This is a genomic window from Corynebacterium sp. MC3, from assembly GCF_900099485.1.
Lineage (GTDB): Bacteria > Actinomycetota > Actinomycetes > Mycobacteriales > Mycobacteriaceae > Corynebacterium > Corynebacterium pseudogenitalium.
In genome coordinates this window covers 246,520-338,627 of record NZ_LT622813.1, presented here as the reverse complement: position 1 = coordinate 338,627, position 92,108 = coordinate 246,520, and the positions used below count along the sequence as shown (strand labels likewise).

80 protein-coding genes, 3 rRNA genes and 4 pseudogenes are annotated in these 92,108 nt (G+C 61.9%); 48 read left to right on the top strand and 39 right to left on the bottom strand.

What is annotated here, in order from left to right; all coding sequences use genetic code 11:
* From BQ4436_RS04710 to rrf, 3 genes are all read left to right on the top strand, one after another.
* Window positions 1-1,307, top strand: a 16S ribosomal RNA gene (locus tag BQ4436_RS04710); the annotation flags it as partial.
* 437 nt (window positions 1,308-1,744) lie between these two features.
* Window positions 1,745-4,825 (top strand): 23S ribosomal RNA (locus BQ4436_RS04705).
* Between the two features lie 166 nt (window positions 4,826-4,991).
* Window positions 4,992-5,110 (top strand): 5S ribosomal RNA (rrf, locus tag BQ4436_RS04700).
* A 256-nt stretch (window positions 5,111-5,366) separates the two neighbouring features.
* Here rrf and BQ4436_RS04695 read toward each other — a convergent pair.
* On the bottom strand, window positions 5,367-6,344 hold the full coding sequence (locus BQ4436_RS04695) for a pseudouridine synthase (protein WP_070975663.1): 978 nt from the start codon (window positions 6,342-6,344) through the stop codon (window positions 5,367-5,369).
* 22 nt (window positions 6,345-6,366) lie between these two features.
* On the opposite strand from BQ4436_RS04695, the gene BQ4436_RS12220 reads away from it, so the two are divergent.
* The 4 genes from BQ4436_RS12220 to BQ4436_RS04680 all read left to right on the top strand — a co-directional run bounded on the left by BQ4436_RS12220 (window position 6,367) and on the right by BQ4436_RS04680 (window position 8,668).
* The gene (locus BQ4436_RS12220; RefSeq protein ID WP_176754811.1) at window positions 6,367-6,513 is read left to right on the top strand and encodes a hypothetical protein; all 147 of its coding nucleotides are present in this window, start codon (window positions 6,367-6,369) and stop codon (window positions 6,511-6,513) included.
* Window positions 6,514-6,589: 76 nt separating this feature from the next.
* Entirely contained in the window at window positions 6,590-7,483 is an 894-nt protein-coding gene (locus BQ4436_RS04690; protein ID WP_070361739.1) for a universal stress protein, read from the top strand.
* 142 nt (window positions 7,484-7,625) lie between these two features.
* Window positions 7,626-7,895 (top strand): GlsB/YeaQ/YmgE family stress response membrane protein, encoded by a 270-nt coding sequence (locus BQ4436_RS04685; RefSeq protein ID WP_070361740.1) that lies wholly within the window; start codon window positions 7,626-7,628, stop codon window positions 7,893-7,895.
* A 140-nt stretch (window positions 7,896-8,035) separates the two neighbouring features.
* Window positions 8,036-8,668, top strand: coding sequence for a TetR/AcrR family transcriptional regulator (locus BQ4436_RS04680; RefSeq protein ID WP_070975662.1), 633 nt, complete (start codon window positions 8,036-8,038; stop codon window positions 8,666-8,668).
* On the opposite strand, the gene yidC is transcribed toward BQ4436_RS04680, so the two are convergent.
* The gene (gene yidC / locus BQ4436_RS04675) at window positions 8,631-9,737 is read right to left on the bottom strand and encodes a membrane protein insertase YidC (RefSeq protein ID WP_070975661.1); all 1,107 of its coding nucleotides are present in this window, start codon (window positions 9,735-9,737) and stop codon (window positions 8,631-8,633) included. The genes BQ4436_RS04680 and yidC overlap by 38 nt on opposite strands.
* Before the next feature lie 16 nt (window positions 9,738-9,753).
* Between yidC and BQ4436_RS04670 the strand changes: the two genes are divergently transcribed.
* Together BQ4436_RS04670 and BQ4436_RS12215 are read left to right on the top strand one after the other, a co-directional pair.
* Window positions 9,754-10,545, top strand: a complete 792-nt coding sequence (locus BQ4436_RS04670; RefSeq protein ID WP_070975660.1) for a class E sortase — start codon at window positions 9,754-9,756, stop codon at window positions 10,543-10,545.
* A 3-nt stretch (window positions 10,546-10,548) separates the two neighbouring features.
* Window positions 10,549-10,701, top strand: coding sequence for a hypothetical protein (locus BQ4436_RS12215; RefSeq protein ID WP_168156155.1), 153 nt, complete (start codon window positions 10,549-10,551; stop codon window positions 10,699-10,701).
* Window positions 10,702-10,705: 4 nt separating this feature from the next.
* Here the strand turns inward: BQ4436_RS12215 and BQ4436_RS04665 are convergent, their stop codons facing one another.
* Entirely contained in the window at window positions 10,706-11,266 is a 561-nt protein-coding gene (locus BQ4436_RS04665; RefSeq protein ID WP_083329434.1) for a DUF2020 domain-containing protein, read from the bottom strand.
* On the opposite strand from BQ4436_RS04665, the gene BQ4436_RS04660 reads away from it, so the two are divergent.
* Both BQ4436_RS04660 and BQ4436_RS04655 read left to right on the top strand, forming a co-directional pair.
* Window positions 11,265-12,527, top strand: a complete 1,263-nt coding sequence (locus tag BQ4436_RS04660) for a sensor histidine kinase (protein WP_070975659.1) — start codon at window positions 11,265-11,267, stop codon at window positions 12,525-12,527. The genes BQ4436_RS04665 and BQ4436_RS04660 overlap by 2 nt on opposite strands.
* Window positions 12,524-13,162, top strand: coding sequence for a LuxR C-terminal-related transcriptional regulator (locus tag BQ4436_RS04655; protein WP_070361745.1), 639 nt, complete (start codon window positions 12,524-12,526; stop codon window positions 13,160-13,162). Before BQ4436_RS04660 ends, BQ4436_RS04655 begins: the two co-directional genes overlap by 4 nt.
* Here BQ4436_RS04655 and BQ4436_RS04650 read toward each other — a convergent pair.
* Together BQ4436_RS04650 and BQ4436_RS04645 are read right to left on the bottom strand one after the other, a co-directional pair.
* On the bottom strand, window positions 13,159-13,479 hold the full coding sequence (locus BQ4436_RS04650) for a histone-like nucleoid-structuring protein Lsr2 (RefSeq protein WP_070361746.1): 321 nt from the start codon (window positions 13,477-13,479) through the stop codon (window positions 13,159-13,161). The two genes, BQ4436_RS04655 and BQ4436_RS04650, sit on opposite strands and share 4 nt — an antisense overlap.
* Window positions 13,480-13,572: 93 nt before the next feature.
* Window positions 13,573-14,202, bottom strand: a complete 630-nt coding sequence (locus BQ4436_RS04645; protein ID WP_070975658.1) for a DUF6474 family protein — start codon at window positions 14,200-14,202, stop codon at window positions 13,573-13,575.
* An 86-nt stretch (window positions 14,203-14,288) separates the two neighbouring features.
* Here BQ4436_RS04645 and BQ4436_RS04640 point away from each other — a divergent pair, with 86 nt between their 5' ends.
* Window positions 14,289-15,767, top strand: coding sequence for a TM0106 family RecB-like putative nuclease (locus BQ4436_RS04640; protein ID WP_255366127.1), 1,479 nt, complete (start codon window positions 14,289-14,291; stop codon window positions 15,765-15,767).
* 24 nt (window positions 15,768-15,791) lie between these two features.
* Here the strand turns inward: BQ4436_RS04640 and BQ4436_RS04635 are convergent, their stop codons facing one another.
* Together BQ4436_RS04635 and BQ4436_RS04630 are read right to left on the bottom strand one after the other, a co-directional pair.
* Entirely contained in the window at window positions 15,792-16,967 is a 1,176-nt protein-coding gene (locus tag BQ4436_RS04635; protein ID WP_070975656.1) for an MFS transporter, read from the bottom strand.
* A gap of 520 nt (window positions 16,968-17,487) precedes the next feature.
* Window positions 17,488-18,090, bottom strand: coding sequence for a superoxide dismutase (locus BQ4436_RS04630; RefSeq protein WP_070975655.1), 603 nt, complete (start codon window positions 18,088-18,090; stop codon window positions 17,488-17,490).
* A gap of 83 nt (window positions 18,091-18,173) precedes the next feature.
* On the opposite strand from BQ4436_RS04630, the gene msrA reads away from it, so the two are divergent.
* Genes msrA through BQ4436_RS04615 form a run of 3 tightly spaced genes read left to right on the top strand, consistent with a single transcriptional unit; the run spans window position 18,174 to window position 20,469 of the window.
* Window positions 18,174-18,815, top strand: a complete 642-nt coding sequence (gene msrA, locus BQ4436_RS04625; RefSeq protein ID WP_070975654.1) for a peptide-methionine (S)-S-oxide reductase MsrA — start codon at window positions 18,174-18,176, stop codon at window positions 18,813-18,815.
* Window positions 18,815-19,543 (top strand): glycerophosphodiester phosphodiesterase family protein, encoded by a 729-nt coding sequence (locus BQ4436_RS04620; protein ID WP_070479694.1) that lies wholly within the window; start codon window positions 18,815-18,817, stop codon window positions 19,541-19,543. The genes msrA and BQ4436_RS04620 overlap by 1 nt, the downstream gene beginning before the upstream one ends.
* Window positions 19,544-19,563: 20 nt before the next feature.
* Window positions 19,564-20,469 carry a DUF5926 family protein gene (locus BQ4436_RS04615; protein ID WP_070975653.1) on the top strand — a complete coding sequence of 302 codons (906 nt, stop codon included), beginning with the start codon at window positions 19,564-19,566 and terminating at the stop codon, window positions 20,467-20,469.
* Between the two features lie 39 nt (window positions 20,470-20,508).
* Here the strand turns inward: BQ4436_RS04615 and BQ4436_RS12485 are convergent, their stop codons facing one another.
* Window positions 20,509-21,120 (bottom strand): LCP family protein, encoded by a 612-nt coding sequence (locus BQ4436_RS12485; protein ID WP_255366126.1) that lies wholly within the window; start codon window positions 21,118-21,120, stop codon window positions 20,509-20,511.
* Between the two features lie 27 nt (window positions 21,121-21,147).
* On the opposite strand from BQ4436_RS12485, the gene BQ4436_RS12480 reads away from it, so the two are divergent.
* Window positions 21,148-21,609, top strand: a complete 462-nt coding sequence (locus BQ4436_RS12480) for a hypothetical protein (protein WP_255366125.1) — start codon at window positions 21,148-21,150, stop codon at window positions 21,607-21,609.
* 208 nt (window positions 21,610-21,817) lie between these two features.
* Here BQ4436_RS12480 and BQ4436_RS04605 read toward each other — a convergent pair whose 3' ends face one another.
* Complete coding sequence (locus tag BQ4436_RS04605) at window positions 21,818-22,513, bottom strand: CPBP family intramembrane glutamic endopeptidase (RefSeq protein ID WP_070361754.1); 696 nt, start codon at window positions 22,511-22,513, stop codon at window positions 21,818-21,820.
* A gap of 18 nt (window positions 22,514-22,531) precedes the next feature.
* Here BQ4436_RS04605 and BQ4436_RS04600 point away from each other — a divergent pair.
* Window positions 22,532-23,496: pseudogene (locus BQ4436_RS04600) on the top strand (prephenate dehydratase domain-containing protein).
* A gap of 16 nt (window positions 23,497-23,512) precedes the next feature.
* On the opposite strand, the gene BQ4436_RS04595 reads toward BQ4436_RS04600, so the two are convergent.
* Genes BQ4436_RS04595 through BQ4436_RS04585 form a run of 3 tightly spaced genes read right to left on the bottom strand, consistent with a single transcriptional unit; the run spans window position 23,513 to window position 25,620 of the window.
* On the bottom strand, window positions 23,513-23,860 hold the full coding sequence (locus tag BQ4436_RS04595) for a metallopeptidase family protein (RefSeq protein ID WP_070363411.1): 348 nt from the start codon (window positions 23,858-23,860) through the stop codon (window positions 23,513-23,515).
* Window positions 23,860-24,867: a septum formation family protein gene (locus BQ4436_RS04590; RefSeq protein WP_070975652.1), complete on the bottom strand. Its 1,008-nt coding sequence runs from the start codon at window positions 24,865-24,867 to the stop codon at window positions 23,860-23,862. The genes BQ4436_RS04595 and BQ4436_RS04590 overlap by 1 nt, the downstream gene beginning before the upstream one ends.
* 3 nt (window positions 24,868-24,870) lie before the next feature.
* On the bottom strand, window positions 24,871-25,620 hold the full coding sequence (locus BQ4436_RS04585) for a GntR family transcriptional regulator (protein WP_070975651.1): 750 nt from the start codon (window positions 25,618-25,620) through the stop codon (window positions 24,871-24,873).
* Window positions 25,621-25,708: 88 nt separating this feature from the next.
* On the opposite strand from BQ4436_RS04585, the gene serS reads away from it, so the two are divergent.
* From serS to BQ4436_RS11620, 5 genes and pseudogenes are all read left to right on the top strand, one after another.
* On the top strand, window positions 25,709-26,962 hold the full coding sequence (gene serS, locus BQ4436_RS04580; RefSeq protein WP_070361757.1) for a serine--tRNA ligase: 1,254 nt from the start codon (window positions 25,709-25,711) through the stop codon (window positions 26,960-26,962).
* Window positions 26,962-27,783, top strand: coding sequence for a lysophospholipid acyltransferase family protein (locus BQ4436_RS04575; RefSeq protein WP_070361758.1), 822 nt, complete (start codon window positions 26,962-26,964; stop codon window positions 27,781-27,783). Before serS ends, BQ4436_RS04575 begins: the two co-directional genes overlap by 1 nt.
* 1 nt (window position 27,784) lies before the next feature.
* Window positions 27,785-28,612, top strand: a complete 828-nt coding sequence (locus BQ4436_RS04570) for an HAD family hydrolase (RefSeq protein WP_070361759.1) — start codon at window positions 27,785-27,787, stop codon at window positions 28,610-28,612.
* A gap of 3 nt (window positions 28,613-28,615) precedes the next feature.
* Window positions 28,616-29,698: pseudogene (locus tag BQ4436_RS04565) on the top strand (FGGY family carbohydrate kinase); the annotation flags it as partial.
* Window positions 29,699-29,924: 226 nt separating this feature from the next.
* Window positions 29,925-30,191 (top strand): annotated as a pseudogene (locus BQ4436_RS11620) (FGGY-family carbohydrate kinase); the annotation flags it as partial.
* Between the two features lie 139 nt (window positions 30,192-30,330).
* Here the strand turns inward: BQ4436_RS11620 and BQ4436_RS04560 are convergent.
* Complete coding sequence (locus BQ4436_RS04560; protein WP_070975650.1) at window positions 30,331-32,217, bottom strand: N-acetylmuramoyl-L-alanine amidase; 1,887 nt, start codon at window positions 32,215-32,217, stop codon at window positions 30,331-30,333.
* 133 nt (window positions 32,218-32,350) lie between these two features.
* Between BQ4436_RS04560 and glf the strand changes: the two genes are divergently transcribed.
* A complete protein-coding gene (gene glf / locus BQ4436_RS04555; RefSeq protein ID WP_070975649.1) occupies window positions 32,351-33,529 on the top strand; it encodes a UDP-galactopyranose mutase in 1,179 nt (392 codons plus the stop codon).
* Between the two features lie 242 nt (window positions 33,530-33,771).
* Here glf and BQ4436_RS12210 read toward each other — a convergent pair whose 3' ends face one another.
* The 4 genes from BQ4436_RS12210 to BQ4436_RS11615 all read right to left on the bottom strand — a co-directional run bounded on the left by BQ4436_RS12210 (window position 33,772) and on the right by BQ4436_RS11615 (window position 36,577).
* A complete protein-coding gene (locus BQ4436_RS12210) occupies window positions 33,772-33,909 on the bottom strand; it encodes a hypothetical protein (protein ID WP_176754810.1) in 138 nt (45 codons plus the stop codon).
* Between the two features lie 45 nt (window positions 33,910-33,954).
* A complete protein-coding gene (locus BQ4436_RS04550) occupies window positions 33,955-35,109 on the bottom strand; it encodes a Fic family protein (RefSeq protein WP_255366124.1) in 1,155 nt (384 codons plus the stop codon).
* Window positions 35,110-35,504: 395 nt separating this feature from the next.
* Window positions 35,505-36,221 carry a hypothetical protein gene (locus BQ4436_RS04545; protein ID WP_070975647.1) on the bottom strand — a complete coding sequence of 239 codons (717 nt, stop codon included), beginning with the start codon at window positions 36,219-36,221 and terminating at the stop codon, window positions 35,505-35,507.
* A 134-nt stretch (window positions 36,222-36,355) separates the two neighbouring features.
* Complete coding sequence (locus BQ4436_RS11615; protein ID WP_083329431.1) at window positions 36,356-36,577, bottom strand: PspC domain-containing protein; 222 nt, start codon at window positions 36,575-36,577, stop codon at window positions 36,356-36,358.
* Between the two features lie 356 nt (window positions 36,578-36,933).
* Between BQ4436_RS11615 and BQ4436_RS04540 the strand changes: the two genes are divergently transcribed.
* Genes BQ4436_RS04540 through BQ4436_RS04525 form a run of 4 tightly spaced genes read left to right on the top strand, consistent with a single transcriptional unit; the run spans window position 36,934 to window position 40,633 of the window.
* Window positions 36,934-37,836 carry a siderophore-interacting protein gene (locus tag BQ4436_RS04540; protein WP_070361765.1) on the top strand — a complete coding sequence of 301 codons (903 nt, stop codon included), beginning with the start codon at window positions 36,934-36,936 and terminating at the stop codon, window positions 37,834-37,836.
* A 12-nt stretch (window positions 37,837-37,848) separates the two neighbouring features.
* Window positions 37,849-38,871: a FecCD family ABC transporter permease gene (locus BQ4436_RS04535; RefSeq protein WP_070975646.1), complete on the top strand. Its 1,023-nt coding sequence runs from the start codon at window positions 37,849-37,851 to the stop codon at window positions 38,869-38,871.
* Window positions 38,871-39,866 carry a FecCD family ABC transporter permease gene (locus BQ4436_RS04530; protein WP_083329430.1) on the top strand — a complete coding sequence of 332 codons (996 nt, stop codon included), beginning with the start codon at window positions 38,871-38,873 and terminating at the stop codon, window positions 39,864-39,866. Before BQ4436_RS04535 ends, BQ4436_RS04530 begins: the two co-directional genes overlap by 1 nt.
* Complete coding sequence (locus BQ4436_RS04525) at window positions 39,863-40,633, top strand: ABC transporter ATP-binding protein (protein ID WP_070975645.1); 771 nt, start codon at window positions 39,863-39,865, stop codon at window positions 40,631-40,633. Before BQ4436_RS04530 ends, BQ4436_RS04525 begins: the two co-directional genes overlap by 4 nt.
* A gap of 21 nt (window positions 40,634-40,654) precedes the next feature.
* Here BQ4436_RS04525 and BQ4436_RS04520 read toward each other — a convergent pair whose 3' ends face one another.
* Together BQ4436_RS04520 and BQ4436_RS12205 are read right to left on the bottom strand one after the other, a co-directional pair.
* Entirely contained in the window at window positions 40,655-41,608 is a 954-nt protein-coding gene (locus BQ4436_RS04520; RefSeq protein ID WP_255366123.1) for an iron-siderophore ABC transporter substrate-binding protein, read from the bottom strand.
* Between the two features lie 99 nt (window positions 41,609-41,707).
* Complete coding sequence (locus BQ4436_RS12205; RefSeq protein ID WP_176754809.1) at window positions 41,708-42,262, bottom strand: CBS domain-containing protein; 555 nt, start codon at window positions 42,260-42,262, stop codon at window positions 41,708-41,710.
* Window positions 42,263-42,525: 263 nt separating this feature from the next.
* Here BQ4436_RS12205 and BQ4436_RS04510 point away from each other — a divergent pair, with 263 nt between their 5' ends.
* Both BQ4436_RS04510 and BQ4436_RS11980 read left to right on the top strand, forming a co-directional pair.
* Complete coding sequence (locus BQ4436_RS04510) at window positions 42,526-43,746, top strand: ATP-binding protein (protein ID WP_070975643.1); 1,221 nt, start codon at window positions 42,526-42,528, stop codon at window positions 43,744-43,746.
* Between the two features lie 198 nt (window positions 43,747-43,944).
* On the top strand, window positions 43,945-44,355 hold the full coding sequence (locus BQ4436_RS11980) for a hypothetical protein (protein ID WP_143000813.1): 411 nt from the start codon (window positions 43,945-43,947) through the stop codon (window positions 44,353-44,355).
* Window positions 44,356-44,436: 81 nt separating this feature from the next.
* On the opposite strand, the gene BQ4436_RS04505 is transcribed toward BQ4436_RS11980, so the two are convergent.
* Window positions 44,437-44,952 carry a VanZ family protein gene (locus tag BQ4436_RS04505; RefSeq protein ID WP_070479666.1) on the bottom strand — a complete coding sequence of 172 codons (516 nt, stop codon included), beginning with the start codon at window positions 44,950-44,952 and terminating at the stop codon, window positions 44,437-44,439.
* 435 nt (window positions 44,953-45,387) lie between these two features.
* Here BQ4436_RS04505 and BQ4436_RS04500 point away from each other — a divergent pair, with 435 nt between their 5' ends.
* From BQ4436_RS04500 to BQ4436_RS04450, 11 genes are all read left to right on the top strand, one after another.
* Window positions 45,388-47,337: a glycosyltransferase gene (locus tag BQ4436_RS04500; RefSeq protein WP_255366122.1), complete on the top strand. Its 1,950-nt coding sequence runs from the start codon at window positions 45,388-45,390 to the stop codon at window positions 47,335-47,337.
* Window positions 47,324-47,827: a phosphatase PAP2 family protein gene (locus BQ4436_RS04495; protein WP_070975642.1), complete on the top strand. Its 504-nt coding sequence runs from the start codon at window positions 47,324-47,326 to the stop codon at window positions 47,825-47,827. Before BQ4436_RS04500 ends, BQ4436_RS04495 begins: the two co-directional genes overlap by 14 nt.
* Window positions 47,824-48,810, top strand: coding sequence for a decaprenyl-phosphate phosphoribosyltransferase (locus BQ4436_RS04490; protein ID WP_070361773.1), 987 nt, complete (start codon window positions 47,824-47,826; stop codon window positions 48,808-48,810). The genes BQ4436_RS04495 and BQ4436_RS04490 overlap by 4 nt, the downstream gene beginning before the upstream one ends.
* A 13-nt stretch (window positions 48,811-48,823) precedes the next feature.
* A complete protein-coding gene (locus tag BQ4436_RS04485; protein WP_070975641.1) occupies window positions 48,824-50,632 on the top strand; it encodes an arabinofuranosyltransferase AftB family protein in 1,809 nt (602 codons plus the stop codon).
* Between the two features lie 27 nt (window positions 50,633-50,659).
* A complete protein-coding gene (locus tag BQ4436_RS04480) occupies window positions 50,660-51,661 on the top strand; it encodes an alpha/beta hydrolase (protein ID WP_070975640.1) in 1,002 nt (333 codons plus the stop codon).
* Window positions 51,662-52,278: 617 nt separating this feature from the next.
* Window positions 52,279-54,222 carry an alpha/beta hydrolase-fold protein gene (locus BQ4436_RS04475; protein WP_070975639.1) on the top strand — a complete coding sequence of 648 codons (1,944 nt, stop codon included), beginning with the start codon at window positions 52,279-52,281 and terminating at the stop codon, window positions 54,220-54,222.
* Window positions 54,223-54,231: 9 nt separating this feature from the next.
* Window positions 54,232-54,699, top strand: coding sequence for a DUF732 domain-containing protein (locus tag BQ4436_RS04470; RefSeq protein WP_070975638.1), 468 nt, complete (start codon window positions 54,232-54,234; stop codon window positions 54,697-54,699).
* Window positions 54,700-54,708: 9 nt separating this feature from the next.
* The gene (locus BQ4436_RS04465) at window positions 54,709-55,638 is read left to right on the top strand and encodes a cutinase family protein (RefSeq protein ID WP_070975637.1); all 930 of its coding nucleotides are present in this window, start codon (window positions 54,709-54,711) and stop codon (window positions 55,636-55,638) included.
* 40 nt (window positions 55,639-55,678) lie between these two features.
* Window positions 55,679-57,472 (top strand): FadD32-like long-chain-fatty-acid--AMP ligase, encoded by a 1,794-nt coding sequence (locus BQ4436_RS04460; protein WP_070975636.1) that lies wholly within the window; start codon window positions 55,679-55,681, stop codon window positions 57,470-57,472.
* 38 nt (window positions 57,473-57,510) lie between these two features.
* A complete protein-coding gene (locus BQ4436_RS04455; RefSeq protein WP_070479651.1) occupies window positions 57,511-62,208 on the top strand; it encodes a type I polyketide synthase in 4,698 nt (1,565 codons plus the stop codon).
* Window positions 62,198-63,742, top strand: a complete 1,545-nt coding sequence (locus tag BQ4436_RS04450) for an acyl-CoA carboxylase subunit beta (protein ID WP_070975635.1) — start codon at window positions 62,198-62,200, stop codon at window positions 63,740-63,742. Before BQ4436_RS04455 ends, BQ4436_RS04450 begins: the two co-directional genes overlap by 11 nt.
* Before the next feature lie 132 nt (window positions 63,743-63,874).
* Here the strand turns inward: BQ4436_RS04450 and BQ4436_RS04445 are convergent, their stop codons facing one another.
* From BQ4436_RS04445 to trmB, 7 genes are all read right to left on the bottom strand, one after another.
* Window positions 63,875-64,219, bottom strand: a complete 345-nt coding sequence (locus BQ4436_RS04445) for a DUF3054 domain-containing protein (RefSeq protein WP_070975634.1) — start codon at window positions 64,217-64,219, stop codon at window positions 63,875-63,877.
* An 807-nt stretch (window positions 64,220-65,026) separates the two neighbouring features.
* The gene (locus BQ4436_RS12645) at window positions 65,027-65,212 is read right to left on the bottom strand and encodes a PLDc N-terminal domain-containing protein (RefSeq protein ID WP_369822027.1); all 186 of its coding nucleotides are present in this window, start codon (window positions 65,210-65,212) and stop codon (window positions 65,027-65,029) included.
* A 68-nt stretch (window positions 65,213-65,280) separates the two neighbouring features.
* The gene (locus BQ4436_RS04435; RefSeq protein WP_070975632.1) at window positions 65,281-66,072 is read right to left on the bottom strand and encodes a hypothetical protein; all 792 of its coding nucleotides are present in this window, start codon (window positions 66,070-66,072) and stop codon (window positions 65,281-65,283) included.
* A 398-nt stretch (window positions 66,073-66,470) separates the two neighbouring features.
* A complete protein-coding gene (locus BQ4436_RS04430) occupies window positions 66,471-67,469 on the bottom strand; it encodes a lysylphosphatidylglycerol synthase transmembrane domain-containing protein (protein WP_246814976.1) in 999 nt (332 codons plus the stop codon).
* A complete protein-coding gene (locus tag BQ4436_RS04425; RefSeq protein ID WP_070975631.1) occupies window positions 67,453-69,771 on the bottom strand; it encodes an MMPL family transporter in 2,319 nt (772 codons plus the stop codon). Before BQ4436_RS04425 ends, BQ4436_RS04430 begins: the two co-directional genes overlap by 17 nt.
* Before the next feature lie 9 nt (window positions 69,772-69,780).
* Entirely contained in the window at window positions 69,781-70,461 is a 681-nt protein-coding gene (locus tag BQ4436_RS04420) for an NYN domain-containing protein (RefSeq protein WP_070975630.1), read from the bottom strand.
* Window positions 70,462-70,464: 3 nt separating this feature from the next.
* A complete protein-coding gene (gene trmB / locus BQ4436_RS04415) occupies window positions 70,465-71,226 on the bottom strand; it encodes a tRNA (guanosine(46)-N7)-methyltransferase TrmB (protein WP_070975629.1) in 762 nt (253 codons plus the stop codon).
* A 329-nt stretch (window positions 71,227-71,555) separates the two neighbouring features.
* Here trmB and BQ4436_RS04410 point away from each other — a divergent pair, with 329 nt between their 5' ends.
* Window positions 71,556-73,379: a phosphoenolpyruvate carboxykinase (GTP) gene (locus BQ4436_RS04410; RefSeq protein ID WP_083290995.1), complete on the top strand. Its 1,824-nt coding sequence runs from the start codon at window positions 71,556-71,558 to the stop codon at window positions 73,377-73,379.
* Window positions 73,380-73,628: 249 nt separating this feature from the next.
* Here BQ4436_RS04410 and BQ4436_RS04405 read toward each other — a convergent pair whose 3' ends face one another.
* From BQ4436_RS04405 to BQ4436_RS04385, 5 genes are all read right to left on the bottom strand, one after another.
* Entirely contained in the window at window positions 73,629-74,855 is a 1,227-nt protein-coding gene (locus BQ4436_RS04405) for a hypothetical protein (RefSeq protein WP_143000812.1), read from the bottom strand.
* Entirely contained in the window at window positions 74,839-75,648 is an 810-nt protein-coding gene (locus BQ4436_RS04400) for a hypothetical protein (RefSeq protein WP_070975627.1), read from the bottom strand. Before BQ4436_RS04400 ends, BQ4436_RS04405 begins: the two co-directional genes overlap by 17 nt.
* Before the next feature lie 34 nt (window positions 75,649-75,682).
* The gene (locus BQ4436_RS04395; protein ID WP_070975626.1) at window positions 75,683-76,336 is read right to left on the bottom strand and encodes an ABC transporter ATP-binding protein; all 654 of its coding nucleotides are present in this window, start codon (window positions 76,334-76,336) and stop codon (window positions 75,683-75,685) included.
* A 494-nt stretch (window positions 76,337-76,830) separates the two neighbouring features.
* Window positions 76,831-77,214 (bottom strand): hypothetical protein, encoded by a 384-nt coding sequence (locus BQ4436_RS04390; protein WP_070975625.1) that lies wholly within the window; start codon window positions 77,212-77,214, stop codon window positions 76,831-76,833.
* Window positions 77,215-77,225: 11 nt separating this feature from the next.
* Window positions 77,226-77,966, bottom strand: coding sequence for a class I SAM-dependent methyltransferase (locus BQ4436_RS04385; RefSeq protein WP_070975624.1), 741 nt, complete (start codon window positions 77,964-77,966; stop codon window positions 77,226-77,228).
* 4 nt (window positions 77,967-77,970) lie between these two features.
* Between BQ4436_RS04385 and BQ4436_RS04380 the strand changes: the two genes are divergently transcribed.
* Window positions 77,971-79,047: a glycosyltransferase family 4 protein gene (locus BQ4436_RS04380; RefSeq protein ID WP_070975679.1), complete on the top strand. Its 1,077-nt coding sequence runs from the start codon at window positions 77,971-77,973 to the stop codon at window positions 79,045-79,047.
* Here the strand turns inward: BQ4436_RS04380 and BQ4436_RS04375 are convergent.
* The 5 genes from BQ4436_RS04375 to BQ4436_RS04355 all read right to left on the bottom strand — a co-directional run bounded on the left by BQ4436_RS04375 (window position 79,044) and on the right by BQ4436_RS04355 (window position 84,032).
* Window positions 79,044-79,499: a DIP1984 family protein gene (locus BQ4436_RS04375; RefSeq protein WP_070975623.1), complete on the bottom strand. Its 456-nt coding sequence runs from the start codon at window positions 79,497-79,499 to the stop codon at window positions 79,044-79,046. The genes BQ4436_RS04380 and BQ4436_RS04375 overlap by 4 nt on opposite strands.
* A 284-nt stretch (window positions 79,500-79,783) precedes the next feature.
* Entirely contained in the window at window positions 79,784-80,431 is a 648-nt protein-coding gene (locus BQ4436_RS12200; protein WP_176754808.1) for a DNA methyltransferase, read from the bottom strand.
* A 1,083-nt stretch (window positions 80,432-81,514) separates the two neighbouring features.
* Window positions 81,515-81,742, bottom strand: coding sequence for a three-helix bundle dimerization domain-containing protein (locus BQ4436_RS04365; protein ID WP_070975621.1), 228 nt, complete (start codon window positions 81,740-81,742; stop codon window positions 81,515-81,517).
* A 94-nt stretch (window positions 81,743-81,836) separates the two neighbouring features.
* A complete protein-coding gene (locus BQ4436_RS11975) occupies window positions 81,837-82,901 on the bottom strand; it encodes an MmpA family trehalose lipid delivery protein (RefSeq protein ID WP_143000811.1) in 1,065 nt (354 codons plus the stop codon).
* 336 nt (window positions 82,902-83,237) lie between these two features.
* Complete coding sequence (locus BQ4436_RS04355; RefSeq protein ID WP_255366121.1) at window positions 83,238-84,032, bottom strand: porin PorA family protein; 795 nt, start codon at window positions 84,030-84,032, stop codon at window positions 83,238-83,240.
* On the opposite strand from BQ4436_RS04355, the gene BQ4436_RS04350 reads away from it, so the two are divergent.
* The 6 genes and pseudogenes from BQ4436_RS04350 to BQ4436_RS11965 all read left to right on the top strand — a co-directional run bounded on the left by BQ4436_RS04350 (window position 84,033) and on the right by BQ4436_RS11965 (window position 89,944).
* The gene (locus BQ4436_RS04350; protein WP_255366120.1) at window positions 84,033-85,034 is read left to right on the top strand and encodes an acyltransferase family protein; all 1,002 of its coding nucleotides are present in this window, start codon (window positions 84,033-84,035) and stop codon (window positions 85,032-85,034) included.
* 64 nt (window positions 85,035-85,098) lie between these two features.
* Entirely contained in the window at window positions 85,099-86,283 is a 1,185-nt protein-coding gene (locus BQ4436_RS04345; protein ID WP_070975619.1) for an ABC transporter substrate-binding protein, read from the top strand.
* Between the two features lie 7 nt (window positions 86,284-86,290).
* Window positions 86,291-87,428, top strand: a pseudogene (locus BQ4436_RS04340) (FecCD family ABC transporter permease).
* A gap of 2 nt (window positions 87,429-87,430) precedes the next feature.
* On the top strand, window positions 87,431-88,156 hold the full coding sequence (locus BQ4436_RS04335) for an ABC transporter ATP-binding protein (protein ID WP_070975618.1): 726 nt from the start codon (window positions 87,431-87,433) through the stop codon (window positions 88,154-88,156).
* Window positions 88,157-88,378: 222 nt separating this feature from the next.
* Window positions 88,379-89,464: a trypsin-like serine peptidase gene (locus tag BQ4436_RS11970; RefSeq protein WP_143000809.1), complete on the top strand. Its 1,086-nt coding sequence runs from the start codon at window positions 88,379-88,381 to the stop codon at window positions 89,462-89,464.
* A 9-nt stretch (window positions 89,465-89,473) separates the two neighbouring features.
* On the top strand, window positions 89,474-89,944 hold the full coding sequence (locus BQ4436_RS11965; protein ID WP_083433200.1) for a hypothetical protein: 471 nt from the start codon (window positions 89,474-89,476) through the stop codon (window positions 89,942-89,944).
* A 209-nt stretch (window positions 89,945-90,153) separates the two neighbouring features.
* Here the strand turns inward: BQ4436_RS11965 and BQ4436_RS04330 are convergent, their stop codons facing one another.
* Window positions 90,154-90,426, bottom strand: a complete 273-nt coding sequence (locus BQ4436_RS04330) for a hypothetical protein (protein WP_070975617.1) — start codon at window positions 90,424-90,426, stop codon at window positions 90,154-90,156.
* A gap of 500 nt (window positions 90,427-90,926) precedes the next feature.
* Window positions 90,927-91,985 carry a hypothetical protein gene (locus BQ4436_RS04325; RefSeq protein ID WP_070975616.1) on the bottom strand — a complete coding sequence of 353 codons (1,059 nt, stop codon included), beginning with the start codon at window positions 91,983-91,985 and terminating at the stop codon, window positions 90,927-90,929.
* Between the last annotated feature and the right edge of the window lie 123 nt (window positions 91,986-92,108).

Sequence of the window (92,108 nt, the reverse complement as noted above, 5' to 3'; positions counted from 1 at the left end):
TTTGCGGTATGGGATGAGCTCGCGGCCTATCAGCTTGTTGGTGGGGTAATGGCCTACCAAGGCGTCGACGGGTAGCCGGCCTGAGAGGGTGTACGGCCACATTGGGACTGAGATACGGCCCAGACTCCTACGGGAGGCAGCAGTGGGGAATATTGCACAATGGGCGCAAGCCTGATGCAGCGACGCCGCGTGGGGGATGAAGGCCTTCGGGTTGTAAACTCCTTTCGCTAGGGACGAAGCATTTTTGTGACGGTACCTGGAGAAGAAGCACCGGCTAACTACGTGCCAGCAGCCGCGGTAATACGTAGGGTGCGAGCGTTGTCCGGAATTACTGGGCGTAAAGAGCTCGTAGGTGGTTTGTCGCGTCGTTTGTGTAAGTCCACAGCTTAACTGTGGGACTGCAGGCGATACGGGCATAACTTGAGTGCTGTAGGGGAGACTGGAATTCCTGGTGTAGCGGTGAAATGCGCAGATATCAGGAGGAACACCGATGGCGAAGGCAGGTCTCTGGGCAGTAACTGACGCTGAGGAGCGAAAGCATGGGTAGCGAACAGGATTAGATACCCTGGTAGTCCATGCCGTAAACGGTGGGCGCTAGGTGTGAGTCCCTTCCACGGGATTTGTGCCGTAGCTAACGCATTAAGCGCCCCGCCTGGGGAGTACGGCCGCAAGGCTAAAACTCAAAGGAATTGACGGGGGCCCGCACAAGCGGCGGAGCATGTGGATTAATTCGATGCAACGCGAAGAACCTTACCTGGGCTTGACATGTAGCGGATCGCCGCAGAGATGTGGTTTCCCTTGTGGTCGCTATACAGGTGGTGCATGGTTGTCGTCAGCTCGTGTCGTGAGATGTTGGGTTAAGTCCCGCAACGAGCGCAACCCTTGTCTTATGTTGCCAGCACGTAATGGTGGGGACTCATGAGAGACTGCCGGGGTTAACTCGGAGGAAGGTGGGGATGACGTCAAATCATCATGCCCCTTATGTCCAGGGCTTCACACATGCTACAATGGTCGGTACAGCGCGTTTGCTACCTTGTGAGGGGATGCTAATCGCACAAAGCCGGCCTTAGTTCGGATTGGGGTCTGCAACTCGACCCCATGAAGTCGGAGTCGCTAGTAATCGCAGATCAGCAACGCTGCGGTGAATACGTTCCCGGGCCTTGTACACACCGCCCGTCACGTCATGAAAGTTGGTAACACCCGAAGCCAGTGGCCTGTCATGGGAGCTGTCGAAGGTGGGATCGGCGATTGGGACGAAGTCGTAACAAGGTAGCCGTACCGGAAGGTGCGGCTGGATCACCTCCTTTCTAAGGAGTTTTATTTTGTTGGCCCACAGTTGTGGGCTTGGTTGTTGGTTGAGTCACCGTGGGTGTGGCTGCCAATTGTTGTTTCCGGGTGGAGACACACCAGCTCCAGACTGTCATGCATTCGTGTGGTGGTTGTGGTTGTGGTTGCAGTGTGGCCGGGTTTTTGTAGTCAAAAATGAAGTAATAGTTATTGTGTGTTGGTGCACTGTTGGGTGTCTGAGACAGCAGTTGTGTTGTCTTGAATGATTCCGCGTGTTGATCACTGACTTGTTTGGTTGGTGGTTGGTGTGTGGGGTGTGTTGTGTGAGAACTGTATAGTGGACGCGAGCATCTTTATTCTTGTGGAAGAATTTTTTGATTGTAAGTTTGCCTAACAACAAGTGATTGTCATGCTGTTTGTGTGTGGTGGTTGTTTGTTGTTTGTTTGTTGTGTGTTTTTGTTTTGTTACAAGGGCGTACGGTGGATGCCTTGGCATGCTTAGCCGATGAAGGACGTGTGAGGCTGCGTTATGCCTCGGGGAGTTGCCAACAAAGCGTTGATCCGAGGATGTCCGAATGGGGAAACCTGGCACTTGTTATGGAGTGTTACCTGCAGATGAATGTATAGTCTGTGTGGGGGTTACGCGGGGAAGTGAAACATCTCAGTACCCGTAGGAGAAGAAAACAATTGTGATTCTGCTAGTAGTGGCGAGCGAACGTGGATGAGGCTAAACCATGCGTGTGTGATACCTGGCAGGGGTTGCGCGTGTGGTGTTGTGGGCGATGATTGTGGGTATGCTGCCATGTACCCCTATGATGCGGCGTGTTAGCGGAAGTCACCTGGGATGGTGTGCCGGAGAGGGTGAGAGCCCCTGTACGTGAAGGCGTGTCGTGTTGTGGTGATTGTTTGCCCGAGTAGCAGTGGGCTCGTGGAATCTGCTGTGAATCTGCCGGGACCACCCGGTAAGCCTAAATACTAAGTGTGACCGATAGTGAATAAGTACCGTGAGGGAATGGTGAAAAGTACCCCGGGAGGGGAGTGAAAGAGTTCCTGAAACCGTGCGCTTACAATCCGTCAGAGCACCGCGTGTGTGTGATGGCGTGCCTTTTGAAGAATGAGCCTGCGAGTCAGCGGCATGTCGCGAGGTTAACCCGTGTGGGGTAGTCGTAGCGAAAGCGAATCCTAATTGGGTGTTGTTTAGTGGCATGTCCTGGACCCGAAGCGGGGTGATCTACCCATGGCCAGTGTGAAGCAGCTGTAAGAGGTTGTGGAGGCGCGAACCCACTTAGGTTGAAAACTGAGGGGATGAGTTGTGGGTAGGGGTGAAAGGCCAATCAAACTCCGTGATAGCTGGTTCTCCCCGAAATGCATTTAGGTGCAGCGTTATAGTAGTTTGCCGGAGGTAGAGCTACTGGTTGGTTGAGCGGGACTATCATCTTAGCAACATCAGCCAAACTCCGAATGCCGGTTAAGTGTTCTATAGCAGTGAGACTGTGGGGGATAAGCTTCATAGTCGAGAGGGAAACAGCCCAGATCGCCGGTTAAGGCCCCTAAGGGTGTACTAAGTGGAAAAGGATGTGGGATCGCGAAGACAGCCAGGAGGTTGGCTTAGAAGCAGCCATCCTTGAAAGAGTGCGTAATAGCTCACTGGTCGAGTGGTTCTGCGCCGACAATGTAGTGGGGCTCAAGTACACCGCCGAAGCCGCGGCATAGTTTTTACTATGGGTAGGGGAGCGTCGTGCATGGGGTGAAGCCATACTGTAAGGGGTGGTGGACTGTGTGCGAGTGAGAATGCAGGCATGAGTAACGAGAGATACGTGAGAATCGTATCCGCTGGATGACTAAGGGTTCCTGGGTCAAGTTCGTCTTCCCAGGGTGAGTCGGGTCCTAAGGCGAGGCCGACAGGCGTAGTCGATGGTCAACGGGTTGATATTCCCGTACCCGTATGCATGCGACAAAGAGTGAAGCGGTGATACTAACCACCCTGAACTGGCAACATGCGCATCCTTTTGGGTGTGTGGTTGTTGGTGATGCGTGGGGCCTGATCCGTGGTAGTTCAGTGATGGGGTGACGCAGTCAGGTAGCCGCGCCAAGTGTTGGATATCTTGGTGTAAGCGTGTGGCACGTCGACTTGTGAAATGCGGTCGATATTTTGTGTGAGGCGTGATGCGTAGCCCAATTGTTGGGTGATGGTGGTGATCCTTTGCTGTCGAGAAAAGCCTCTAGCGATGTGTGTGTATGGCCCGTACCCGAAACCGACACAGGTGGTCAGGTAGAGAATACTAAAGCGGTCGGGTGAACTGTGGTTAAGGAATTCGGCAAATTGCCCCCGTAACTTCGGGAGAAGGGGGGCCCTTGCTGGTTGCATGCTGTTTCGGTGTGTTGCTGGTGGGGGTCGCAGAGAATAGAGGGGAGCGACTGTTTATCAAAAACACAGGTCCGTGCGAAGACGGTTAAGTTGATGTATACGGACTGACGCCTGCCCGGTGCTGGAAGGTTAAGAGGACCTGTTAGGACGCATGTCCGAAGCGGAGAATTTAAGCCCCAGTAAACGGCGGTGGTAACTATAACCATCCTAAGGTAGCGAAATTCCTTGTCGGGTAAGTTCCGACCTGCACGAATGGCGTAACGACTCCCCTGCTGTCTCAACCACAGGCCCGGTGAAATTGCAGTACGAGTAAAGATGCTCGTTTCGCGCGGCAGGACGAAAAGACCCCGGGACCTTCACTATAGCTTGGTATTGGTATTCGGTGCGGTTTGTGTAGGATAGGTGGGAGACTGTGAAGTGGTCACGCTAGTGATTGTGGAGTCGTTGTTGAAATACCACTCTGACCGTAGTGGATGTCTAACCTTGGCCCATGATCTGGGTTGGGGACAGTGCCTGGTGGGTAGTTTAACTGGGGCGGTTGCCTCCCAAAATGTAACGGAGGCGCCCAAAGGTTCCCTCAGCCTGGTTGGCAATCAGGTGGTGAGTGTAAGTGCACAAGGGAGCTTGACTGTGAGACTTACAAGTCGAGCAGGGACGAAAGTCGGGACTAGTGATCCGGCACCTACTTGTGGATGTGGTGTCGCTCAACGGATAAAAGGTACCCCGGGGATAACAGGCTGATCTTCCCCAAGAGTCCATATCGACGGGATGGTTTGGCACCTCGATGTCGGCTCGTCGCATCCTGGGGCTGGAGTAGGTCCCAAGGGTTGGGCTGTTCGCCCATTAAAGCGGCACGCGAGCTGGGTTCAGAACGTCGTGAGACAGTTCGGTCTCTATCCGCCGCGCGCGTTGAAACTTGAAGAAGGCTGTCCCTAGTACGAGAGGACCGGGACGGACGTACCTCTGGTGTGCCAGTTGTTCCGCCAGGAGCAGGGCTGGTTGGCTACGTACGGGAGGGATAACCGCTGAAAGCATCTAAGCGGGAAGCCTGTTTTGAGATGAGGTTTCGTTTGAGGTTCCCTAGAGATGATGGGGTTGATAGGCCGGATCTGGTAGCACTGTGAGGTGTGTAAGGTGACTGGTACTAATTACACCGAGACTAAAACAAAGCACACACATGTTGGTGTTGTTTATGGTCAAATTATTGAGTGTTCTTCCGCGAGAAGAAAAAGAGTGTTTGCGTCCACTGTGCAGTGTCTGGCATGACATGCCTGTGCTGATTATTTGAATATTGTCGTTGTTATCAACAGTATTGTGTTGGCACGATTTTGGTCGTGTCGGTGGTTGATGGCGGCGGGGAAACGCCCGGTCCCTTTCCGAACCCGGTTAGCTAAGCCCGCCCGCGCTGATGGTACTGCACCTGGGAGGGTGTGGGAGAGTAGGTTACCGCCGGCCTATAACTTCATTTTCTTGTGTGTGGTGAGTGTGTGTTGTTGTGGCACATACTCACCACACTTTTTTGTTTTGGTGGGGGTGTGCACCACGTGCGTGGGGGTGTGGTGTGGCTCGGGTGTGGGGTGTGTGCACCAGATTCCTTTACGTAGGGGGCGTGAGCTGGGGAAACGCCACCGCACAGTCTCGAAGACCCGGAATGTGGTGCACAGCTGCCTCGGCTACCGTTGGAGACACACTATTGGTACTCCGAGAGGGTTTATGGCCAGGGCACCGATGGGTCGGTCGTGAAGTGGACGGCCTTGCTGGAGAGCGGGTCGGTGAAGGCAACGGAAATGCATTCCAACAGCATTGGTTTGGTGAAGTCGTCCTCCCCAAAAGGATGTGGGACGGGGTAGATAGAGTCGCCGATGATGGGCACCCCGGCGTCCAACATCTGGATTCTCAGTTGGTGCGTGCGTCCACTGATCGGTTCGAGGAGATAGCGCCCGAGCGGTCCTTCCACTCCGTAGCGTTCTTGTAGCACTGTTTCCTCTTCTGACGGCAAACGGGACGCGCCAAGGAACAGCGTTTCTGAATTGGGTTCCGCGCCGCGGACAATCTTGGAAGCAACTTCGCCGTGTTCTTTGACGATGTGATGCCGCCAAGGTCCGGCAGGTAGCGAAGGATCATAAGGCGCAACCGCCGAGTACAAGCGTCGTACCTCTCTGCGGGCGAACATGTCTTGGTACGCCCCGCGGACTTCACGGCGCTTCGTCAGCAGCAACAGTCCACTCGTCATGCGGTCGAGGCGATGCGCCGGTGTGAGCTCCTCGTTGCCGGTCTCGCGGCGAAGGCGGACGGTGAGGGTCTCCGTGATGTGGGCGGCGCGTGGCATCGTCGCCAAGAACGGCGGTTTGTTGACGACGAGGACGTTATCGTCTTCGAACACCACGGTGTGAGTAAACGGTACGGGAGTTTCGGGGGCGGGGCGTCGATAAAAGAAGACGTCTGTGCCTGGCTGCAAAATATCGTTGGGGGAGAGCGGGGTGCCGTCGCGCAGGACGACTTCGCCGACGGCGAAGCGCTGGAGGACGGCTGCGGCGTCGTCATCGGGGTGGCGGTGGCGCTGCCCCTTGATGACTTCGGTGAGGAAGTCGCCGGCGGTAATGGGGGCGTCGGGGACGCGGACTCGTGACGCGCCGAGGCCATCGCGCGGAGGCAGTGGCGGGGGCGACTTCCTTCGTTTTCTACTCATATCCTTTGCTAGATTAGTCGCTATGGATATTGGAGCGATGTTGCAACCAGTACTGGCGTTCTTCAATGAAGGTATCGGGAAGGTGATCGCGGACGTGCTGCGAGCACTCTATGAGACGTTCTTCCCTGCGAACTCTGAGGGCGCGAAGCCCGTGGAAATTCCCAAATAAGGGCCACGATATCGATGTGGGTTTTGTCTACAATGGGGGTAGAAACTGCCTACCTTCTTGAGAAAGGGCGAAACACATGTCGAATGAAGAAATGGTCGTCGTAGCTGTGGACGGAAGCCCGGCTTCCCACAACGCGGTCCGCTGGGCGGCGAACACCGCCGCGAAGCGCGGCATCGCGCTGCAGCTGGCTGCAAGCTACACCATGCCGCAGTTCCTGTACGCGGAGGGGATGGTTCCGCCGAAGGAACTGTTCGACGATCTGCAGAAGGAAACCATCCAGAAGGTCGAGGAGGCGCGTGACATCGCGCTTGAGGTCGCCCCAGATATCAAGATTGGGCACGCAATCGCGGAGGGATCCCCGATTGACATGCTGCTTGAGATGTCGCGTACCGCGACCATGATCGTGATGGGGTCGCGTGGCCTTGGCGGGCTTTCCGGGATGGTCCTCGGCTCTGTGTCTGGTGCGGTTGTCTCCCACGCAAGCTGCCCGGTTGTGGTGGTCCGCGAGGACAACAACGTGACGGAAGAGAATAAGTACGGCCCGGTCGTAGTCGGCGTTGATGGCTCTGAGGTTTCCCGCCACGCAACGGAGGTCGCCTTTGAGGAGGCGCACGCTCGCGGTGCGGAGTTGATTGCGGTGCACACCTGGATCGATACGCAGGTGCAGGGGCCGGGCGCTGGGTTCTCTGTCACGGACGAGCACTGGAAGGCTGTGCAGGAGGAGAAGGACGAGATCCTCAATGGCTACCTGGAGGACTCCGCCGCGAAGTACCCAGATGTGCAGATCCGCAAGGTGATTACGCGTGACCGTCCAGTCCGCGCGCTTACCGAGGCCGCTGAAGGCGCACAGCTCCTGGTCACCGGTTCCCACGGTCGTGGCGGGTTCAAGGGCATGCTGCTCGGCTCGACGTCGCGTGCGCTGCTGCAGTCCGCGCCGTGCCCGATGATGGTTGTTCGTCCGAACGACTAATCTCGCGGAACGCAACCAAGTCCCAGCGGTGCCGTTTCCAGATCGTTACCCGTTGGTGTCCGAATCGTAGTGGCATTATGCCCGAATGGGAGGCACCATGGTCAGTAGACATTAAACGATCGTTATAGAAGGAGACGTGCACATGCTGGGACTTGGCTTTTTCGGCTGGATTATCATTGGCGGACTTGCGGGCTGGATCGCTTCGAAGATTAAGGGCAAGGACGCCGACATGGGCATCGGCCTGAATATTATTGTCGGCATTATTGGTGGTCTGATTGGCGGCTGGTTGCTGGCGAAGTTCGGAGTGGACGTCGACAATGGCGGACTTTGGTTTAGCTTCTTCACCTGCATCCTTGGTGCGGTGATCCTGCTGACCATTGTCAACTTTGTGAAAGGCAAACAACGCCAATAGCCAGTAGCGCGAAAAGCGCGTGATGTATGTACCGGCCGGAGGGACACACCCCCGGCCGGTATTTTTCTTTTCAGAAACTACGGTACGCGGTATGGTGAACGTACTGGTTTGTCTACTAGAGATTTTGGAGGAGCAGTCGCGTGAGCAGCGGTACAACCAGCAAGGCAAAGAGTGCTTCCAGGAGGCGGAATCGTCCCAGCCCCCGGCAGCGGCTGCTGGACGCCGCCACGAAACTCTTCCAAGAAGAAGGCATCCGCGTCATCGGTATTGACCGTATTTTGAGGGAGGCGGACGTCGCGAAGGCGTCGTTGTACTCCCTGCTTGGGTCGAAAGACAACCTGGTCATCGCGTACATTGAGCGGCTGGACGAGGAGTACCGGCAGCGTTGGGCGGAGCGCACCGAGCATGTCTACGACGCGGACGGCAAGGTGCTGGCGTTCTTCGACATGGCGATTGAGGAGGAGCCAGACCGGGAATTCCGTGGCTCGCCGTTCCTGAACGCGGCGAACGAGTATCCGCGCCCGGACACGGAGTCGGAGGAACGCATCGTTGCGGCGTGTAAGAAGCACCGCCAGTGGATGTACGACACGATTACGCACCTGCTCAGCGTGAAGAACGGCTACAACTCGGCCTCGCAGACGAATGAGCTTTTGATCTTCCTCGACGGCGGCCTGGCGGGAGCCCGCTTTGTGCGCGATACCGCGCCGCTGGAAACTGCCCGTACGCTGGCGAAAGCTACGCTTGGGACTCCTCCTGCTGACTATTCGATTTAGCCTCCCGCTGCACTTTCGACCGCTCTTTCTCGATTGCCTTTTTGGCGCGCTTCTCGTCGCGCTTGGCCTCGGCTAGGGCGGATTTTTCTGCGCGGATGTCGCGGCGAACCGCTGGGATGGTCGTCGGTCGCACGAGCGCGCCAGCCTTCTTGCGGCGCCAGGTCCGCTTGCGCTCGCGCTTCTCCCGCTTCTTTTCGACGTACGCTTCGCGCGCCTCGCGTACATGGTTGCGGTGAATCTCTTCGGAGGGGAAACGCTTTACAAGCAACGCCCAGAGCAGAACGGTCTGTGAGGCGGTCCAGAAGTTGTTGACTACCCAGTACAGCAGTAGCGCGATCGGCACGAGGCCGAGCAGTCCCGCCGTGGTCAGGGACAGTGCGATGAAGGGGATCATCCAGTACAGAAACCGGTAGCTGCCGCGGGTGAACGCGTTTTCCCACTCGAGGGTGGTGCGGTTGCGGATCTGGGAGAGCAGCAGGTTGATGCTGGTGAAACAGATGGCGGCGATGAGCATCGGTATGGCCAGGCCGCGAACGGCGTCGACCGTAGTGCCGAGGGAGGCAAACTGCTCTGGTGTCATGGAGACGTAGGCGGGGAGGGGGACGTCGAAAAGCGTGGTGTTGCGGAAGCTTTCGATCTCGTCTGGGGTGAGCAGGCCGATCCGGTGGGCGTCGCCGACGTCGGGGACGGCGAGCCAGTACAGCAGGCGGTACAGGCCGAAGAAAAACGGCAGCTGGATCATGGCGGGAACGCAGCCGGCGAGCGGGTTGTAGCCGTGCTCGCTGCGGAGTTTCTTGATGGCTTCGCGCTCCGCCTCGATGTCCTCGAGTGCGGTGGAGCTGCCGTAGCGGTCCGCGATGGCTTTCATGTGTGGCCGCATCATGTAGCTGGTGCGGCCTACCTTGTACGTCTTCCAGGAAAACGGTGCGATGGCGCCGCGCACTGTGATGACCAGCAGGATGATGGATGCGATCCAGGCGCCAGAGACGGGGGCGCCGAGGACGTCGGCGAGGAGCCAGTGCCAGAACTGCAGCACGGCGGACACGGGATAGACGAGGATTTCCATCATTCGCTAATGTTAGGCCATGGTTTACCAACAACCCAGACGCAAGGTGCGCGCCTCCCAGGTGTTCGGCGAGGTGCTGCTGACCATCGGGGCGTTGTTGTTGCTGTTCGCCTTTTACGAGTCCTATTGGACGAATATCGCTTCCGGCAAGATGCAGAACGAAGCGCAGGACACGTTGTCGGAGCAGTGGAAGAACCCGCGCCAGCTGCGCACGCCACAGCTTGGCGACGCATTCGCGCGCATGTACATCCCTGCGTTCGGGTCGGACTACCAGTTCGCCATCATCGAGGGCACCGACGAGAACGAGTTGTTGGTGGGTCCGGGCCGCTACCCGGACACGCAGATGCCGGGCGAGCCGGGCAACTTCGCGGTGGCGGGGCACCGCGTGGGCAAGGGCGCGCCGTTCAATGACCTTGGGGCGCTGAACAGCTGCGACGCCATCGTGGTGGAGACGCAGGATTCCTGGGTGACGTACCGCGTGCTGCCGATGGGCCTGGATCCGCAGGAACGCCGGGACGTGGCGGCGGGCTGCGTGCCAGCCGAGATCAACGAGCCGATCGCGACGGGCGAGTACCGCAACGTGGTGGGCAGGCACATTACGCTGCCGGGAGACGTGAACGTGATCAACCCGATCCCGGAGCAGCCCTCCATTGAGGTGCGCCCGGACATGCTGGGCATGATCACGCTGACCACGTGCCACCCGCAGTTTTCGAACGCGGAGCGCATGATCATCCACGCCGTGCAGACTGAGGTGCTGGCGAAAACACCGGGCGAGCAAACGCTGCCGCAGGCGATGTCGGAGGTGAGATAGACAATGTATGGAGCACTTTGGCGGATGCTGCCGGGGCCTACGCCGGTGAAGTGGCTGCTCGCGATCGTGATCGCGGTGGCCGTGTTCTTCCTGCTGATGGAAGTGGTGTTTCCGTGGGTGTCGGCGCAGATGCCCTACAACGACGTTGCAGTGTAACGCCCTAGAGCTGCAGGTTCTTGATGGTCTCCTCGGCGACGAGCTGCGCCTTGATGGACTCGTCCTGGTTGGTGAACACGGTCACGGCCGTGTTGCTCTTGGCCACGGAGTAGGCGGCGCCGATCCTGTTGGGTACGGCCCCGCCGCCGTGGCGTCCGCCGTTCCACCCGGCTGGCTGGTTGGCGGGTTCGGTGTAGTCGATGGGTGTTGCCCAGTCGACAACGGCCATGGCGTCCTCGGGGCTGTCCATGTGCCGCACGATGACGGTCAGCTGAGGCTCGGGCGGGTAGGACCAGAACTGGCAGGCTGGGGGGTCGAAGCGGGCGTCGATACCTACGCCGGTGACGCGCTGGCCGTTGGCGTCGGCGACCCAGTCGGTGTCGAGGTATGGGCAGGGCTGCCACGCGTTGCGGTCGGTGGCGGGCAGGGCGTCGAGAGGCAGGGCGGCTTGTTGCTTCTCGACGCCCCCTTCGCCCGCGGGCGCCGGATCCGGGTCGGGGGCGGCGCACCCGGCGAGGACGCCGAATGCCATGACTGCTGCGAGGGTGGGTAGTGTCAAACGCATGGGTTCCAGATTAGCTGTGTTGTCGCCGGGCCCCGGCGAAACCACTGAGGTGCCGGTAAACCGCTCCTTGGATATCGGTATCACGGTGTTGTCGGTGTCGTTAGTGTTGGTGTCGCTGGCGGCGCTGGCGCGGATGTCGCTGGATGAGGCGCTGCTGCACATCACTCTGGTGACGACGTTTTCCTTCCTCCTGTTCTACGGGATGACAGAGATGCACTACTGGGCAACCCCGGGCCGCGTGCTGTGGCTCGTGGGGCTCACCGGCGTGTGGATGCTGGACACGACGATCTCCGTGGTGGCGATGTACTGGGTGTTCACCCTGTTCTTCGTCTACATGCGCGCGTTCAACGACTGGCGAGGTATTGCCGGGGTGGCTGCTGGGCTTGTGATCACGGTGCTGGTACAGCTGCCGGATCATCTCACGCTGGGCAGCGTGTTGGGGCCGGCGCTGTCGGCGGTGGTGGTCCTGGCGATCAACTATGCCTTCACCACGATTACGAAGGTGAGCGACGAGCGCGCCGAGCTCATCAACGAGTTACTGGAGACACGCGAACAGCTAGCAACTACGGAGCGCGCAGCCGGTGTGGCGCAGGAGCGGGAACGGCTCGCGCACGAGATTCACGACACGGTGGCGCAGAACCTGTCCTCGATCCAGATGCTGCTGCACGCCGCGGAGCGCGACCTGTTGGCCACGGACCTTTCGGAGGAAGAGCTGGCGGCGCCGTTGAAGAGGATGGAGACGGCACGTAGGGCGGCGTCGAGAAACTTGGCGGAGACCCGTGCGATTATTGCGGCGCTGACGCCGGCGCCGCTGAGCACGACGTCGCTGGAGGAGGCGCTGCGCCGCATCGCGGCGGACTTCGGTACGACGGGCGACATGGACATCGAGGTGGAGGTCGACGGTGAGCCGCAGCAGCTGCCGATGCGCATCGAGGCCGGCCTGCTGCGTATTACGCAGGGCGCGGTGTCGAACGCGGTGAAGCACTCCGAGGCGAGCCGCATGCGCATCACGCTGACGTTTGGGGATGACGAGGTCCGCCTTGATGCGGTGGACAACGGCAAGGGCTTCGACGTAGCGAGCCAGGCCAAAAAGCCCTCAGGGTTAGGCCATTTGGGTCTCGATGCGATGCGTTCTCGGGCCGAGGAATTGGGCGGTGAGCTGGCAATTGAGTCCCAGCCCGGCGGGCCGACAGCACTTTCTGTGGCGGTACCGAGTAGTATCAAACAAAAGACTGACCAGGTGGAGAGGAAAACTTCATGATTCGTGTGTTGCTGGCTGATGACCATGAGATCGTCCGGCTGGGGCTTCGGGCCGTGCTCGAGGAGGCCGAAGACATTATGGTCGTCGGCGAAGTTGCCACAGCTGAGGGCGCGATCGCGATGGCGCAGGCCGGTGGCATCGACGTGATTTTGATGGACCTCCGCTTCGGCGCGGGCGTCGAGGGCACCCGCGTGACCACGGGCGCGCAGGCAACGGCGCAGATCATCGCCTCGATGACGAACCCGCCGAAGGTGCTCATGGTGACCAACTACGACACCGACGCCGACATCCTCGGCGCGATCGAGGCCGGAGCCGTCGGCTACCTGCTGAAGGACGCCCCGCCGGAGGAGCTCGTCGCCGCGGTGCGCTCCACCGCGCGTGGCGACGCCACCATGTCCCCGGTGGTGCGCGAGCGCCTCGAGACGCGCGACCGCACTCCGCGCTCCTCGCTCACGCCGCGTGAGCTGGAGGTGCTGCAGTTGGTGGCGGCGGGGTCGTCGAATAGGGAGATTGGCACGGAGCTCATGCTTTCAGAGGCGACCGTGAAGTCCCACCTCGTGCACATTTACGACAAGCTGGGTGTGCGTTCCCGTACTTCCGCCGTGGCGTCGGCGCGCGAGCAGGGCGTGCTCTAGTAGTAGGGGTGGGCTTCGTGGAATGCTTCCACGATGCCAAGGGGGATCTTGCCGCGGTTGGCAATGGGCAGGCCTTCGGTCTGCGCCCAACGGCGGATCTCGGCGGGGTCAAGGGCCCGATCGGTCGCGTCGCACGCCTCCCTGGCTGCTTCGACGTACGGCTTGAGCTGCGCCAGGAAGCGCTCTGCGTTCTCCGGCTTGAGGTCCAGCACGTAATTCTTCCCCTGTAGCCCGAAGCGGATCACGCGAACATCCGCCTCGTGCAGGGGCGTGTGGTCCAGGTCGTCGAAAAACTGGGTGATATTTTGCCGGGCCATGAAGGCTGTCCTTTCTCCGGTACTCCCAAGAGCGATACTTGGGAGTAGTGTTCGCGTTTGGAGGAAGTCTAGCAAATACTTTGGCCGATAATACTAATTAAGTTTCTTCTGCACTTCCGCGGACAGTTTCTGCAGGTCTTCATCAATAGAGTTGTGAGCCAGGCGCTGCTGTACCGGGTTCATGTGCTCGGCGTTTTCCACCGCGGTCTGCAGCTCCGCGAGGCGGACCTTCGCGTCGGTGGCGAAGCCCTTCGGCAGCTCGGCGGTCTTGACCTGGCCCTCGAGGGCGTCGACGCGCGACTTCAGCTGCCCGCCGCTCTCAGAAAAGCGCGAGACTTCCTGGGAGGACAGGCCGACGCTCTGCGCGCGCTGCTGCACCTGCTTTTGCTGGTAGGACGTCCAGCCCTTGTAGAACAGCGGCAACAGCACCGGCAGGAGCAGACGGGTCGCGCCGAGCCACTGCTTGGCTTTCTTCTTCGTAATGCCGGACTCCTCAATGCGCTGCAGATGTGCCTTCGCTAGCCGCTCCTCGTGCTTGCGCTTCTGCTTCAGGCCCTGCTTCTCTGCCTTCAGCAGGCGCTTCTCGGCCTTGTCCAGCAGCTTTGCGGTGCGGAAGTCCTGCTTCGCCTCCTCCTTGGCAAGCTTGCGGGCGTGCGCCTGCGCGGCCTTAATCTCAGCCTTGGCCTTCGTGCGTGCTTTCCGGATGGATTTGAACAGTCCCATGCGAGTTAACTCCTTTACGCTTCAGCGTTCGTTTGGACACCAACCTTACCTGTTTCTCCACTGCGCCTAGTAGAGTATTGCCCATTGTGAGTACGTCGAAGCAGCAGGATGGCACACGCATGCGGCCGTCGGATCTTGTGGGGTGCCGCTTCCGGTTCCGCCGGAGGTGCCAGTTCCCGGACTACCCGTCGCGCGAGGAGGCCGAGGCGCACATGCCGCAGCGCATCGCGGTGCAGGAGGCGGTACTCGCCCAGCTGCCTACCAAGCCAGCGCTTGGCGACGGCCGGCGCCGCCTCTTCACCCGCGCCGACGCCGCGGACGCCACCACCGAGGGCGTCTTCGACTTGATGCGCCGCGGCACCCACCTGATCACGCGGGCGACGCTCCATGGGGACATCGCCGGGGTGGCGGTCGAGGTGGACGTCGACATCCTGGTGCGCACGGCCGACGGGTACGTGCCAGTGATCATCTCGAACCACAGAGTCGCGCGCACGCACCCGACCTCGACGCTGCAGGCCGTGCCGGTTGGGCGCCTCGGGCTGGGGGCACCACTGCGGGTAGCGGGCAAGTACCGCCACCACACCATCGACGGCTACCGGCTAGCCATGGCGCACCTCCTACTCGGGGAGCGTTCCGCGGGCCGCGGCGGCGTCATTGGGCAGGATAGGTCGCTGGCGTACGGAGTGGACGTCGAAAAGTATGTCGCGCCGCTGCTGCTCGCGCTCGCTGAGCCCACGCCCGAGCACCCAACCCGCTACAAACAGTGCGCCACCTGCAGGTTCTGGCCGCTGTGCCTGCCTGAGCTCGAGGCGCGCGACGACATCTCGCTGGTGCTGCCCGGTGGCAAGGGTGACCGCTTCCGCGCCCAGGGCATCACGACGGTCCAACAGCTTATCGACGCCCAGCTCGGCGAACCTTCCCGCATCGCCGAAGCCTGGCGCGCCGGGATACCCCTGCTCAGGAGACCGGGACCGATCGGTATTCGCCGCGCGGACGTCGAGATCGACATCGACATGGAGTCCTACATGGACCAAGGCGCCTACCTGTGGGGCACCTTCGACGGCGAGCGCTACCGGCCGTTCGTGACGTGGGAGGAAGTCGGCGGCGACGCGGAGGAAGCCAACTTCGGTGCGTTCTGGCGCTGGCTCCTCGACCAGCGCGCCCAAGCCCACGCAGATGGCAAAACGTTTGCCGCCTACTGCTACGCCGCCGCCGGCGAAAACCACTGGCTGCGCATGTCCGCGCAGCGCTTCGCCAGCATCGACGCCAAGGAAGTCCAGGAGTTCATCGCCTCCGACGAGTGGGTCGACGTGTTCGCGGCGGTGCGCAAGCACCTCGTCGGTACCGACGGGCTGGGGCTGAAGGTGCTCGGGCCCATCGTCGGCTTCCACTGGGAGGACGACGACATGGACGGCGAAGCCTCCATCGACCGCCGCTTCGCCGCTGTCCGCGGCGACGAGGACGCAAAACAGACCCTACTGCAGTACAACGAAGACGACTGCCGGGCCACCCGTGCCGTCCGCGAATTCCTTGCCGCCGACGCCCCCGGCATCCCTTTGCTCTAGCTTTGGGGTTTAGCGCCTGGTGTTTTAACGCCTGGTGTTGCGGGCCACTGCCGCGGTAATCAGCACCAGCACCACAACGAGGCAGGCCAGCACCATCGTGAACCCGGCCCACGGCAGCAGCTCGTACACCCAGCCCGACGCCGCCCCCACCATCGACGACCCCATGTAGTACCAGAACACGTACATGCTGGACGCCTCCGCCCGGTCACGCTCCGCGATGATGCCCACCCACGCAGAGGCCGTCGAGTGCATCGCGAAGAAGCTCGCCGTAAACACCAGCAGACCGGCCAGCAGCGCCACCAGGTTCGGTATCGCTGCCAGTATCAGGCCCACCACCATGAGCGACGCGCCCCCAATCACCACGTGCCCGCGACCGTACTTGCTCACCAGCGCACCCGCACGCGACGCAGACCACGTCCCCGACAGGTACAGCAAAAACGCCAGCCCCACCAGCGACGGCGGCAGGCCAAAGTAGTCAATCGCGCGGAACCCCAGGTAGTTGTACAGGGAGACGAACACGCCCATCCCGATGAACGCCGTCGCACATAGCGCCAGAATCCGCGGGTTCCTCGCGTGCCGAACCATCGCGCGGAACTCATTACCCGGCCGCAGCTTCGCCTTCGGCGTGAAGTTCCGCTGCGCAGGGAGCAGGATCGCCGTTGCAATCGCCAGTGCAAGTGCCGTCACGCTACTGGCTGCGAGCGCCCACCGCCACGACGTGACCGCCAGCAAACCCGTCGGGATCAACCTACCCGTCAGCCCGCCGATTGTGTTGCCGGCGATGTACAAGCCCATCGCGCCGGGCAGGTCCTTGGCGTCGAGCTCCTCGGAGAGCCAGGTCATCGCAACGGCCGGGGTGCCTGCAATCGCGATGCCTTGCAGGGCTCGCAGTAGCACCAGCTGTTCCATCGACTGCGCCAGCGGCAACAACAGGCCAATGCCCGTTGCCACCAGCGCTGACACGATCAGCACGCGTCCGCGCCCATACTTCTCCGAAAGTATCGACGCCGGCACCACACACAGCGCCAACCCGCCCGTCGCCGCCGACACCGTCAGCGCCGTCGTGGACGGGGAAGCGTCGAACGCCTCCGCCAGGGTGGGGAGCAGGGCCTGGGTGGCGTAGAGGGCGTTAAAGATTCCGAGCCCGGCGAGCAGCATCGCAATCGTTGCGCGACGATACTCCGGGCTCCCTTTCTTCATGCTCCATATCCTGGCACTTTGTGGCGGGGACCTCAAGGAGCGTTCAGGATGCATGCACCACATTCCTGGTTTTGGTGGACGGATTTGTAAAAGCCCATGTCGGTTTGTGTGCGTGGTGGAATGTGGTGCGCAGGTCGTGAGACGGCCACCCGAAAACCGCTCCCGTCGACCTCTTTCGGTCGACCAACCCTGGTCAGCGCAAAATCGACAAAAACGTACCAAAATGACCGAAAACGCCGTGACCTGCATCGGTCGACCGGAGCAGGTCGACCGGAACGCAGAACTGCCGAAACAGGGAACAGGCCCGGTTAACCCCGCTCCCTACCCCCTCTTGCATGGCAGGTTAGCCTACCCTAATATTCCTAGTGGGTCCTGGTTCCTTCAACGGACTCGTCGTGAATACAGATAAAACCCGCCGTGTTTCATACCCCTGTATGAAACACGGCGGGTGGCCATGTAAAGCGCTCCTCGCGAGAGCGCCTTTAATCTAACAGAATTACATGGCGTTGTCTATACCGACTTACTTGGAAGCCGCTGCGAAGCGATCGTTGACGTCGTCCCAGTTGACAACGTTCCACCAAGCCTTGACGTAATCGCCCTTGACGTTCTTGTACTGCAGGTAGAAGGCGTGCTCCCACATGTCGAGCATCAGCAGTGGGGTGAAGTCAACGGAGATGTTGCCCTGCTGGTCGGTGAGCTGCTCGATGATGAGGCGGCCTGCGATGTGGTCGTAACCCAGGACTGCCCAGCCGGAGCCGTGCAGGCTTGTTGCAACACCGGAGAAGTGTGCCTGGAACTTCTCGAAGGAACCGAAGTCGCGGTCAATTGCCTCGGCGATTGCGCCGGTTGGTGCGCCGCCTGCGTTCGGTGCCATGTTCTTCCAGAAGATGGAGTGGTTGGTGTGGCCACCCAGGTTAAATGCCAGGTTCTTGGACAGTGCACGCAGCTTGTCCGGGTTGGCGTCGCCGTTGCGCTCTGCCTCGAGGGCCTCGAGTGCGGCGTTTGCGCCAGCGACGTAGTTCGCGTGGTGCTTGTCGTGGTGCAGCTCCATAATCTCGGCCGAGATATGTGGCTCGAGTGCGTCGTATGCGTATGGGAGCTCTGGAAGTTCGTAAACAGCCATTGTCAGTTCCTTTCGTTTGGGGTTGGTGACGTGCCCCATAATAGACAAGAATCACATTCCCGCAATGGCGTACGCTGATTTTTATGGGTTTCTTGTTTGCACCGACGCCGAAGCTGGTTCCTGAAGATCGCACGTTGCCTGGCCGTGATGAGCCGGTGTTGGCGCATCCGCGTCCGCATGCTGTGTTGGGGACGCCGATTACTGGTCCGTGGCGCGAGGGCCAGCGCCGCTTGCTGGTGGGTATTGGGTGTTTTTGGGGTGCTGAGAAGATGTTTTGGCAGATGGAGGGGGTGGAGTCGACGTCGGTTGGGTATGGCGGGGGCGTGACGCCGAACCCGACGTATCGGGAGGTGTGCAGTGGGCAGACGAACCACGTTGAGCTGGTGGAGGTGGTCTACGACCCGGAGCGCGTCTCGTTGAAGGAGTTGGTGCGTGCGGCGCTTGAGGCGCACGACCCGACGCAGGGTTTCCGTCAGGGCAATGATGTGGGGACGCAGTACCGCTCGGCGTTCTTCACCGACACGGAGCACGAGGCGCAGGACATCAAAGGGTGGGTTGCGCACTACGGTGAGCAGCTTGTCGACGCCGGCTTTGCCCCAATTACGACTGAGGTGGGGTGGGGCGTCGATTATTACTTGGCGGAGGATGAGCACCAGCAGTATCTGCACAAGGTGCCGAACGGGTACTGCCCGCACCACTCGACCGGCGTGGAGTGTGGAATCTAATGTTGCCGAAGATTGTGGCGCATCGTGGATTCTCGGCGATGTACCCGGAGTCGACGCACCTGGCGTTCGAGGCGGGCCTGAAGCTGCCGATTCACGGCGTGGAGTGCGATGTGCGGCTGACGCGCGACGGGCGGCTGGTGGTGTTCCATGACGGCCTGGTGGACCGCACGACGGACGGGATGGGGCGCGTGTCCACGATGGACTTCTGCGACCTGCGCGAGCTGAACTGCGGCACGAAGGAGTGCCCGCAGCAGGTGATGCTGCTCGAAGAGCTGCTCGAGCTGCTGCAGGACTACCCGGACAAGCACCTCTATATTGAGACGAAGCACCCGACGCGCTACGGCCCCGAGGTGGACGAGGCGACATTTCGGGCGCTGGCGTACGCGGGCATGCTGGATTCGGAGCAGGTCACAATCATTTCCTTCTCGCATAAGGCGGTGCGGTATTTCACGCGGATGGCGCCGGACCTGCTCACGTATTACCTGTTCCGGCTGCGTGAAGCGAAGTGGAACCCGAAGTCCGTGATGCTTTCGAGCCCGTACGGGATTGGGCCGGGGTTGGCGCATGTGCAGCGGCGCCCGGAGCTGATCGGCAAGTATGGATGCCCGACGTACGTGTGGACGGTCAACGACCCGAAGGATATGCGGTGGTGTGCCGAACACGGCATCGATGCGATCGCGACCGACCACCCACAGTTGGCGCTGCAGACGTACGCAGGGCTGCTGTAGCGCCTGTACGATGTGTGTCTATGGCTAAAAAGAACCGTAGAAAGCAAGAGAATCTCCCAGAGGGAATGAGCCGCCGCCAGGCGAAACTCGCTGCCCGCGCCGCTGAGCGCGAGGCGCTGCAGAAGGACCCGCGCCCGTACGAGGGCCTGGCCGCTGAGGCCGAATTGGTGGCGCTGCAGGAGTTCGTGCCGTCCGCAACCGCGCAGGTGACCGTGAAGGACACCCCGGTGCAGCTGGTGACGGTGCTGCCAGGCGCCGTCGCGGCGATGGTGCGCGAGGGCGGCGAGCGCCTGGTCGCGCTGCAGGTTGCTGCGCACTCCCAGAACCCGGGCCGCGACCTCGCGTACGCCCTGAACTGGGTGCTGAGTGCCAAGGAGGGCGAGCAGCTCCAGTCCACCGCGGCCGACGGCCAGCAGCCGACCCTGAAGGACATCTTCCCGGTTGACGCCGCCTTGGACGTCACCTCCTACGACGACTTCTCCTGGTGGTTCCCGGAGGATGCCCAGGTTCCGCCGCAGATCCAGCAGGCGATGGCGGCCGCGAACGACGCCGTCATCCCGTCCGTCGAGGTCAAGTCGGACGCGCCGGGCGCCGTGTGGTGGGTCAACCCAGGCGGCGGCAAGGCCCACATCCGCTGGGTGCGCACCGAGGATAACGAGAGCCAGATGCTCTCGGCGCTGGCGCGCATCGCGGCGCGCGGTGAGCTCAACCTGGGTGAAGGCACGAAGTTCGCTGGCGCGTTCCGCACCCATGGTGTTGTGGTCCCGGTGTGGGACCTGGACCCGGCGGTGGAGCCTGCGTCCTACGCGGATGCGTTGGTGGCGCTGAACAAGGCCATCGAGGCCGAGTACGCGAACGAGGCCCAGCTCAGCGCCGACGAGCGCAAGCAGCTGGACAACATCAAGTCCCGCCAGGTCACCATCTAAACAGAGGGCGACCGGGCTACACGGGGGCTATTCGGGGGCCTACCTGAGTGACGAGAAGAGCTGCTCGGCAGCGACCTCGTCCCACAGGATCACGTTGCCGACGTCCGCGTCCATAAACCCGCCCACCGGGATGGTTTCCGTGTTCAGACCCATGCTGAACGCCAGCCCGATGCGGGCCAGGTTCCATACGTGGTCCTTGCTGCCCACGGTGAACATGGCCGGGGCGGTCCACAGCAGTGGCAGCGCCCGGAAGGGGTTGAGCAGCACGCCGGGAGAGAGGATGCGGCTGGTCAGGGCGCCGAGGAACTCGCGCTGGCGCCCGACGCGGTCCAGGTCGCCCTGGGCGGTGGCGCGGGTGCGCACGTACCCAAGGCCGGTCGCGCCGTCCATCGTTTGGCAGCCGGGCTCGACGAACAGGTTGGCCAGCGGGTCCTGGATGGGCTCCGCCACGCAGATTTCTACGCCGCCGACGGCGTCGACGATGTTTGCCAACCCACCCATGCCGATTTCCGCGTAGCGGTCCACCCGCAGGCCGGATGCCTGCTCAACGGTCTGGATGAGCAGCTGCGGGCCGCCGTAGGCGAACGCCGCGTTGATCTTTTCCTGCCCGTAGCCGGGCACGGCCACATAGGAGTCGCGCGGGATGGACACCAGCGTCGCCTTCCCGAACAGCGGCAGGTGCAGCAGCATGATCGTGTCGGTGCGGGTGGTGCCCAGGTCGCCGCCGGTGCCGAGGCGCGCCGCGTCCTCCTCGCTCAGGCCCGTGCGCGAGTCGGACCCGACGAGCAGCCAGTTCGTGCCCGAGGTGTTCGCGATGCGCTCGGCGGGCAGGGCGTCGACGCGGGAGAGTCGGGCGTCGACAAGGAAGGTGAGGGCGAGCAGCACCACGAGGAGGGCGGCGAGCAGACGGCCGCAGCCACCTTTTCGACGCCCCCTCCGCCGCTGCGTGCGCTGCCGTGGGGGTCGCTGTGGCCGCTGCGTGACCTGCATCGGGAAGAGGTGGATAAGAGACAGCGCTGTGGCCGCTGCGTGACCTGCATCGGGACGTGCTCGCGCTCCGGGCGCTGCTGCGGCGGCCTGTGCTGCGCTGGACGTTGCTGCGCCGGGTACTGGCGCGGCCGGTATTCGCGCGGTTCGTAGTCGCGCGGGTTGTACTGTCGTGTTTCCTGCGGCTCGCGCCGCTCCGGCCGGATGGCTGGCCGTTCCTGCCAGGCAGGGGGCCGTTGCTGCTCCCGCTGCGGGCGACGCTTCCGGATGGGGCGTCCGTAGCGGTCCACGAGCGGTTGGCCGTCCCTGCCAAGCACGAAGTCCTCGAGGTTATCCCGGGGATCGTTGGAATGCGGCGTACTCATGGCAACAGTGTAGACGGCAGGAGTGGGTAGGCGAGAAAAGCGACGGCGTCGATAAGGAAGTGTGCGAGGATGAGTGGCCAGACTTTGCCGGTGCGGTGGTAGTAGTAGGCGAAGACGGCGCCCATCGCGAGGTTGCCGAAGCCCGCGGAAACCCCCTGGTAGAGGTGGTAGGAGCCGCGCAGGATCGCGGAGGCGGCGATCGTGGCGGGTACCGACCAGCGCATCTGCCGCAGCCGGGTGCAGAGGTACATCACCACCACGACTTCTTCGGCGAACCCGTTGGCGAACGCCCACAAGAGGGAAGTGGGGATCTGGACAGCCTCGGTGGTGGGGATGACTACCTTGGACCAGCCGAAGCGCACCGCCCCGATGTAGAGCGCCAGCCCCGGGATGCCGATAAGTGCCGCGAACCCGGCGCCGCGCAGCCAGTCGCGCCACTTCGGCGCAACCCACGCGGTGCCCAGCAGGTACCACGCCAGGCCACCCCACCCGATAAGCGAAAGGGCTGAGACCGCCTGGAGCGCCACGTCGAGCCAGCCGATGGAGCTCGCCTGGGAGTAGAGCGTCGTCGATTGCTCGTTGAGGGGCGCCTGCAACAGCGAGTCGACTAGACGCAGCGCGGCGCGCAGCCCGCTGGCGCCGAAGGTGACGGCCAGCACAAGGAGGACTTCGACGCGGTACCGAGTGTGCATGCAGGCTACAGTAGCCCCATGACAACGATTGCGTACCTCGGCCCGGCGGGAACGTTCACGGAGCAGGCCGTCTGGAACTTTGACCTGCCCGACCCGCAGCTTGTGCCTGTGGATTCCCCGGCGGAGGCGCTCAACGAGGTGCGCGCCGGGCGCGCGGACTACGCGGTGGTTGCGGTGGAGAACTCGGTTGACGGCGCGGTCACCGCGACGACGGACGCGCTGACCGAGGCGCCCGGGGTGCAGATTTACGGTGAGACCGAGCTGGAGATCGCCTTCGCAATCATGACGCGCCCCGGTGCTTCACTTGTCGACGCCACCCGCTTCGCCACCCACCCCGTGGCCTACCAGCAGGTAAAGCGTTGGATGGCCGAGCACGCCCCGAATGTGACCTTCCACCCGGCGACATCGAACGGCGCCGCGGCGCAGCTCGTCGCTGAGGGGGAGGCGGACGTGGCCTGTCTCCTCGAACCCTCCAGCCGGGCATGAGACACCGGCATGCGGGCCACGACATCACATGGGGCGTCGGCCACTACGCCCCGGAGCGCGCGGCGGAGCTGCTCGGGCTCGAGGTGCACGCGCGCGGCGTGGCCGACTTGTCCACGGCGCGGACGCGCTTTGTGCTGGTTGGTCCGTCCGGGAAACCAACGCCGCGTACAGGCAACGATAGGACGTCGATCGTGTTCCAGACCCCGAACGAGCCTGGCACCCTGGTGGCGGCGCTGCAGGAGTTCGCGTTCCGCGGCGTGCACCTTTCCCGTATTGAGTCACGCCCAACACGCAAGGAGCCGAACACGTACTCCTTCCACGTGGACATCGTGGGGCATATCGACGACACCGCCGTGGCGGAGGCGCTGCGGGCTGTGTACCTGCGGTCCTCGCAGATTACGTATCTGGGGTCGTGGCCGTGCGCGCAGCAGGCCACGTGGCCCAGCGGCAACCCGCGCCTGGCGGAGGCCCAGGCATGGGTGGACGGGCTGCGCTAAGCAGGGATAGCTTCGGCTAACCCCAGCCGAGTTCGTGCAGCTCGTGCTCCTCGAGCCCGAAGTAGTGGCCGACCTCGTGGAGGACGGTCACCTTTACTTCGTGGCGCAGTTCTTCTTCGTCGCTGCACATCGCCTCGAGTGCGTCCTTGTACACGAATACCGCGTCCGGCAGGAACCCGCTGTGGTTTGAGTGCTGCTCAGTAAGGGGGATGCCCTCAAACAGTCCGAGTAGCATGGGTTCGTCCGGGTTGAAGTCGCGGGCCAGCACCACCATGTTCGTCATGTGGCGGGCGAACTCCTCGGGGATGGTGTCCAGGGCGTCGTTGATCATCTCCTCGAAGGCGTCCTGGCTGACCGGCTCCATCATGGTCGGGGCTGCTCCTCCCGAAGCGGGCGGCGCTCGGGACGCTCCGGTGGCGGGTTGCCGTCGATCTTGAGCACTTCGCGCCCGGCGGTCGCGGACCCGGTCAGGGTAGCGAACTGCCCCTCCGGATTCGAAAAGACCAGCGCGCAGTTCACGCTGTGCGAGCCACCCTCCCATGCGGACGGCTTCTGCGTGGTCCAGAACGGCTGCAGCGCGATCTGGTAGAGGTTTTCCTCCGCGCCCATGTACTTCTGGGCGGCGTCGGTGCATACGTCGCGAAGGTGGTTGTCCTGCTCCTCGATGCTCGGGGTGTGGTCGGGGAAAACCGGTGCGAGGTCCACCGTGCTGGTGATCTCCATCTGGTGTGGCTCGTTGCAATCCACGCTGCTCAGGCTGGAGGTGCCGTCGATGGCTACGCACTCCCCGGGATTAAAGGTGCGCGCCTGGTCCTGCTCGGACACGCGGCCCGTGGTCAGGATTGGGGTGCCGTCGCGGTCGGTTTCCTGCAGGCCGCACAGCATGGTGCGGTCACCCTCTTCCCACGCGGCCGCGGGTGGCAGGATCGGCGCGATGGAGTAGCGCCCGTTCGGGTCGAAGGCGCCGTTGAGGTAGCGCAGGGTTGCGCCTCCGCACAGCTCCTCGCGCAGCTGTGCCTGGCGGGTCTGGTTCGGCATCGGTGCAGACGGCCCGAACTCGGAGGTGGGGTAGGTTGCCAGGTCTTCGCGCGCCGAGACCTCGAAGCGGTGCTCGAGTGCGCAGTCGGTTTGCTCGAAGGCGGTGATGTGGCCTTCGGCGTCGGCTTCCCACGTCAGGCAGGCGCCTTGGTCCGCCGTGGTGAACGGCGCTGGCTTGTTTTTGCTGTGTCGTTTCGGAGTGGACGTCGATACCTGAGCCTCATCTTGAGGCGCGGGCGACGCGTTGTAGGTGTAGGAGCCGAAGCCGACCGCACCCGCGAGCAGCGCGACGAGAAAGCCGCGCAGCGCTGTTGTCCTGCTAGCCATGTGCATTTCCTATCCCTCGAGGTTGCGCAGTACCTGTGTGTGCAGACTATAACGATCCGTCCGGTACACACTGGCACAGTATTCCACACGTGTGCCATGGCTTTGCGCATAGCGCACGATTCGCAGCAGCGCGCGGTTCGCCGGCACCTCGAGTAACGGGGCGACGGTCGCGCCGGCATTCACGGCGGTCACGGTCTGCTCAGCTTTGGTGATGCCGAGGTTGTAACGCTTATCGAGTACCTCGTACACCGACGCCTGCAGGTCGTGTTCCAGCAGGTCGGGGACCAGCTCGCCGTTGTACCAGCCGTCGTCGACGGCGTAGGGTTGGGCGTCGCCAAGCCGGAGGCGACGCAGGTGGATGTGCTCTGTGTGTGGCGGGGTGCCGAAGTACTCAGCGACTTCTTGAGGCGCTGGCGCGCGCTCCGCCAACAAGATGCTTGACGACGCCACCACGCCTTGCGCCTGCATCTCCTCGGAGAAACTGGCCAGCTGCAGCTTGCTCACCAGTGGGCTCGGCGCCACGAACGTGCCTTTGCCCCGGACCCGGCGGAGCTTGCCCTGGGCGACGAGGTCCCCGATCGCGCGTCGCACCGTGATCCGGGAGACCCGGTAGGTCTCCTCGAGGGCGCGTTCGCCGGGCAGCGGGTCGCCGGGGGAGAGCTGATTGCGGCAGTACTCTTCGAGGATGATGCGTAGCTGCGCGTGTTTCGGGAGGGGGCCTTCCTGGATTTCGGTGGGGGGCTGCTCGGGCGTGGACATACCCCCACCATAGCGCACTGGTTATTACCAGAGTGGGGCGGCGGTGCAGGTGGCGTATCGAGGGGCGGAACCGGGTAGAGTTGTGGGCGTGATTGATCTGAAATTTCTGCGCGAGAATGCAAACGACGTCCGAGAGTCCCAAACCGCCCGTGGCGAGGATCCCTCCCTCGTCGATCAGCTGCTAGCCGCCGACGAGCAGCGCCGCGAGGCTATCCAGGCAGCAGATGAGCTGCGTGCGGAACAGAAAGCCTTCGGCAAGAAGATCGGCCAGGCTTCCCCGGAGGAGCGCCCGGCGCTGCTCGAGGGCTCGAACGAACTCAAGGCTAAGGTGAAGGCCGCCGAGGCCAAGCAGGCTGAGGCAGAGCAGGCCGTGCAGGACTTGCAGTACAAGATCCCGAACCCGATCCAGGGCGCACCGGCTGGCGGCGAGGAGGACTTCGTGGTCCTCGAGCACGTCGGCGAGGTCCCGACCTTCGACTTTGAGGTGAAGGACCACCTCGAGCTGGGTGAGAACCTCGGGATTATTGACATGAAGCGTGGCACCAAGGTTGGCGGTGCGCGCTTCTACTACCTGGTCGGCGACGGCGCCTGGATGCAGCTGGGTATGATGATGCTCGCCGCGCAGAAAGCCCGCGAGGCCGGCTTCAAGGTCATGATCCCGCCTGTCCTGGTCCGCCCGGACGTCATGCAGGGTACTGGTTTCCTTGACGAGCATGACGAGGAGATCTACTACCTCGAGCGCGACGACCTTTACCTGGTTGGCACCTCTGAGGTGGCGCTGGCCGGCTACCACACCGACGAAATTATTGACCTCTCGGACGGCCCGCTGCTCTATGCCGGCTGGTCCAGCTGCTTCCGCCGCGAGGCCGGCTCCTATGGCAAGGACACCCGCGGTATCCTGCGCGTCCACCAGTTCGACAAGCTGGAGATGTTCGCGTACTGCAAGCCTGAGGACGCCGAAGAGATGCACCAGAAGCTGCTCGGACTCGAGCGCGAGATGCTCGCCGCAGTCGAGGTGCCGTACCGCATTATCGACGTCGCCGCTGGTGACCTCGGCTCGTCCGCTGCACGCAAGTTCGACACCGAGGCGTGGGTGCCGTCGCAAGATACGTACCGCGAGCTGACGTCGACCTCGAACTGCACCACGTTCCAGGCGCGCCGCCTGTCCATCCGCTACCGCGACGAGAACGGCAAGACCCAGACCGCCGCCACCTTGAACGGCACGCTCGCGACGACGCGCTGGCTCGTCGCCATCCTCGAGAACAACCAGCAGGCCGACGGCTCCGTGAAGGTGCCTGAGGCGCTGCGCCCGTGGGTTGGGAAGGACGTACTGGTTCCCTAATGCGCACGATTGATGGACTGTTTGAAGTAGCAGACGGCTATACCGCCCCGCGGCCGCACAGCGGTGATATGCAGAACCGCTTCTACCAGCGGATTGTGCGCGCGGCAAAGCGCTACTTCCGGTTCGCCGGGACGAAGGCGACGGTCCACGGCCTCGAGCACGTCCCGCTGGACGGCGGGGCGATGCTGGCGATCAACCACACCGGCTACCTTGACTTCATGCTGGCGGGCATTGGCCCGTACCTGCGCGGGGAGCGCCTGGTGCGGTTCATGGCGAAGAAGGAAGTCTTCGGCATTCCGGTGCTGCGGTGGCTGCTGCGCAACATGGGGCACGTCCCTGTGGACCGCTCGGCGGGCGCCGGGGCTATCGACGCCGCCGTTGCCGCCCTGCGCGAAGGGGCGATCGTCGGCATCTTCCCGGAGGGCACGATTTCGCGCTCCTTCGAGATTGCGGACTTTAAGACGGGCGCCGTGCGCATCGCTCGCCAGGCCGGAGTGCCGCTCGTGCCCTGCGTGATCTGGGGCTCCCAGCGCCTGTGGACCAAAGACCAGCCGAAACGGCTCGGACGCTCGGGCATTCCGGTCATCATCCGCTACGGGGAACCCGTTGCTGTCGACGGCACCGTTGAAGAAGCCACGGGTAGGCTCAAGGCAGCGATGGAAGCCATGCTGGAGACCACCCGCGCCGAATACGAAACGCGCTTCGGACCCTTCGAGCCCGGCGAGCCATGGATGCCGGCCTCGCTCGGAGGGAGCGCACCGACTCTTGAAGAAGCAGCCGAAATTCGCCGAAAAGAACGCGAGGCAAAGAAAGGGAAATAACATGAACGCCCCCAGCCTGATCATCAGTGACATCGATGGCACATTCCTCAACTCCTACGGACGGGTGACACCTCGTCTGCTGGAGGTCGTCGCGCGGGCTGTGCGCGGCGGAACCAAGTTCGGGCTGGCCACCGGGCGCCCCCACCGCTGGCTGCTGCCGGTGCTCGAGCAGCTGCCGTTCGAGCCGGTCTGTGTGGCCGCCAACGGCGCCGTCATCTACGACCCAGAACACGACGAAGTGGTGAAATCCTTCGCGCTGTCCCCGGAGAGTATGCAGGAGACCGTGGAGGTCGTCGAAAAGGTGATGGGGGAAGCCGACGTGACCGTGGGCTACGGGGTGGAACGGCTGAGCCAGAGCGCGCTCGACCCGGAGGAAGAGTGCTTCCTGATCACGCCGGAGTACAACCCGGACGCCTGGGACGCCCGCTTCGGCGTCGTCCACGTCGAGGAGCTGCTGGCAGAACCTGCGGCGAAGCTGCTCGTGCGCTGCCCGGACCTGATGGCAGCAGAGATGTTCGACATGATCGCCCCCGAGATCGACCAGGACATCGCGCACGTGACCTACTCCATGGAGGAGGGGCTGCTCGAGTTCTCGCGCCCCGGCGTGACCAAGGCGGCAGGTGTTTCCTACCTGGCGGCCCAATACGGGATCGACCCGTCTCAGGTGGTGGCGTTCGGCGACATGCAAAACGATGTTGAGATGCTGGCGTGGGCCGGCATGGGCGTTGCCATGGGCAACGCGACGGACGCGGTGAAGGACGCCGCTGATATTGTGACCGCATCGAATGATGAAGACGGCGTGGCACAAGTACTGGAGCACTGGTTTTAACTCATGACGTTGCTGGCGGCTATTGATCAAGGCACAACATCAACCCGGTTCGTAGTCGCCACTACGGGCGGCAAGGTGATCGCGCAGGCGCAGTTCGAGCACCGGCAGATCCTGCCGCGCGAAGGCTGGGTCGAGCACGACCCACTCGAGATCTGGCGCAACACGCGCCGCGCCATGAGCGACGCCGTGGCCAGCGCAGATATCGACGAAGCCGCCATCGCCACTTTGGGCCTGACCAACCAGCGTGAAACCGCCGTCATCTGGGAACGCGCAACCGGCATGCCCATCTACAACGCCATCGTGTGGCAGGACACCCGCACCTCCTACGACGGCGACGCCACCGAGTTCCAGGCCACCACCGGGCTGCTGCGCAACTCGTACCCGGCCGGGCCGAAGTGGGCCTGGATCCTCGACCACGTCGACGGCGCCCGCGAGCGTGCTGCCCGTGGCGAGCTGCTCGCCGGCACCATGGATACCTGGCTGATCTGGAACCTCACCGGCGGCCAGCGCGACCCTGACAACGCACTGCACGTCACCGACGTCACGAACGCCAGCCGCACCCTCCTGATGGACCTGGAAACCCTCCAGTGGGACCCCGACCTGTGCGAAGCCATCGGCGTGCCGCCCGAAATCCTGCCGGAGATCCGCCCGTCCGTCGGCGACTTCGGCCAGGTCCGCAACCGGGGTCCGCTGGCCAACGTGCCCATTTGCGGCGTGCTCGGCGACCAGCAGTCGGCGCTCTTCGGCCAAGGCGGCCTCGAAGAGGGTGCTGCGAAGATGACCTACGGCACCGGCCTGTTCATGCTGCTCAACACCGGCACCACGCCCACCTTCAGCGAGACCGGAATGCTCAGCACCGTTGCCTACCAGCGCGCCGGGCAGCCTGCCGTCTACGCCCTGGAGGGCTCCGTCGCGGTGGGCGGATCGCTCATCCAGTGGCTTCGCGACCAGCTCGGGATCCTGCGCACCGCCGCCGAATCCGAGAAACTCGCCAGCGAGGTCCCGGACAGCGGCGGCGTCGTCATCGTGCCTGCGTTCTCCGGGCTGTTCGCGCCGCGCTGGCGCCCGGACGCCCGCGGCGTCATCACCGGTCTGACCCCGTCTCCTATACACTTCTCGATGTGTATTAGAGACAGGGGTTCGTCGTCGGCAAGGCGGAGGTGTTGGTGGTGGATGTGCCCTGTGTGTGGTGGGGTCACAAACAACAAGTCCACGCCCGTCGCCGCGTACGCCGCCTGCTGGAAAAATTGGCCCGCGCACAACCTTCCGCACCCCCGTTCTCTTACACACACCAAGAGTGATAAAAGGACCCGCCCGCGGCGTCATCACCGGTCTGACCCGCTTCGTGGACCGCCGCCACATCGCGCGCGCCGCCCTCGAAGCAACATGCCTACAGACCCGCGAGGTCGTCGAAGCGATGGGCGTCGAACTGCGCGAGCTGCGCGTCGACGGCGGCATGACCTCCAACGACCTGCTCATGCAGATGCAGGCCGACATCCTGGGCACCCGCGTCGTGCGCCCCGGCAACATCGAAACCACGGTCATGGGGGCGGCGTCGGCAGCGGGGATGGGCGCCGGGCTTCTCGACGCCCCACTCTCCCTCGGCACGCCCACAACCTGGGAAGATACGGCAAACGCGGCGACTCGCGAAGTGCTTGTCGCCGCGTGGGAAGATGCGGTACGCCGTTCCTATAACCTTGCCTAGCCGCTAGCTGTTGCTAGTGCACGCCAATGTTGATGGTGTTGGTGTGCTGGTTGTATGTGATGTCGCCGCCTTGGAAGTCGACGCGGAAGAGGCCGTCGCCAATCGGGTGCTCGGAGTTGACCGGCAGGCCGAGCGGGCCGGCGTCGAGACCTTGTTGGAGCCAGGCGTTCGCGATCTTCGTGAACATCGTGAACGCTTCGCCCTTCGCGTTGCGCACGGCGATGCCGTTCTGGAAGAAGCCGAAGTCGTTGCCGCCCACGCCGCCGACGCCACCGATGACGGCGCCGAGCGTCGGCTCGAACTGCTTCCACACCGCAGCCAGGTCGTTCTGGCCAGCGAACTTCAGCATCGGCTCGATGTATGGGGCGATCTGCTGCAGCGTCAGCCCCGGAGCGATCTCCACACCGGACAGGTTCTGGATTCCGCCCGGCAGCAGGTCGTTCGCCTTCGCGTACAGGAAGATCAGGCCAGCCAAGGTGCCGACGGCCGCTGCGATCGCCACCGCGTCACCCGAGGCAATCCCCGACAGGGAAATGTTGTCGGAGGAGCCCGAGTTGGTCACCTGGGTCGTGGTTCCGTCAGGGTTCGTGACGGTGCCTGACTCCTTCTTCCCGGAGCCCAGTGCGTCGAGCAGGTCGCCGACCGTGGTGTCGGTGGCTGGACCCGCGTAATCACCCGGTGGGGTGAACTCGGAAGAGTTCTTCAGCGCGCGGTACTTCGTGTTCGCGATTGTGCGCACCGTGCCCATCTGGTTGTACAGGTTCTGGCCTGGGCACTCGTTGTAGTGGAAGTCCCGGTGCGCGTTGATGTTCGGGAACATCCCGCCCTGGCCGGCGCGGTACTTGCTGCCCTTGAAATCGAAGTCAGCGTAGTGGTAGCTCGAACCCATCGGGTCGAACCCGGAGACAGCAGCCTTCCAGCCGATGATGTCGCCCAGCGCCTGCAGCGACGCACGCGTCGGCACCGCGGTCTGGTAGTTGCCCAGCACGGACACGCCCCAGGTGTTCTGGTTGAAGCCACCCACGTGCGCGCCCTGGACCGCGCGGTCGAGCCCGCCGTACCGGCCCTCGTAGATGTTGCCGTACTTATCGACCATGGCGTTGTAGCCCACATCGCCCCAGCCCAGGGTGTAGGTGTGGTAGTTCCAGATGCCGCGGACGATGCCCGGCGCCTGCGCCTCGGTGTAGTTGTTGGAACCAGCGGTATGGTGGACCGTCGCGGCCGTGACCGGCGCGGTGTACGTCGGGTTGCTGTTCTTGCCTGCACCCCACTGCGCGCGGGTGATGACCTTCGGCATCCCGTAGGTGTAGGAGTCGACGACTGGCTTGATGTTGTCGTTGACGGTGCCGGTGCCGCCGTCGATAAATACGGCCTGGATGTCGTTCGCGGTGGTCGGCGCCTGGGATGCTGGGCGGCCGTTCTCCAAGAGGTCGACGTTGCCTGTGGAAACTTGGACGCGCTTCGTCGGCTCCACGAAGATTGGCTCGGTGCCGAATGTGTCCGTCCCCGGTGCGGCATCGAGCGGATCCATCTCGAACCACTCCGTCCAGCTGCCGTCGGCACGCTGGGCACGCACGTAGGCGACGATGTCGCGGTCGCCCTTCCACGTCAGGCCAAACAGCGTGAACTCGCGGTCGCGGGTGAACTCCTTGACCACACGACGCTCCTCGGTCTCCTCACCCTGGGTGCGCACCGCTGCGTCATCCACGGTGATATTCGCACCCTTGGCGAAGGACTCGCTGGCGTTATAGACGTCCATCTGCGCCGGGGCCGCCGACTGGACCTGGACAATGTGGTTGCCGCCGAACGCTCCGGCGACAACGAGGGCCACGGACATCACCGCAGCCATCAGAGGGCGCATCCTGGAGGATTGCCCATTCAGGCGCTTCCGCTGTTGCACGTTTTAACTCCTGTGGCTATAGGGATAAAGGTTACTCCAGTGAAGTGTAGTGCAAGTTAAAGTCTCAAGTGATTCTTGAGGCTTGGCGTGTCGTGCGGAGGGGCGTCGAAAAGAAATGTGACAAAATGGCCGTATGACTTACGACCTCATTGTTGTTGGATCCGGATTCTTCGGCCTCACCGTGGCAGAGCAGGCCGCCAGCGAGCTGGGTAAGCGGGTGCTCGTGGTGGAGAAGCGCAACCACATCGGCGGCAACGCCTACTCCGAAAAGGAGCCGGAAACCGGCATTGAGGTGCACAAGTACGGTGCGCACCTGTTCCACACCTCCAACGAGCGCGTGTGGGAGTACGTCAACCGCTTCACCTCCTTTACCGACTACCAGCACCGCGTCTTCGCGATGCACGACGGCACCGCCTACCAGTTCCCAATGGGCCTGGGCCTGATCAACCAGTTCTTTGGCAAGTACTACTCGCCGGACGAGGCCCGCAAGCTGATCGAGGAGCAGCGCGAGGGCCGCGATCCCGCCGAGGCTACGAACCTCGAAGAGCGTGGCATCGCGCTGATCGGCAAGCCGCTGTACGAGGCGTTCGTGAAGCACTACACCGCCAAGCAGTGGCAGACCGACCCGACCGAACTGCCGCCGGAAATCATCTCCCGCCTGCCAGTTCGTTACACCTTCAACAACCGCTACTTCAACGACAAGTACGAAGGCCTGCCCGTCGACGGCTACGCCGCCTGGCTCGAAAATTTGGCCGATCACGAACTTATCGACGTCCGCCTCGATACCGACTGGTTCGACATCCGCGACGAATTCGAAGGGATCCCAGTGGTCTACACCGGGCCGCTCGATCGCTACTTCGACTACGCCGAAGGCCACCTCGGTTGGCGCACCCTCGACTTCGAACAGGAAGTACTGGACACAGGCGACTTCCAGGGCACCTCGGTGATGAACTACAACGACGCCGACGTCCCCTACACCCGCATCCACGAGTTCCGCCACTTCCATCCAGAGCGCACCGAGTACCCAACGGACAAGACGGTGATCGTGAAGGAGTATTCCCGCTTCGCCACCGACGACGACGAGGTGTACTACCCAATCAACACCCCCGAAGACCGCGCCAAGCTGCTGAAATACCGCGAACTCGCCGCCGAGGAATCCCGCAAGAACGGCGTCCTGTTCGGCGGCCGCCTGGGCACCTACCAGTACCTGGACATGCACATGGCAATCGGTGCTGCCCTGTCCCTATTCGACAACCACCTGCGCCCCCACTTCGAGGACGGCGAGCCGCTGGACCAGAAGCGTGGGCACTAGGGGTTCGCTTGGGGTTTCGGCGGGGTCTTGAGGGGTGAGTGCCAAAGGACGCACCCGTTTATATCTAGAACATTTCTTACCCGCTAGTTTGAATGTCTAGGGTAATTCGGGTTGTGTCTATTGGCACTCTTTCTCTTGTACGCGCACCAAATTCCCGCGTCGACTTCGCGCGACCTGGGGAAACGTCTCGGCGCCCAACCGAAATTCGGGGATTTGGTGCGCGGGTCGCTCTTGGCCCTACGCTACGGCTTCTTCCTATCGGTGATGCGTACCAGGCAGCCAGCGGCTGCGCCCACCAGCGTGGCCCACAAGATATTCGGGGCAATCCCCGCCACGATAAGCGCGATGCATGCCAGCGTCGCCGTTGCCATCAAAGTCAACCAAGTGATTCTTGCCGAAGGCATCGCGGCGCCGAGCTCTGCGCCTCAAGTGCGTCGCCTCCGCTCGGCGAACTCATCGAGCAAATCCAACACGTCGGGGGCTCGCCAGGCGCGGGTGCGTCTGTCCAGCTGTGCTCCGGTAACGATGCCGGCCTGCGCGAGTGCTTCGAGCGCATTTCCTGCTGAGGTCTGCGTCGCTCCTAATTCCTCTACCACAATCCGCGTGGTGATTACCGGCCGCTGCAACAACAACGGGAGCACTCTCCATACAAGGGCATCGGAGCGTGCCGTCAACTGTTGTTTCCACTCATCCAGCAGCGTATTCAGTTCATCTGCGATCCACGTGCCGTACTCGACGGCTTCGAGCGCACTTGCTGCGAAAAGGTTGACGATTTGGTCGGCGTCACCTTGCCGGTATGCGTCCAGCGCGGCAAAGTAGTCATCAATATGGGACAGCAAACCTGCAGAGATCGGCACCGACCCATTGACACTGATGCCGTGGGTTTTCAGCAGCACATGAACGAGGGCTCTCCCTGTCCTCCCGTTTCCGTTCGCGAAGGGATGGATGGTTTCCAATTGAGCGTGTGCGATCGCGGCCTGCGCTAACGCTGGGATGTCGCGGCGCGACATGAACCTGTCCAGATCCGCCAACAGCTCCGGTACATGATCGTGGTGCGGTGGAACGAACAATGCACCGCCCGGGTGGTGGTTGTCCGGTCCACCGATCCACACCGGCTGCTCGCGCAGTCGACCTGCGATCCTCGGTGCAGCGTCCTGCAGAAGCACACTGTGCATTGCCAACAACGTTTCAGTTGTTGCTGTATCAACTGCAATCGCCCGTTGCATCTGTCGAACATTCGCCACGATCAGCTTTGCATTGGCCGACCCCGAACCAGAAAGTTCCGCTTCAAATATCTTGCGAGACGAAGAGGTAAGCTGTTCAATTCTACTCGATGCGACGGCTTCACTGCGCAACAAAAGTGGGATAAAAGGAATGAGGTCTGTGGCGTGTGTGGCGTCGAAACGCGTCACCGCGATGGTTGCTCGATCCGCGGCTGCAAGCGTTTCAGGGCGTAGCTGCAATTCCTCGTCAGCGATGCGCGGGACTATGGCGCTCTCGTACTCTCGCGGCGTACGTAGCTGCGCCCGACGCGAAATATTCTCGGTTGCAGCCTGCCACGGCAAAGTCTCATAAGTCACACTCGGCCACACCATACGTCATAAGTTAGCATGCAAAGTTGTGATGTCGTACCCAACCTATAAACTTAGACATCTATCCTTTGCTATTTGAGGCAACATCAAAGGATAGGTGGAAAGCGCACCTGCTCCCAATGATTGCCTCACCATCTGTACCGAATGGGTGAACAATTGCCAGCCTGGGCATGATGGCAGTGTCTAGAGCATCTGTCAGGGCGAAGTGGCATGGGCGCTCGGTTGAGGGCTTTGTGCTGTCGGTGGGGATGGACCTCCAAAATGACGAGTGAAACCATTTCAAAGTGCCGAACGTGCTGGTAGAAGACTATGAGCGGGTAGTGCTATCGATCTGATCGGTGCAGATCCGCCGGAACGCACAAGCCACGCTTACACGTTTTTCCTCAGCAGCTGCGCGGGGATTCGCTGCGCGATGCTTGCTTCAGCAGATGTTCGCGGGTGCCTGCTCGGATAATCTCGAGAATGCAAGCAACCTTGATGGCAAGCTGCACCTCGTAGAGCATGTATGCCTCGACCGGGAGTACGGAATAAAACATTTGCGCAGCTTGGATAATGACCACAGCGCCAACCAGGTACTTCCAATTCATCTCATAAAACGCGAGCGTGGCCAGGGTACAGACGGTGCCTACCAAGATTGCCTCCGGGGACGGCCACGCATGGGCAGTGAGTAGCCGCCCCGCAGTAAGAATGAGAAAAGCGGCCGTGATCGCGCCGGGCATCGATAGCCTGCTCGTGTCTTGACGAAGTACTAACACGGGATTGGCCTGCTCTATGTGGGAAATGATGAGGACGTAGATTCCTGCGAGCAGTAACCCTGCCGGAAGCGGAATCCAAACGTGTATAAACGATTCTGGGCTGGGGGCCAGGACCATGGGCACAATGATTGCGATGAGACCTAGCAGGCCGGCTGCGCTGGAGATAACAGCAAACTTCCGAGGTAGCGGCCGCAAGAGCAGTGCCACTATTCCAAACACCAACGCGGAAAATGGCCCGAAGGTGCTGATGATGCTTCCTATCAGTGATTCAGGCTCCGATGCTGTATCCGGAACTTCGAGGAAGTAGTCGAGAAGGATGGCTAGTAACGGAAGGAAATGAAACATGTGGAAACACCTAGCGGCATGTAGCTACTAATAGGTATGCCATAAATGTACGGGACTGCACCTGTACGTGTAGGACGTTGCCGATAGATTCGGTGGCGCGCGGTACCTGGCACGCCACCTCGTCTCTTGGCTGGTCAGCTTGCAGGTTGCTCAGTTTCCGGCGGCTCAGGGTTATCGTCGAGCGGATACAACAACCACTGGAGGATATAGGTGGCAATGGCGGGCAAGCTAAATAGTTGCGCTACTGCATACCACCAACGGATTGTGTCTGGGCTGCGACCGTAGCGTTCTGCGAGCCCTGCACAGACCCCTGCAATGACGCGTCCGCGTGATGTCCTGTAGTAAGGCCTGCGCATGTTATTCCCTTCAGACGAAATGGCGGGTCGAAATCACTGTGTCAGAGCTTAATGGATGGGTGCCGACGACGATATGAACAACGAGCGCGCTCACTCCTGGTGACAGGGAAGCTCAGGGCCGCTTGCGTCGGACAAGCACCAAACCGGTTCCGATCAGTGCGTCCTACCCATCGCTAAAGAGAATGTATCCGCCTTTTACTTCGCCGGGTCGACGAACGTCGATACGAGGTAGCGGTTGATGATGCCCCTGCTGTCACCTGCTTTGAAGGTGGCTAGCCGACTCCAGCTACGCGGGCGCTAGGGGACTGCGCGCTTCACACTTTCTATAGGTTAGGCAAGCCTATATAATTTACGGGGTGAGTTTTAGGTCTTTTCTTGCAACCGTCGTCCGGAGTGAACGTATTGCGCCGAGTTTCCAGCGGGTGACGTTCACCGGGATCGACGCCATGGGGCCCGCCGTTCCGATCAGAGATTTGCGTATCAAGCTGCTGATCCCGCCTGCCAGCGGTCTGTTCGAGCTTCCCGAAGAGGGGTGGTGGGACACATGGCGTGCGATGCCGGAGCACACGCGCGGACACCTGCGTACCTATTCCATTCGGGAGTTCCGGCGAAGTGCTGACAGCCCTGACGAAGTGGATGTGGATTTTGTTTTGCACAGCGATAGTCCCGGTCCCGCCTCGGCGTGGGCACAAGACGCTCACCCTGGACAGCAGCTGCTGATTATTGGACCAACCCGCGACGATGATTCCGGTGTTGGTATTGAATTTAACCCCGGATCTGCTGGGATTGCCCGTCTTTACGGCGATGAAACCGCGTTGCCTGCAATGGCTCGTATCCTGGAGGATTGGCCCGAGGGGCTCGCTGGTTCGGTTGATATCGAGGTGCCCGCCGGCAATCACCTGCCCATCGACTCCCCTTCACAGGTTGATGTCCGGTGGCATTTTCGTGCAGAGGGGGACTTCGACTATGGAGGCTTGCTTCTTGCGCAGCTGAAACAGGAAGTTGGATCCCGTTGTGCCTCCGCTTCGTTGGAAAATGGAGAACCTGGTCTTGTGGATGAAGCCCAGCTCGATGAAGTCTGGGAGACACCCACGTATTCCAGCAGTGGAGAATTGATAGGTCCCACGTCGGATACTGCAGGGCACACCTATTACTGGATCGCAGGGAAGAACACGGCTGTGACGGCGATGCGGCGGCTCCTGGTGAAAGAGGCGGGTGTGCCTCGCCACCACGTGTCGTTTATGGGGTATTGGCGATAACGGGGTTACAAAGTGGATAAACGTGTAGGGCTTGTCGCTTTCCTTGCGGCTTCCACCGTGTGCGCGGCATTAGTGTCTCTTCTGTTCGGGGCGCGTGAAATGGGTTTCGGGGCAACGTTGGGCGCGGTTCGCGACGGAATTGTGTTGGCATTCTCGGGAGGAGCCGAAAGGCTTGAGGCCTCCAGCGACGAGGCGAAGATCATTGCACAGCTTCGGGTTCCGCGCACCCTGCTCGGCCTGTTGGTGGGGGCAGCCTTGGGCACAGCGGGGGCGTTGCTGCAGGGACACACCCGAAACCCGCTCGCAGACACAAACTTGCTGGGTGTAGGCCCTGGTGCGGCGCTTGCGGTGGCTGCAGCCATTTCCTTTCATGGCTCAATGACGGTGTTGGGCACTGTTGGGGTGGGATTCCTCGGCGCAATACTTGCGGTGGCGCTCGTGTTCACACTCAGTATGAGGAGCCTGGGATCGAGCCCGATCATGGTTGTGCTCGGTGGTTCTGCGCTGGGCGCGGTTTGTAGTGCGCTCACCAGCGGCATCGTGCTGACGAATACACAAAGCCTCAACGAGATGCGGTTTTGGACGGCGGGCGCTATCGCTGGGCGTGACATGCAGGTGGTCGCGGTGCTTGCCCCGGTGATTCTCCTCGGACTAGTGGGGGCCTTCGCCATGGCAAACAGGGTGAACCTCCTGAACTTGGGAGACGATGTGGCAAGCGCACTTGGCGTGAGCGTCCCCCTCTCGCGGGCCGTGGGCATCGTCCTGGTTGCATTGCTCACGGGTGCCGCGGTGGCTGGGGCGGGCCCAATCGGGTTCGTCGGTCTGGTTGTTCCACACCTTGTGCGCGCCTTCACGGGGCCCGATTACCGCTGGGTACTACCGTGTTCCGCGTTGGCTGGGGCCACGTTGCTTTTGCTTGCCGACGTTATCGGCCGCGTCATCGCCAGGCCCGGCGAATTGCAGGTGGGCATCACGCTCGCCTTCGTTGGTGCCCCATTTGCCCTGTACCTCTTGCGCAAAGGGGCGAAACTGTGATGCGGGTTTTCGTGACGAATGGTGTCCTTGCGGTGTTGGCTTTCGCCGCGGCCCTTGGCGGCGTTATAGTCGGGGACTTCGGGCTTACGGTGCGGGATGTCGCTTCTGCGCTCATGGGCCAATCCACAGAATTGGCTCGTACGGTGATTGTTCAGTGGCGTCTGCCGCGGGTGGTAACTGCTTTGGGAGTAGGAGCTGCGCTTGGTTTTGCGGGGGCGATCTTCCAGACCATCACGAGGAATCCATTGGCGAGCCCAGACATCTTGGGCGTCACTTCGGGTGCCTCCGCTTTCGCATTGACTGCGTTACTTGCTGGTGGAAGCTCCGGAATGCTGCTGCATCTGCTGGGGGTCCCGCTCAGTGCGTTCCTCGGTGGATTAGCAGTGTCTGCGGCAATCTGGTGGCTGAGCCGTGGCGCGGGTCTCGGGTCTTTCCAGCTTGTCTTCGCCGGGATCATTATCAATGCACTGGCGATGGCATATACCTCGTTCCTGCTCGTTCGCGCCGACTATCGTGACGTGGGCAAGGCGCAGGCGTGGGTGACCGGCTCGGTGGGTTCTGCTAGCTGGCGCGATGCACTCGCCGTACTTATTGCGCTGGCAGTCGTCGTTTCGTTCTTGCGGTGGGCAGCCTTCAATCTGCAGGCGCTCTCGCTCGGGGAGGATACGGCTGCTGGCCTCGGGGTGGAGCCCCGGCATATGCAACTCATCCTCATGCTCATGGCTGTAGTGCTGGCATCGGTGGCCGTCGCGGCGTCTGGTCCGATAGCTTTTGTGGCGTTTGTTGCGCCACAGATTGGACGCAAGATCACACAAGCAGCAACGCCACCTTTAGGAACAGCGATGCTCGCTGGCGCGGCGATTGTGTCTGGCGCAGACTTAGCAGTGCGCACCCTGGTGCCGGGGAACTTGCCGGTGGGCATAGCTACAACTGCGATTGGTGGCGCAGCACTGCTCTACACACTGCTACGCGCAACACGAAAGGTGTCCGTATGATGCTTCAGGTTCGAAATCTCAAGGTGAGTTATGGGGCTTCCGTCATCGTTGACGGCATTGATCTCGACGTGCTCCAAGGCGGTGTCACCACAATCATCGGCCCCAACGGTTGCGGCAAGTCAACGCTGTTGCGAGCTACAGCAGGGCTTATTGCGCGCGATGGCGGCACGGTAATGCTGAACGGCGTAGACACGTCGAAAATGAAGCGCCGAGAGATTGCGCGTCAGCTAGCAGTATTGCCACAGACGCCTGTCGCCCCCGAGGGACTGACGGTTCGTGACTTGGTCAGCCGCGGACGCCACCCGCATCAGTCTTGGCTACGACAGGCTTCTGCTGAGGATGCGCGTGCGGTTGATGCGGTGATGGAACTGACCAATATTGCAGAGTTTGCAGATCGTCCACTCGAACGGCTTTCTGGCGGACAGCGCCAGCGTGCCTGGATCGCGATGGTCTTGGCGCAGGACACTCCGCTCGTGTTTTTGGACGAGCCGACGACATACCTCGACCTGTCTCACTCCGTCGAGGTCTTGTCGCTCGTACGTCGACTCGCTGATCAAGAGGGGCGAACCGTGCTCATGGTGTTGCATGATTTGAACCTCGCAGCACGCTACTCGGATCAACTTATCGTGATGCAGCGTGGCGAGGTTCGTGCGGTCGGTGCGCCTGCCGAGGTGGTCACGGAGACTTTGCTGAACAGCGTTTTTGATCTGCCTGCTGTCGTGGCAACCGACCCGGTAAATGGGGGCCCACTGGTTGTCCCCCGGTAAGCACCACTTCCGCCTGGTGTTCTAGAGCGACTTTTTGATTTGCTCGATTGCGTACGGGATGGTGAGGGGGTTCGGCATGCTCATTGCATTGGCGGTATCGGTGTCTAGCCAGTAGACCCCGCCACGCTTGTTGACATCAAGGTCCATGAAATTCTCGTCGTTCTTCAGCGCATCGATTGCGCCGTAATAGTCCAGCACGAAGAGGTAGTCCACGTCGTTGAAGTCGACGTAGTTTTCAGGCGACCAGTCGAGGAAGAAGCTGGAGCCATCGCCGTTGAACTTCTCTGGGATCTTGAAACCAAGCTTTTCAATGAAGGAGCCGCGGCCGTCGCCCGAGGTGTATACGCCAAACTTTCCGTCGTAAGGCATGCCGATTACCGCTGTTTTGCCTTGCAAATCAGGGTGAGCTTCGCGGAAATCTTGGAAAGCCTGCTCGGAATCGGCGATGAGTTTTTCGCCTTCGGCTTCCTTATTCAACGCCTTGGAGATTTCCTTAATCTGCTCATCCCACGGCACTTGCCAATCTTCGTATGCATCCGAGTGGAAGGTAGTTGGCGCAATTTGCTCGAGCAGCGCCTTCTTGTCAGCTTCGAGACCACTGTTCACCGCAATGATCTTTGTCGGGTTGAGCGAGGCAACTCTTTCGGCAGTGTCGGTGCTGAACTCGGTGGTCGTATCCCGGATCGGGTTTGGGTCGACTGTGAGTTTGTCCTTGGCCCATGGTCCAAGTCCGGAAGGGTCTCCCGAGCCTTCCTGTTGCCAGGTGGCGTAACCGACCGGTTGTTCACCGAGCGCAAGGACCGTATCGACGTCGCCGAGACCCATTGTCACAATGCGCTCCTCTGACCCGTTGGCATTGGAGGTTTCGGGAGCGGTTGTCGAATCGCTTGATCCGGTGGAGCAGCTGGCAAGCATGAGCGCCGCAGTGAACGTGGCTGCGATCCCCTTCAGGGCGCGAGGGGTAAAGAGTGTCAAGGTTGCACCTTTCGTAGGTGGTTAAAGAATTTCGCGTTAGGTCTCCCTGACCTAACGTGACCACTCTAAGGTATGCCTTGCCTAATGGGCAATCCTTGTCTAGGCGCTCGGGACCGGGTCGACGAACGTCGATACGAGGTAGCGGTTGCTGTCGGAGCGGTTGATGATGCCCACGACGGTGCCGTCATCCGCCACAACCAGCGCCTTCTTTAGGTGTTTATCGGCGAGGACGGAGGAGATGTGCCCGAGGTCGTTGTTGACGTTGACCGTGATGACGGACTTGGTCGCGATGGAGACGATTGGCCGGTCGAGGACTACGGTGACGTCGGTACCGAACTCCGTCGAGTCGTTGTGCGCGAGCAGCGCATACGGTGTGGTGAGCGCCGGGACGGAGTCGCCGATGACGTCGAGCACGTCGCCGTCGGAGACGAAGCCCGTGGTGGGCGTCATGACGGCCGCGCCCAGCATGTATGCCGTGGCGAGCCACTGGACAGTCGAGACGCCAATGTTGAAGTCGGCCATGATGTTGGTGAAGCCGACGTTGAGGAACGTTTCATTAAACGTAGCGATAAACGCAGCAAGCGCCGCCGCAAACATAATGGACAGCGGCCGATTCTCTGCAGCCTGAGCTGCCGAGGATGGAGACGTAGCCATGAAGCCTCTCTCAGTCGAGCGGATAGGAATGGCTTCGGTGGCGTTAGCGGATTTACGCGCGGCTATCCCGGCAGCGGGACCGCACAACGTGTCTCGTATTCCAGGCCAGGGGCAAGGCTGTAGCAGATTTTCGGTTTTGGTAGGAGTGGATTTCAAAGTGGCGAGTAAAACCATTCCAAACTGCCGAGTAAAAGTATTTCAAAATGACGAGTGAAACCATTTCAAAGTGCGGAATAGGCAGTTCATGGCTATGATTTATCCTCATGGTGGATTCGTATATTGCCCGCATTGCGGACGCTCAATTAGAGGCAGCGCTTCGGCGGCAAGGTGGGGTGCTCATCCAGGGACCAAAAGGCTGCGGGAAAACAGAGACGGCAAGCCGACAAGCGGGAAGCATTTTGAATGTTGAAACCGATCACAGCGTCCCATTGGCGATGGCTACCGATCCACGGTTGCTGCTCGATGGGGAGGCACCTCGCCTTTTCGACGAGTGGCAACTGCATCCTCGCCTGTGGGATTTTGCGCGACACGAAATTGATCGACGCAAAGCGAAAGGGCAGTTCATTTTCACAGGCTCGACAGCGCCTGGGGTGAACGCGACTCGCCACTCCGGGGCAGGTAGATTTGCGCGATTGACGATGTCGACCATGACGCTATTTGAATCGGGCGAATCGGATGGCTCGGTATCTTTGCGGGATGTCGTTGCTGGCAAGTCTCCTGCTTTTGCAACTCCGCCACTCGCATTTGCGGATTTAGCGAATCGGATGTGTCGTGGTGGCCTGCCCTACAACGTGGATCTTTCTTTGGAAGATGCCATTCAAAACGTCCGCGACTACATGCAAACAGTTGCGGGCGTAGACATTCACACGGTTGGGGATGTGACTCGCGACTCGGAACGGGTTCGTAGAGTTTTGCGCTCTATTGCAAGAGCCGTCGCGACAGAGCTTAACCTACAGACGATTGCAACCGACGTCGAAGTGAGTCGCGATACAGCGCGTGACTACCTTGACGCACTTTCTCGGATTTTCGTCTCCGTGGATCAACCAGCCTGGTCGACTCACCTGAGGACAAAAGCAACGTTGCGAAAGTCTCCCAAGCGTCACCTCGCTGACCCTTCGTTCGCCATGGCTGTCCTTGAGCGAGGCCCACATCATCTGATGCAGGATGCCCGCTATTTTGGGCAACTGTTTGAGTCGCTCGTTGTGCACGAACTACGCGCGTTGACTGGCAAGACGGTGTACCACGCAAGGCTGAATACAAAGCTCGAAGTGGATGCCGTAGTCAGCTTTGACGATGTTGATTTACTCGTCGAAGTGAAGCTTGGCTATACGCCAGAGATTCTTGACCACGCCGCAGATACGCTTAAACGGTTTGCGGATCAGCTTGAACAGGAAACAGTTTTGCTCATCGTGACCTCAGGGGGTCCGGTCCACAGGCGTGCGGACGGTGTGATTGTTGCGCCGATTGGGGCGTTGGGTCCGTAGCGGAGGGATTGACGTGCTGTTCGCGTATGGCGGCCACTGAAAAGTTCCCAAGTCCGGGAACGATTTTGGATTTCTGGTGCGGCGAACTGGGGAAACGCAGCGAAATCTAGGCTGATGGGCGGGATCGTTCCCCGAATTGCGGATGAACTGGGAACTTTTTCAAAAGGATAGGACGGCAAACCTCTGTACCATGTGCACATGGAACCTCGAAGCATTCTCCGGACCTACGCGACGGCGATGGTTGTGTGCCTCGCGCTGGCGATCGGTACGCAGATCCTGCTCGGTAGCTCCGTGGAATTCATGACTATGACCTTGGTGTGCGGCATCGTGGAGGCATCGACGGCGCTGCTCGCGCTGGGCGGCGTGGTTAGCCGCGGTGTGCCTGGTGGTCGGGTGGGGGTCGATGGCGGTGGCGCGGTGGGAGGAGTATCGGGCGGAGATGTCCCTGCCGATCATCAACCTCTTTATGTTCCTCATTCCCATCGGCCTGGTGGTGTTGTTGAGCGCGGTCCAGCTGGTGCGGCGGCGCTAGCGCTGCGCACCTTTAATAAGGAACACCACGCCCACGATCGCGCTGGCGGCCGCGATGATGGCGCCTGTCGAGCCTGAGATGAACATGACAGCAAACGCTGAGAGCAAAATTCCTGCCCCGCCAATCAAGAAATCCATAGGTTGCAAGGCTAGTGCATGTCAGTAGACTTCGGTGACCTTGGAGGGGTCGCCGAGGCGCTCGCCGACGAACACGAGGCCGAGGAAGCAGAGTGGTACGACGTAGCCGAGCACGATCCAGAAGGTGTGCAGGCGCGGGCCGCATGCGCGCGCGATGCCGACGCCCACCAGGGTGCCCACGGTGTTCATGAGGAGGTCGTCGATATCTGAATAGCCGAGCGAGAAGATGTATTGTCCCGTTTCGACGGCCAGGCTCAGCCCGAACCCGAACAGCACGGCCCAGCGGGCGTCGCGGAAGGCGACGTATGCGAGCACGCCGACGGGGATGAAGAAGGCGATGTTGCCGCCGTAGCCGAAGAGGGGCGCGAACCAGGATTGGGCGTCGTGAAGCTCGGCGAGGGGTTGCAGCGAGAGGCCGCGGCGGCGTTGGTTGGCTGGATCCCAGAGGTAGCCGATGCGGAAGAACGCTTTACACATTGTTAACGCAATGACGACGCAGCAGTAGGCGGCGAGGGCTCCGAGAGCTTTGCGGTTCATGGTTGCAACCTAGCACAGTTTCACACCAGTCACAGGGGTAACAGTGGGGGCGCCGAAAAGTCACCCTGAACTGCCCAAACATAAAAGCGAGATAGTGGGTGGAAATAAATGCTTGACTTTCACCCACTAATTCTTTAAAGTAAACAGCAAGTTAACAAACGGGCAACAAAGTAAATGAAAACCGAAGGGAGAGTGTCATGAAGTTCCTCAAATACTTGCTCACGTACGATACGCGCACGATCCTTGAGGCGATCGACCGCGCATCGAACTAACAACTAACACAGAGCGAACGCGAACTGGCGGGCACCGACAAGGGGGTTGGTGCCCGCCAGATTTTTATGTGCACCCACATATGAGAGCGCCGAACATGCACCGGCGCCCGCGAACGCACTACGCTTAGGGCGAAACTCTAACTAAGCACCGAAAGTGAGACCTGTGGAAACCACGACTGCAGTAGAAGTCCTTCAGCGAGTGCTGATGCCGAAGAAGGGCGAACCGCACGACGTCCGCATGCTGTACCTCATCGAGGCAGAGCAGAACAAGCAGCGCTTGACGTGGGCGGACCGGACGAGCGTATCCATCCCCGCCGGGGAGGAAGTTTCCTTCGAGACGTACTTCAATGCGTTCCCGGCATCCTATTGGCGGCGCTGGTCGCAGCTGGAAAACGTTGTGCTGGCGATGGAGGTTGAGGGGCAGGCGACTGTCTCCATTTACCGCTCGAAGCACGACGGTAAGCGCATCGCTGTGCAAAACGCGGACGCCAGCGACGGCGTGCTGGAGGTAGTGCTGCCGCTGCGTAACTTCGAGGACGGCGGCTGGCTGTGGTTCGACGTCACGGCGGAAACGGACACGACGATCCGCAACGCGGGTTGGTTCTCCGACAAGGAGCCGGAGGCCCAGACGATGCCGGACGGCACGACCACCGGCCCGGAGCCGAAGCAGGTCGCGGTGGGCATCCCGACGTTCAATAGGCCTCGCGACGCCGTCAACGCCCTGCACGCGCTGGCAGAGGACCCGTTCGTGCTCGAATCCATCTCCGATGTGCTGATGCCCGACCAGGGCGACCAGCACCCGTCTGACCTACCGGACTTCAAGGAAGCGGAGAAGAACCTGCAGGGTAAGCTGCAGATCTTCCGCCAGGGCAACCTGGGCGGCTCGGGCGGCTACGGCCGCATCATGTACGAGGCGCTGCGCACCACGGACGCCCCATACATCCTCTACATGGACGACGACATCGCGATCGAGCCGGATTCGATCCTGCGCGCGGTGCAGGCCGCCCGCTACGCGAAGGCCCCGATCCTGGTCGGCGGCCAGATGCTGAACCTGCAGGACCGGTCGCAGCTGCGGACGACGGGAGAGGCCGTCGATAAGGATGTGTTCATGTTCCGCGCCGCGGAGCACGCGGTGTACGACCACGACTTTGCCAAGTACCCGCTGGGCTACCTCGGCACCGAGGAAGAAGAGCTGGACCCTCGCAAGACCACGTCGCGTGCCCTGCACCGCCGCGTCGATGTGGACTACAACGGCTGGTGGATGAACCTCTTCCCACGCGTCGTCGCGGAGAAGCTCGGCCTTCCGATGCCGCTGTTCATCAAGTGGGACGACAACGAATACGCCCTGCGCGCCAAGCAGGCCGGCTTCCCCACGGTGACGTGGCCGGGCGTGGCAATCTGGCACATGGCCTGGGCAGATAAGGACGATGCCATCGATTGGCAGGCGTACTTCCACATGCGTAACCGCCTCATCGTCGCCTCCCTGTACGGACCGGAGGCCCCGGACGCGATGCTGAAGAACATGCTGAAGTCCACCTACAAGCACATCATGTGCATGGAGTACTCCACCATGGCCATCCAGCTGGAGGCCATGAAGGACTTCCTCGCAGGCCCGGACCAGCTGTTCGACATCCTCGAGACCTCGCTGCCGCGCATCCAGAAGATCCGCGCCAACTACGACGACGCCAAGGTCGTCGCCTCCGCAACGGAGCTGCCAGCGCCGACGGGCGCGCCGGGCGTACCCACCAAGAACATCGGCGGGCGCCTGGCCAAGCTGAAGAAGATCCCGTGGGCAATCAAGGCGCTGCGCCACCAGTTCGCCCAGGAGAACCAGGAGCACTGGGAGGCGCCGCAGCTGAACCTCACCGCGGAGGAGGCCCGCTGGTTCACGCTGGCCCGCCTCGACTCGGCGACGGTGGCCACGGCAGGTGGCACGGGTGTGGCATTCCGCAAGCGCAACAAGGCGCTTGCCGACGACCTGTTGCGCGAAACCAAAGCGCTACAGGAAGAAATCAAGGAGCGCTGGCAGGAACTGCGCCAGCAGTACCAGAGCGCGAAACCGGCGCTGACCAGCGCAGAGAACTGGGGGAAGGTGTTCGATGAGCAAGCGTGAGGCTGATATCCTCGTCGCGATCCAGAACGCGGCGTACACCCCGGCAGCCGTCAAGGCGGCCAGGGGCTTGAGCCACTTCGGCGAGCACGACCTTGGCTGGTTGGCCGTCGCGGGGCTCGGGGCGGGCGTCGATAAGAAGAGGCGCTCGAAGTGGCTGGCGCTGGGCGTGGGCACCTTCGTGGCGCACGCGGCGAGTGTCGTCGTGAAGCGGATTGTGCGCCGCCCAAGGCCGCACGACCCCCGCGTAAACATTGGCGTGGCCACCCCGTCGAAACTGTCGTTCCCTAGCTCGCATGCGACGAACACGGGCGCGGCCGCGGTGCACCTGATGGACATCACGGGCAAGAAGTGGCCGCTGCTGCTCGTGCCTGTGATGATGCTCTCCCGCAACCTCCTTGGCGTCCACTACCCGACGGATACTATTGTCGGTGCTTTGCTCGGCGCCGGGTGCGCCAAAGCGACGATCGAGGTGGAAAGGCAGCTGAAGTGAGCAACACGCAACCGCACGAACCCTTTTTGAAGCCGGAGCCCCACACCGAGGGCGTGGACTACCAGCAGGTACGCGTCCCGCCGAAGAACCTTCCCGACGCCATGGTGAAGGGCCTTCGCCCGAAGCAGTGGGTGAAGAACGTCCTGGTGCTGGCGGCTCCACTGGCCGCCGGGACGGAGGCATGGACCTCGCGCACCGCGCTGGACGTGCTGTTGGCGTTCGTGGTGTTCTGCTTCGGCGCCTCCTCGATCTACCTGGTCAACGACGCCCGCGACGTGGACAGTGACCGCGAGCACCCGACGAAGCGCTTCCGCCCGATCGCCTCGGGCATGCTGCCGATCAACCTGGCCTACGCGATGGCGGTGGTGCTCATCGTCGCAGCGCTTGGCCTCTCCTTCTTAGCGACGGACGGCTTCGCCCTCGCCCTCGTGATTGGCATCTATATTGCGCTGCAGCTGGGCTACTGCTTCGGCTGGAAGCACATCCCGGTCATCGACATCGCGCTGGTGTCCTCCGGGTTCATGCTGCGCACCATGGCCGGTGGCGTGGCGGCGAACATTGACCTGTCGCAGTGGTTCCTGCTGGTCGCGGCGTTCGGCTCGCTGTTCATGGCGTCGGGCAAGCGCTACGCGGAGCTGCTGCTGGCGCAGGAGACTGGCGCGAAGATCCGCAAGGCCCTGGAGGGTTACACGGCCACCTACCTGCGCTTCGTGTGGACCCTGTCCGCGACCGCCGTCGTGATGAGCTACGCCCTGTGGGGCTTCCAACTTTCGAACTCGGTCGAGGGCGCGGCCGCGGTCTGGTACCAGATCTCGATGGTGCCGTTTGTGATCGCGATCCTGCGCTACGCCGCGAAGGTTGACGGTGGTCACGGCGGCGCGCCTGACGAGATTGCCCTGGAAGACCGCGTGCTGCAGATGCTGGCCGCGGCCTGGATCCTGTGCATTGTGCTGGCAGTTTACGTGGTGCCAGCGCTGGCTTAGTAACATTGGCGCAATGAAGATCAACGCCCGGGTGACGCTGCTGCTGTCGTGCGCCATTGCGGGCGTGTTCGCATTTTGGGGCGGGTGGACCAGGCGCTGGATGTCTGACGACGGCCTCATCGTCCTGCGCACCGTGCGCAACCTGTTGGCCGGCAACGGCCCGGTCTTCAACGCAGGCGAGCGCGTGGAGGCGAACACCTCCACGCTGTGGCAGTACATCATCACCGCCTTCGCGATGGTCAGCGACGCCCGCCTGGAAACAATCGCGATGTGGCTCGCGCTGCTGTGCACGGTCGTCGCGGCGGTGCTGGCCACCTACGCTGCGGGCAAGTTCTGGCACACCGCGCCGGTGGTGCCGCTGGGCATCTTGGTGTACTTCGCCCTGCCGCCCGCGCGCGACTTCGCCACCTCCGGGCTGGAGTGGGGCCTGTCCCTGCTGTGGCTGGCGGCGTGGTGGGCGCTACTCGTCCAGTGGGCGGGCGGCACCGCGCGCCGCGCCGCCCCCGTGGTTGGTTACTGGCTGGCCTTCTGGTGCGGGCTGTCCTGGCTGGTCCGCCCCGAGCTGGCGCTCTACGGCGGGCTGAGCGGCCTGGTCCTGCTGGTGTACTCGCCGCGCAAGACGCCCGGCATCCTGGCGGCGGCGCTGCCCGTGCCCGCCGCGTACCAGATCTTCCGCATGGGCTACTACGGGCTGCTCACCCCGCACACCGCGGTGGCCAAGTCCGCCTCCGGCAGCGAGTGGGCCGAAGGCGCCAAGTACGCCTGGGACTTCATCGGGCCCTACGCGCTGTACCTGCCGCTTCTGCTGGTCATCGCGGTACTCCTTATTTCTTTACGACGCTTCCTCGTCACCGGACGTCGCGCCGCCATCGTGGCGCTCGTCGTGGGGTGCGCGCTGATCCACATCCTGTACGTGCTACGCGTCGGCGGCGACTTCATGCACGGACGCATGTGGCTGCTGCCGCTCTTCGCGCTGCTGCTGCCGGTGATGGCCGCCCCACTGACGCGCCTCAACTTGGTGGTTGCGCTGGTGTTGGTGGTGTGGGCGTCGATAATTGTGGTGCGTGCCCACCCGCTCGACGAAGACATCCACAGCAGGTCGGCGAAAGAATTGGGCATCGTAGACGAGCGCGAATTCTGGACGATGGCCGTCAACCGCGAACCAGACAACCCGCCGCGCTACGCCGAAGACTTCCTGGGCTCGAAACTCATGACGAACTACACAGACGCTGTCATCGAGGCCCGCGACGCCCACGCCGCCCAAATCGCACCGGGGCTTATCGGCCGCGACCCGGAGCTCTACTCCTGGTACCCGCGCCCCCGCGTCCCCGAGGCTGACAGCGAACTGCAGGCCTACCCGTTGTCGCTTTACCTGATCAACCTCGGGATGACCAGCATGAACGCGCCGCTCGACGTGCGCGTCCTCGATACCGTCGGCCTCGCGACGCCGCTCGCGGCCCGTATGCCGCGCGACCCCGAAGGGCGCGTCGGGCACGACAAGCAGCTTGCCGCCGAATGGCAAGTTGCGGACACGGCCGTCGACCTCTCAAAGCTACCTGAGTGGATCGACCAGGACGAAGCACGCCAAGCCCGCGCCGCACTCCGTAGCCCCGAAATAGCCGAGCTGCTCGCCACCTCCCGCGAGCCAATGAGCCGCGAACGCTTCTGGAAGAACATCAAATACTCGCTGGGTAACGGCCGAACCCTCCAGCTTTCCGACGACCCCTCCACCTACCTCAGCTACCTCACAGACGACGAACAGGCACGGCTCAGCCAAGGCGAGGATTTGGGTATCCATAGCGGTACCCGTGTAGTTTGGTAGCAAACTGCTGAGAAAGGGAAACGCTGTATGAAGAACCGCCACGGACTCATGGGCCTAGTGGTAGCGCTCCTGACCGCGCTGTCGATGATCGTCGCCGCCCCCCAAGTACAAGCCGCCAACCGTGACTGGCTGCGCCCCGACTCCACCGGAACCTGCGAGTGGGACCGCGTCGGCTACTGGGTACAACGCTGCACCGTCTGGTCGCCAGCAATGGGCCGCCACATCACCGTCCAGATCCAGCCCGCTCAGCGCGGCGGCAACGCCGGCCTCTACATGCTCGACGGCCTCCGCGCCACCGAACGCACCAACGCCTGGGTCCAAGACGTCAACGCAGCACGCACCTTCGTCAACCACAACATCACCCTCGTGATGCCGGTCGGCGGCCAGTCTTCCTTCTACACCGACTGGAACGCGCCAGCCACCTACAACTTCAACAGCCCCGTCACCTACAAGTGGGACACCTTCCTGTCCAAGGAGCTGCCCGCATACCTGCAGCGCCACTTCGGCGTATCCCCGACGAACAACTCCATCCTCGGCCTGTCCATGGGTGGCACCGCCGCGATCAACCTCGCCGCGCTGCACCCGCAGCAGTTCCGCCAGGTGCTGTCCTACTCCGGCTACCTCACCACCACCATCCCCGGCGCCCAAACCGCGCTGCGCCTCGCACTTCTCGACGGCGGCCTCTACAACCTCAACGCCATGTGGGGCTCCATCTTTGATCCCCGCCGCTACGAGAACGACCCATTCTTGAACATGGGTAACCTGCGGGGCCGCGACGTCTACGTCTCCGCCGGAAGCGGCACTCCATCCGCACGCGACGACCGCTACTTGCCACAGCACAAGGCCGCCGGCATCGCGCTGGAGATGGTCGCGAACTTCACCACACGCCTGTGGAGCGCCAAGGCCACGGCCACCGGCGTCAAGCACACCGCCGTGTTCACGCCTGTTGGCCTGCACAACTGGGAACAGTTCGGCCAGCAGCTCGAGTACACGAAGCCGCGCATCCTCAACGTGATGAACGCCTGGTAGTTCCCAGCCCTTGCACTTCTTGGCTCCCGCGCACCAAATTCCTTGGTTTGGTGGGCGGGTTTTGCGTTTCCCCAGGTGGTGCGGCTCGCGGGACGGAATTTGGTGCGCTTGCTCGGGGTGTCAGTGACAAAAGACGCACCCTAATATATATAGCTCTTTATCTACCTGCAGGTTTGAATGTCCAGCACTTTTGGGGATGCGTCCTTTGTCACTTCCCCGCTCGACCCTGCACCAAATTCCAGCATTTCAGTGGGTGGGTTTTACGTTTGTCCAGGTCGCCGGACTTGCATGCGGGAATGTGGTGCGCACCCCACCTGGCCTGACACCAAATTCCTGGATTCTCGTGCGCTGTTCTGCAAACACCCAGTTCGCAGGCCCTCGCCGAGGGAATTTGGTGCACACACCCCACCCACAAGCCAAATATCTTGGTGGCGCAACGGCGTGTCTGGTGGCTAAACTCTCAAGGCATACTTAACCTTTAGAGTGATTTGTTGGCGCCGTCGCTGGTTGATTCCGGGGGAGGGGAACCCTCGGAGTTGGTCGTAGAGCACGCGGCGCTGGTTGTGCACACCCAAAAAATGGCAAAAGCCCAGAAGAAGAGTTGAGGCAGGAAATTCATGCGTGAGACCCGTTCCCCTATGAATCGGATGAAGAAGGCTGCGATTGTTGCGGCGGCGGTGCCGATGGTGGCGTCGTTAGTTCCGGTGTTGTCGACGTCGGCTGCGGCGCAGTCGTCGTTGCCGCTGTCGAGTAACCGTGGTGGGCTGTCGGATAATATTCGGCCGTCGGACCCGCCGAAGCGGACGCCGATTGAGGTGGATAAGAACCCGCAGATCCCGGGCCTGCCTGAAGGTGTGAGCGTGGACCGCATTGAGTGGTTGACGAACCGCCGCGTGGCTGTGTTTATTCGTTCGGCGGCGATGCCGGAGCAGCTGATGCAGGTGCAGATCCTGCTGGCGCGTGACTGGCACTCGAATCCGCAGGCGAAGTTCCCTGAGGTGTGGGCGCTGGATGGTCTGCGTGCTCGTGATGATGAGAATGGCTGGACCATCGAGACGAATATTGAGCAGTTCTACGCTGACAAGAACGTGAACGTGATCCTGCCGGTTGGTGGCGAGTCTTCGTTCTACTCGGATTGGCAGCGCCCGAACAACGGGAAGAATTACAAGTGGGAGACCTTCTTGACGAAGGAGCTCGTCCCGGTGCTGACGAACGAGTTCCGCTCGAACAACAGCCGTGCCGTGGTGGGTATCTCGATGGGTGGTACTGCCGCGATTAACCTGGCGGAGCGTAACCCGCACCTGTTCAAGTTCGTGGGTTCCTTCTCTGGTTACTTGGACACCACAACCACGGGTATGCCGACGGCGATTAAGGCCGCGCAGATGGATGCGGGCGGCTACGACTCGGAGGCGATGTGGGGCCCGGCTGGGTCGCAGGACTGGATTGACCACGACCCGAAGCTTGGCATTGAGTCGTTGAAGGACATGACGGTGTACGTGTCCTCGGGCTCGGGCCGCGATGACTTTGGTAACCCGGAGTCGGTGGCGAAGGGCGCTGCGAACCCGGCTGGTGTCGGGCTTGAGGTGATTTCTCGCTTGTCGACGCAGACCTTCGTCGATTACGCGTCGCGGACGCCGGTGAAGCCGGTTGTGAAGTTCCGTCCGTCGGGCGTGCACTCGTGGGAGTACTGGCAGTTTGAGATGACGCAGGCCTGGCCGTACATCGCGAATGCGTTGGCGTTGGCGGAGGCGGACCGCGGTTCGGACTGCAACCCGGTGGGCGCGATTGCTGAGGCGACGAAGTCTGGCGTGATCGGTAGCTGCGTGAACAACGAGTACGACGTTGCTGACGGCAAGGGCAAGGCCGAGGACTTCCGTGGTGGTACCGCGTTCTGGTCCCCGAAGACGGGTGCGTACCCGCTGTTCGGCGCGATTTTGGCGAAGTACAGCGGCCTGGGTGGCGCGTCGAGCTGGCTCGGTTTCCCGACCACCGGTGAGACTAAGACGCCGGACGGCGTCGGCCGCTTCGTCCACTTCGAGAACGGCTCGATTTACTGGACGCCGCAGACCGGCGCGTACGCCATCCCTGGCGACATGTTCAAGGCCTGGGGAGAGAACGGCTACGAGACGGGCGACCTGAAGTACCCGGTTGCTGAGGCGAACCAGGTGGGCAAGGGCTACGTGCAGAAGTTCCAGGGCGGGTTCCTGACCCGCAACCCGGACAAGAGCCACAACATTGTCCACGGCGCGATCGCCGAGAAGTACGGCGAGCTGGGCACGGCGACGAGCGCATTGGGCTACCCGAAGAGCAACGAGATCGCGATCCGCGGAGGGTTCTTCCAGCAGTTCGAGAAGGGCAACATCTACTGGTCGCCAGAGACCGGCGCACACGTGGTGCTCTATGGCGACATCTTCGAGGAGTGGGGCAAGCGCGGCTACGAGCAGGGCGCGATGGGCTGGCCGACCTCGGACATGCGCGAAATCCCTGCCGGTGGACTGGTGATTGACTTCCAGCACGGAACGCTGGAGCAGGTCAACGGCGTGGTCCGCGAGCGGAAGTAAGGAGCGGCGATGAAGCGACTGCTGACGAGCGCAAGCCTCTGCCTCGCGTTGGGCCTGGCGGCCTGCGGTGGTACGACGGTGGAAAGCGATGACGTGACGGCGACCCAGGCCCCGCCAACGGCAACGTCGTCGGCGTCTGGCACTGCGAAGCCGACGACGTCGGGGAGCGCGGCGCCGGCGTCGAAACACTCGGGCCCGGCGGATCAGCCGGCGCGTGAGGTGACCTCGATTCCGGAGCAGGCGCCGACGTTTAGCCCGAAAGAGCAGGCGTTCCTTGACCAGCTGCAGCAAAGCGGCGTGAATGTGAAGGGCGTCGAGGATCAGTTGACGGCGACGGGCGCGACGGTGTGCAATGGTGACTCCGTGACGCGCGATGCGGTTGCGGGGCAGCTGGTAGAGCAGCGCCGCACCGATTTGGATGCGAATGCCGTGGCGGCGCTGATTGGTGAAACCGCGCAGTCCAAGCTGTGCAAGTAAGGGAGTAATATGCGCAGAGCAGGCGTTGTAGCTGCGGTCATTGTGGTGCTCGCGGCGATTGGGCTGGGGGTATTCCAGTGGCTCAAGAACCAGGACGGGCCGAGTGTCGTTGAGCCGGGTGAGCCGGGCACGTCGACGGAGGCTCGCCAGGAGCCGGATTGGTGCCCGACGGTGGAGTTCGTTTCGATTCCGGGCACGTGGGAATCGTCAATTGACGACGACCCCTTCGCCCCGCAGGCGAACCCGAACAGCTTCATGCTGTCGATTACGAAGCCGCTGCAGGAGCGCTACCCGATTGACCAGGTGCGCGTGTTCACGGTGCCGTACACGGCGCAGTTCCGGAACATTCAGACGCCGCAGGGCCGCAACGAGATGAGCTACGACGAGTCCCGCGCTGAGGGTACGGCGCGCGCGAACGGCGAGATTGCGTTTGTGGCGGAGCAGTGCTCGAAGACGAAGTTCATTGTGGCAGGGTTCTCTCAGGGCGCGGTGATCGCGGGCGATATTACGAGCCAGATTGGCGCGGGTACGCACGCGTTGCCGCCGGAGCGCCTGCTGGGCTCGTTGATGATTGCGGACGGGCGTCGTGAGAACGGCGTCGGCGTGAACCCTGGTGTTGAACTGCGTGGTGTTGGCGCTGAGATTGCGCTGCGCCCACTGCAGATGGTTGTGAGCGCGGCGACGCCAGGCGCAACGATGACCGGCGCGCGGCCGGGCGGTTTCGGACAGGTGGCTGATCGCGCGTACGAGATTTGTGCGCCGAACGATTCGATCTGTGACGCGCCGCAGAATGTCGGAAATGCTGTGGATCGCGCGGCTGCGTTGTTGCTGGCTAACGGCAATCACGCGATGTATGCCTCGAACCCGGATGTGATTCCGGGTACCACTACGCCGCAATGGGCTGTAGATTGGGCAATGTCCGTAATTGATTCTTTCTAGAAACTAACTAGATTCTAGGACCTGACTACAAGGAGTGCCCATGGATCTCCAAGCACTGATTCAGCGGTTTATTGACGAGACCGGCCAGATCAAACTCCCGCCGAACTTCACCATCCCGGCCCTGACCGAGATGCTCTACGGGGCGGCGGCACAGGCCGGTGCGACAGACACCATCAATATCCGCTCGTGGGACTACTCCGCGGACCCGGACGGGGCGCTGCGTACGTTCACGCGCGCGGAAGTGAACACGCGGATCAAGTCGGTAGCGGCGCGCCTGCAGCAGATCGGCGCACCGGGGGACCGCGTGGCCATCCTGGCGGGCAACTGCCCTGAGTACATCTTCGGATTCATGGGTGCCATGTACGCTGGCCAGATCCCGGTGCCGCTCTACGACCCGACCGAGCCAGGCCACGAAGGCCACCTGCGCGCCGTCCTCGCCGACGCCGAGGCCAACGTGGTACTCACTAACAAGCAGGGCGCACCAGCAGTGCGCGCCTTCTTCGCGGAGCTGCCGGGCAAGGAGCGCCCGCGCATCATCGCGGTCGACGCGCTGCCGGATACACTCGCTGCCAGCTGGGTGGCCGGACAGGTGGAGGGGGACGTCGATACGTCGGACCATGTGTCCTTCCTGCAGTACACCTCCGGCTCCACCCGCAACCCGGCAGGCGTGATGCTCACCAACGAGTCCATCGTGTCTAACGTCATCCAGATCTATACGGCGGCGAAGCTGGAACAGCCGATGCGCGTGCCGTGCTGGCTGCCACTGCACCACGACATGGGCATCATCATCTCGATGATGCTGATCATCCTTGGCAGCGAGTTCGAGCTATTCACCCCGCGTGACTTCATCCAGCAGCCGATGCGCTGGGTGGAACGCCTCGGTCGCTGCGAGAGCGACCCGGAGGACATCCACGTCTTCACCGCGGCGCCCAACTTCGCGCTCGAGCTGTGCGCTCGTGCCGTCGGGCACGCGCCGCAGGACCTGGACCTGTCCGTCCTCGACGCCCTCGTCATCGGTTCTGAGCCGGTGACGAAGCCGAGCGTCGACAGCTTCATTGCGGCCTACGAGGGCTTCAACCTGGACCGCAAAGCGATGCGCCCCTCCTACGGGCTCGCGGAGGCGACCCTGCTCGTTTCCACCCCGCAGACCCCGGACCGCCCCAAGTTCGTCACCCTCGACCGTGACAAGCTCACCGAGGGGCTTGCGGTAGAGACAGATGGCGGCGTTGTGATGGCCTCCAACGGCCAGCCGGTGTCATGGATGCACTTCGCCGTCGTCGACCCGCAGACCCACGACGAGGTCGCGCCTGGCACCATCGGCGAGCTGTGGGCACACGGCCCGAACATCGCCCTCGGCTACCAGGACCGCGCGCGCGACACCGCCGACACCTTCGGCAACACCATCGGCGCCACGCTCCAGGAAGGCCTGCCGAAGGACGGCTGGCTGGCAACAGGGGACCTCGGCACGCTTCTCGACGGCCACCTCTACATCACCGGCCGCGTCAAGGACCTCATCGTCGTCGCAGGACGCAACCACTACCCGCAGGACATCGAGGCCACCGTCATGGAGGCCAGCGAACATGTGCGCAAGGATTCGGTGGCGGCGTTTGCGGTGCCGGGGGAGGACGTCGAAAAGCTGGTGTTGCTTGTCGAGCGCGCCGAGACTGCGACCCCGGAAGGCGACGCCGACGCCATCGCCGCGATCCGCTCCGCCGTGACCGCGAAGCACGGGCTGGCGCCGTCGGACATCCGCTTCTACGCGCCGAACGAGATCGCGCGTTCCTCCTCAGGCAAGATTGCGCGCCAGGTCAACGCGAAGAACTACCAAGGCTGATAACGAAAAGAAAGGCACGACCGATAGGGTTGGATGCTATGAGTGAGAATGCATTGATCCAGTGGCTGCAACAGTGGGTTGCGGAGACGACAGGTGTGGAAAGCGTTGACGCGACCACCCCGTTTGAGTCCTACGGGCTCTCGTCCCGCGACGCAGTGGTTCTCTCCGGGGAACTGGAGAAGCTACTGGGCCGACGCATTGACCCCACCGTGGCCTACCAGTACCCGACGATCGCTGCCTTGGCCCACGCGCTGACCGCTGACGCCCCGGCGGCGTCGAACGTCGTCGCCACCGGCCGCGACGTGGAGGCGAAGGGTCACGACATCGCCATCGTCGGCACGGCCGGGCGGTTCCCGGGCGCGAATAACGTGGACGAGTACTGGGAGCTGATCGCCGCAGGCGAGGTCACGACCGGCCCGCTGCCGGAGGGCCGCTGGTCCGAGTACAACTCGGACCCGTTCCTGCGCACCAAGATGCGCGAGGAAGCCACCGACGGCGGCTACCTCGACGACATCGCCGCCTTCGACAACGAGTTCTTCGGCCTGTCCCCGCTGGAGGCGAAGAATATCGATCCGCAGCAGCGCATCATGCTGGAGGTCGCCTGGGAGGCGCTTGAGGACGCCCACATCCCCGCCGACTCGCTGCGTGGGCAGCGCGTGGGCGTGTTCGTCGGTTCCTCGAATAACGACTACGGCATGCTCATGGGCGCTGACCCGGCGCAGGCGCACCCGTACGCGCTGACCGGCGCGTCCAGCGCGGTGATCCCGAACCGGATCTCCTACGCCTTCGACTTCCGCGGGCCGTCCATGAACGTGGACACGGCCTGCTCTTCCTCGCTGGTGTCGGTGCACCACGCGGTGCGCGCCCTTCGCGAGGGCGAAGCCGACGTCGCCCTCGCCGGCGGCGTGAACATCCTGGCCAACCCGTTTGCTTCCCTGATGTTCTCGGAGCTGGGCGTGATTTCGCCCTCCGGGAAGATCCACGCATTCTCTGATGACGCGGACGGCATCGTTCGCTCGGAAGCGGCCGGGTTCATCGTGCTCAAGCGCGTGGAGGACGCCATCGCCGACGGCGACGACATCCTCGCCGTGATCAAGGGCAGCGCCACCAATTCGGACGGCCACTCCAACGGCCTGACCGCCCCGAACCCGGAGGCCCAGGTGGATGTGCTGCAACAGGCGTACGCCGACGCGGGCGTGGACCCGCGCACCGTCGACCTCGTGGAGGCCCACGGCACCGGCACCATCCTCGGCGACCCGATTGAGGCCACCGCGCTGGGCCAGGTCTGCGGTGCCGGACGCGAGGCTGGCCAGCCGCTGCTGCTCGGCTCGGCGAAGTCGAATATCGGCCACTCGGAGTCCGCCGCGGGCGTGGCCGCGCTGATCAAGGTCGTCCAGGCCCTGCAGCACGACACGATCCCGGCCATGGCGAACTTCGCCGGCCCGAACCGCTACGTCGACTTCGACGCCAACAACCTCGAAGTCGTCGAGGACCCGCGCGAGTGGCCGCAGTACTCTGGTCGGCGCGTGGCGGGTGTCTCCGGCTTCGGCTTCGGCGGCACGAACGCGCACGTCGTGGTCAAGGAGTTCGACCCGGCCGACTACGAGGCAGCACCGCAGCGCCTCGAGGCGCTCACCGGCGTATCGACGGCCACCCTGCCCGTCAGCGGCCTTCTGACCTCGCGCCGCAAGACCGCAGCAGCCGGGCTTGCCGACGCGCTCGAGGGACGCCCCGACGCGGACCTTATTCCTTTTGCGCGGTCGTTAGCGCTGCGTAACCATGGCCGTTCCGCCGCGGTGGTTACCGCCGCAACGACCGAGGAGGCCGTCAAACGGCTGCGCCAGGTCGCCGAGGGCAAGGTCGGCCCCGGTATCGCCGTGGCGGATTCGCCGAACGCGCTCGGCCCGGTGTTTGTGTACTCCGGCTTCGGCTCCCAGCACCGCAAGATGGCGAAGCAGCTCATGGCATCCTCGCCGCTGTTTGCGCAGCGGATGCGTGAGCTGGACTCCATCGTCCAGTTCGAGGCCGGCTGGTCCATCATCGAAATCATCGAGGATGACGGGCTGACCTACGATACCGAGACCGGCCAGGTCGCGGTGACCGCCTACCAGATCGCGCTGACCGACATGCTGGACGCCGCCGGGATCCGCCCGGCCGCCGTGATGGGCATGTCCATGGGTGAGATTGCCGCGGGCTACGCCTCCGGCGGCATCAGCGCGAAGGACGCGATGGTCATCGCGTGCCACCGCGCCCGCCTGATGGGTGAGGGCGAAGCGCTCACCGCCGACACCGACGCCGAGGGCGCCATGGCCGTCGTCGAATTGAGTGCTGATCAATTGGAGGGCACGGGCGTCGAAGCGGCCGTGTTCGCCGGGCCTGGCATGCTCACCGTCGGCGGCCCCGTTGGTGCGGTGAAGGGGCTCGTCGAGAAGCTGGAAGGCGAAGGCAAGTTCGCACGACTGATGCGCGTGCGCGGCGCCGGGCACACGAGTGCGCTCGACCCGATCCTGGGCGACCTGGCAGCGCAGATCGCCGGGATTGAGGCGCGCCCGCTGCGCGTACCGCTGCTGAGCAGCGTCGACGAGCGCGTGGTGTACCAGCCGGGCCAGATCGTGCACACCGACGAATACTTCCTGCGCATGACGCGCCAGCCGGTCTACATCCAGCAGGCCACCGAGACCGCGTTCGCCGAGGGCTACACCACGCTCGTGGAGGTCGCACCGAACCCGGTGGCGATCATGGGCCTGATGAACACCGCGTTCGCCTCGGGCAAGCCGGACGCGCAGCTGCTGTTCACTTGCAAGCGCAAGGTCGACGAGGTGGAGTCCATTTTGGACCTCGCCGCGAAGCTGTACGTCACCGGCACCGCCGTCGATTTCACCGCGTTCTACGGCCGCGGCCCGCGTATCGACGCCCCACTAACCCAGTTCAAGCGCTCCGAGTTCTGGACCGACGCGCGCCCCGCCTCCGCGCACACCTCGCTGCTCGGCGCGAAGGTGCGCCTGCCGGAGGGCCAGGTCGCGTACTCGACGGCCGCGGACACGCTGTTTAGCCCGCACCAGATTATCGACGCCGTCGCCGCCGAAGTCCTGCCCGGCTCCCGGGTGGTGGCCTACGAGGACCACGACGTACTGCCTGCAGAGGGCGACGTAACCACCATCGCGGCGACCTCGCTCGGCGGGGTGAGCGTGAAGGTGTTCCACGAGGACACGCTGCTTGCGGAGGGCTTCGCTACCGCGCTCGACCTTGGCGGTGCTGTTGAAGAGGACTCAATAGCTGAGGCTACTGGTGACGCCGCGCCGGCCGTGGAGGAGCTCGCCGACGTCGACGCCATCCGTTGGGACCCGAACTCCGGCGAGTCCGTCGCGCAGCGCCTGCGCTCCATCGTGTCCGAGTCCATGGGCTACGACGCCGAGGACCTCCCCGACGAGCTACCGCTCATCGACCTCGGCCTCGACTCCCTGATGGGCATGCGCATCAAGAACCGCGTGGAGAACGACTTCCAGATCCCGCCACTGCCAGTACAAACGCTTCGCGACGCCTCCGTCGCCGACGTCATCCGCATCGTCGAGGACGCGGTCGCCGGGGTGCAGTCTGAGACCGCTGATGCTGCCGCTGAGCCAGCCGAAGCCGCTGCCGAACCCACCGAGAAGTCGGAGGGCGCCCAGGGCGTCGGCGTCGCACCCCGCGACGCCTCCGAGCGCATGGTCTTCGGCGCGTGGGCCAAGTTCACCGGCACCGCCGCCGCGGGCGTGACCTCCGAGCTGCCCGCCATCGACGACGCGCAGGCCGAAGCCATCGCCAACCACCTGAGCGAGCGTTCCGGCATCACCGTGACCGCGGAGCAGGTCAAGGACGCGGAAACGCTCGAGCCGCTCGCCGACATCGTGCGCGAGGGCCTCGAAACCGAGGTCGAAGGCAACATCCGGGTGCTGCAGCAGCCAGAACACACCACCAAGCCGCCAGTGTTCGTGTTCCACCCGGCCGGTGGGTCCAGTGCGGTGTACCAGCCGTTGGCTCGTCGATTAGCAGACGACGTCGCGGTGTACGGCGTCGAGCGCCTCGAGGGCACCCTCGAAGAGCGCGCCGCGGCCTACGTGGAAGACATCAACCGCATCGCGCCCGAGGGCAAGGTCGTGCTCGCGGGCTGGTCCTTCGGTGGCGCACTCGCCTACGAAGTGGCGCACCAGCTGGGCAACGACCGCATCGCGTACATCGCGCTGCTGGACACCACCCAGCCGTCCGAGCCAGCCCCCGACACCCCGGAGGAGACCAAGGCGCGTTGGGAGCGCTACGCCAAGTTTGCCAAGGACACCTACGGGCTGGACTTCCCGGTGCCCTTCGACCTGCTGGAGACGGCAGGGGAGGACGCGGTGCTCAACATGCTGGCCGAGTTCCTGGCCACCACCGACGCCTCCGAGCACGGTCTCGCCGCCGGTGTGCTGGAGCACCAGCGCGCGTCCTTCGTCGATAACCAGATCCTCAACCGCCTCGACTTCGCCCGCTGGGCAGACGTGCAGGTGCCGGTGCTGCTGTTCCGCGCCGAGCGCATGCACGACGGCGCCATTACCCTGGAGCCGGCCTACGCCCACATTGACGAGGACGGTGGCTGGGGCGCTATCGTGAAGGATTTGACGATCGTCCATCTGCCGGGCGACCATTTGGCAGTAGTTGACGAGCCCGCGGTTGGCATCGTGGGCAAGTACATGAACGAATGGATTGATAATGGCAACTAGCGCAGAAAAGCTCGCTGACCTGCGTGCACGTCTAGAAAAAGCGCAGGACCCCGGTTCAGAGCGCTCGCGGAAGCGCCGCGACGACGCCGGGAACACCACCCCGCGCCAGCGCATCGCCGCGCTGCTCGACGAAGGCTCCTTCGTCGAGATCGGTGCCCTGGCCCGCACACCCGGCGACGAGAAAGCCGTCTACTCCGACGGCGTCGTCACCGGCTACGGACGTGTCGACGGCCGCCCCGTCGCCGTCTACGCCCACGACAAAACCGTCTACGGCGGTTCCGTCGGCGTCACCTTCGGCCGCAAGGTCGTCGAGGTCATGGAGTTCGCGATCAAGATCGGCTGCCCCGTCATCGGCATCCAGGACTCCGGCGGTGCCCGCATCCAAGACGCCGTGACGTCCCTGGCCATGTACTCCGAGATCGCCCGCCGCCAGCTCCCGCTATCCGGCCGCAGCCCGCAGATCTCCATCATGCTGGGCAAGTCCGCCGGCGGTGCCGTCTACGCGCCCGTGACCACCGACTTCGTCGTCGCCGTCGACGGCCAGTCCGAAATGTACGTCACCGGCCCCAACGTCATCCGCGAAGTCACCGGCGAAGACATCACCTCCGCCGAACTCGGTGGCGCCCGCGTGCAGGAGCAGTCCGGCAATATCCAGGCCGTCGTCGGCTCCGAGGAAGAAGCCTTCGACTACGTCCGCGACCTCCTCGCCCACCTGCCGACGTCCACCTTCGACCCAGCCCCCGTCGAATGGGCCCCCGAGGACGACGACCTCGACGACTCCGCCCTCGACACCTTCATGCCCGACGACACCAACGCCGGCTACGACATGATGGACCTCCTCGTGCAGCTCGGCGACGACGAGAACCTCGTCGAAATCCAGGCAGGATACGCCGAGAACCTCATCTGCGCCTTCGGGCGCATCGACGGCCGCACCGTCGGCTTCGTCGCCAACAACCCCATGTACCAGGCCGGGTGCATCGACGCCGACGCCGCCGACAAAGGCGCGCGCTTCATCCGCACCTGCGACGCATACAACATCCCCCTCGTCTTCGTCGTGGACACGCCCGGCTACCTGCCCGGCGTCGACCAGGAACGCGAAGGCCTCATCCACCGCGGCGCCAAACTAGCATTCGCCGTCGTCGAAGCCACCGTGCCAAAGGTCACCCTCATCGTCCGCAAAGCATACGGCGGGGCCTACGCCGTCATGGGTTCCAAGAACCTCACCGGCGACATCAACCTCGCCTGGCCGACCGCGCAAATCGCCGTCATGGGCTCCTCCGCCGCCGTCGTCATGATCCAAGGCAAGCAGCTCGCCGCCATCGAGGACCCCGTCCAGCGCGAAGCGATGAAGAAGATGTTCATGGACTTCTACGACGAAACCATGACCTCCCCATACGTCGCAGCCGAACGCGGGTTCATCGACTCGATGATCGAGCCGTCCCAAACCCGCCTCTCTTTACGACGCGCCCTTCGCCAACTTGCCACCAAACAAGAGCAAGACCTGCCGAAGAAGCACACCATCAGTCCCCTCTAAAACTCATAAGGAGAAGAATTTCATGCTTTCCTCAGCACTCGACATCGCCGGAGACATCATCAACCACCTCGTGTGGATGATCTACGCCCTCCAGGGCGGCGACTTCCTCGCCAACATGGGTTGGCTGTCGAGCTAACGCCGCTTCAGAATCAGTTTCGCTGCACCGCGCCATCCCAGCATGAGCAGCGCCGACATGCTGCTCGCCACGATGACGAACGAGTAGTGCGGCAGCTTGTGGCGGTAGAAGCCCCAAATGATCAGGCCCACCACGATCGTGATGAGCCAAATCAGCCACCCCTTGTCTTTGCGGGTGGCCAGCCACGCCAACCCCAGCCCGACCGCGAACGGCAGGAAGGTTTCCAACCAGCCGAAGAAGTTCAGCGGCATCTCTTCGGTCTGGTGCGCGATGCGCGCGAGCAGCGCGAACGCGGCGATGGCAACGTAGTCAGCAGCAATTGCGTACGGTTTTTTGATCATGCCTGACAGTCTAACCCGGTGCCCGGCGGCGCGGAGAAGCTGGTGGTGTGAGGTGATCTGAGGTGCTAGGTCTCGCAAAAGCTGCTTAGCAAATTTGTGAACAGATTTACGTCTGCGGCCGGCCAACCCCGGTAAAACCGCAAAGTGTAGCAATAGGATTGTAGTAATCCTCGAAAAGACATGCGAAACGGGGAATACTACAATCCTGTTATTCCCATTTGGGTTTCGGTGGCGGCACGGGCCTATCACGCTATGAAAGAAGCAAAGGGCAGATAACTCATGAGCTCTGGAAAGGCACGTGCGCTACTCAGTCCTGGGTACTTGAATCATTTTCTTCATTTCTTATTTTTGTACCAATAGTGTGGCCGAGGAGGCAGCCGACAAAGACCACAGCACCAATCATCCATAACGGCATGGGTTTCTCCTTAATCCCGAGGTTCGATAGCTTCCAGTCTATATTGTATAGTTTAGTCCATACCCGTCGTGTAATGCAATGGTCGCGCATCCTGCTAAGGCTATGGGATTGGCACCGATGTGATAGTTAACCAGTAACGCTCGCCCAAATCCGACCCGTTTGGTTTCGGTAGAGCCTACAGTCTCGTTTACCGGCTTCCCAGGCTGCGCCGTGCAGTTTCATATCGCCGAGACCGGTCATGCGGTCCGGCTCGGCGATGATCAGTTTTTAGTCAAAGGGAACATTGAAACACGCAAATGTGGCGGTACGGGTACAAAATTACACCCGTACCGCCACACCTGCGTACGTTTTAAGGACCATCTAAAGGAAAACTTTCCTCCACGGTGTCTCTGTCATGTCCTATCAGGGGGTTCCCCTTCGTGTCTTTCCTGTTGAATGACATACAGAAGAAAAGCGATAGGCCCGAGTACCGGAAGAACGGTTATGATGACAAGCCACATAAGTGCAGAAAGGGCACTCATTTTCTTTTTGAACAGTACAATAATGCTTACCACCCAAAGAAGGAAGATAGCTAACATGACTGTAGTTGTTGCAAAGTCATAGAACGTAATCATCAGTCCCCGCCTGTTCGGTAGGCAGTAATGGTCTACATGGTTGGGATTATAGACACCTTCCGGCCCGTGATCTTAAGCGTCAAAGCAATTGTTTTCGTGGAAAAGATTTTAGCTACCTGAAGCGTGGCACGCATCTGAGCCTCTGCCGGGGTTCCCGTCTTCTTATCTTCCCAACCTTGGGTAATTGACACGTTAGTCTTCTGGACGGTGTGCCCATAGGCTTTCCATACTGTAGGTTCCCATACTCGGCGAATAATTCCTCGTCCATTAGGGTTGTGCGGGAGTGATATATCGGCTCGGAAAGAGTATTTAAACGCGATGCCGCTATATTGAATAAGGCAGTGATCCCAGCGTTCCCAGCCGTCATTGTACCAGTACTTGTGGCATCCTTCACTACCGACGATTGAACGCGTTTGAATGCGGGCGTCACCATGTCCCGCAACGGACTCTCCGTCCCCGATAGAAACATACGCGATAGATCCGTCAGGGAATTTTAGCACTTGCACTTCGCTATCTTTTGGAGATTCAGATACCTGAATAGGTTTCACGTCAGGATTGTCTGCATCAGGAAGTTTTCCTTGACGAACTTTTTCGACTATCACTTCTTGGTCTTCGCTGCTGATTCCGCGTGAAGTCATTTCATCACGCATGTCTTGAATGTCTTGCTCTGACAGAAGGAGAGACTCATTGGCTTGGGCGGAAAAGTTGTCATCAAGCTCTGATGGTGTGGAATTTTCGGCTGTAGCAATTGGTGCAACCGAGATTGCTGAAGCGAAGATAGAAAAAGCTATTACTTTTCCGATTTTATTTTTCCAGGTCGTCATAGCGTGTCCTTTGGGGAGGGGGAGGGGTGAAATGAAAAGAAGTAGCGGGAGGCAAATGAGCAAACCACTATTTCTACGCTGTTATTTTAATATAAATTTTGCCGTATTGTTGAAGTAATGGATAAATCACATTGAGGTTACCGTTCGTTTAGCGGATGGCAGAAAGCCTCTTTGCGAACGACCCCAAATCCATCGTGGAGTCTCATCGAAGCTCTATCGACCGTTTGGTAGAAGACCCCAAGGTGTTCTTCCCGCAACTCAAATTGCACGTCTCGGGGTGACTACCCCTCTGCGTGCGGGCTGAAATTGTTCAACGGCGAGCCGGGGAACTTTTTCGGTGTAAGCGGAGCGAGCGGCTTCGGGCGACCGGGACAGACCAGGCCAGGCCAGGGCCGACCTCACGCCTTGCCCAGCATGTAGCCGCGCCCGGCGTACTCCGCCGTGTGGACGACCCAGCCGATGGCGGTGATGAGGGCGAAGGAGATGAGTCGGTAGAGGACGGTGACGGCGGTGGCGTCGACAAGGGTGAGGCCGACGGTGACCAGGGAGCCGGCGAGGATGGCCTCCACGGTGCCCACGCCGCCGGGCGTGACTTGGGCGGCGCCGGCGAGTTTGGTCATGATGAACGCGAGGGTGATGCCCATGGCGGAGGTTTCGTTGAGGCCGGGGTTGAAACCTGGGGCGGTGCCGAGGACGGACCAGGCGCAGAAGTAGAGCACGGCCAGGTCGAGGACCTGGTTGAGCAGGGAGAATGCGGCAGCTGCGGTGAAGCGGCGGCGTGACATTTGGATGGCGGCGACTTGGTCCACAACGCCGCTGGCTTTGGTGGCGACGCGCTCGGGAAGGAAGCGCAGCCAGCGTTTCAGTACGGCTGGGTTGCGGGTGGCCCAGTAGAGGGCGCCGACGACGGCCGCAGTGCCCAAAAGTGATCCGGCCAGGGCCCATACTGAGAGGCGGGCGCCCATGAACACGACGGCGCTGATGCCGATGAGCGCCATCCACACAGTTGACAACGCCCCGGAGACGACGAAGAACCAGGCGCACAGGCCGGTGGAGGCGCCCCAGGACTGGTGGACGCGGAAGGTCAGCCACGCGGAGAGTGCCGGGCCGCCGGGGACGGTGGTGGACCAGGCGTTGGAGGCGAGCGTGATGTTGATGCAGTTGCGCAGGGTGGCGATGCGCCCTTCGATGTTGAGGAGCACCAGCATCACGGCGGCCATGGCGGCGATGGCGCCGAACGCGGTGGCGACGGCGCCGACGAGCGGCAGTAGGTCGGCGCGGCGCAGCGTGGTCCAGGCTTCGCCGAGGAAGGGGAGGCGGTCGCGAAACAGCACCAGGCCGACAATCAGGATGACGACGGGTGCTGTCCAGCGCAGCCACTTAGCGTTCAAGTTCACGCTTCTTGAGCTGCTCGAGGGCCCGGCGGGCCTCGAGTTCCTGCATCAGTTCCGTGAAGGGGACCAGGTCAGCGTTTTCGTTGACGGTCCTGCCTGCGCGGGCGGGGGAGGGGTCGAGGGCGATCGCTTCGTCGACGGGGGTGTGGGTGGGGTCGGAGGGGGCGTCGACAAGCGGGACGGAGCTGGAGCCTTCGCCGAGGCTGCGGTAGGCGCGCTTGACCCAGCGTGGTGCCCACCAGTTGTCCTCGCGCAACAGGTGCATGACGGAGGGCACGATGAGCAGGCGGATGATGGTGGCGTCGAGGGCCAGGGAGACGATCATGCCGAATGCGATGTACTTCATCATGACGATGTCGCTCATGGCGAAGGCGGCGGCGACCACGATCATGATTGCGGCGGCCGCGGTGATGATGCCGCCGGTGTGCGCCGTGCCGTACTTGATGGACTGGTCGGTGGTGGCGCGGTTGTGGCGGGCCTCGACCATGCGGGAGACCAGGAAGACTTCGTAGTCGGTGGACAGGCCGTAGAGGATCGCGATGATGAGCACCAGCACCGGGCTCATCAGTGGGCCTGGGGTGAAGTTGAGCAGGTCGGCGCCGACGCCGTCAACGAAGACGAGTGTGAGGAACCCAAGCGTCGCGCCGATGCCGAGCACGTTCATGATGACGGCCTTCGCCGGCAGGATCAGCGAGCCGAACAACAGCGCCATCAGCAGGAACGTGGCCAGCACCATGTAGAGCGCCATCCAGGGCAGCCGCTCCAGTAGGGCTTCGATGGATTCGACTTCCATGGCCGGGGTGCCTGCGATGTAGACGCCGACGCCCTCTGGCGCCTCGATGGCGCGCAGCTGGTCCACGACTGCTTGGCCGCCGTTGCGGTCCGCAAGTGGTGCGGAGAGCACCGTGGTGCCGTCCTTCGTCGCCTGGGACGGGGACAGCGGCTTGGCTAGGCCGGTGACTTCGCGGGACTGCAGGACCACGTCCACGAGCTGCTCGTTGGTGGCGTTGGTGACCACGAGCTTGATTGGGTCGGTGCGAAACGCCGGGAACTCCTCGTTGAAGGCGTCCTGCGCCTGCCGCGTTTCCTGGTTGGGTGGCAGGTAGCTTTCGTTGATGCCGCCGAAGGTGATGCCGACCATCGGCACGGTGAGCAGCAGCAGCGCGCCGGTCGCGCCGACGACGACTTTCTTGGAGTTGCGCATCGCCCACGCCGGAAGCCGGTACCACACGGTGTCTTCTATTCGACGTCCCCTCCGCGACGTGCGCCGCACCGACCACTTATCGATGTTCGGCCCGAGCATGCCGAACAGGGCCGGCAGCATGGTCACGGAGATGACCGCGGCGAGCATCACGGCGCTAATTGCGCCGTAGGCCACGGATTTGAGGAAGGCCTGCGGGAACATGAGCAGGCCGGAGAGCGCCACCCCGACCATCAGCGCGGAGAAGAACACGGTCTTGCCGGCGGTGGTTGTGGTGGCGGCGACGGCCTCCTCGGTGCTCACGCCGCGGTCGAGTTCTTCGCGGAAGCGCGACACCATGAACAGGCCATAGTCGATGGCCAGGCCCAGGCCGAGCAGCGTAATAATCGACTGGGAAAAGATGTTGACCTGCTGGAACTGCGCCAGGATGGACAGCAGCGACAGGGAGCCGATGATGGACAGGATGCCCACAATCAGCGGCATTGCCGCGGCGACCACGCCGCCGAACACGAATAGCAGGATGATGGCCACGAACACCAGGCCGACTTTCTCGGCGCGGGCGATGTCGTTGGCCATGCCGGTGTCCAGCGCGTCGGCGACGGCGGTGGCGCCGGCGATCTGCACGGTGGCGTCCCCGGGCAGTGTGATGTCGTTGAGCGCCGGCTGGATGGTGCGGAAGTCTTTCAGCGTCTGCTCGCCGTCGCCGACCAGGCCTATCGCGGCAAAGGCGGCGGTGCCGTCCTCGGTGATCTGCTGCTGGTTCGGCGCAGAGAAGTAGCTGGTGATGTGGTCGATCTGGTCCGGAAACTGGGTTTTTAAGGCCTCGATTTGCCGGTTGGCCTCGTTGAACACGGCGGGGTCGGCTACGCCTTGTGGGGCGCGGACAAGCAGGATGACGTCACCGGCGTTGTCGCGACCGAAGGTGTCGTTCTCGATGGTGGCCGCCGTGGTGGAGTCCGCGCGGGGGTCCTCCCAGCCTTCCTGCGAGAGGCGTTCGCCCAGCTTGGAGCCGAAGAGCACCTGCAGCACCACGATTACCGCGATGACCACAATCGGCAGTACTTTGCGCTGCCGGTACGCGAAATGTCCCCACCTGTAAAACACGGCCAGCTCCTACTTTTCCTTGGTGTTGTGCAGCAACGAGGTCAGCGGGCGGAACGGCTGCAGCCATGCGCCGCCGTCCGGCAGGGATTCCAGGTTGATGCGCGGCAGCGGCTCCAGGAATACGTTCGGGATGTCCTCGAGGTCCACGAAGCGCAGCAGCGGGGAGTCGACGGCCCACGCGGCGTGCTCGTGGAACCCGATGACGGTCACGGGCAGGCCGTCCTCCGCGAGCTGTTCGAGCGGCTCCTGGAAGCTTTGGCCGTCGGCAGACGCGACGACGACGCCGCGCAGCACGCCCTCGTCGAGGCGGCGGCGAATGTGGGTGAGCATGTCCTGGTCAACGTCCGAATCCTCAGCAGTCTTCGGTTTTGCGAAGACCGCGAAACCCACGTTGCGCAGCGCGTCCACCCACGGGCGGACCGATTCTGCGTTGTGGGCGGCGACGTTGGTAAACACGGTGGCTTCCGGCTCGATGGTGGAGCCGGTGTCCTGCGAGGCCTTCGCCGCGAGCCCGATCAGCCAGTGGCCGAGGGCGTCGAAACGCGGCCGCTGCGACCCGGAGGGCCGCCCGCCGAGGATCGCGCCGAGCCCCATGTCAAGGTTCGGCGCGTCCCAGACGAGCAAGTAGGTGTCGGGGCCGGGTTCGGCCCCTGGCGTGTAGGGGTGCGTCTTGTCCTGCAGGTCCTGCATGGTTTACTTCTTCTCCCAGAGGTATTCGCGGATCGTGTGGTCTTTTTCCAACCCTTTCCCCTCGAATTTAGTGATGACCTGTCGGTCTGTCAGCAACGGCGCCTCTGGCCACGGCCAACCCTTGTATTCCAGCATGGGTTCCACGTTGACGAGTTCGTCGATCCACTCGGCGTAGTCGGCGTGGTCGGTGGCTACGTGCAACACGCCGCCTTTCTTCAGGCGCGTCGCGATCAGGTTCAGCGTGCCCGACTGGATGATGCGGCGCTTGTGGTGGCGGGCCTTCGGCCACGGGTCGGGGAAGAAGATGCGCACGCCGTCGAGGCTTTCCTCGCCGAACATGCGGGCCAGGACCTCGACGCCGTCGCCGCGCACCATGCGGATGTTGTCGATCTCGCCGCGCACCACGGAGCCGAGCAGCTTCGCCAGGCCCGGCTTGTACAGCTCGACGGCAATCACGTTGGTGTCCGCCTCCAGGGGCGCCATCGCCGCGGTGGAAGTGCCGGTGCCTGAGCCAATTTCGAGGATCGTCGGGTGGCCAGTGCGACCGAACCACTCGTCGACATCGATGGGGGTGTCGCTGAGCATCTGCCCCAGGCGCGGCCAGTGCTCATCGAAGAGCGCCTCTTGGTTGTCCGTCAGCGTGCCACGACGGAACGTCACCGAGCCGAGCCGCGGGTAGTCCAGGCCGGTATCAAATTCAGTTTGTGGGGGCCGCCCGTGGGGCAGTTCGCCCATGCCAGGGCGTGAATTCTCAGACATGTTCATCGTGTTCATTGTCCACACGGTGGATTGAAATGCAATTCCCCCATTTGCCCCCAAAATAGGGTGAATGTGGGTCCGGTCACGTTTGTTTTCGGGTTTGCGCAGTCGTGGAATGTTGTTTTCGCTGCGTACGGCCTATATTTATTGACGCCCCACCGTTCGGGCACACCCCTTTTCGGGGTACATTTACATGCTCACTCTTGGTCACATCTATGAAGTATGTCACTGGTTATGACCGGGGTGGGCGTCGAAAAGCTGGAGACGGACCAGCGTAACCGCGATTTCGATAGGCTTAGGACCTAGAGGTTTGTCTATTTTGACCAGGAGAGATTATGACCACTGCCGTGAAGCGCATCGAAGGCAACGTACCAACCGACAATGAGCAGCTCATTGCTTGGATCAACGACGCTGTCGACCTCTTTGACCCGGACAAGGTGGTTTTCGCGGACGGATCCCAGGAAGAGTGGGACCGCCTCGCAGCCGAGCTGGTGGAGAAGGGCACGCTGATCAAGCTCAACGAGGAGAAGCGCCCGAACTCCTTCCTTGCACGTTCGAACCCTTCCGACGTCGCACGTGTTGAGTCTCGCACCTTCATCGCCACCGAAGACGAGGACGGCGCAGGCCCAACCAACAACTGGCGCGACCCAGCCGAGCTCAAGGCTGAAATGCGCGAGCACTTCAGCGGCTCCATGAAGGGGCGCACCATGTACGTTGTGCCGTTCTGCATGGGCCCAATCAGCGACCCGGACCCGAAGCTGGGCGTCCAGCTCACTGACTCCGCATACGTGGTCATGTCCATGCGTGTGATGACCCGCATGGGCCAGGAAGCGCTGGACAAGATCGAGGGTGACAAGTTCGTACCGTGCCTCCACTCCGTCGGCGCACCGCTCGAGCCAGGCCAGGAAGACGTCGCATGGCCATGCAACGAGACGAAGTACATCTCCCAGTTCCCAGAGACCAAGGAAATCTGGTCCTACGGCTCCGGCTACGGCGGCAACGCAATCCTGGCGAAGAAGTGCTTCGCCCTGCGTATCGCGTCCGTCATGGCGAAGGAAGAGGGCTGGATGGCTGAGCACATGCTCATCCTGAAGCTCACCTCCCCAGAGGGCAAGGTCTACCACATCACCGGCGCGTTCCCGTCCGCATGTGGCAAGACCAACCTGGCAATGCTCACCCCGTCGCTCGAGGGCTGGACCTCCGAGGTTGTCGGCGACGATATCGCCTGGATGCATCTGCGTGAGGACGGCCTCTACGCCGTCAACCCAGAAAACGGATTCTTCGGTGTTGCACCTGGCACGAACTACAAGTCCAACCCGATCGCCATGAAGACGATGGAGCCGGGCAACACCCTGTTCACCAATGTCGGCCTCACCGATGACGGCGACGTCTGGTGGGAAGGCATGGACGGCGACGCCCCAGCGCACCTCGTGGACTGGCACGGCAACGACTGGACTCCAGAATCCGGCGAGAAGGCCGCCCACCCGAATTCCCGCTACTGCACCCCGATCGCACAGTGCCCAACGGCAGCACCGGAGTACGACGACTGGAAGGGCGTCAAGGTCGACGCCATCCTCTTCGGCGGACGCCGTCCGGACACCGTGCCACTGGTCACCCAGGCGCACGACTGGGAGCACGGCACCATGATCGGTGCGATGCTCTCCTCCGGCCAGACCGCTGCCTCCGCTGAGGCGAAGGTCGGCTCCCTGCGCCACGACCCAATGGCCATGCTGCCGTTCATCGGTTACAACGTCGGTGACTACTTCCAGCACTGGATCGACATGGGCCGCGAAGGCGGGGACCGCATGCCGGCGATCTTCCTGGTGAACTGGTTCCGCCGCGGCGAGGATGGCCGCTACCTGTGGCCAGGCTTCGGCGAGAACTCCCGCGTACTGAAGTGGATCGTGGACCGCATCGAAGGCCGCGTCGGCGCAGACGAGACCGTGGTCGGCTACACCGCCCGCGCGGAAGACCTGGACCTGGAGGGCCTCGACGAGCCAATCGAGGACGTCAAGGAAGCCCTCTACCCAGATCCGAAGCTGTGGGAAGGCGACGTCGCGGATGCCCGCGAGTACTTCGCTGGACTCGGCGACCGCGTTCCGAAGGAAATCTTCGAGCAGCTGGATAAGCTCGAGGAGCGCGTCAACGCCGCGAAGTAAGCTTCTGGCGTAAGTAATCCGCTGAGATGAAAGGCCCGCCGTGTGGCGGGCCTTTACTTATGTGAACTTACTCGCCAGAGTTGCCAGCTCCGCTCTGCTCTGCATTCGGTGGGTACGCAGTAGGGCCGATACTTTCTTTTTGATAGTGATTTCCGCGTAATTCAGTCGCTGTGCAATCTGCCGATTGCCTGTTCAGAGCTTCGTTTGTCGACAATTAGAAGCTCCACTAGCTGGACCAACCATGCAGGATTAATCATCTGGGCCATCCGTCCTGCGAAGCTGGATTTCAGTGATGATAGGTACTGCGACAATGTAAACCGTCAGTATTCCCAGCGCATGAGGAGTGAAAGCATCCCAAGGATTTAGGCTAGATACTCGCGCGACTGCAGCAGCTAGAAGAGTGCCACTGATACATCCAAACAGCACGAAGGGGAGAGTAAGACTAATCGTTTCGACGCGGATAAGATTCTTGGCGACCGTATTTTGTACTCCCCGTAAGGTGAGAACCTTGACTAACCTAGTGCGGTCTCTGATTGCTGCAATAGTGATTCCACTTACTGCTGCTAAACCGAACAGCATAATACTGAGCGTCAACGCAGATGCCGCTTCACCGTACCCGGATGACATGGCAGAGTTGACATTGTCGATTCTTTCCTGCGATGTCAATCCGGACTTGGTTTGCATGGTTGCAGACAAAACAACATTAGATGGGAGCTGATCCAAATCTGCGTATAGATATCTGCCCACGTTGTTGATTTCTTCACTGGAGGTCGAAATGAGAATTTCCGTTAGTCCGGGAACTTCTTGGATCCGTAGTGGCGGTAGGTCTAGTTCAGTGTCTGTGGTTGGGATGACAAACTGAGAAGATAGAGCTGCTGCGTCCATTCCCACTGGGGTCAGGAGTGATTCGGCGTCATCCGCTGGACATTCGGGGTCGTCAGTGGCTAGCTCTGCATATTCATGACAGGACATAACGAACGCGTTTATTGAACGTTGGTTGTCCCGCAATAGTCGCCCTTGGCCAAATGTTCCCATTACCCCCGGAGATGTGAATTCTTCGTAGGTGGCCTCAACCTCAGCATCATCGCGAAGAGCTCCCCAGTGAATCCCTGGCTTCCAGTAACTCAGTCCCGAGCTCACCTGTCCAAGTCCGGCATTCGCTAAACCAACTGTCACAGTCGATACTGCGCAGATGCAGAATAAGAGCACTACGCTCGAACCAATGGAGGTTGCACGGTAGCGAAGGGAAGCTGATATTAGAGTCCCTTGGATCCCTCCGCCGAAGACCTTTTCATAACACCAGCCGGCGCCGAGGGCTAGAAATGGCGCAAGATACACCAGCCCAGCAATGATAGGGAGGAAGGCTAAAGGAACCAAGATTGGGAGGGAAAATATCTCGGATGCGATGGCCATCAGGGCCGCTGCTACTATGCCAACTGGAAAGGCAGCTAATTGCCATTTATGCAGTCGTTGCAAAGAGTTTCATCCTCCTCAGATACGTCGCGACACCCATCATGATGGTGATAAGAATCCCACAGCCAAATGCTCCTATTAGGCCAGCGAAAGCATCCGCAGGGAGGAACCCACGGCCTTCCCAAACCACCTTTTCGAGAATGCGAGATACGAGATATAAGGGGGCTACTGAAAGTACAACGCTCACGAGAAGACCGGCCAACGGTGCAGCCGACAGCAACGCAGCCGCGACCCACTTCCCGGCGCCTCGTAGCGCAAGAACCCGAGCAGTTTCCTCCCATGCAGGGTCGAAGATCTTGGACACATTCCAAAAACACACCAGGCAAGGAAGCACGACAACAATAAAGTAGACCAAAACTATATACATGATGGTCTGATCAATTACAGATGCTGAATCTTTGGTTGCAGTGACGGAGCTGTCCACTGCCTTATCTGTTGGCATAACAATGTTCACCATCCGGGAGTCTGCGAGCGCCGTCTTTTTAATTGTGGAAGTGCATTCCAAATCCTCCATGTATCGAACGAACCTGTCCGGCGCGTTATCACCTGCTCCCGCGGCACAATTGAACGATGGAGCCTGACCCTGAAGAGGAACTTTGCTGAGGTGAGCAGGCGTGATAAATGTCAGTTCCAAAACCCCGTCGCCGGAAGCGATCCACCATGTTGCGGAGCTCTGCTGTCCCGCGATAATCTCCGGAGACTGCCAGTTGGTGCGTTCATCCGCATTTACGAGCATCATTATTCCCATGAGCGGAAGAAGCAGGATCACCAGCAGCGCCAGGTTGAAAAATCCCACAACGAATACTTCGCTCCTGTTCCGCTTGGCTAGGCTACCGAGATACACGCGAACCACCGATCTGGTAGATAGCGGATGCATATTTAGTTACTCGGGCATCGTGAGTAACCATCACCACCGGAACTTCGAATTGCTGGGCAAACTTCAGGAACAGATCCATCACAACCCCAGCAGCTTCATCGTCGAGACTGGAGGTTGGTTCATCTGCAGCAATTAGCGAGGGGCGGTTAGCTAGCGCGCATCCAATGCTGATGCGTTGACGTTCGCCCCCTGAGAGCAAACTGGGATAACGATCTTCATAAGCCTCCATATTTAATTGCTTGAGAATTTCCCTCGCCGTAGCGAGACTCTTCCTTCTTCCACCTTGGGACATCTCAGCAATCAGCCGGATGTTATCGCGGCATGTCAGATCCTCAATGAGGCGGTTTCCTTGATCTACTACACCGATATTTTTGAGCCGAAAGTTACGGCGGTCTTTTTCGGGGAACCTTGAGTAGGTCTTTCCAGAAAGTGAAATCGTACCGGAGTCTGGTTGGATGGTTCCGATGATGCAGCTAAGTAGGGTAGTCTTGCCGCTCCCGGATGGTCCGGTGATAGCAGTTAATTCGCCCTGCTTTACGGAAAGGCTAACTTCATCGAAAATAGGTTTTCCCGAGAGGGTTTTGCTGATATCGCTAACTTCAAGCATATGTTCCAGCTCCTAGAAAAATAGATTGTGTGCCGCCGATATCGGCGGCACACAATCCTGTTCTCTTTTACATGTAGACGCAGCGTAGGTCGAGGAAGCCCTCACAGTAGCCACCGGAGGCGTTGTAGTTGTCTCGGCAGCAAGCCCACAGCGCTTTTCCGACGGGTAGCCACAGCATTCCGCTGGAGCGGTGGTTGCGTGCAGATTCAGGTTTCGGGGGGATTCAGTGGAATCGGTGCGAAGAGCGAACGTAGGCATTACTTCTCCTTACTCTCTGGAGCACAGTGGATTTGCTATGCATCTTAGAAGATAGAGCAACCCACTTACTTGGCAAGCACAAACAGAGAAAGAGTATACAAAAGTGACCACCCCGTCGAGGGGTGGAAGAAAACCAAATAAAAGGCATCAGTGAGGTGATCGCAGATCACGCTAAAGCGGAAGAGAGGCGGGACTGCCGTTTCAAGATGCTCCTTGTGAGCCTTTACCGCTCGACGCTATTGAACAGTGATTGTGACAACCTGTGGCTTCTCAAAGTTGCTGACCTGCGCGTGGCCTTCCAGCCGTGTTCTCCCGGAGGACAGGGCCCCAACGCTCGGGCAGGATGCGTCGATGCGTTCCTCCCCCGGCTCGAGCTTCCAGTAGTAGACGGAGTTCTTGTCCGTGTAGTGCACCTTTTCCTGACGCAGACCACCGAGTGCGCATACGCCCGCTGACTTGCCGTCCTCGGTAACCACCTGGATGACTGACTTTTCGCCGCGCGGTTCCACGACGGGTGCCTTCGCGTTGGTTTCGCCAACCACGACAGCCACCACGATGGAGAGTACCGCCAGCACAGCTGCGAAAATGGACGGGGCTTGGAATTGGATCGGGAGTTTCATAGTTGCCGATCCTACCCGCGCAGCACGACTACAAGGTTGGAAACCGCAAATTCGCGAAGCAGGGGCACCCGCGTGAGCCACCAGGCCCAGCGCGGATGGTAGCGCGGGAACGCAGCGAGGAGCCTGCCGGTCGATTCCGCCCACGCCACACCTTCCTTGGCAGAGACGGCGAAGAGGGACTCGCCCCACTTGTTCTTCGGCTCGTGGCCGTGGGCGGCCACGTAGCAACGCCTGGCGAACTCGCCACCCACGTAGTGCTGCCACAGGCCGGTCTCGTGCCCGCCGAAAGGGCCCAGCCACACCGTGTAACTCAGCACCACCAGGCCGCCGGGCTTGACCACCCGCAACATCTCCTCAGCCATCGTCTGCCAATCCGGGATGTGCTCGGCAACGTTGGAGGAGTACACAACGTCGAAGGAGTCCGTGGCGAAGGGGAGGGCGGTGCCGTCGCCGCGGACGGAGCCGTAGCCGGAAATGCCGGCGGCGGACAGCTCGGAGACGCTCGGCTCCACGCCCACGTAGAACGTGTCCGCGAAGGCCTTGGCGAAATAGCCCGGCCCACCACCCACGTCTAACACCGACTTGCCCCGCAGGGGGGTGGAGGTGAGGTCGGCGGAGAGGGCGTCGAGAAGCTGGTAGGTGTCGCGGGCCAACCCCTCGTAAAAGATGCGGGGGCGGAACTGCTCATAGCGAAACGAGTGCAACAAGCGCAACGAACGTGCCAACGTGGCCAGGCGGCGGGTACGGTACATGACAATGAAGATACTGCTGATGTGTTGGCGCGACTCCACCCACCCACAAGGTGGCGGCTCCGAGGCGTACCTGGAACGCGTCGGCGAAGCGCTCGCGGCCGCCGGCCACCAGGTGATCTACCGCACCGCGAAACACACCGACGCCCCGCGCGTTACCCGACGAAACGGCATCCGCTTCGAGCGCGCCGGCGGCAAATACAGCGTCTACTTGCTCGCGCCGTTCGCCGCGTGGCGGCACCGGCCCGACGTCATCGTGGACACCCAAAACGGCATCCCCTTCTTCGCACGCCTCTACTCGCGGGCCACGACCGTGCTGCTCACCCACCACTGCCACAAGGAACAGTGGCCGGTGGCTGGGCCGATCATCGGGCGGTTCGGGTGGTGGCTGGAATCCAAGGTGGCGCCGCGGGTGTATCGCGGGGCGCCGTATGTGACGGTCTCGCAGGCCTCGAAACGCGACCTGGAGGCGCTCGGGGTGGACCCGGCCGCGATCCGAATCATCGAAAACGGGGTGGACCCAGTGCCCGCCGAACTGCCCACCCTCGCCGACGACGGCCGCACCCACGTGGTCACCCTGTCCCGGCTCGTGCCGCACAAGCAGATCGAGCACGCCATCGACGCCGTCGCAGCCCTCGACAACGTGGTGCTCGACGTGATCGGCTCCGGCTGGTGGGAAGACCAACTCCGCGACTACGCCGGCGACCTCGCAGGCGAGCGCGTCATCTTCCACGGCCACGTCGCCGACGACCACAAACACGCCCTGCTCGCCCGCGCGCAACTCCACCTCATGCCCAGCGCCAAAGAAGGCTGGGGCATCGCCGTCATCGAAGCCGCCCAACACGCCGTCCCCACCATCGGCTACGTGGGCGCAGGCGGCCTCGCCGACTCAGTGCAGCACGGGGAAACCGGCCTGCTCGTGGAAACGCACGCCGAGTTCGTCACCGAAGTCGCCCACCTTCTTGACGACGCCCCCCTCCGCCACACCCTCGGCACCCAGGCACAACAGCGCGCCGGGACCTACTCGTGGGCGGAAACTGGGCGCAAGTTCACCCAGTTCATCGACACTCTCGCGCGCCCTTAGAGCAGCTCCGTCGCCCAGTTCAGCTGCTGAATCTTCGTATCCAGCTCCCGGTACTCCTTCGCCGCCTTATCCGCCATCGCGTGCAACTGGCCCACATCCACCGTGGACACATACCGCACCTCGGAGGCCGAATACCGATCCGCGCGTGCCGACGCCGCATCCGCCACCGCGCTATAAAACCTCCGCGCCCGCAAAAACGCATCCCGGCGCGCAATCGCATCCGTCAACGTCGCGTCCCCCTCAAACGGCGTCGACGCATTCGTATGGTTAATCCGGCGGACCAGCGTCTCAATGCTCTGCAGCACCGACGCCGACTCCTGCAGCAACGCCTCCGAATCCTCCACCGGGGTATCCCCCTCCTGGATCCGCGCATTCCGCGTCAAACGACGCTCCAACTCATTCAGCCGATCCTGTGCCTGCGCCCGCTTCGCCAGCGCCTCTGCCAACAACATCGCATCCTCCTTCAAAAAAATAGGCGGCCACCCCCAGCACCGTGGTAGTTCCCAATTCTCATGTGCACTGTGCCCGTGTACCTTGTGCAGGCTTAGGGATCAATCACAGGGACCCGGAAAGCCACCGGGTTACAGGTTTGGGTGGTTTCCAATTGCGCCCGAGGAAACCGGTCGGGCTGGTGCTCGCTGAGTGGCCTGCGCACCACGATAGCAGGTTGGTGGGTGTTGGGGTTGGTGGCGGTTTCGGCTCTGGTTTTGTTCTGGTTTCGTTCCGGTCGAGGTGTTCAAGGAGTGTGACGCTGGTCGCCCAAAATCGGTCGGGCCAGGTGAAAATGCGCGACCTGCAAGGGGATAGTGTCGGGCCAAAGGGGCCTATTGCGATTCCAGACGAAAATATCCGGCGCGTCGGCCAGGTATGTGTTGAGGCGGCTCGGGTGGAGATCCATCGGGTTTGAGTCTGGCGTCTCGTAGTGGAATAAGCGCGGGGTGACCTTTTGCTTTGAAAAGCTCACGATGACGCAGAAGACATGAGCTTGGTCACTTGCTTCGTTCGCCCAACGGAAGGTGTCGTGCGCGAAGTCAATGTGGAAGCCCAATTGGGTGATTGGGTACCAAATGTTTGCTACCTGTTCGCCTTGGACAACCGAGTTGGTCGATACGAATGCCGTGCGTACGGTGTGGTCGCCCATGTACTCTGCGGCCTTGATGAACCAACCCGCTACGTAGTCGATGTTGCCGACATTCTTCGTTCCCTTTGGAAAGACTGAAGTGCCCCAGGTTTTGTTCCGTCTGAGCAGATGGGAAAATCTGGGGCACTTCAATTGACTTCCTTCACCCCGTTCACTAGGTGTGAGGAAGTTGAAGGTTGGTGACCGAAGCAATCTTAGATCGCCGAAATTCGGCCTGCGCGATAGCTCGGTAGAAATTATCATTATTAGCACCACTGCCAATATCTACGGAGGATCTGGAGCACCACATCGTGAAAGAAAAGCTCACAACAGCCCTAGAACCAATCGTCGGTACGTCCTACTCACTGATGATCGCAGACGTTATTGCTTGGCTGGCCCTATAAAACCATGGACAATATCGAGCATCGCATTTCCCAATTAGAACTTAACCAAGGACGGATCGCAATCCTACTCAGCTCAGCCCCCGAAGAGCATAAAGCGTGGGATAAAGCGTGCCTATGCCATGACCTCACCTTCGAACAAGAATACAGGACTCGACAAGAAATCCTAGATTTCCTCAACTCAGAAGCGACTGATAGTAACGAACTACTATCAAAAGTAAGCCACATCGTAGGACATCCCGCAGTAGCTCGCGACCTCGTAAGCGCATTTAAACAACGTGGCACGGCAGCTCAACGATGGAAAGAAATAGACTCGGAAAACCTACTCTGACCATTCAGCTCACTGACTGAATGTTTCACAGAAAGAGCATCAAGTGTTGAACTAGTACTCAACGTTTGATGCTTTTGTCTTTCTGTTTTCCCATATGAGGGCGCTCCACTGGTGAGTGCATCGCTGGAGGGCCTGAAACGTGGTATTACGAACCTGATCAGCCCTTCTATTTGGCAGATTCAACAGCAGAATCATGTATTAGGATGGAGATTTCCATTTTGCAGGGTGGAAAGTACGGAATCCGCTTTTACCCTATCCATTGGCCTCAACAAGATGGTGGTGAAGTGCCCCGGTTTTTGTTCCTAGGCATGTGCCTTGTTTTCCATTATCCCGTGGTCCTGGGAACTTTCTTTGTGGTCAGTCGTCGCGACCTGGGGAAACACTACGTCGGTCGACCGGAGCAGCTGCAAAACGCAAAATGGTTCCCGAGCTTGGGAACTATTTCGGCGGGCACGAGCGAGCAAACGAAGTGGCCTGGGGAAACGCGTCCGGAGGGCCACCGAGGCCCCCGAAAACGCGAAAAAGTTCCCGGACGCAGGGCGCGGGAACTTTTTGCAGATGGAAGGGAGGGGGATGGGGTAGGACAGAGCGCGTTGAGTATCAGTGAGCCGGAGTTTAGGCGGCCGCGAGGAGGCTGTCTGTGCGCAGGCGGTTGAGCATCTCGGCTTCGACGAGGACGGGGATGAAGTCTTCGACGGTTGCGGTGCTGCAGTGCTCGGCGAGGACGGTGTCGAAAGTGTTGTTGATTTCGGCTTCGCTGAATTGTGGGGTCCAGGTCTCGAGGAGGTCGTGGCGGATGTTGCGAAGTACGCGCTTCTGGATGGTGTTGAACTGAATCTGCATGGTTACGCTCCTTGTTAAACTCTTGTTTACCTGGAGTTCACTTTAACCTACGCGCAAGAATACTGCAAATGCTCCAATAATGGGCGCGCCCCAACTATCTAATACGCCTGGTCAATACCGCAATCAGGGGCGAGACGCACCACAAACCGAACAGTCCGAGGCCAAGCGGCGGCAGCCCGACGGGCGCAGCACCCGTGTTTACCGAGCGGCCATCTGGGTACACCACCACGCCGACGCCCATCGAGGCGGCAAGCCCCACATCCGCGTTAAGGGCGGACCAGCGTGGGGACGGCGGGTCGACTTCCACGTCGCCAACGCGCAGCGCGCCGGACTCGACGACGTTCATGATTTTGGGGGCGGGGTCGACGATGGTGGCGCCGTCGGCGCGTCGGGTGAGGGTGGGGCGGTCGACGAAGAAGACGTCGCGGCCCTGGTCGTCGACGTGCGGGATCGGGAGGGAGGAGGCCGGAACTGGGGTGAGGGCGGAGAGGGCGAAGGGGGCGTCGAGAAGCTGGAGGAGGGCGAAACTGCCCGCGAGCTGGGCGCGAAGCCCCGGCAGGTTGCCAGCGGCGGTGACGTAGGCGGGGATAGCGAGGATGAGGAGTTTGTGGGCGTCGCGAAGGAGGCCGCCGCCGGGAACGTGCTGGATGACGGGGGTGAGCCAGCCTGCCCACGACGCGAGCGCCAGCGCGAACCCGAGGCCCGCCAGTACGAGGAGGCGGCGCGGGACGTGGCGCCACGCCAGGCACAGCACGGCAAACAGCAGCACGCCGAAGACGGCGAAGCCGGAGGCGCGGGAGGCGGGTACGGCGTGGGCGTTCCAGATCCCGCCCAGGCCGAGCAGTGCACCGAGGGTGCCGACGCTCCCCTCCGCACGCGGGGCGAACATGGCGGCGGCCTGCGCCGAGGATGTGCCCTGTCCGCCGCTAAAAGCGGCAACTGCACCGGCGACAATCCAGGGCGCGCAGGTCAGGGCGCTGAACAGCCAGCGCCTGGAGTGGAGGGCGGCCGCGATGGCGCCGGTTGGGGTCAGCGAACACACCCACTGGGCAGCGATGCTGCCGCGCGCGCCAAGTGCCACCAGCGGCAGCAGCCAGGCGGCCACCGCCACCGACCACTGCCCCTGCAACAGGCGCTCGACGACGAACGGGTTCCACACCGCGACCGTGATCGCCGCGAACCGGCCCCAGCCGCTACTGCCGATCCGCCATGGGCTGGCTGGCGGATCGGCAGTAGCGGCTGGGGCCGGTTCGCGGCGATCACGGTCGCGTGCACCGCCAGCACCGGGAAGGGGAGGACGGCGAGCAGTGCGTCCTGGGGGACGTTGCGGGCCGGCAGGTCCCCGAAGCCGAGGGCTGCGCGAGTTAGCGCCATGTCCGGTAGGACGAGCATGTCCCGGTACGCGAGCGCCTCGCCCGGCGCGAGGAACGGCCAGGTCACGCCGAGGACCAGGGCCGCCGCGTAGGCAACCAGCAGCCAGGAGAGCAGACGCCCCTTAATCACGGCGGCGCCGCACCAGCAGGACGAAGGCGTAGAAGAGCGCGAGCGCGCTGACCAGGCGGGTTACGAACGCCATGACCTGGAGGGATTTGAGGATGTGGACGTCGTGAAGTGCGGCGGAGGCCGCGGTGGCCTTGTTCTCTTCGCTGAGTGTGTAGAGGCCCTTGAGGGGGCCGCGCGTGATGGTCCACGACTCGTCGAGGAGGCGGCCGGTGCGGCGCTCGACGTCGATGGTGCGCTCGGCGTGGTATTCGGGCACGTCGATGGTGGCGGTGTACTTGTAAGTTTCCAGGCCGGCGACCCAGCCGGCGCCGAGGTAGTCCAGGGGGACGACGAGGTCCGCAAGCGGGTCGTAGAACGGGTAGGAGCGGCGCTCCGGGTTGTACGGCAGGACGTAGCCTAAGCCCTGGCGTCCGCTGGTGGGGTAGGCGGAGGCCGGATTGACCTCGAAGGAGTCCTCGGCGATGACGGTGCCCTCGTTGCGGACGGTGGCGGACATGGTCAGCGCCTGCTTCTTCGGGTGCTCCTCCGAGGGACCCTCCGTGATGAGGAGGGTGCGGGTGAGGGCGGAGGGGCCGTCGAAAAGGAGGGTGCTTTCGGTGGGGGCGAGCACCCGCTGGTGGTTGATGATGAGCGGGGACAGGAAGTTCAGCGCCACGCACACCGCGATGATGGCGGCGCAGATGCCCAGGCGCCGTTTGCTTACAATGTCCACATCAGAAACATTAACGTACTCCCGGAACTGGCGGGCCTGCGCGGTATCGCGGCGCTCGGCATTGTGGTGACGCACGTGGCGTTCCAGACGGCCACCGACTCGCCGGTGCTCGCGCGCTTCGACTACTTCGTGGCCGTCTTCTTCGCGCTGTCGGCGTTTTTGCTGGCGCGCGGCGAGCCCCGCCCGGCGCGCGAGTACTACTGGCGTCGCGTCGCTCGCATTGTGCCTGCGTACGTGGTGTCCGTGGCGATCATCGTGGTGACGTTGCCGCCACTGGCGGGGGTGCGCGCCGGCCCGCTTCTGGCCAACCTGACGCTCACGCAGCTCTACGTCTCTGGCGGTCTTATCGACGGCCTCACCCAGCACTGGTCGCTCTGCGTCGAGGTGGCGTTCTACCTGTGTCTCTTTTTCACATCTCGATGGGTTTTTTATAGAGATGTGGGAGCCCCAAGATCGGAAGGGGGCCGCGCCGTGGTGCTGGCGGTGGCGGTGGCGGCCGCCCTGGTGTGGCCGCACCTGATCCCCAGCCCGGAGCAGACGCCGGGGGAGCTGAACCTGCAGATTTGGCCGATCTCCTTTGCGCCGTGGTTCGCGGTGGGCTTGCTGTGTGCGGAGGTGGAGCGCGCCGGGCACACGTGGCGGCTGCGGGTGCCGGGGCTGCGCTGGGTGTTTCCGGCGTTGTCGTTGCCTGTCGCGTGGGCGGGCGGGGTGCTTGGGCCTGCGGGTTTGGAGCACCCGAGCGCCGCCGAGTTCAACGTCCGGGTGCTGCTCGGCGCGCTGTTCGCAGCGCTGTGGATCGTGCCGTTCGCGCTCGCGCCGCGCCTGCACGGCACCGCCCTGTGCACCCGCCCGGCGCAACTGCTGGGCCGCTGGTCGTACTCGCTGTTCCTGTGGCACATGGCGGTGCTCTACTTCGTGTTCCCAATCTTGGGGGTAGGGCTTTTCGACGCCCACTTCGTCCCCGCCCTCACCCTGACGGTGCTGTTGAGCCTGGTGGTGAGCTATCTGTCCTACTCGTGGGTGGAGGTGCCGGGGGCGAAGGGGGTGCACCAACTACGCGCGGGAGTTGTTAGGTAAGGCTTGCCTGGCATATTGTTATTCCGCTCTATTGGAACAATCGTAATACGGCAAGGAAACCACTGTGAACATCCTGCGTAAAGCAATGACCGGCGCCGTCGCACTGTGCGCGGCCGCCTCACTCGCCGCGTGCTCGGGCAACAGCACCGACACCACCCCATCCGCCGAGCCGACCCCGGCGGACAAGGCGCTGACCGTCACCGACGTCACCGGCCGCGAAGTCACCTTCGACCACGCGCCGGAGCGCATCGTCCTCGGCGAGGGCCGTGGCGTCTTCGCCACCGCGCTGCTCGGCGGGGACCCCTTCGACCACGTCGTGGCCTACGGCAACGACCTGACCAAGGCCGCCCCGGCGTTCAAGGACAAGGTCTTCGAAATCAGCGAGGGCGCCATGAAGGCGCAGGAGATCGGCAACATCGGCAAGGGCGACGTCTCCCTGGAGACCCTCATGGCGCAGGAGCCGGACGTCGTCGTGATGACGCTCGACCAGAAGAAAGTCGCCGAGGAATCCGGCCTCCTGGAAAAGATGGACCAGACCGGCATGAAGTACGTCTTCACCGACTTCCGCCAGTCCCCACTCGAGCACACCGTCAGCTCCGTGCAGCTGCTCGGCGACCTGCTGGGCAAGTCGGAACGCGCCAAGGAATACGGCGAGTTCTACGAATCGAAGGTCGAAGAGATCAAGGGTCGGGTCGAAGAGGCCGTCGCAAAGGACGGAGAGAAAGACGGCCTGATCTGGTCCGCCGCGGGCTTCGTTGACTGCTGCAGTACCCCCGGCAAGGCGAACCTCGGCCAGCTGCTCACCGCCGCGGGCGGCAACAACCTGGGCGAACAGCTCATCACCGCCGACTCTAAGCAGTTCAGCGCTGAGAAGATGATCGAGCTGCAGCCCGAAAACCTCATCGTCACCGGCGGCGAGTGGGCACGCAAGCCCGACCAGCCGGACACCTTCAGCCACGTCGAGCTCGGCTACCAGTCCAGCCCGCAGCGCGCCGCCGAAACCCTGAATAACCCGCTGGGCACTCCGGGCCTGGACCTGCTGCAGGCACCGAAGCAGGGCAAGTACTTCGCCGTCTACCACCAGTTCTACGACAACCCGTACAACGTGTTCGCACTTGAGGCGTTCGCGAAGTGGCTGCACCCAGAAGCCTTCGCTGACATGGACCCGGCAAAGGACTTCGAACAGTTCCACGCCGACTGGCTGCCATTCGACTACTCCGGCGCGTTCTTCGCCCAGGCACAGCAGTAGGGGAACCATGAACCAGCAAGATCAGGCGATCCGCGCCTACCACCAGCGAGGACGACGCAAACTCATCGCGATTAGCGCGCTGCTGCTCGTCGCGTTCATCAGCTTCGTCGTTGCCACGGTGGTCGGCCCGATCAACCTCAGCGCCTCCCAGCTTCTCGACGCCCTCCTCCACCCCAACACCGCACCCGAGCAAGCCTCCGTGGTGCTGTGGGACCTGCGCCTGCCGGCCTCGGTGATGGCGCTGCTCATCGGCGCGTCCCTGGGACTTGCGGGCGGGATGATGCAAACCATCCTGGACAACCCGCTCGCGGAGCCGTTCACGCTGGGCATCTCGGCGGCGGCCGCGTTCGGCGCCGCGATGTCGATCGTGCTGGGCATCAACCTGATCGCGCACCCCCAGTTCAACCTGGCGCTCGCCGCTGCGCTGGCCGCCCTGGTGGCGGTCTGTCTCTTATTCCCATCCAGATGTGGATTAGAAGCCGCGGACCCGCCGGACGAAGGCGTAGAAGGACGCGGGCGCCCTGGTGGCGGTGGCCGTCGTCGCCGCAGCAGCCGTGTGGCGCGGCGCCGCCGCCGAAACCATGATCCTGCTCGGCATCGCCCTGTCCTTCTTCTTCCAGGCGCTGCTGTCGCTCATGCAGTACGGCGCAACGCTTGAGGCGCTGCAACAGATCGTCTTCTGGACGCTCGGCTCCATGCAGCGCGCCACCTGGCTCGCCGACGGCATCATCGGCGTCCTCCTTGCCGCCGCAATCCCGTTCGTGGTGTTCAACGCCTGGCGGCTCACCGCCCTCCGACTTGGCGACGCCCGCGCCGCCTCCCTCGGCATCAACGTCTCCCGCCTGCGCGTCACCACCCTGATCGTGGCATCCCTGCTGGCAGCAGCTTCGGTGGCCTTCGCCGGTGTCATCGGCTTCATCGGACTGGTCGGCCCCCACATCGCCCGCATGTTGGTCGGGGAGGACCAGAAGTTCTACCTCCCCGCCTCCGCCGCGGCCGGCGCGCTGCTGCTCACCGCCGCGCACGCCGTCTCCATCACCGTCAAACCAGGCCTGGTGATCCCGATCGGCATCATCACGGCCATCGTCGGCGTCCCATTCTTCGTCTTCCTGATCTTCTCCCGCTACCGCAAGGCAGGCCACTAACCATGATCGTCGCCACAGACCTCAACGTTGCCTACGGACGCACCCCTATCCTCCACGACATGACCTTTCGCCTGGGCACCCCCGGCGCCGTCACCGGCCTCCTCGGCCCCAACGCCGCCGGTAAGTCCACCCTGGTCAAAACTATCGCCGGGCTCAAAACCCCCACGTCCGGCACCGTCACCACCACCTGCGAGCCCCACGACGTCGGCTACGTCCCCCAAGACCTGCTGACCAGCGCGTCGCTGACCGCGTTCGAATCCATCGTCGTCGCCGCAAAAGCCGGAGGCGCCGTCACCAACCCACTCGAGGCCACCGCCGCGATGATGGACCGCCTCGGCATCCTCCATATCTCCGACCGGATGGTCTGCCACATGTCAGGCGGCCAGCGCCAACTCGTCGGCGTCGCCCAGATGCTGGTACGCGAACCCCAACTCCTCCTTCTCGACGAACCCACCTCCGCCCTCGACCTCCACCACCAAGTCAGCCTGCTCACCATCATCCGCAACATCGTCGCCGACACCGAACGCCAAGCCGTCGTCGCAATCCACGACCTCAACCTCGCCGCCCGCTACTGCGACGAACTCCTCGTCATGAAAGCCGGCCGCGTGGTCACGCACGGCGAACCCCTCGACGTACTCACCCCCGAACTCCTCGAAGAGGTCTACGGCATCGAAGCCCGGGTCCTGTACGACCCAGTCTCCGGCGCGCCCGTCATCTGCCCTGCGTAGGGGGTGGTAGGGGGTTGATCCGTTTTGGTATGGAACTGTTCTGGGTAGGCATTCAACAAGAGTCAGCGTAGGTGGGGTGCATATGTAACTTCGATGCCAGCCCCAGAGACAGATTGTGTTGCATATCACAGTATTGAAAAAGAGTAACATGCGTGATAATATCGACACCAATGCATTTATCTCATACGAACGCAGCCTTCATCCCTACCTCAAGGAGCTGTCATGTATCTCAACTCCCATATCAGAAAGATCTTCAACCGGGCTACAGTCCTGGCATCATCGGCTTGTCTGGCCATGGCTGTGGCGCCAGTGGCAGTCCATGCTCAGGAATCATTCATCGGAGAAGAAGCTGAAACCACGGTCGGAGTAATTAACCCGAATGATCAGTCGACTAGATCAGTTTCCTCGGAGATGACACTGGATGAGTATTGGACACTGGATCGCATGTCGAGAGCCACTCCTGTTGATGCAACCCTCGACTTGCCATTTGCGGCGGACCGAGCAACGTCAAACAGCAAAGAGGTTGTCGTTTCCCCTGAAGTGCCAGAACGTGAACAAGAAGCATCAGAACCTATTGAACCGTTCTCCTCATCTCAAACGGCCAGTGAGGCGCACTCTCGAATCGGCAATTCCGGTGCTGCGAATGGAAAAGTATTTTTCTCAAAGAAAGTCAATGGCCAATATGAAGATCACGTCTGCTCCGCATCTGCCGTAAACTCAGACAACAAAAGTACCGTAATTACTGCCGGTCACTGCGTTCATAGCGGGAGCGGAGGTGAGTTTCATAAAAACTGGGTATTCGTTCCAGAATATACGATCGGTGTTGCACCCCATGGGAGATTCAAGGCCAATTTTATGACCACAACTACTGACTGGGCCAACTATGGAGCTACACCTCGTGGGTTTGCTTCTGACTTCGGGTTTGTCACTGTCAACTCAGAAAGAGGGAAACGTCTCGTCGATGCGGTTGGAGGCCATGGACTGCGCTCCGGAAATGCAGGTTCGTTCAAAGCTGACATAATTGGATATCCCCGCAAACGTTTCCTGGGTTCCGCTATGTTTCGGTGTACGGTACCGGTGAAAAACGAAAATTGGTCGTCCTTCAATTTCTACATGTCATATGGGTGCAACTTTGGCGGTGGTGCATCCGGTGGCGCATGGCTAGAAGACTTCAACGGAACTCTGGGGCATATCCGCTCCGTGAGTTCGTTTGGTCCTGAAAACGGTGCGTCGTATCTCGGTTCGCCGATCATAACCTCCAAGATTTGGGACATGTTTGATTCAACGGCGAGTCGGCCAGTGAAGTAAGGAGTGAGAATGTCTGGCATACTATCTAAATTCGGCATAAACGCAGGTTTGAATGCGCAAACTGTACATTTGGTCGGCGTTATTTTAACTGTGTTTGCGATAGTGGGAAGTACCATAGGAATAGTCTCAGCCACACCTGTCGGCGACGAACTCAGCAGTGCAATGGGGATCGTCCACAAAACTCGACAAAAACCTTTCGACCGAGAGGCGCGCAACGATCTCAAAAATGAGCGTCAAGTCAAATGGGCAGGCTATCAAGTAATTAGTCCGACAGAAATTCGAGTGTTCTTCCCCGCCGGAACCGAAACTTGCTACGGATACCGCGCGGAGACATCGGAGACCGCGACATCAGTAAAAGTTAGAGTGTACGAAGGGAATATTCCAGGATCGCCTGATAAGTGCATCCTGATCGGTTCCACGGCCTCCATGAAGGTGACGTTGCAGTCGCCACTTGGGGCTCGCTTGCTCCAGAACTGGTAGATCACCCGCCTGTTGTGTGAGAGTTTTCCGACGTTTCTTTGGCCCGTGCCCTAATGGGAACGGGCCAATTTACGGGGTGGAGCCCAATAAATCTCAGATTCACCCCGCGTACTCCGCGCTGTCAAATGTCCCTGAGTAGTCGGGCGGTTTTCGTTCCGGCCGTGATGGACTGAAAACGCGGTAAAGCTATCGTCTGCAACCCGAAGAATTTAGGCCGAGTCACCCTTCTGCCAAGCAACGATTGCTTCAGAAAAAGAGAGATCTGGATTCTTCTCCCGATAGCTCTTTAACTCTGCTGCCGAAGGGATTGGCAGATCAGAAGCAATAACATCATCGAATGCTGAGCGCCGATTATGCGACCGCAACCCCCACACGCCAATCGCCGCGACTACCGTCGCAAGCAGAAACTGGCCGGAAAGAAGCCCCAGTACCGCCGCGAATAGAGCCAAATATGATCCAATGATCGTTAGTTTCTCAGACATAACGACACCTTTCGCAATATCTCGGTCGTGCTATCTACTCAAAGCACTGGTCTTTGATTCCTGCAATTCTTGTCAGCTCTGCTGTGAGCACCGGCTGCGATCATTCTAGTGATTGCTGCCGCACATCGCAGAGCGCTTGTATATGGAGTGACTTTGTCGCCTTGGGAAGTAGAAGCAGCGGGATGTCCCCGACACTGCGCTGAGGAGATGGCGCGCTGTCACTCGAATTCGTTCCGGGCGAGGTGTTAAAAGTGTGCGAGGCGAGGGGCGGCCGGGTGCGCACCAAATTCCTGCATGAGGTTTGCGCGACCTGGGGGTTTGCAAACGCACTCGCGGGAAACCCGGAATCTGGTGCGAAGAAGCAGCGGTCGTGGGAACTTTCTTCGTAGACAGACGACGCGACCTGGGGAAACGTCACGTCGGTCGACCGGAACCGGCCCCAAACGCGAAATGGTCCCGGGCGCGGGAACTTTTTCAGCAGGCGGCCGGGCAGCCAAAATCTAGTCCGGCCAGGCCAGACAGGCCACCGCGACGCACCCAGCCGCGAGCATGACGGTGGTGTCGCCGGCGTACCCGGCGGAAGGCCAAGGTGCGCGGGCCAGCCACAATCCCATGGCGGTGATGGTTCCGGCGGCGATGTATCGGCTGGCCAGCAGGGTATAGCGGCGCACCACCCAGACACCGATGGCGCTGACGATCCCGAGTACCGGGTTGATGCACAGCGCGGCTGCCAGCGGCAACGCTGCCACCATCCTGCCGGGGACGGGGCGGGCCGGAGTGCCAACGCCACGGCGCCGCCACGCGAACCACCCCAACACCAGCACGGTGACCAGGCTGAGCGCCGCCCCGCCGAACAGGCTGAGGCGGTAGGGGTGCTCGCCGGCGAAGGAGAACGCGAGGGTGCCGCCGCGTCCGGAGGGGATGCGGAAGGCGAGCTGGCCGGCGTCGATGCGTTGGGCGGTGAGGGGTTCGCCGTCGAGGCTGGCCTGCAGGCCCGGGTTGAACGCGCGGGTGGTGATGAGCAGGCGGTCCTGGTCGGCGGGCGCAACTGCGCCACCAACAACTGGCGCCCACGAAGCAGCGGGCACAGGCCCGCGCCGCAGCGTGATCGTCTCGGCGTCCGTGACAAGTTCGTGGCGCCCGGCGGGGAGGAAGACGGTGTTGGTGGCGGAGGAGCCGTCGATAAGGGCGGGGGAGGAGAGGTGCCATTCGGCGTCTTCGGCGGTGGTGAAAGCGCGCTGCAGGACCGTGGTTTCGGGCAGGAGGCGCTGGAAGAAGTAGGTGTCGGCGGTGCCGGGGACGTCGACGATGCGGTGGACGCCGGCGTCGATTTCGGTGATGCCGACGGGCTCGGTGAGCGTAAGGGTGGTTTCGCCGCGCACGCTGATGGTGCGGGGCTGGTCGGCCACGAGGCTGAGCGTGCGCTCGCCGGAAGTATCCGTGACCTGCACTTTCGTGTTGGCGGTGGCGGTGATGGTGGCGGTGTCGGCGGGGGGGGGGGAGCGCAGCCACGGGTTTGGGCCTTGGGCGGCGGGCCACCAGGCGGTGCTTTTTTTCACACCCTAGTGTGGATAAGAGGCACAATGGGGACGCGGCAACTTTCGGCGTGGACGCCAATAAATCTCTTGTTCATCCCGCGGTCTTCGCGCTGTTTCATGTTCCCGCGTTCTCGGGGGGGTTTT

Excerpts from the sequence above, each read along its gene's own strand:
- BQ4436_RS04695 (WP_070975663.1), bottom strand. The coding sequence starts at position 6,344 with ATGAGTAGAAAACGAAGGAAGTCGCCCCCGCCACTGCCTCCGCGCGAT.
- BQ4436_RS12220 (WP_176754811.1), top strand. The coding sequence starts at position 6,367 with ATGGATATTGGAGCGATGTTGCAACCAGTACTGGCGTTCTTCAATGAA.
- BQ4436_RS04690 (WP_070361739.1), top strand. The coding sequence starts at position 6,590 with ATGTCGAATGAAGAAATGGTCGTCGTAGCTGTGGACGGAAGCCCGGCT.
- BQ4436_RS04685 (WP_070361740.1), top strand. The coding sequence starts at position 7,626 with ATGCTGGGACTTGGCTTTTTCGGCTGGATTATCATTGGCGGACTTGCG.
- yidC (WP_070975661.1), bottom strand. The coding sequence starts at position 9,737 with ATGATGGAAATCCTCGTCTATCCCGTGTCCGCCGTGCTGCAGTTCTGG.
- BQ4436_RS04670 (WP_070975660.1), top strand. The coding sequence starts at position 9,754 with ATGGTTTACCAACAACCCAGACGCAAGGTGCGCGCCTCCCAGGTGTTC.
- BQ4436_RS12215 (WP_168156155.1), top strand. The coding sequence starts at position 10,549 with ATGTATGGAGCACTTTGGCGGATGCTGCCGGGGCCTACGCCGGTGAAG.
- BQ4436_RS04660 (WP_070975659.1), top strand. The coding sequence starts at position 11,265 with ATGGGTTCCAGATTAGCTGTGTTGTCGCCGGGCCCCGGCGAAACCACT.
- BQ4436_RS04665 (WP_083329434.1), bottom strand. The coding sequence starts at position 11,266 with ATGCGTTTGACACTACCCACCCTCGCAGCAGTCATGGCATTCGGCGTC.
- BQ4436_RS04655 (WP_070361745.1), top strand. The coding sequence starts at position 12,524 with ATGATTCGTGTGTTGCTGGCTGATGACCATGAGATCGTCCGGCTGGGG.
- BQ4436_RS04650 (WP_070361746.1), bottom strand. The coding sequence starts at position 13,479 with ATGGCCCGGCAAAATATCACCCAGTTTTTCGACGACCTGGACCACACG.
- BQ4436_RS04645 (WP_070975658.1), bottom strand. The coding sequence starts at position 14,202 with ATGGGACTGTTCAAATCCATCCGGAAAGCACGCACGAAGGCCAAGGCT.
- BQ4436_RS04635 (WP_070975656.1), bottom strand. The coding sequence starts at position 16,967 with ATGAAGAAAGGGAGCCCGGAGTATCGTCGCGCAACGATTGCGATGCTG.
- BQ4436_RS04630 (WP_070975655.1), bottom strand. The coding sequence starts at position 18,090 with ATGGCTGTTTACGAACTTCCAGAGCTCCCATACGCATACGACGCACTC.
- msrA (WP_070975654.1), top strand. The coding sequence starts at position 18,174 with ATGGGTTTCTTGTTTGCACCGACGCCGAAGCTGGTTCCTGAAGATCGC.
- BQ4436_RS04620 (WP_070479694.1), top strand. The coding sequence starts at position 18,815 with ATGTTGCCGAAGATTGTGGCGCATCGTGGATTCTCGGCGATGTACCCG.
- BQ4436_RS04615 (WP_070975653.1), top strand. The coding sequence starts at position 19,564 with ATGGCTAAAAAGAACCGTAGAAAGCAAGAGAATCTCCCAGAGGGAATG.
- BQ4436_RS04605 (WP_070361754.1), bottom strand. The coding sequence starts at position 22,513 with ATGCACACTCGGTACCGCGTCGAAGTCCTCCTTGTGCTGGCCGTCACC.
- BQ4436_RS04595 (WP_070363411.1), bottom strand. The coding sequence starts at position 23,860 with ATGGAGCCGGTCAGCCAGGACGCCTTCGAGGAGATGATCAACGACGCC.
- BQ4436_RS04590 (WP_070975652.1), bottom strand. The coding sequence starts at position 24,867 with ATGCACATGGCTAGCAGGACAACAGCGCTGCGCGGCTTTCTCGTCGCG.
- BQ4436_RS04585 (WP_070975651.1), bottom strand. The coding sequence starts at position 25,620 with ATGTCCACGCCCGAGCAGCCCCCCACCGAAATCCAGGAAGGCCCCCTC.
- BQ4436_RS04575 (WP_070361758.1), top strand. The coding sequence starts at position 26,962 with ATGCGCACGATTGATGGACTGTTTGAAGTAGCAGACGGCTATACCGCC.
- BQ4436_RS04570 (WP_070361759.1), top strand. The coding sequence starts at position 27,785 with ATGAACGCCCCCAGCCTGATCATCAGTGACATCGATGGCACATTCCTC.
- glf (WP_070975649.1), top strand. The coding sequence starts at position 32,351 with ATGACTTACGACCTCATTGTTGTTGGATCCGGATTCTTCGGCCTCACC.
- BQ4436_RS04545 (WP_070975647.1), bottom strand. The coding sequence starts at position 36,221 with ATGTTTCATTTCCTTCCGTTACTAGCCATCCTTCTCGACTACTTCCTC.
- BQ4436_RS11615 (WP_083329431.1), bottom strand. The coding sequence starts at position 36,577 with ATGCGCAGGCCTTACTACAGGACATCACGCGGACGCGTCATTGCAGGG.
- BQ4436_RS04530 (WP_083329430.1), top strand. The coding sequence starts at position 38,871 with ATGCGGGTTTTCGTGACGAATGGTGTCCTTGCGGTGTTGGCTTTCGCC.
- BQ4436_RS04525 (WP_070975645.1), top strand. The coding sequence starts at position 39,863 with ATGATGCTTCAGGTTCGAAATCTCAAGGTGAGTTATGGGGCTTCCGTC.
- BQ4436_RS12205 (WP_176754809.1), bottom strand. The coding sequence starts at position 42,262 with ATGGCTACGTCTCCATCCTCGGCAGCTCAGGCTGCAGAGAATCGGCCG.
- BQ4436_RS04510 (WP_070975643.1), top strand. The coding sequence starts at position 42,526 with ATGGTGGATTCGTATATTGCCCGCATTGCGGACGCTCAATTAGAGGCA.
- BQ4436_RS11980 (WP_143000813.1), top strand. The coding sequence starts at position 43,945 with ATGGAACCTCGAAGCATTCTCCGGACCTACGCGACGGCGATGGTTGTG.
- BQ4436_RS04505 (WP_070479666.1), bottom strand. The coding sequence starts at position 44,952 with ATGAACCGCAAAGCTCTCGGAGCCCTCGCCGCCTACTGCTGCGTCGTC.
- BQ4436_RS04495 (WP_070975642.1), top strand. The coding sequence starts at position 47,324 with ATGAGCAAGCGTGAGGCTGATATCCTCGTCGCGATCCAGAACGCGGCG.
- BQ4436_RS04485 (WP_070975641.1), top strand. The coding sequence starts at position 48,824 with ATGAAGATCAACGCCCGGGTGACGCTGCTGCTGTCGTGCGCCATTGCG.
- BQ4436_RS04480 (WP_070975640.1), top strand. The coding sequence starts at position 50,660 with ATGAAGAACCGCCACGGACTCATGGGCCTAGTGGTAGCGCTCCTGACC.
- BQ4436_RS04475 (WP_070975639.1), top strand. The coding sequence starts at position 52,279 with ATGCGTGAGACCCGTTCCCCTATGAATCGGATGAAGAAGGCTGCGATT.
- BQ4436_RS04470 (WP_070975638.1), top strand. The coding sequence starts at position 54,232 with ATGAAGCGACTGCTGACGAGCGCAAGCCTCTGCCTCGCGTTGGGCCTG.
- BQ4436_RS04465 (WP_070975637.1), top strand. The coding sequence starts at position 54,709 with ATGCGCAGAGCAGGCGTTGTAGCTGCGGTCATTGTGGTGCTCGCGGCG.
- BQ4436_RS04460 (WP_070975636.1), top strand. The coding sequence starts at position 55,679 with ATGGATCTCCAAGCACTGATTCAGCGGTTTATTGACGAGACCGGCCAG.
- BQ4436_RS04455 (WP_070479651.1), top strand. The coding sequence starts at position 57,511 with ATGAGTGAGAATGCATTGATCCAGTGGCTGCAACAGTGGGTTGCGGAG.
- BQ4436_RS04450 (WP_070975635.1), top strand. The coding sequence starts at position 62,198 with ATGGCAACTAGCGCAGAAAAGCTCGCTGACCTGCGTGCACGTCTAGAA.
- BQ4436_RS04445 (WP_070975634.1), bottom strand. The coding sequence starts at position 64,219 with ATGATCAAAAAACCGTACGCAATTGCTGCTGACTACGTTGCCATCGCC.
- BQ4436_RS12645 (WP_369822027.1), bottom strand. The coding sequence starts at position 65,212 with ATGTTAGCTATCTTCCTTCTTTGGGTGGTAAGCATTATTGTACTGTTC.
- BQ4436_RS04435 (WP_070975632.1), bottom strand. The coding sequence starts at position 66,072 with ATGACGACCTGGAAAAATAAAATCGGAAAAGTAATAGCTTTTTCTATC.
- BQ4436_RS04420 (WP_070975630.1), bottom strand. The coding sequence starts at position 70,461 with ATGCAGGACCTGCAGGACAAGACGCACCCCTACACGCCAGGGGCCGAA.
- trmB (WP_070975629.1), bottom strand. The coding sequence starts at position 71,226 with ATGAACATGTCTGAGAATTCACGCCCTGGCATGGGCGAACTGCCCCAC.
- BQ4436_RS04410 (WP_083290995.1), top strand. The coding sequence starts at position 71,556 with ATGACCACTGCCGTGAAGCGCATCGAAGGCAACGTACCAACCGACAAT.
- BQ4436_RS04395 (WP_070975626.1), bottom strand. The coding sequence starts at position 76,336 with ATGCTTGAAGTTAGCGATATCAGCAAAACCCTCTCGGGAAAACCTATT.
- BQ4436_RS04390 (WP_070975625.1), bottom strand. The coding sequence starts at position 77,214 with ATGAAACTCCCGATCCAATTCCAAGCCCCGTCCATTTTCGCAGCTGTG.
- BQ4436_RS04385 (WP_070975624.1), bottom strand. The coding sequence starts at position 77,966 with ATGTACCGTACCCGCCGCCTGGCCACGTTGGCACGTTCGTTGCGCTTG.
- BQ4436_RS04380 (WP_070975679.1), top strand. The coding sequence starts at position 77,971 with ATGAAGATACTGCTGATGTGTTGGCGCGACTCCACCCACCCACAAGGT.
- BQ4436_RS04375 (WP_070975623.1), bottom strand. The coding sequence starts at position 79,499 with ATGTTGTTGGCAGAGGCGCTGGCGAAGCGGGCGCAGGCACAGGATCGG.
- BQ4436_RS12200 (WP_176754808.1), bottom strand. The coding sequence starts at position 80,431 with ATGATAATTTCTACCGAGCTATCGCGCAGGCCGAATTTCGGCGATCTA.
- BQ4436_RS04365 (WP_070975621.1), bottom strand. The coding sequence starts at position 81,742 with ATGCAGATTCAGTTCAACACCATCCAGAAGCGCGTACTTCGCAACATC.
- BQ4436_RS04335 (WP_070975618.1), top strand. The coding sequence starts at position 87,431 with ATGATCGTCGCCACAGACCTCAACGTTGCCTACGGACGCACCCCTATC.
- BQ4436_RS11970 (WP_143000809.1), top strand. The coding sequence starts at position 88,379 with ATGTATCTCAACTCCCATATCAGAAAGATCTTCAACCGGGCTACAGTC.
- BQ4436_RS11965 (WP_083433200.1), top strand. The coding sequence starts at position 89,474 with ATGTCTGGCATACTATCTAAATTCGGCATAAACGCAGGTTTGAATGCG.
- BQ4436_RS04330 (WP_070975617.1), bottom strand. The coding sequence starts at position 90,426 with ATGTCTGAGAAACTAACGATCATTGGATCATATTTGGCTCTATTCGCG.